The 113,192-nt window shown below is 60.8% G+C and carries 98 protein-coding genes and 3 pseudogenes (2 of these 101 cut by a window edge); 53 read left to right on the top strand and 48 right to left on the bottom strand.

The window, feature by feature from the left end:
• From ACIPIJ_RS23265 to ACIPIJ_RS23250, 4 genes are all read left to right on the top strand, one after another.
• Positions 1-565: the 3' portion of a dipeptide ABC transporter ATP-binding protein gene (locus ACIPIJ_RS23265; protein ID WP_401081013.1), read on the top strand. Its footprint begins 1,052 nt before the window's first position; 565 of the gene's 1,617 nt are visible here — the last part of the coding sequence; the start codon falls outside the window, past its left edge; its stop codon occupies positions 563-565.
• 237 nt (positions 566-802) lie between these two features.
• Entirely contained in the window at positions 803-2,137 is a 1,335-nt protein-coding gene (locus tag ACIPIJ_RS23260) for an LLM class flavin-dependent oxidoreductase (RefSeq protein WP_401081010.1), read from the top strand.
• Positions 2,138-2,164: 27 nt separating this feature from the next.
• Positions 2,165-3,265: an LLM class flavin-dependent oxidoreductase gene (locus tag ACIPIJ_RS23255; protein ID WP_401081007.1), complete on the top strand. Its 1,101-nt coding sequence runs from the start codon at positions 2,165-2,167 to the stop codon at positions 3,263-3,265.
• Positions 3,266-3,407: 142 nt separating this feature from the next.
• A complete protein-coding gene (locus ACIPIJ_RS23250) occupies positions 3,408-5,882 on the top strand; it encodes a TonB-dependent receptor plug domain-containing protein (RefSeq protein ID WP_401081004.1) in 2,475 nt (824 codons plus the stop codon).
• A 98-nt stretch (positions 5,883-5,980) separates the two neighbouring features.
• Here ACIPIJ_RS23250 and sodC read toward each other — a convergent pair whose 3' ends face one another.
• On the bottom strand, positions 5,981-6,496 hold the full coding sequence (sodC, locus tag ACIPIJ_RS23245; RefSeq protein WP_401081001.1) for a superoxide dismutase [Cu-Zn] SodC: 516 nt from the start codon (positions 6,494-6,496) through the stop codon (positions 5,981-5,983).
• Positions 6,497-6,615: 119 nt separating this feature from the next.
• Between sodC and ACIPIJ_RS23240 the strand changes: the two genes are divergently transcribed.
• The 3 genes from ACIPIJ_RS23240 to ACIPIJ_RS23230 all read left to right on the top strand — a co-directional run bounded on the left by ACIPIJ_RS23240 (position 6,616) and on the right by ACIPIJ_RS23230 (position 9,172).
• Complete coding sequence (locus tag ACIPIJ_RS23240) at positions 6,616-7,479, top strand: LysR family transcriptional regulator (protein WP_401080998.1); 864 nt, start codon at positions 6,616-6,618, stop codon at positions 7,477-7,479.
• 115 nt (positions 7,480-7,594) lie between these two features.
• A complete protein-coding gene (locus ACIPIJ_RS23235) occupies positions 7,595-8,512 on the top strand; it encodes an AEC family transporter (protein WP_401080996.1) in 918 nt (305 codons plus the stop codon).
• A gap of 48 nt (positions 8,513-8,560) precedes the next feature.
• Positions 8,561-9,172, top strand: a complete 612-nt coding sequence (locus tag ACIPIJ_RS23230; RefSeq protein WP_401080994.1) for a cell wall hydrolase — start codon at positions 8,561-8,563, stop codon at positions 9,170-9,172.
• An 8-nt stretch (positions 9,173-9,180) separates the two neighbouring features.
• Here the strand turns inward: ACIPIJ_RS23230 and ACIPIJ_RS23225 are convergent, their stop codons facing one another.
• Positions 9,181-11,346 carry a TonB-dependent receptor gene (locus ACIPIJ_RS23225; RefSeq protein WP_401080991.1) on the bottom strand — a complete coding sequence of 722 codons (2,166 nt, stop codon included), beginning with the start codon at positions 11,344-11,346 and terminating at the stop codon, positions 9,181-9,183.
• A gap of 261 nt (positions 11,347-11,607) precedes the next feature.
• On the opposite strand from ACIPIJ_RS23225, the gene ACIPIJ_RS23220 reads away from it, so the two are divergent.
• Positions 11,608-12,459 (top strand): CAP domain-containing protein, encoded by an 852-nt coding sequence (locus ACIPIJ_RS23220; protein WP_401080988.1) that lies wholly within the window; start codon positions 11,608-11,610, stop codon positions 12,457-12,459.
• On the opposite strand, the gene ACIPIJ_RS23215 is transcribed toward ACIPIJ_RS23220, so the two are convergent.
• The gene (locus ACIPIJ_RS23215) at positions 12,426-13,421 is read right to left on the bottom strand and encodes a GlxA family transcriptional regulator (protein WP_401080985.1); all 996 of its coding nucleotides are present in this window, start codon (positions 13,419-13,421) and stop codon (positions 12,426-12,428) included. The two genes, ACIPIJ_RS23220 and ACIPIJ_RS23215, sit on opposite strands and share 34 nt — an antisense overlap.
• Before the next feature lie 108 nt (positions 13,422-13,529).
• Here ACIPIJ_RS23215 and ACIPIJ_RS23210 point away from each other — a divergent pair, with 108 nt between their 5' ends.
• Positions 13,530-14,141, top strand: a complete 612-nt coding sequence (locus ACIPIJ_RS23210; RefSeq protein WP_401080982.1) for a LysE family translocator — start codon at positions 13,530-13,532, stop codon at positions 14,139-14,141.
• Between the two features lie 12 nt (positions 14,142-14,153).
• On the opposite strand, the gene ACIPIJ_RS23205 is transcribed toward ACIPIJ_RS23210, so the two are convergent.
• Both ACIPIJ_RS23205 and ACIPIJ_RS23200 read right to left on the bottom strand, forming a co-directional pair.
• Entirely contained in the window at positions 14,154-15,353 is a 1,200-nt protein-coding gene (locus ACIPIJ_RS23205; RefSeq protein WP_401080980.1) for an MFS transporter, read from the bottom strand.
• Between the two features lie 113 nt (positions 15,354-15,466).
• The gene (locus tag ACIPIJ_RS23200) at positions 15,467-16,366 is read right to left on the bottom strand and encodes a LysR family transcriptional regulator (RefSeq protein ID WP_401080977.1); all 900 of its coding nucleotides are present in this window, start codon (positions 16,364-16,366) and stop codon (positions 15,467-15,469) included.
• Positions 16,367-16,482: 116 nt separating this feature from the next.
• Here ACIPIJ_RS23200 and ACIPIJ_RS23195 point away from each other — a divergent pair, with 116 nt between their 5' ends.
• From ACIPIJ_RS23195 to ACIPIJ_RS23185, 3 genes are all read left to right on the top strand, one after another.
• On the top strand, positions 16,483-16,836 hold the full coding sequence (locus ACIPIJ_RS23195; RefSeq protein WP_401080975.1) for a cupin domain-containing protein: 354 nt from the start codon (positions 16,483-16,485) through the stop codon (positions 16,834-16,836).
• Positions 16,837-17,043: 207 nt separating this feature from the next.
• A complete protein-coding gene (locus ACIPIJ_RS23190; protein WP_401080973.1) occupies positions 17,044-19,461 on the top strand; it encodes a glucose/quinate/shikimate family membrane-bound PQQ-dependent dehydrogenase in 2,418 nt (805 codons plus the stop codon).
• 121 nt (positions 19,462-19,582) lie between these two features.
• Positions 19,583-20,842 (top strand): carbohydrate porin, encoded by a 1,260-nt coding sequence (locus tag ACIPIJ_RS23185; protein ID WP_401080970.1) that lies wholly within the window; start codon positions 19,583-19,585, stop codon positions 20,840-20,842.
• Between the two features lie 131 nt (positions 20,843-20,973).
• Here ACIPIJ_RS23185 and argE read toward each other — a convergent pair whose 3' ends face one another.
• A complete protein-coding gene (argE, locus tag ACIPIJ_RS23180; protein ID WP_401080967.1) occupies positions 20,974-22,134 on the bottom strand; it encodes an acetylornithine deacetylase in 1,161 nt (386 codons plus the stop codon).
• The gene (locus tag ACIPIJ_RS23175; protein ID WP_401080964.1) at positions 22,127-22,804 is read right to left on the bottom strand and encodes a DUF1028 domain-containing protein; all 678 of its coding nucleotides are present in this window, start codon (positions 22,802-22,804) and stop codon (positions 22,127-22,129) included. The genes argE and ACIPIJ_RS23175 overlap by 8 nt, the downstream gene beginning before the upstream one ends.
• A gap of 301 nt (positions 22,805-23,105) precedes the next feature.
• Between ACIPIJ_RS23175 and ACIPIJ_RS23170 the strand changes: the two genes are divergently transcribed.
• Entirely contained in the window at positions 23,106-24,425 is a 1,320-nt protein-coding gene (locus ACIPIJ_RS23170; RefSeq protein WP_401080962.1) for a flavin-containing monooxygenase, read from the top strand.
• The gene (locus tag ACIPIJ_RS23165) at positions 24,425-24,841 is read left to right on the top strand and encodes a RidA family protein (protein WP_401080959.1); all 417 of its coding nucleotides are present in this window, start codon (positions 24,425-24,427) and stop codon (positions 24,839-24,841) included. Before ACIPIJ_RS23170 ends, ACIPIJ_RS23165 begins: the two co-directional genes overlap by 1 nt.
• Positions 24,842-24,945: 104 nt before the next feature.
• On the opposite strand, the gene ACIPIJ_RS23160 is transcribed toward ACIPIJ_RS23165, so the two are convergent.
• Both ACIPIJ_RS23160 and ACIPIJ_RS23155 read right to left on the bottom strand, forming a co-directional pair.
• Positions 24,946-25,851 (bottom strand): LysR family transcriptional regulator, encoded by a 906-nt coding sequence (locus ACIPIJ_RS23160; RefSeq protein WP_401080957.1) that lies wholly within the window; start codon positions 25,849-25,851, stop codon positions 24,946-24,948.
• Positions 25,852-25,976: 125 nt separating this feature from the next.
• Entirely contained in the window at positions 25,977-26,897 is a 921-nt protein-coding gene (locus ACIPIJ_RS23155) for a LysR substrate-binding domain-containing protein (protein ID WP_401080954.1), read from the bottom strand.
• Between the two features lie 188 nt (positions 26,898-27,085).
• On the opposite strand from ACIPIJ_RS23155, the gene ACIPIJ_RS23150 reads away from it, so the two are divergent.
• The 6 genes from ACIPIJ_RS23150 (at position 27,086) to ACIPIJ_RS23125 (ending at position 32,257) form a co-directional block, all read left to right on the top strand.
• On the top strand, positions 27,086-27,835 hold the full coding sequence (locus ACIPIJ_RS23150) for an SDR family NAD(P)-dependent oxidoreductase (RefSeq protein ID WP_401080951.1): 750 nt from the start codon (positions 27,086-27,088) through the stop codon (positions 27,833-27,835).
• A 75-nt stretch (positions 27,836-27,910) separates the two neighbouring features.
• A complete protein-coding gene (locus tag ACIPIJ_RS23145; RefSeq protein WP_401080949.1) occupies positions 27,911-29,209 on the top strand; it encodes an MFS transporter in 1,299 nt (432 codons plus the stop codon).
• A 31-nt stretch (positions 29,210-29,240) separates the two neighbouring features.
• Complete coding sequence (locus ACIPIJ_RS23140; RefSeq protein WP_401080947.1) at positions 29,241-30,089, top strand: transketolase; 849 nt, start codon at positions 29,241-29,243, stop codon at positions 30,087-30,089.
• On the top strand, positions 30,086-31,084 hold the full coding sequence (locus ACIPIJ_RS23135; RefSeq protein WP_401080944.1) for a transketolase family protein: 999 nt from the start codon (positions 30,086-30,088) through the stop codon (positions 31,082-31,084). Before ACIPIJ_RS23140 ends, ACIPIJ_RS23135 begins: the two co-directional genes overlap by 4 nt.
• Positions 31,085-31,224: 140 nt before the next feature.
• A complete protein-coding gene (locus ACIPIJ_RS23130) occupies positions 31,225-31,611 on the top strand; it encodes a VOC family protein (protein ID WP_401080941.1) in 387 nt (128 codons plus the stop codon).
• A gap of 76 nt (positions 31,612-31,687) precedes the next feature.
• Positions 31,688-32,257, top strand: a complete 570-nt coding sequence (locus tag ACIPIJ_RS23125; RefSeq protein WP_401080939.1) for a hypothetical protein — start codon at positions 31,688-31,690, stop codon at positions 32,255-32,257.
• A 68-nt stretch (positions 32,258-32,325) separates the two neighbouring features.
• Here ACIPIJ_RS23125 and ACIPIJ_RS23120 read toward each other — a convergent pair whose 3' ends face one another.
• The 3 genes from ACIPIJ_RS23120 to ACIPIJ_RS23110 form a co-directional block, all read right to left on the bottom strand.
• Positions 32,326-33,999 carry an MFS transporter gene (locus ACIPIJ_RS23120; protein WP_401080936.1) on the bottom strand — a complete coding sequence of 558 codons (1,674 nt, stop codon included), beginning with the start codon at positions 33,997-33,999 and terminating at the stop codon, positions 32,326-32,328.
• A gap of 228 nt (positions 34,000-34,227) precedes the next feature.
• Positions 34,228-34,653, bottom strand: a complete 426-nt coding sequence (locus ACIPIJ_RS23115) for a VOC family protein (protein ID WP_401080933.1) — start codon at positions 34,651-34,653, stop codon at positions 34,228-34,230.
• A gap of 77 nt (positions 34,654-34,730) precedes the next feature.
• Positions 34,731-35,657: an alpha/beta fold hydrolase gene (locus ACIPIJ_RS23110; protein ID WP_401080930.1), complete on the bottom strand. Its 927-nt coding sequence runs from the start codon at positions 35,655-35,657 to the stop codon at positions 34,731-34,733.
• A 201-nt stretch (positions 35,658-35,858) separates the two neighbouring features.
• On the opposite strand from ACIPIJ_RS23110, the gene ACIPIJ_RS23105 reads away from it, so the two are divergent.
• Positions 35,859-40,592 (top strand): dermonecrotic toxin domain-containing protein, encoded by a 4,734-nt coding sequence (locus ACIPIJ_RS23105; RefSeq protein ID WP_401080928.1) that lies wholly within the window; start codon positions 35,859-35,861, stop codon positions 40,590-40,592.
• Here the strand turns inward: ACIPIJ_RS23105 and ACIPIJ_RS23100 are convergent.
• On the bottom strand, positions 40,561-43,107 hold the full coding sequence (locus tag ACIPIJ_RS23100; RefSeq protein ID WP_401080925.1) for a UvrD-helicase domain-containing protein: 2,547 nt from the start codon (positions 43,105-43,107) through the stop codon (positions 40,561-40,563). The genes ACIPIJ_RS23105 and ACIPIJ_RS23100 overlap by 32 nt on opposite strands.
• Before the next feature lie 186 nt (positions 43,108-43,293).
• Here ACIPIJ_RS23100 and ACIPIJ_RS23095 point away from each other — a divergent pair, with 186 nt between their 5' ends.
• Positions 43,294-43,992, top strand: coding sequence for a pirin family protein (locus ACIPIJ_RS23095; protein ID WP_401080922.1), 699 nt, complete (start codon positions 43,294-43,296; stop codon positions 43,990-43,992).
• 39 nt (positions 43,993-44,031) lie between these two features.
• Here ACIPIJ_RS23095 and pgm read toward each other — a convergent pair whose 3' ends face one another.
• From pgm to ACIPIJ_RS23065, 6 genes are all read right to left on the bottom strand, one after another.
• On the bottom strand, positions 44,032-45,669 hold the full coding sequence (gene pgm / locus ACIPIJ_RS23090; protein WP_401080920.1) for a phosphoglucomutase (alpha-D-glucose-1,6-bisphosphate-dependent): 1,638 nt from the start codon (positions 45,667-45,669) through the stop codon (positions 44,032-44,034).
• An 86-nt stretch (positions 45,670-45,755) separates the two neighbouring features.
• Positions 45,756-48,017: a helicase C-terminal domain-containing protein gene (locus ACIPIJ_RS23085; RefSeq protein WP_401080917.1), complete on the bottom strand. Its 2,262-nt coding sequence runs from the start codon at positions 48,015-48,017 to the stop codon at positions 45,756-45,758.
• The gene (locus ACIPIJ_RS23080; protein WP_401080914.1) at positions 48,014-49,663 is read right to left on the bottom strand and encodes a VRR-NUC domain-containing protein; all 1,650 of its coding nucleotides are present in this window, start codon (positions 49,661-49,663) and stop codon (positions 48,014-48,016) included. The genes ACIPIJ_RS23085 and ACIPIJ_RS23080 overlap by 4 nt, the downstream gene beginning before the upstream one ends.
• Positions 49,664-49,774: 111 nt before the next feature.
• The gene (locus ACIPIJ_RS23075; protein WP_401080911.1) at positions 49,775-50,266 is read right to left on the bottom strand and encodes a GNAT family N-acetyltransferase; all 492 of its coding nucleotides are present in this window, start codon (positions 50,264-50,266) and stop codon (positions 49,775-49,777) included.
• 89 nt (positions 50,267-50,355) lie between these two features.
• Positions 50,356-51,681: an aminotransferase class I/II-fold pyridoxal phosphate-dependent enzyme gene (locus tag ACIPIJ_RS23070; RefSeq protein ID WP_401080908.1), complete on the bottom strand. Its 1,326-nt coding sequence runs from the start codon at positions 51,679-51,681 to the stop codon at positions 50,356-50,358.
• Positions 51,671-53,062 carry a hypothetical protein gene (locus ACIPIJ_RS23065; protein ID WP_401080905.1) on the bottom strand — a complete coding sequence of 464 codons (1,392 nt, stop codon included), beginning with the start codon at positions 53,060-53,062 and terminating at the stop codon, positions 51,671-51,673. Before ACIPIJ_RS23065 ends, ACIPIJ_RS23070 begins: the two co-directional genes overlap by 11 nt.
• Before the next feature lie 56 nt (positions 53,063-53,118).
• Between ACIPIJ_RS23065 and ACIPIJ_RS23060 the strand changes: the two genes are divergently transcribed.
• Positions 53,119-53,328, top strand: a complete 210-nt coding sequence (locus ACIPIJ_RS23060; RefSeq protein WP_401080902.1) for a hypothetical protein — start codon at positions 53,119-53,121, stop codon at positions 53,326-53,328.
• A 219-nt stretch (positions 53,329-53,547) separates the two neighbouring features.
• Here ACIPIJ_RS23060 and ACIPIJ_RS23055 read toward each other — a convergent pair whose 3' ends face one another.
• Positions 53,548-54,570 carry a zinc-dependent alcohol dehydrogenase family protein gene (locus ACIPIJ_RS23055; protein WP_401080900.1) on the bottom strand — a complete coding sequence of 341 codons (1,023 nt, stop codon included), beginning with the start codon at positions 54,568-54,570 and terminating at the stop codon, positions 53,548-53,550.
• A 206-nt stretch (positions 54,571-54,776) separates the two neighbouring features.
• On the opposite strand from ACIPIJ_RS23055, the gene ACIPIJ_RS23050 reads away from it, so the two are divergent.
• Complete coding sequence (locus ACIPIJ_RS23050; RefSeq protein WP_401080897.1) at positions 54,777-55,691, top strand: LysR family transcriptional regulator; 915 nt, start codon at positions 54,777-54,779, stop codon at positions 55,689-55,691.
• 186 nt (positions 55,692-55,877) lie between these two features.
• Here the strand turns inward: ACIPIJ_RS23050 and ACIPIJ_RS23045 are convergent, their stop codons facing one another.
• On the bottom strand, positions 55,878-56,630 hold the full coding sequence (locus ACIPIJ_RS23045; RefSeq protein WP_401080894.1) for an SDR family NAD(P)-dependent oxidoreductase: 753 nt from the start codon (positions 56,628-56,630) through the stop codon (positions 55,878-55,880).
• Between the two features lie 109 nt (positions 56,631-56,739).
• Between ACIPIJ_RS23045 and ACIPIJ_RS23040 the strand changes: the two genes are divergently transcribed.
• Positions 56,740-57,657, top strand: a complete 918-nt coding sequence (locus tag ACIPIJ_RS23040) for a LysR family transcriptional regulator (RefSeq protein WP_401080891.1) — start codon at positions 56,740-56,742, stop codon at positions 57,655-57,657.
• 582 nt (positions 57,658-58,239) lie between these two features.
• Positions 58,240-58,451 (top strand): annotated as a pseudogene (locus ACIPIJ_RS23035) (alpha/beta hydrolase); the annotation flags it as partial.
• A 13-nt stretch (positions 58,452-58,464) separates the two neighbouring features.
• Here ACIPIJ_RS23035 and ACIPIJ_RS23030 read toward each other — a convergent pair.
• Positions 58,465-58,664: pseudogene (locus tag ACIPIJ_RS23030) on the bottom strand (transposase); the annotation flags it as partial.
• A gap of 556 nt (positions 58,665-59,220) precedes the next feature.
• Here ACIPIJ_RS23030 and ACIPIJ_RS23025 point away from each other — a divergent pair.
• Positions 59,221-60,600 (top strand): OprD family outer membrane porin, encoded by a 1,380-nt coding sequence (locus ACIPIJ_RS23025; RefSeq protein ID WP_401080888.1) that lies wholly within the window; start codon positions 59,221-59,223, stop codon positions 60,598-60,600.
• Between the two features lie 46 nt (positions 60,601-60,646).
• Positions 60,647-61,882, top strand: a complete 1,236-nt coding sequence (locus ACIPIJ_RS23020) for an MFS transporter (RefSeq protein WP_401080886.1) — start codon at positions 60,647-60,649, stop codon at positions 61,880-61,882.
• Positions 61,883-61,926: 44 nt separating this feature from the next.
• Here ACIPIJ_RS23020 and ACIPIJ_RS23015 read toward each other — a convergent pair whose 3' ends face one another.
• Positions 61,927-62,907 carry an aldo/keto reductase gene (locus tag ACIPIJ_RS23015; RefSeq protein WP_401080883.1) on the bottom strand — a complete coding sequence of 327 codons (981 nt, stop codon included), beginning with the start codon at positions 62,905-62,907 and terminating at the stop codon, positions 61,927-61,929.
• A 72-nt stretch (positions 62,908-62,979) separates the two neighbouring features.
• Here ACIPIJ_RS23015 and ACIPIJ_RS23010 point away from each other — a divergent pair, with 72 nt between their 5' ends.
• On the top strand, positions 62,980-63,375 hold the full coding sequence (locus ACIPIJ_RS23010) for a MerR family transcriptional regulator (RefSeq protein ID WP_161773453.1): 396 nt from the start codon (positions 62,980-62,982) through the stop codon (positions 63,373-63,375).
• Between the two features lie 37 nt (positions 63,376-63,412).
• Here the strand turns inward: ACIPIJ_RS23010 and ACIPIJ_RS23005 are convergent, their stop codons facing one another.
• From ACIPIJ_RS23005 to ACIPIJ_RS22995, 3 genes are read right to left on the bottom strand one after another with little or no spacing between them, the layout of a single operon-like run.
• On the bottom strand, positions 63,413-64,306 hold the full coding sequence (locus ACIPIJ_RS23005) for a 3-keto-5-aminohexanoate cleavage protein (protein ID WP_058018498.1): 894 nt from the start codon (positions 64,304-64,306) through the stop codon (positions 63,413-63,415).
• Positions 64,307-64,309: 3 nt separating this feature from the next.
• Positions 64,310-65,074 carry an SDR family oxidoreductase gene (locus tag ACIPIJ_RS23000; protein WP_161773454.1) on the bottom strand — a complete coding sequence of 255 codons (765 nt, stop codon included), beginning with the start codon at positions 65,072-65,074 and terminating at the stop codon, positions 64,310-64,312.
• Positions 65,075-65,120: 46 nt separating this feature from the next.
• A complete protein-coding gene (locus tag ACIPIJ_RS22995) occupies positions 65,121-65,888 on the bottom strand; it encodes an SDR family NAD(P)-dependent oxidoreductase (protein ID WP_401080878.1) in 768 nt (255 codons plus the stop codon).
• Positions 65,889-66,126: 238 nt separating this feature from the next.
• On the opposite strand from ACIPIJ_RS22995, the gene ACIPIJ_RS22990 reads away from it, so the two are divergent.
• The 3 genes from ACIPIJ_RS22990 to ACIPIJ_RS22980 are packed head-to-tail and all read left to right on the top strand — an operon-like array spanning position 66,127 to position 70,523.
• A complete protein-coding gene (locus tag ACIPIJ_RS22990; protein ID WP_401080876.1) occupies positions 66,127-68,199 on the top strand; it encodes a hydantoinase/oxoprolinase family protein in 2,073 nt (690 codons plus the stop codon).
• Between the two features lie 15 nt (positions 68,200-68,214).
• A complete protein-coding gene (locus tag ACIPIJ_RS22985) occupies positions 68,215-70,011 on the top strand; it encodes a hydantoinase B/oxoprolinase family protein (protein WP_401080873.1) in 1,797 nt (598 codons plus the stop codon).
• The gene (locus ACIPIJ_RS22980; RefSeq protein WP_401080870.1) at positions 70,008-70,523 is read left to right on the top strand and encodes a gamma carbonic anhydrase family protein; all 516 of its coding nucleotides are present in this window, start codon (positions 70,008-70,010) and stop codon (positions 70,521-70,523) included. The genes ACIPIJ_RS22985 and ACIPIJ_RS22980 overlap by 4 nt, the downstream gene beginning before the upstream one ends.
• A gap of 45 nt (positions 70,524-70,568) precedes the next feature.
• Here ACIPIJ_RS22980 and ACIPIJ_RS22975 read toward each other — a convergent pair whose 3' ends face one another.
• Positions 70,569-71,366 carry a GntR family transcriptional regulator gene (locus tag ACIPIJ_RS22975; RefSeq protein ID WP_401080867.1) on the bottom strand — a complete coding sequence of 266 codons (798 nt, stop codon included), beginning with the start codon at positions 71,364-71,366 and terminating at the stop codon, positions 70,569-70,571.
• 232 nt (positions 71,367-71,598) lie between these two features.
• Between ACIPIJ_RS22975 and ACIPIJ_RS22970 the strand changes: the two genes are divergently transcribed.
• The 3 genes from ACIPIJ_RS22970 to ACIPIJ_RS22960 all read left to right on the top strand — a co-directional run bounded on the left by ACIPIJ_RS22970 (position 71,599) and on the right by ACIPIJ_RS22960 (position 75,023).
• Positions 71,599-72,807: an alpha/beta hydrolase family protein gene (locus tag ACIPIJ_RS22970; protein WP_401080864.1), complete on the top strand. Its 1,209-nt coding sequence runs from the start codon at positions 71,599-71,601 to the stop codon at positions 72,805-72,807.
• Between the two features lie 168 nt (positions 72,808-72,975).
• On the top strand, positions 72,976-73,962 hold the full coding sequence (locus ACIPIJ_RS22965) for a DMT family transporter (protein ID WP_401080863.1): 987 nt from the start codon (positions 72,976-72,978) through the stop codon (positions 73,960-73,962).
• A 41-nt stretch (positions 73,963-74,003) separates the two neighbouring features.
• Positions 74,004-75,023 carry a branched-chain amino acid aminotransferase gene (locus ACIPIJ_RS22960; RefSeq protein WP_401080860.1) on the top strand — a complete coding sequence of 340 codons (1,020 nt, stop codon included), beginning with the start codon at positions 74,004-74,006 and terminating at the stop codon, positions 75,021-75,023.
• A gap of 153 nt (positions 75,024-75,176) precedes the next feature.
• Here ACIPIJ_RS22960 and ACIPIJ_RS22955 read toward each other — a convergent pair whose 3' ends face one another.
• Both ACIPIJ_RS22955 and ACIPIJ_RS22950 read right to left on the bottom strand, forming a co-directional pair.
• Positions 75,177-75,590 carry a 2Fe-2S iron-sulfur cluster-binding protein gene (locus ACIPIJ_RS22955; protein WP_401080858.1) on the bottom strand — a complete coding sequence of 138 codons (414 nt, stop codon included), beginning with the start codon at positions 75,588-75,590 and terminating at the stop codon, positions 75,177-75,179.
• A 90-nt stretch (positions 75,591-75,680) separates the two neighbouring features.
• Positions 75,681-75,971: a hypothetical protein gene (locus tag ACIPIJ_RS22950; RefSeq protein WP_401081344.1), complete on the bottom strand. Its 291-nt coding sequence runs from the start codon at positions 75,969-75,971 to the stop codon at positions 75,681-75,683.
• Positions 75,972-76,028: 57 nt separating this feature from the next.
• Between ACIPIJ_RS22950 and ACIPIJ_RS22945 the strand changes: the two are divergent.
• Positions 76,029-76,286, top strand: a pseudogene (locus ACIPIJ_RS22945) (2,3-dihydroxybenzoate-AMP ligase); the annotation flags it as partial.
• A gap of 513 nt (positions 76,287-76,799) precedes the next feature.
• On the opposite strand, the gene ACIPIJ_RS22940 reads toward ACIPIJ_RS22945, so the two are convergent.
• From ACIPIJ_RS22940 to ACIPIJ_RS22930, 3 genes are all read right to left on the bottom strand, one after another.
• On the bottom strand, positions 76,800-77,636 hold the full coding sequence (locus ACIPIJ_RS22940) for an alpha/beta hydrolase (protein WP_401081342.1): 837 nt from the start codon (positions 77,634-77,636) through the stop codon (positions 76,800-76,802).
• 619 nt (positions 77,637-78,255) lie between these two features.
• The gene (locus ACIPIJ_RS22935; RefSeq protein ID WP_266033216.1) at positions 78,256-78,573 is read right to left on the bottom strand and encodes a DUF2790 domain-containing protein; all 318 of its coding nucleotides are present in this window, start codon (positions 78,571-78,573) and stop codon (positions 78,256-78,258) included.
• Complete coding sequence (locus tag ACIPIJ_RS22930; protein WP_266033213.1) at positions 78,570-81,734, bottom strand: efflux RND transporter permease subunit; 3,165 nt, start codon at positions 81,732-81,734, stop codon at positions 78,570-78,572. The genes ACIPIJ_RS22935 and ACIPIJ_RS22930 overlap by 4 nt, the downstream gene beginning before the upstream one ends.
• A gap of 309 nt (positions 81,735-82,043) precedes the next feature.
• Between ACIPIJ_RS22930 and ACIPIJ_RS22925 the strand changes: the two genes are divergently transcribed.
• Together ACIPIJ_RS22925 and ACIPIJ_RS22920 are read left to right on the top strand one after the other, a co-directional pair.
• On the top strand, positions 82,044-82,733 hold the full coding sequence (locus ACIPIJ_RS22925; RefSeq protein ID WP_266033210.1) for a response regulator transcription factor: 690 nt from the start codon (positions 82,044-82,046) through the stop codon (positions 82,731-82,733).
• Positions 82,734-82,794: 61 nt separating this feature from the next.
• Entirely contained in the window at positions 82,795-84,072 is a 1,278-nt protein-coding gene (locus tag ACIPIJ_RS22920; RefSeq protein WP_401080853.1) for an ATP-binding protein, read from the top strand.
• Between the two features lie 2 nt (positions 84,073-84,074).
• Here the strand turns inward: ACIPIJ_RS22920 and fliE are convergent, their stop codons facing one another.
• Positions 84,075-84,404 (bottom strand): flagellar hook-basal body complex protein FliE, encoded by a 330-nt coding sequence (fliE, locus tag ACIPIJ_RS22915; RefSeq protein ID WP_266033205.1) that lies wholly within the window; start codon positions 84,402-84,404, stop codon positions 84,075-84,077.
• 358 nt (positions 84,405-84,762) lie between these two features.
• The gene (locus ACIPIJ_RS22910) at positions 84,763-85,686 is read right to left on the bottom strand and encodes a LysR family transcriptional regulator (RefSeq protein WP_401080849.1); all 924 of its coding nucleotides are present in this window, start codon (positions 85,684-85,686) and stop codon (positions 84,763-84,765) included.
• A 350-nt stretch (positions 85,687-86,036) separates the two neighbouring features.
• On the opposite strand from ACIPIJ_RS22910, the gene ACIPIJ_RS22905 reads away from it, so the two are divergent.
• Positions 86,037-87,404: an MFS family transporter gene (locus tag ACIPIJ_RS22905; protein ID WP_401080846.1), complete on the top strand. Its 1,368-nt coding sequence runs from the start codon at positions 86,037-86,039 to the stop codon at positions 87,402-87,404.
• A gap of 72 nt (positions 87,405-87,476) precedes the next feature.
• On the opposite strand, the gene ACIPIJ_RS22900 is transcribed toward ACIPIJ_RS22905, so the two are convergent.
• Positions 87,477-88,151: a nitroreductase family protein gene (locus ACIPIJ_RS22900; protein ID WP_401081339.1), complete on the bottom strand. Its 675-nt coding sequence runs from the start codon at positions 88,149-88,151 to the stop codon at positions 87,477-87,479.
• 102 nt (positions 88,152-88,253) lie between these two features.
• Between ACIPIJ_RS22900 and ACIPIJ_RS22895 the strand changes: the two genes are divergently transcribed.
• Positions 88,254-89,150, top strand: coding sequence for a LysR family transcriptional regulator (locus ACIPIJ_RS22895; protein WP_401080844.1), 897 nt, complete (start codon positions 88,254-88,256; stop codon positions 89,148-89,150).
• Between the two features lie 43 nt (positions 89,151-89,193).
• Here the strand turns inward: ACIPIJ_RS22895 and ACIPIJ_RS22890 are convergent, their stop codons facing one another.
• Entirely contained in the window at positions 89,194-90,483 is a 1,290-nt protein-coding gene (locus ACIPIJ_RS22890; protein ID WP_401080841.1) for a dicarboxylate/amino acid:cation symporter, read from the bottom strand.
• A 412-nt stretch (positions 90,484-90,895) separates the two neighbouring features.
• Between ACIPIJ_RS22890 and ACIPIJ_RS22885 the strand changes: the two genes are divergently transcribed.
• The 9 genes from ACIPIJ_RS22885 (at position 90,896) to ACIPIJ_RS22845 (ending at position 98,678) form a co-directional block, all read left to right on the top strand.
• Complete coding sequence (locus tag ACIPIJ_RS22885; protein WP_265967733.1) at positions 90,896-91,426, top strand: thiamine pyrophosphate-binding protein; 531 nt, start codon at positions 90,896-90,898, stop codon at positions 91,424-91,426.
• Positions 91,414-92,010: a thiamine pyrophosphate-dependent enzyme gene (locus ACIPIJ_RS22880; RefSeq protein ID WP_387524084.1), complete on the top strand. Its 597-nt coding sequence runs from the start codon at positions 91,414-91,416 to the stop codon at positions 92,008-92,010. The genes ACIPIJ_RS22885 and ACIPIJ_RS22880 overlap by 13 nt, the downstream gene beginning before the upstream one ends.
• Before the next feature lie 69 nt (positions 92,011-92,079).
• The gene (locus ACIPIJ_RS22875; protein WP_401080838.1) at positions 92,080-93,243 is read left to right on the top strand and encodes an acyl-CoA dehydrogenase family protein; all 1,164 of its coding nucleotides are present in this window, start codon (positions 92,080-92,082) and stop codon (positions 93,241-93,243) included.
• Between the two features lie 63 nt (positions 93,244-93,306).
• Positions 93,307-94,509, top strand: a complete 1,203-nt coding sequence (locus ACIPIJ_RS22870; RefSeq protein ID WP_401080835.1) for a CaiB/BaiF CoA transferase family protein — start codon at positions 93,307-93,309, stop codon at positions 94,507-94,509.
• Positions 94,510-94,558: 49 nt separating this feature from the next.
• Positions 94,559-95,308: an electron transfer flavoprotein subunit beta/FixA family protein gene (locus tag ACIPIJ_RS22865; RefSeq protein ID WP_401080832.1), complete on the top strand. Its 750-nt coding sequence runs from the start codon at positions 94,559-94,561 to the stop codon at positions 95,306-95,308.
• The gene (locus tag ACIPIJ_RS22860; protein WP_401080829.1) at positions 95,308-96,237 is read left to right on the top strand and encodes an electron transfer flavoprotein subunit alpha/FixB family protein; all 930 of its coding nucleotides are present in this window, start codon (positions 95,308-95,310) and stop codon (positions 96,235-96,237) included. The genes ACIPIJ_RS22865 and ACIPIJ_RS22860 overlap by 1 nt, the downstream gene beginning before the upstream one ends.
• A gap of 19 nt (positions 96,238-96,256) precedes the next feature.
• Positions 96,257-97,099 (top strand): MaoC family dehydratase N-terminal domain-containing protein, encoded by an 843-nt coding sequence (locus ACIPIJ_RS22855; RefSeq protein ID WP_401080827.1) that lies wholly within the window; start codon positions 96,257-96,259, stop codon positions 97,097-97,099.
• Entirely contained in the window at positions 97,096-97,920 is an 825-nt protein-coding gene (locus tag ACIPIJ_RS22850) for an HpcH/HpaI aldolase/citrate lyase family protein (RefSeq protein WP_401080824.1), read from the top strand. The genes ACIPIJ_RS22855 and ACIPIJ_RS22850 overlap by 4 nt, the downstream gene beginning before the upstream one ends.
• Before the next feature lie 164 nt (positions 97,921-98,084).
• Entirely contained in the window at positions 98,085-98,678 is a 594-nt protein-coding gene (locus tag ACIPIJ_RS22845; protein WP_401080821.1) for a TetR/AcrR family transcriptional regulator, read from the top strand.
• Between the two features lie 130 nt (positions 98,679-98,808).
• On the opposite strand, the gene ACIPIJ_RS22840 is transcribed toward ACIPIJ_RS22845, so the two are convergent.
• The 4 genes from ACIPIJ_RS22840 to ACIPIJ_RS22825 all read right to left on the bottom strand — a co-directional run bounded on the left by ACIPIJ_RS22840 (position 98,809) and on the right by ACIPIJ_RS22825 (position 103,018).
• Positions 98,809-99,450, bottom strand: coding sequence for an alpha/beta hydrolase (locus ACIPIJ_RS22840; RefSeq protein WP_401080818.1), 642 nt, complete (start codon positions 99,448-99,450; stop codon positions 98,809-98,811).
• Positions 99,451-99,472: 22 nt separating this feature from the next.
• Positions 99,473-100,603, bottom strand: a complete 1,131-nt coding sequence (locus ACIPIJ_RS22835; RefSeq protein ID WP_387524109.1) for an MFS transporter — start codon at positions 100,601-100,603, stop codon at positions 99,473-99,475.
• 343 nt (positions 100,604-100,946) lie between these two features.
• Positions 100,947-101,609 (bottom strand): RraA family protein, encoded by a 663-nt coding sequence (locus tag ACIPIJ_RS22830; RefSeq protein WP_401080815.1) that lies wholly within the window; start codon positions 101,607-101,609, stop codon positions 100,947-100,949.
• 59 nt (positions 101,610-101,668) lie between these two features.
• A complete protein-coding gene (locus tag ACIPIJ_RS22825; RefSeq protein ID WP_401080812.1) occupies positions 101,669-103,018 on the bottom strand; it encodes an MFS transporter in 1,350 nt (449 codons plus the stop codon).
• Positions 103,019-103,193: 175 nt separating this feature from the next.
• On the opposite strand from ACIPIJ_RS22825, the gene ACIPIJ_RS22820 reads away from it, so the two are divergent.
• Positions 103,194-104,093: a LysR family transcriptional regulator gene (locus ACIPIJ_RS22820; protein ID WP_401080809.1), complete on the top strand. Its 900-nt coding sequence runs from the start codon at positions 103,194-103,196 to the stop codon at positions 104,091-104,093.
• 98 nt (positions 104,094-104,191) lie between these two features.
• Positions 104,192-104,857 carry an RraA family protein gene (locus ACIPIJ_RS22815; protein WP_401080807.1) on the top strand — a complete coding sequence of 222 codons (666 nt, stop codon included), beginning with the start codon at positions 104,192-104,194 and terminating at the stop codon, positions 104,855-104,857.
• A gap of 80 nt (positions 104,858-104,937) precedes the next feature.
• Here the strand turns inward: ACIPIJ_RS22815 and tldD are convergent, their stop codons facing one another.
• From tldD to ACIPIJ_RS22795, 4 genes are all read right to left on the bottom strand, one after another.
• The gene (gene tldD, locus ACIPIJ_RS22810) at positions 104,938-106,386 is read right to left on the bottom strand and encodes a metalloprotease TldD (protein WP_401081335.1); all 1,449 of its coding nucleotides are present in this window, start codon (positions 106,384-106,386) and stop codon (positions 104,938-104,940) included.
• A 341-nt stretch (positions 106,387-106,727) separates the two neighbouring features.
• On the bottom strand, positions 106,728-107,018 hold the full coding sequence (locus tag ACIPIJ_RS22805; protein ID WP_266033199.1) for a DUF1330 domain-containing protein: 291 nt from the start codon (positions 107,016-107,018) through the stop codon (positions 106,728-106,730).
• Between the two features lie 76 nt (positions 107,019-107,094).
• Complete coding sequence (locus ACIPIJ_RS22800; protein WP_401080804.1) at positions 107,095-107,286, bottom strand: 4-oxalocrotonate tautomerase; 192 nt, start codon at positions 107,284-107,286, stop codon at positions 107,095-107,097.
• A 2-nt stretch (positions 107,287-107,288) separates the two neighbouring features.
• Positions 107,289-108,092: an NAD(P)H-dependent oxidoreductase gene (locus tag ACIPIJ_RS22795; protein WP_266033194.1), complete on the bottom strand. Its 804-nt coding sequence runs from the start codon at positions 108,090-108,092 to the stop codon at positions 107,289-107,291.
• Between the two features lie 283 nt (positions 108,093-108,375).
• On the opposite strand from ACIPIJ_RS22795, the gene ACIPIJ_RS22790 reads away from it, so the two are divergent.
• Positions 108,376-109,260 (top strand): LysR substrate-binding domain-containing protein, encoded by an 885-nt coding sequence (locus ACIPIJ_RS22790; RefSeq protein WP_279839005.1) that lies wholly within the window; start codon positions 108,376-108,378, stop codon positions 109,258-109,260.
• Positions 109,261-109,305: 45 nt separating this feature from the next.
• Positions 109,306-110,043: a helix-turn-helix domain-containing protein gene (locus tag ACIPIJ_RS22785; RefSeq protein WP_266033188.1), complete on the top strand. Its 738-nt coding sequence runs from the start codon at positions 109,306-109,308 to the stop codon at positions 110,041-110,043.
• A 23-nt stretch (positions 110,044-110,066) separates the two neighbouring features.
• On the opposite strand, the gene ACIPIJ_RS22780 is transcribed toward ACIPIJ_RS22785, so the two are convergent.
• The 4 genes in view from ACIPIJ_RS22780 to ACIPIJ_RS22765 are tightly spaced (at most 2 nt apart) and all read right to left on the bottom strand, a layout consistent with a single transcriptional unit that may run on beyond the window.
• Positions 110,067-110,783 carry an ABC transporter ATP-binding protein gene (locus ACIPIJ_RS22780; RefSeq protein ID WP_266033185.1) on the bottom strand — a complete coding sequence of 239 codons (717 nt, stop codon included), beginning with the start codon at positions 110,781-110,783 and terminating at the stop codon, positions 110,067-110,069.
• The gene (locus ACIPIJ_RS22775) at positions 110,780-111,655 is read right to left on the bottom strand and encodes an ABC transporter ATP-binding protein (RefSeq protein WP_266033182.1); all 876 of its coding nucleotides are present in this window, start codon (positions 111,653-111,655) and stop codon (positions 110,780-110,782) included. The genes ACIPIJ_RS22780 and ACIPIJ_RS22775 overlap by 4 nt, the downstream gene beginning before the upstream one ends.
• Complete coding sequence (livM, locus tag ACIPIJ_RS22770) at positions 111,652-112,965, bottom strand: high-affinity branched-chain amino acid ABC transporter permease LivM (protein WP_401080799.1); 1,314 nt, start codon at positions 112,963-112,965, stop codon at positions 111,652-111,654. The genes ACIPIJ_RS22775 and livM overlap by 4 nt, the downstream gene beginning before the upstream one ends.
• A 2-nt stretch (positions 112,966-112,967) precedes the next feature.
• Positions 112,968-113,192, bottom strand: the 3' portion of a protein-coding gene (locus ACIPIJ_RS22765) for a branched-chain amino acid ABC transporter permease LivH (protein ID WP_401080796.1). It continues 690 nt past the right edge of the window; the window shows 225 of its 915 coding nt (coding positions 691-915); its start codon lies beyond the right edge, outside the window — the gene reads right to left on this strand; it ends in the stop codon at positions 112,968-112,970.

The following is a 113,192-nucleotide window of genomic DNA, read 5'->3' as shown; positions in this document are numbered from 1 at the left end:
TGTCACCGGCTATGGCTGGCGGGCGTTCAGGCCTTTGCGACGGCGCATGCAGCTGGTGCAGCAAAACCCGTTCGCCGCCCTCGACCCGCGCTTCACCGTGTTCGACAGCATCGTCGAGCCGCTGGTGTCGTTTGGCGTGCACCAAGGCCCCGCACTGGAACAGGCAGCCCGCGAGCTGATCGCGCGCGTGCACCTGCCGGTCAGCTACCTCGACCGGCTGCCGCGGGAGTTATCGGGCGGCCAACGACAGCGGGTGGCCATTGCCCGCGCATTGGCCCTGCAGCCGGAGCTGCTGTTGCTCGATGAGCCGGTCAGTGCGCTGGATGTCTCGGTGCAGGCGCAGATCCTCGCGCTGCTGGATGAACTGCAGTGCGAGCTCGGCATCGCCTATGTGCTGGTGTCCCACGACCTGGCCGTGGTGGCGAGCATGGCCGACCACGTACTGGTGCTACGCCAGGGTCAGGTGGTGGAGCAAGGCACGGTGGACGCGGTGTTCGCGCGACCGACGAGCGAATACACCCGTGAACTGATCGCGGCCATTCCTGGGAATAAAGCCGCCGCTTGAGCCCCTACTGAGCCCACCCATTAATATGCTTATCGCGCATTTAGTTAAACCATATAAATACCTTTAAATCATATTAGCATAGAACTACAAAGCCTTTCACAACACCCACCGTTAGCCGCTAAGGTCACTCCAGACCGACCCCATTTCCTGGCGGAGGCCGTCCATCACGACCACGCCAGGAGCCTCGCGCGCATGGCTGTTTCGATTTCCTTTGCAGCACAACCTTGAGGCATTCCCATGAGCACACGACAGATTCGCCTGGGCGCCATGATCCATGGTGTCGGCCACGGCTGGGGCGAATGGCGCCACCCGGCGGCGCTGGCTGATGCCAGCGTCAATTTCGGTTTCTACAAACAGCAGGCACAGCTGGCCGAGGCGGCCAAGTTCGACTTCGCCTTCATCGCCGACAGCCTGCACATTCATGCCCGCTCCAGCCCTCACTACCTCAACCGCTTCGAGCCCCTGACGATCCTGTCGGCATTGGCCGCAGTCACCACGCACATCGGCCTGGTGGCCACGGTCACGGTCAGCTACACCGAGCCGTTCCAGGTGGCGCGCCAGTTCGCCTCGCTGGACCTGATCAGCGGTGGGCGCGCCGGCTGGAACGTGGTGACTTCCTGGCTTTCCGGAACCGCCGACAACTTCGGCAAGGCCGAACACCCGCCACACGCCGTGCGCTACCGGATCGCCCGTGAGCACGTGGACGTGGTCAAGGGGCTGTGGGACTCGTGGGAAGACGACGCCTTTACCCGGGACAAGCACAGCGGGCAGTTCTTCGACCCGGCCAAGCTGCACACCCTGGGCCACCAGGGCGAGTTCTTCAAGGTCAAGGGGCCGCTGAACATCCAGCGCTCGCCCCAGGGCCAACCGCTGATTTTCCAGGCCGGCGTTTCCGAAGACGGGCGCAGCTTCGCGGCGCAGAACGCCGATGCCATTTTCGTCAGCCCGGAGTCGTTCGACGATGCCCACGCCTATTACCAGGACCTCAAGCAGCGCGCCGCGCAGCATGGCCGCAACCCGCAGGCCCTGTACATCCTGCCCGGTATCCGCCCCATCGTAGGCCGCGACGCCGAGGAGGTGGAGCAGCGCTACCAGCAAGCCGTGGACCTCGTGAGCATCGAGGACGCCCTGGTCGCCCTTGGCCGCCCGTTCAACGATTACGACTTCAGCCAGCATGCGCTGGACGCGCCCTTCCCCGACCTCGGCAGCCTGGGCAATGACAGCCACAAGGGCACTTCGGACCAACTCAAGCAGTTGGCCCGCGACGAAGGCCTGACCCTGCGCCAACTAGCGCTGCGTTTCTCGCGCCCACGACGCGATTTCGTCGGCACCCCGGAACAAGTTGCCGATGCCCTGCAGCACTGGTTCGAGAACGGCGCAGCCGACGGTTTCATCATCAACTCGCTGCTGCCCGACGGGCTGCAGTACTTCACCCAGCTGGTCGTGCCACTGCTGCAGGCGCGCGGCCTTGCCCGCGCCGAGTACACCGGCAGCACGTTACGCGACAACTTCGGCCTCGACGTGCCGGAAAACCGCAACACACTGCAGCGCGCCCAGACGGCGGTTGCCTGAGCCCATTCTTACAAGGAGTTGCGTTTCATGAGCCTCGAATTCATCGGCCTCATCGGCCCCCAGGAAGGTAGCGAAGCCCAGGCCCCACGTGGCCCGCTGGTCGACCTGGACTTCATCAAGGCGTTCTCCCAGGCCCAGGAGTATGGCGGCTTTGACAAGGCGCTGCTGGCGGTCAACACCAGCGCGCCGGACTCGATGATCCTCGCCAGCTACGTGGCCGCACTCACTGAGAAGATCGGCCTGCTGGTGGCGCACCGCCCGGGCTTCCAGGCACCCACCTTCGCCGCGCGCCAGTTCGCCACCCTCGACCAGCTGAGCCGTGGCCGCGCCTCGATCAACGTGATCACTGGCGGTGACAGCGGCGACCTGCAACGCGACGGCGACTTCCTCGACAAGGACGCCCGCTACGCCCGCACCGATGAATACCTGCAGGTGCTGCGCGATACCTGGACCCGCCACGAGCCGTTCGACCACCAGGGTGAGCATTACCGGGTCGAAGACAACCTGACCCTGGTCAAACCGGTACAGCACCTGCCGATCTACTTCTCGGGCGCCTCCGATGCTGCCGTCGAAGTCGCCGCCAAGCATGCGGATGTGTACATGATGTGGGGCGAACCCTTGGAGCAGGTGCGTGAGCGCATCGCCAAGGTGCGCAAGGCGGCGGCCCGATACGGTCGCGAAAAGCACATCCGCTTCAGCCTGTCGCTGCGGCCGATCCTGGGCGCCACCGAGGCCGAAGCCTGGGCGCGGGCCGAGCGCATCCTCGCCGATGCCCAGCAGCGTATCGGCATTCGCCAGGGCAACCGTCGCGAAAGGAACTTTGGCAAGAGCAATGCCGGTTCCGAACGCCTGGTGGAACTGGCCGGCCAGCGCAAGGTGCACGATACCCGGTTGTGGACCGAGATTGCAGCGCTGGGCGGTGGTGCAGGTAACTCGACCTCGCTGGTGGGGACTGCGGACCAGGTGGCAGAGGCGGCGCTGGCCTATTACGACCTGGGGGTCACGACCTTCCTGTTCCGTGGCTTCGATCAGTTGCGCGATGCGGTGGAGTACGGGCAGGCGCTGATCCCACGGATTCGTGCCCTGGTCGAGCAGCAAGAGGCTGGCCGGACTGCGCGCACTGCCTAGATTTGCATCGGCTGTACCGGCCCTTTCGCCGCTGCAATTTACCCGCGAAAGGGCCACCCCAGACAAACACCCAATGCTCACACCACGCCAGCCCACACCGGGCCTGGCGCCTACACGCCTGCCTGCCGTTCACGAGGACATGATGTCGAAAGCCCCTCTCATCGCCCTGCCCCTGGCCTGTCTGCTCGCGCCTCTGGCCAATGCCGAAACCAACACCGAAGACCCACGCCTGGACACCGTTACGGTGATCTCCACCGGCCTGCGCGGCAATCAGCGCACGGTCGCCGACAGCCCGGCGCCGATCGACGTGATCAGCAGCGAACAGTTGCTGCGTACCGGCCGCGCCGAGCTGTCCGAAGCCATTTCCAAACTGCTGCCGTCGTTCAACTTCGGCACCAACATCGCCGGCTTCCAGTCTGGCGTCAGGCCCCTGAGCAACCGGGGCCTGGGGCCGGCCTACACCCTGGTGCTGGTCAACGGCAAACGCCGCCACAACAGCGCCGTGCCCGCCAGCGGCTCGACCGACAACAGCGGCGCCAACGCCGTGGACATCGACATGATCCCGGTGAGCGCGGTGTCGCACATCGAGGTACTCAAGGACAGCGCCGCCGCCCAGTACGGCTCGGATGCGGTGGCCGGGGTGATCAACATCATCCTCAAGCGCGCCAGCAGCGGTGGCCATTACGAAAGCAGTTACGGCCAGCTGTTCAGCGGCCAGGGCGAAACCATCAAACTCGCTGGCGACCAGGGTTTCGCCCTCGGTGACGGCGGTTTTCTGCATCTGTCGGGCGAGGCCCGCAAGCGTGGCACGGCCAACTGGATCGACAAGGCCGACCCGGATTACCGCGCCTATTTCGAAGATGATCGCCAGGCGGCCTGGGACCACCGTGCTGTCAAGAACGGCGACCCCGATTTACGAGCGTTCAGCCTCGGCTACAACGCCGAACTGCCACTGAGCGACGACCTCACGCTGTACTCGTTCGCCACCTACGCCGAGCGCAAGCTGGAGGCGTACAACAACTACCGGTTGCCCAACAGCAATGCCTCGATCCCGGAACTGTTCCCCGATGGCTACTTCCCGCTGAACAACATCAAGGACACCGATTACCAGTGGCTGCTCGGTGCCAAGGGCGCGGCAGGTGCCTGGGACTGGGACCTCTCCACCACCTATGGGCGCAACAAGAACCAGCAGTCCAGCGATCTGACCCTCAACCCCACCTATGGCCCGGCATCGCCGACCTCGTTCGATGACCTGGCGACCTTGCAGTTCGACCAGTGGGTGAACAACGTCGACATCTCCCGTGCCTTCGACGGGTTGTTCGGCCTGGCGGTGCCCACCCGCGTTTCGGCGGGCCTGGAGCACCGTTGGGAGCGATTCCGCACCTTTGCCGGCGACCCGGTCGCCTACAGTATCGGCCCCTACAGCTACCCGGCGACCTTGGCCGATGGCCGCCCCAACCCGTTGTACACCCTGGCCAACGGCCAGACCGCGGTCGGCGCCCAGGCCGCGCTGACCATCCGCCCGGAAGACGAGGCCGATGTGAAGCGCAACAACTATGCAGCGTACGTCGACCTTGGCCTGGACCTGACACCGCGCTGGTACCTGGGCGGCGCGGCGCGCTTCGAGCACTACGACGATGATTCCGGCAATACCGCCAGCTTCAAACTCAATTCCCGTTACGAGCTGACCGACACTGTCGCCGTGCGCGGCACGCTGGGCAGCGGCTTTCGCGCACCGTCATTGACCCAGACCGGCTACACCGTCAGCGACAACCGCACCGCGCTCGATGCCGACGGCAACGTGGTGCCGGCCCTGCGCCGCACCGTGGCCCCCGGCAGCGCGGCGGCGCTGGCCTTCGGCGGCGACAAGCTCGACCCGGAAAAATCGCGCAATGCAGGCCTGGGCCTGACCTGGCAACCGGCGCGGCGCACCAGCGTCACCCTGGATGCCTACCTGATCGACATCGACGACCGTATCCTGCTCACCGAGAACCTCTACGACCGCCAGAACGGCGCCGGCGCCATCGGCGACATTCTCGAATCATTGGGCCTGGCCCGCACCACCTGGATCAACTACTACACCAATGCCTTCGACACCCGCACCCGCGGCCTCGACCTGGTGGCCGACCACACCAGCGCGTTCGGTGCCTGGGGCGATGTGCGCTGGACGCTGGGCTTCAACTGGAACAAGACCACCGTGCGCGGCACGCGGGGCACCCCGCAGGCGCTGGCTGACGCCGGCATCGACGTGATCGGCCATGGCCGCGAAGGCGACTTGGTGGCGGCATCGCCAAAGACCAAATGGGTGCTGGGCAGCCAGTGGTTGCTCGGCAATTTCACCGGCACCTTGCAGGCCACCCGCTACGGCAAGGTCGAGACCTGGCAGCAGAACCCGGCCCAGGACCGCCGTTTCGGCGCCAAGTGGATCACCGACCTGGACCTGTCGTACCTGCTGTTCGACAGCCTGACGGTGAGCGTGGGCGGGACCAACCTGTTCAATGTGCGGCCGGACAAACACGGCGTATACAACGCCAACGGCAACCAGGCGGCGTACGGCAACCCACCGTTTCATCCGGGCGGTGGTTACTGGTACACCAAGTTGGCGTATGACTTCTGACCGCTGAATTGCGGTGCTGTCCCACTCCCTGAAAAAATGCCCAGCGCTGGGGGGCTGGCTGCGGGATGTGCTGCCAGCCCCTGGTACTGCCCTCCTCGTTACTGCACGACCCCACAGGCAAACCGCGCACCGCCGCCGCCGAGCGTCTCGGGGTGGTCGCTGTGGTTGTCGCCACCGGCGTGCACCATCAACGCATGCCCTTTGAAGTCGGTGGCCTTCAGGCGTGGTGCCAGCACCGGATACGTGGCCTTGCCGTCTGCGCCGACATACAGCGCCGGCAGGTCGCCGCGGTGGCCTGTGGCGTCATAGGGGCCCTTGTGCGCGTTGGTCTTGTCCGGGTCCCAGTGCCCGCCCGCTGCACCGGCTGGCACGGCTTTGCCGTTGTCCTCGACCGGCGCGCACGAAGGGTTCTGGTGCAGGTGGAAGCCATGCACGCCTGGCGGCAGGTCCTTGAGGTCGGGCGTGAGGAGGGCGCCGTACGTGGTCTGCTCGATGCTGACGGTGCCGATCACCTTGCCGGGGCCGTCCGGCCCGGCCAGTTTGAGTTCCACCGTCTGCGCGGCGTGGGTGAGGCCGGCCGATGCCAGTAATGCGGTGAATAGCACTGCTCTCATGTCGCGTCTCCATAGCTGATGTGCGCGGGTGTCATACCCACATGTCAGATGGGACTGCACAGGTTGCCAGGCATTCCCTGCGGCCACAGAATGAAACACTTACCTGCGGAGCCCCTCGCGTGTCCCTCAAAGCCCTGCGCACCCTCGTCACCATTGCCCGCCATGGCACCTTCGCCCGCGCCGCCGACCTGCTCAGCCTTACCCCTTCGGCCGTCAGCCTGCACATCAAGGCGCTGGAAGATGAACTGCAGGTGCCGCTGTTCGACCGTAGCCGCCGCCAGGTGGTGCTGACCGAGGCCGGGCAACTGGCCGTGGCACGTGCCGAACACATCCTCGCCGCCTACGACGAACTGGCCGATGCCCTGGCCACTGGCCCGAGCTTGCGCGGGCGCCTGCGCCTGGGTGCGATCCATACGGTATTGGCCCGGCGCCTGCCCAAGGCGCTGGTGTGGATCAAGGCGCATCACCCGGACCTGCACATCAGCGTGGCCTCAGGCATGTCGGCGGAACTGGCGCGGCGTATCGAGGACGGCGACCTGGATGCGGCGATCACCACCGAGCCGGTCAGCCCCTACCCGCAGGGCCTGGATTACACCCCGCTGTTCGAGGACCGCTTCTGGGCCATCGCCAGCCCCGAACTGGCCGGCCAGAGCCTGCCGCAACTGCTGGCCAGTCAACCCTTCCTGCGCTTCGACAAGCGCGCCTGGGCAGGCAGGCAGATCGAACAGGAACTGCGCCGCCAGCACCTGCAGGTCAGCGAGCAGATGGAACTGGACAGCCAGGAAGCACTGGCGCGCATGGCGGTCATGGGTTTGGGGGTGGCGATCATCCCTATGTCCGACGACGACCTGCAGCGTTTGCCGCCGGCCACCTGCCTGCCGTTTGGCGAGCCGCAGCTGAAACGGCGGGTGGTCTTGCTGGAGCATGAGAAAAGCCAGCGGCGGCATTTGAGTGCGGTACTGAAGACAGCAATGGAGGCCTGACCCGCCTGCTGAACCATGCATTTTTACTCAACAGTCACTGCAGAATTAAGCGTTTTTCCCGATCAGTCAGCCAGGCTAACCTCTGTGCCCGTACCCGACCACGGAACGTCACCCCATGCTCCCTCTGCTGCTGACCACCTTGCTGCCCATCATCCTGCTGATCGCCCTGGGCACTTTCCTGCGCGTACGCGGTTTTCTCGCCGAGAGTTTCTGGCCCGGTGCCGAGCGTCTCAGCTACTACGTGCTGCTGCCCTCGCTGTTCCTGCATGGCCTGGCCACCGCCAACCTGGATGGCGTGCCGGTGCTGGGCATGGTCGGCGTGCTGATGCTCTCGACCGTCCTCGGCGCCGGCTTGCTGGTGCTCTACCAAGGCGCGGTGAACCACGATGGCGCGGACTTCACGTCGGTATTCCAGGGTGGTGTGCGTTTCAACAACTACATCGGCGCCACCCTGGCTGCGGGCATCTACGGCAGTGCCGGCATTGCCCTGGCGGCAGTCGCCAACGCCGCCATCGTGCCGCTGGTTAACCTGCTCTGCGTGCTGGTGTTCGCCCGCTTCAGCGCGCGCCACAGTTCCCCGGCCACCGTGTTGCGGGCAATCTTTGCCAACCCGCTGATCGTCGGCTGTGCCGGGGGCTTGCTGCTGCGGGTTACCGGCCTTGGGCTGCCTGTGGGCCTGGAACCGACGGTCAAGGCGCTGGGCCAGGCCGCCCTGCCCTTGGGGCTGCTGTGCGTCGGCGCAGCGCTGGGTGGTGCCCGTGTCGGCCAACAAGTACGGCCCCTGCTGGCGGCTTCGATGTTTAAATTCCTGGTCATGCCGTTGACCACCTGGGGCCTGTGTCGCCTGCTCGGCCTGGGTGGCCAGGCGGCGGTGGTGGCGGTGTTGTTCCAGGCGTTGCCCACCGCCTCGTCATCCTATGTCATGGCACGCCAGATGGGCGGCAATGCGCCGTTGATGGCGACCATCATCGCCTTGCAGACGGTGGCGGCTGCCGTGACACTGCCCTTGGTGCTAATGCTTTCGCTGAATTGAATGCGCTTGGCTAGACTGTGAAGCAACCTACACTTCGGAACCTCGACCATGCGCCTTTCGTGGATGGTGATCGGCTTGACCTCGGCCCTGCTCGCAGGCTCCTCATATGCCGCCGACACTGCCAAGGCTGCGGTTGCCGAAGACAAGGCCGAGATGTTGGAAGAAAAAGTGGTCAAGGACGCGCCGCCGCCGAAGAAAGCCGAAACCCTGACGCCCAGTGAAGTGAAAGCAGTCGATCCAGCAGGCCAGGCGCCGATGGACGACAGCATCACCTGCCTGGCACGCACCATCTACTGGGAAGCCAAAGGCGCCGACGAAAAGGACATGAGCGCAGTGGCCAGCGTGGTGATCAACCGCCTGGGCAAGGATGGCTTCCCCAACACTGTCTGCGGCGTGGTCAAACAAGGCGTGGAAAGTAAATCCTGCCAGTTTTCCTGGTGGTGTGACGGGCGCTCCGATCAGGTCGAGGAACCCGAACGCTATGACATCGCCAAGGAGATTGCGCGCAAGGCACTGAACCAGCAGCTCAAGGACAGCACTGGTGGCGCGCTGTACTTCCATGACCGCAATGTGCACCCGGACTGGGCCAAGGCCTACCGCAGAACGGCCCAGACCCGTCACTTCCTGTTCTACAAGCCGAACCAGGCGCTGGCGCGCTGAACCCGATGTCAGAAGTCCAGGGTCCCCGAGAACTTCACCAAACGTGGATCCCCCTGGGTCAGGTAGCCACCGTTGGCCGACGCCCAGTAGTGCTTGTCGGTGAGGTTCTCCACATTCACCCGTAGGGTGACAGCTTTCGCCTGCACCTTTAAGCGATACCGTGCGCCCACATCGAAGCGGTTCCAGGTCGGCAGGCTGAGGGTATTGGCCGGGTTGGCGTACTGCCCGCCCGTGCGCAGCATGCGTGCATTCAGCGCCAGGCCTTCCAAGCCCGGCACGTCCCAGTCGACGCTGGCGTTGAGCTGGAACGTCGGCACACCCACCGCATGATTGCCGTCGTCGGCGCCGTTGAGGGTCTTCTTCAGCTCGGTGTCCATGCGCGTGCCGCCCGCCATCAAGCGCAGCCCGGGGACCGGCTCGCCGAATACGCTGAGCTCGATGCCCTTGTTGACCTGCTCGCCATCCTGGACAAACACATCGCCCTGGACAAAACCGTCGGTGGGCCGTTCGATGCGGAACACCGCCAGGTTGGCGCCAATGCTCTGGTAATCCAGCTTGACCCCCGACTCCACCTGCTGGGTCTTGGCCGGCGGGAACACCTCGCCCGCGTTGATCACCTGGCCCGAGGCCGTTGCACCCTGGGCCAGGCCTTCTATGCGGTTGGCGTACAGCGAGATCGACGGGTTGACCTTGTAGACGATGCCGTACACCGGGGTGGTGACCGACTCGTCGTAGAAGGCGTTACGGCCAAGGTCCGGGCCCTCGCCGTCGTAGGCGTAACCCTCGACGCGCAATTGCTGGCGGCGCACGCCGACGGTGAGCAGCAGGCTGTCGTCGAACAGCCCCACGGTGTCGGACACGGCAATGCTGCGGTTGCGGGTCTTGCCGGTTACGCCCGGGTCGTCCAGCTTGCCGCCGGTGAAGGTGGGCGTGGTCGGCTTGGGCAGTGGGTCGGTGCGGTAGATGTTGGTGGCTTGCGAGTTGTAGAAGACAAAGGCGTTTTCCTGCTGGGTCCAGATGCTCGCCGCGCCGATGTTCAGCTGGTGGCTGACCGGGCCCGTCTGGAAGCGGCCGTTGATCCCCCCCATGAAGGTGGTGTTGTCCTCGTTGTGGGGGATCTTCGAACCGCCGATGGTGGCATCGCCGGTGGCCGCGTCGGTGAGGATCGGCGTACCGTAGAAGCCGTTCTCGTGGGTGTGCTTGACGCCGCCGGCCAGGTACGCGCTCCAGTTGTCGTTGAAGTCATAATCGCCACGGACCATGCCGAAACTGTCCTCGGTCTCGGTCCAGGACCAGTCCTGACCGTAGTTGTGGTCGGCATCCGGCGCGCGCGGAATGTCGGCCAGGCCGGCGCCCAGGCGCACCGAGTTGCGCATGTGGTTGACCCGCTGCTTCTGGTAGCCGATGTCGGTGGAGACCCGGAAGTTGTCGCCTCGGTAGTCGAGGCCGACGATGAACAGTTTGCTGCGTTGGTCCTGGTCGTCGACCGCCGTCTCGCCCTCGCGCTGCGACAGGTTCAGGCGTACGCCAAGGCGGTTGTCTTCACCAAAACGCTGGCCGAGGTCCAGGTGCTCGCCCAGCCGGCCATCACTGCTGATGTCCTGGGTGTAGCGGCGGGTCGGTGCATCGCCGGCGCGCTTGGGCTGCAGGTTGACGTTGCCGCCAAGGCCGGTGCCGGTCGGGCTGGCACCGTTGAGGAAGGCGTTGGGGCCCTTGAGCACCTCGACCCGCTCCACGGCATCGGTGGAGATCATCTGCCGCGGCAACACCCCGTAGAGGCCGTTGAACGCCACATCGTCGCCATTAAGTGGCAAGCCGCGGATGACGAAGACCTGTGACTGGTTGCCGAAGCCGAACGACTGGCGCACCGACGGGTCGTTGAGCAACACGTCACCGATGTCTTCGGCCTGCTGGTCCTCGATCAGCTGCGCGGTGTAGCTGGTCTGGGTGAAAGGCACGTCCATCATGTCCTGGTTGCCCAGCACGCCCATCTGCCCGCCCCGGGCCACCTGGCCGCCGGCAAAGGCTTCGGGAGGCTCGCCCTTGGGCCGGGCGGCTTCGGCATTGATGGCAGTGGCATCCAGCTCTATGGCGCCGTCGGCCGCCTGGGCGGTCACGGCAACGGAACAGCACACAGCGAAAAAGGTCGACTGATACGCAGGGAATCGTGCCATGAAAGGCTCCCGATGTACTGAGTGAGGCCTTCCTGGCGGACGAGGAATCATTAGCGTTTGCGTATTGTTTCTAGTCGAAGTTACGAATGATTACCAAACCATCGCACTTTTTCGGCGACCAGCGGTCTACTCCCTCTTTTGCTGCCTGCGCGCTTTTTAGTAGGTATTTTCATTGCTTTGCACGACACCGGGCCAAAAGCCTTGGGCTTGTGTAGGATGAGCAGCGCAAACCAAGACGCTGCCAGTCACAGGGAGATCCACATGCGCGTCCTGTCATCCGTTGCCGCCCTGTCGCTGGGCCTGGTCGTATCGACCGGGAGCCTGGCTGCCACCGGCGAAGAGGCGCAGCTGATCGATTCGATCAATACCTACCGCAGCCAGACCCAGCGCTGCGGTGGCGAGGCATCGCTGGAACTGCCACCGCTCAACAGCGACACGCGCCTGGCGCTGTCGCCAGAGGGCACCCGCGACCTGCAGCAGGCCATGACCCGTGCCGCGTACCCGATGGTCAACGTGCAGGCCATCAGCCTGTCCGGCCCGCGCGACGCGCGTGCGGCCATGCATGCCATCGAAGAAAGCTTCTGCCAGGTGGTGCTCGACCCGCAGTTCGTCGACATCGGCGTCAGCCAGGAAGGCCGTGACTGGCGAGTGGTGCTGGCCCGCCCCCTGCTCAGCGGGCGCCTGGGTGACTGGCAGGCCGAGGGGCAGAAGCTCATGCAGGCGATCAATGGCGCGCGCAAGGCGCCGCGCCAATGCGGCGGCCAGCCCTTCGCCGGCGCACCTGCACTGAGCTGGAGCAGCGCCTTGGCGGGGGTGGCGGCCAACCACACGCGGGCCATGGCCAACCAGAATTTCTTCGACCACATCGATCGTGACGGGCGCACGCCAGGTGATCGCGCCGAATTGGCCGGTTACCTGTATCAGCAGATTGGCGAAAACATCGCTGCCGGGCGGGACACGGCGCAGAAGGTGGTCGATGGCTGGCTGGCCAGCCCCGGGCATTGCGCCACGCTGATGAACCCGGATTTCCGCGAGATGGGCGCGGCCTATGCGGTGGACCCGAAGAGCGATGCGGGCATCTACTGGACCGGGTTGTTCGGCACGCCGCAGTGAGCATCACGGCGCAGCGCCAGCGCCGTACAGCCAAACCGCCGCCGCATGCATTTGCCCAGGTGGCTCGCATCGCCCAGCCCTACCTCATCGGCAATCTGCGCCAGGTTGTGGTTGGAGTTTTGCAGGCGCCAGCGCGCCTGCTGCAGGCGCATCTCCAGCCACCAGGCCTTGGCGCTCATGCCATGGCTGGCCTGGAACTGGCGGTCCAGCTGCCGTCGGCTGACCCCCAACTGCGCCGCCAGTTGCTCGATGGACAGCCGCGCCCCGAAGTGGTGGCGCATCAGCGCCAACGCACGCTGCACCTGGCGCCCCTGCCCTGCCCCGGCTTCCAGTGAACGCAAGGCATGGCGGCTGTCGCGGGACTCGTCCACCAGCATGTCGGCCAGCCCCTTCAGCGCCCGGGCGCGCCCGCACGCATCGGATAGCAGTTCGACGGCGAGGTCGATGGCTGCCGTGCCGCCCGCACAGGTGATGCGTGTACGGTCGATGCAGTACAACTGCTCGCGCAGCAACTGCAAGTGCGGAAAACACGCGCGAAACTCGGCTTCATGGCGCCAGTGCACCACCACTTTGTGCCCGTCCAGCAAACCACACGCTGCCAGCAGAAAGGCGGCATTGTCGATGGCGACCAGTTTCAAACCCGCCCTTGACGCACGCTTGAGCAGGCTTTTGTAGCGAGGTGCCAGGCGGGCCGTGGCCTCGGCATTGCGGCTGCCGAACAGCACCAGGTAGTCGTAGTCACCCAGTGCAAGCTGATCGACAACGGCCTCCATCTGCATCACAGCGCCGCTGCTCGACACCACGGGTTCGCCGGTCAGCCCGGCAAGCGTCCAGCTGCAATAGCGCTGGCGGCTGTAGTCTTCATCGTCGGCACTGAAGCGCAACTTGTCGAGGAAAGCACCGAAGGGCAGCAGGGCAAAATCCGGCAACGGCAGAATCAGCAGGCGGATATCGGGGGCCATGGCAGGATGTCCAGGATCAACCATCAGATGTCCAGATCATACCCTGCCGATTCAGCGGCGTCGCTTAGACTGACCCTCACTGAACACAGACTGAAACAAGGCACCTACATGGCTCTGGATACCTGGCTCATCTACCTGCTGGCAAGCATTGGCCTGTCTTTGACCCCAGGCCCTAACAGCCTGCTGGCCCTCACCCACGGCGCGCTGTATGGCGCACGGCGCACGCTGTTCACCATCGTGGGCGGGGTGTTCGGCTTCAGTGCTCTGATCGCCCTGGCCATGTTCGGCCTCACGGCCTTGCTGCAGGCCTCGGCGTCCGTGCTGACCGTGCTGAAGTGGGTGGGCGGTGCGTATCTGCTATGGTTGGGCATCCAGCTCTGGCGCAGCCCTGCCTTGCACCTGGACGCGCAGGCGCAGGCGGCCCCCCTGAGCAGTGCCGGTATGTTCCGCCAAGGCCTGCTGTCGGCCATGGCCAACCCCAAGGTGCTGCTTTTTTACGGGGCGTTCCTGCCGCAGTTCATCGACCCTCAGCGCGGGTTGTTGCTGCAGTTCGTGGTCATGGCGGCCACCTTCGCCAGCGTGGAGTTCGTGGTCGAATACCTGCTGGCGCGGTTGGCGTTTCGGATCAGGCCCTGGCTGGCCAAGGGTGGCAAGGGCTTCAATCGCTTTTGCGGGGGGCTGTTTGTCTTGATTGGCGTGGCATTGCCGCTCGGGCGTTAAGGCATTGCCGGCTCATTTGCCTCGCGAGACGACCAGGAACGCCAGCAGCGCCAAGCCAGGCAACACAGCGCCCAGCACTGCCACACCCTGCCAGCCATAGTGGGCGAACACCGCACTGGCCACCGACGAACCCAGGGCGCCGCCCAGGAAAATGCTGGTCATGTACAGCGCATTGAGCCGCCCGCGGCTGGCTGGGTCCAGGGCATACACCTCGCGCTGGCCGATGACCATGTTCATCTGCACCGCGAAATCCAGCAGCACCCCGGTCAAACCCAGGCCAATGACGCTGTAGCCCGGCGCAGTCAGCCCCAGCAGCAATGCCACAGGCGCCAGTACCAAGGCCAGCAGTGAAGCGGCGCGAGCATGGCCGGCATCGGCCAGGCGCCCGGCCATTGGCGCGGCGATGGCGCCGACCGCGCCCACAAGGGCAAACAGCGCGATCTGGCTTTGCGACAGGCCATGCTCGCCCGCCAGGGCCAGCGGCACTGCCGTCCAGTAGAGGCTGAACGCTGCGAACATCAACGCCTGGTACAGCGAGCGTTGGCGCAGCACCGGGTACTGCCGCAACAAAGCGATCAGCGACAACATCAGCCCGGCATAGCTGGCCTTGTGGTCAGGCACCCGGCGCGGCAAGGTCAGCGCCAACAGCAGGATGATCGCCACCATCAAGCCCGCCGCGCCAATGAACACCGTGCGCCAGCCGAAGTGGTCCGCCACCAGGCTCGACAGCGGCCGCGCCAGCAGGATGCCCAGCAGCAGCCCGCCCATGATGTTGCCGACCACCCGGCCACGCTGCTGCTCCGGCGCCAGGTGCGCAGCCAGCGGGATGAGCATCTGCACTGCCACCGAGCTGAAACCGATCAACAAGGCATAGCCCAGGAACAACTGCCCCTGGCCATGGCTGCTGGTGCCCGCCAGCAACAGGCTAATGCAAGCGAGTACCGCCGTGACGATCATCAACCGGCGATTTTCCAACAGGTCCGCCAGCGGCACCAGCAACAGCAGGCCCAGCGCATAGCCCAGCTGGGTCAGCGAGACGATCAGGCTGGCCCGCTCGGTGGACAGGCCAAGGTCCGGTGCGATCAGCCCGACGATGGGTTGCGCGTAGTAGATATTGGCGACGATCGCGCCGCAGCAGAATGCCAGCAGGCTGACCAGAGCCCGGCTCAGGCCGGGTGCTGTGGCCTGTGTGGCAGCAAGGGAGGGATTCATGCGAGGTTCCTCGGCATTGGGTGGAATATGCCGGGCACAGTAGCGGGGCATCGTTGGCAGGAGAATCCAGCGCTGGCGCAACAGGGCTTTGCGCCGTACGCAACGCACGCGCTTCATGACGCCAGCAAACGCTCGCAGAACGTGATGAAGGCCTGAACGCGACGCGAGCCACGGTGGTTGGGCAGGTACAAGGCATTGATACTGTCATTGGCCGTACCTGGGCTGGCCTGCCAGTCGCCGAACACACGCTGCAGGCGCCCGGCGGCAACGTCTTCGCGGACCAGCCAGTCGGCCAGCAAGGCGATACCGCTGCCCGCCAGCGCGGCTTCGCGCAGCAGGTCGGCATTGGCACTGCGCAGCGGGCCGCTCACCTCCAGCTCCACGGCATCGTCCCCCCGCCGCAAACGCCAGGGCCGCGCCTTCTGCCCATAGCGAAAACGCAGGCAGGCGTGATCCAGCAATTGCCCGGGGTGCTGCAAGGATTCGCGGCCGGCCAGGTAGTCGGGGCTGGCCACCAGCCAGCGCTCGAAGCGCCCCAGTTGCCGGCACACCAGTTCATCATTCGGCGACGGGTCGCCAAGGCGAATCGACAGGTCGTAGCGGCCGTCCAGCAGGTCATCGAGCCGGTCGCTCATGTCGATGTCCAGTTCCAGGGCGGGGTAGCGCGCCAGGAACGGCCCCAGGTGCGGGGCGATCACGCGTCGGCCGAACTCCACCGGCAGGCACAGGCGCAATACGCCAACAGGCTCTTCGCCGCGGTCGGCGACGCTGGCATCGGCCTCGTCCAACGCCTCGAAAATGTCCCGTGCGCGGGCGTAGTAGCGAGCGCCCGCCTCAGTCAGGGTAACCTGGCGCGTGGAGCGGTTGAGCAAGGTGGCGCCCAGCGCCGCCTCCAGCGCATCGACCAGGCGCGTCACCGACGAGGTGGCCACGCCAAGCTTGCGCGCCGCTGCGGAAAAGCCCTGCGCGTCGACGGTCGCGGTGAACATCTTCATCGCCAGGAACTTGTCCATGCGTACCCCGATTCAAATTGCGGAACGGTCCTACAATCCACGGTGCGGGTCAAGAAGCGCGAGGCAGCGTAAGCCGGTCCATAGTGGAAGTACCTCCCACTGAACGAGATGAGTGCATGACGACTGTCAACATACTGAATACCCTGCCCTCCTGTGACCCCGCGGGTGCCGAGCGGGTCGATGAACTGCTGCAGCGCCCTGGCGTGCGCATCGAGCGCATCGTCTCGTGCGGGCAGGCCAGCCCGCTCGGCTTCTGGTACGACCAGGCCGAAGGTGAATGGGTCATGTTATTGAGTGGCCGTGCGGCCCTGCGCCTGGAGCAGGAAGACTACACCCGCCTGCTCGCCCCGGGGGACTGCCTCGACATTCCGGCCCATTGTCGGCACCGGGTGGAATGGACCGCCCAAGGGGTGCCGACCGTCTGGCTTGCGGTGTTCCATAGCAGCGTTACGCCGTGGCCTGACAATTGATTTGTCTACGACAAACGTCTAAGCCCTGCATCTGAACGCACATAAACCCATCTTTTACTGCAATTTTCAGCGCGTGATCTAAGCTTTTTGGCACACCTTGGCAAGTTCAACCCTGCGACAATCAGCCTCACAATATTATGTACTAACTTGTTAATTAGCTTGCTAAGGGCTTAAACTGCGCCCATTCCACCTGCTGAGATCCCTGGCATGAACGAAACACCGCGCGCCTCTGGCGCCACAAACATCATCCTGGTCGGCTTGGGCGTGATCGTCGCCCTGCTCGGCCTTCTCCTGGCTGCTGGCGGCATCAAGCTGGCTGGCCTGGGCGGTTCCTGGTACTTCCTCATCGGCGGCCTGGCCATGGCCATCGCCGGTGTGCTCATCGCCCGGCGCAAAAAAGCCGGCGCCTGGCTGTACGCAGCCTTCCTGGTCGGTACCGCGCTGTGGGCGCTGATCGACGCTGGCCTGGTGTTCTGGCCGCTGTTCTCGCGCCTGTTCATGTTCGGCGCGATCGGCATGGTGGTGGCACTGGTCTACCCGCTGCTGGTACGTGCCAACGGTGGCAGCACTGGCCGTGGTGCCTACGGCATTGCCGGTGTGCTGGCCGTGGTGCTGGTGATCGCCGCAGGCAACATGTTCGTCGCTCACCCAAGCGTTGCGCCTACCGGCAAAGGCCCGGGCATGACCCCGGTCGAAGCTGGCAAGGAGCAGAAGGACTGGGCCCACTACGGTAATACCGAAGGTGGCAGCCGCTTCGCCGCGCTGGACCAGATCAACCGCGACAACGTCGACAAGCTCAAGGTCGCCTGGACCTACCACACCGGTGACGTGGCCATCAGCGACGGCAACGGTGCCGAAGACCAGCTGACCCCGCTGCAGGTTGGCAACAAGGTGTTCATCTGCACCCCGCACAACAACCTGATCGCCCTCGATGCCGACACCGGTAAAGAGCTGTGGAAGAACGAGATCAACGCCCAGTCCAAGGTCTGGCAGCGCTGCCGTGGCATGGCCTATTTCGACGCCACCGCGCCGATCGCCCAGCCTACCCAACCGAACAGCTCACCGATCACCGTCGGTAGCGTGCCGGCCGGTGCAAACTGCCAGCGTCGCCTGCTGACCAACACCATCGACGGCCGACTGATCGCAGTCGATGCCGACACCGGTGAGTTCTGCCAGGGCTTCGGCAACAATGGCCAGGTCAACCTGATGGCCGGCCTGGGTGATGTGCCGGACTCCTTCTACCAACTGTCCTCCGCGCCGCTGATGGCCGGTACCACTGTGGTGGTGGGTGGCCGTGTTGCCGACAACGTGCAAACCGACATGCCTGGCGGCGTGATCCGCGGCTTCGATGTGATTACCGGTGCCATGCGCTGGGCCTTCGACCCGGGCAACCCGGAAGACCGCAATGCCCCTGCCGACGGCAGCAATTATGTGCGCAGCACCCCGAACAGTTGGGCACCGATGTCCTACGACCCGGCCATGAACACCGTGTTCCTGCCAATGGGCTCGTCGTCGACCGACATCTACGGTGTCGAGCGCAACAAGCTGGACCACACCTACGGCGCCTCCGTGCTGGCCCTGGACGCCACCACCGGCAACGAGAAGTGGGTGTTCCAGACCGTGCACAACGACCTGTGGGACTTCGACCTGCCGATGCAGCCAAGCCTGATCGACTTCACCAAGGACGACGGCAAGTCGGTGCCTGCGGTGGTGATCGGCACCAAGGCCGGGCAGATCTACGTGCTCGACCGCGCTACCGGCAAGCCGCTGACCCAGGTTGACGAAGTGCCGGTCAAGCCAAGCAACATCCCTAACGAACCGTACTCCCCGACCCAGCCGAAATCGGTGGGCATGCCGCAGATCGGCGCGCAGACCCTGACCGAATCGGACATGTGGGGCGCCACCCCATACGACCAGCTGCTGTGCCGTATCGACTTCAAGAAGATGCGCTACGACGGCCTGTACACCGCGCCGGGCACCGATCTGTCGCTGAGCTTCCCAGGTTCGCTGGGTGGCATGAACTGGGGCAGCCTCTCTACCGACCCGGTGCATGGCTTCATCTTCGTCAACGACATGCGTCTGGGCCTGTGGATCCAGATGATCCCGTCGCAGAACAAAGGCCAGGCCGCTTCCGGTGGCGAAGCGCTGAACACCGGCATGGGCGCCGTACCGCTGAAAGGCACCCCGTATGCAGTGAACAAGAACCGCTTCCTGTCGGTCGCCGGCATCCCCTGCCAGGCGCCGCCATTCGGCACGCTGACCGCTATCGACATGAAGACCCGCCAGGTGGCCTGGCAGGTACCGGTCGGCACCGTAGAAGATACCGGCCCGCTCGGCATCCGCATGCACCTGCCGATCAAGATCGGCCTGCCAACCCTGGGCGGCACCCTGTCGACTCAAGGTGGCCTGGTGTTTATCGCCGGTACCCAGGACTTCTACCTGCGCGCCTACGACAGCAGCAACGGTAACGAAATCTGGAAGGCCCGCCTGCCAGTCGGCAGCCAGGGCGGCCCGATGACCTACGTCTCGCCGAAGACCGGCAAACAGTACGTGGTGATCACTGCAGGCGGCGCCCGTCAGTCGACTGACCGTGGCGACTATGTGATTTCTTACGCACTGCCATAAGCCGAGTCGCTCTTTTCGCGGGCAAGCCCGCTCCCACAGCGATCGCGCAGATGCTGTGGGGGCGGGCTTGTTCCGCGAATGGCCCCCAATAACACCAAGATTTCCCAGGAAAGCCCTCGCAATGCGCTACACACCTACTGCCCTGCTCCTCGCCCTGGCCAGCACCACCGCCCTGGCCGACGGCGACCTCATGACCCGCAGCACCATGACCGGCGACTGGGGCGGCTTGCGCCACCAGCTCGAAGAAGACGGCGTGAAGATCACCGGCGACTACAGCGGTGAAACCGCCTACAACGCCCACGGTGGCCTGCACCGCTCGGCGCGCTACTCGCAGAACCTCAAGTTCGGCGTGCAGTTCGACCTGTCGAAACTGTATGGCCTGGACAACGGTGGCAAGGTCCAGCTGACCATCAACGACCGTCGCGGCAACAGTGCCTCGGAGGACCTGGTAGGCAACCGCCTGCCGATCCAGGAAAACTACGGTGGCCTGTACACCCGCCTGACCGAGCTGAGCTACGAGCGCACCCTGTTCACCCCGGCGCTCAACGTCAAGCTGGGCTACATGGCCATGGGCAACGACCTCGGCGGCCTGGACAGCGGCATCCTGTGCAACTTCATGAACGCCGGTTTCTGCGGTCACCCGCTGAACATGTCCGGTGGCAGCGGCTGGACCAACTACCCCAACGCCCACCTGGGTGTGCGCGTGAAGTACGACCTGTCGCCTTCGTGGCAGCTGCGCGTGGCGGCGTTCAACGTCGACCCCGAGAGCAACGGCAACTCCAGCCGCGCCTGGCACCTGGGGCCCAAGCACACCACGGGCACCGTGGTGCCGGTTGAGCTGGTGTACAAGCTGCAGGGCGAACTGCCGGGCGAGTACAAGCTGGGTTACTACTACGACAGTTCCGACGTCAAACGCATCGGCAGCGACAAGGAAGTGTCCGGCCGTGGTGGGCACTACCTGCTGATAGACCAGGCAGTGTGGAACGATGCCGGCTCCCCAGGCCGCAGCCTGCATGCCTTCGGCCAGTACTCGGCATCGAGCGAGGCCGCCTCGCCGTTCACCAAGTGGTATGGCGCCGGCGTAGTCCTGTACAAGCCATTCGAAGGCCGCCCGCGTGACACCGTGGCGCTGGGCTATGGCCGCGCCGTGCAGAACCCGCGCAGCCGTGGCGTGCAGGAAGACGCCGCGCTCAATGCCGGGCAACCGCTGTCCAACATCGACGGCGCCGAGCAGTTGATCGAACTGAGCTATGGCTACCAGGCCACGCCGTGGCTGAACCTGCGACCGGATGTGCAGTACATCATCGAGCCGGGTGCCTTCTCCGGCCAGAGCATCGATGACGCGCTGGTGGTGGGCCTGCAAGTCAAAGCGACCTTCTGAGGCCTCGGGGCCGCTTTGCGGCCCATTCGCGGCGGTTCGTCGCCAGGACAAGCCCACACAGGTTCATCGCTGTTCTTGAACCTGCGCAAAAACCTGTGGGGGCGGGTTTACCCATGAAGCAGCCACCGCAGTCAGCCCTGCGTGAGGTAATCCACCAGCCTGAGCAGCATCGCATCACAGCCCTGCAACTGCTCCACGCTGACAAATTCATCCGGCTTGTGCCCCTGCTCCATGCTCCCCGGCCCACAGACCACGGTCGGGATACCTGCCTGATCGAACAACCCACCTTCCGTACCAAAGGCCACGGTGCCGAATGCTTCAGACCCACTGAGCAACGCGACCAAACCCGCCGCCTCGCTGTCGGCAGGCGTCGCCAAACCCGGATAGGCGCTAAGCGGCTCCAGGCGAATGTCACCGGCCGCATTGACCTTGCGCATGCGCGGCAGCAACTCTGCCTCGGCATAGGCCTGCAACTGGTCAGCCACCGTCTGCGCCTCGAAGCCTGGCAAGGCCCGCACCTCGAAGTCGAAGGCACACTCCTCGGGCACGATATTCAACGCTCGGCCCCCTTTGATCACGCCGGTCTGCACGGTCGAGAACGGTGGATCGAATCGCTCGTCATGCTGCTCGGGCACTGCCAGAGCGTCTCCGATCTCGCCCAGCTTGCCGATCAGCTTGGCGGCGTATTCGATGGCATTGACCCCATAGGGGGCGTACGCCGAATGGCACGCCGCGCCATGCACCTGGCAGCGCATGGCCAGCTTGCCCTTGTGCCCAAGCACCGGTTTCAGTTCGGTCGGCTCGCCGATCAGGCACAGGCGCGGCTTGTGTGAGCGCTGTTCCAGCGCGGCAAGCATCGAGCGCACGCCCAGGCAGCCGACTTCCTCATCATAGGAAAACGCCAGGTGCACCGGCATGCGCAGCGGTTGTGCCAGAAACGCCGGCACCGCCGCCAGCACCGAGGCGATAAACCCCTTCATGTCCGCCGTGCCACGGCCGTACAGTCGCCCTTCACGCTCAGTCAGCGCAAACGGGTCAACCGTCCAGGCCTGGCCATCCACTGGCACCACATCGGTGTGCCCAGAGAGCACCACGCCCCCCACACTCTTGGGGCCAATGGTGGCGAACAGGTTGGCCTTGGTGCCCTCGGGGTTATGGAACAGCTCGCTCTCAACGCCCAGTTCGGCCAGGTAATCGCGAATGAAGCCGATCAACTGCAGGTTGGAATCGCGGCTGACCGTGGCAAAGCCGATCAACCGGGCCAACAAGGCGCGGCTGCTGAACTCATTCATCCCCCGGCACCCCATAGCTTGGCGCGGTGGTGGGGTTCAGGGCGCGGGTGACGTAATCCTGCATTTGTGGGCGGTACGCCTGCCACAGGCCGTCGAGTACGCCGATCGGGTCTTCATCCGCCCAGTCCACTCGCAGGTCCACCAGCGGCCAGGTCAGCTCGCCGGCGACTTTCAGCGCCGCCGAGTGCACCGGGCCAGCCTCGCCACCAGCCGCCATGGCCGCGTGCATGGCCGCCAGCAGGCGATCGGCCAGGTGCCCTGCAGATTGTTCGAAGGCCTGCACCATGGCTTCGATCACCTGCACCGATGACAATAGATTGCCGGCTGCAGCACATTGCTCGCCGGCCACCGCATTGTGCACGCCCAGCGCTTCCTTGCCGGTGAACAGCGCCACCTGGCCGTTGCTGTCGATCACCGTGACTTGGCGAAACTCGCTCCAACCATTGGCGCTGAGCACCCGGTCCAGCGCCGCGGCTGGCGGCAGCCGGCCCTGTTCCAGGGCATCGAGAATTTGCGGGCCGAGGGCCGGCAAGGTGATGTTCTGGGTGGCCACGGCGCCGACGCCCGCACGCACCCAAGGGCAACGGGCGCCCACGGCGATGCTCGAAGAGCTGATGGCGATGCCGACCTGGCCGGTTTCCTGGCAGCGACCGATGATGGAAAAGGTCATGTGATGCTCCTGTTGTCCTGTGCGATTGCAGGCAATCTGAACAGAACCCTCCAGTGCGCGAAACCAACATTTTCCTCTGCCTTGAAGAGGAAAAAACTAAGGCCGCGGACAGCCCCTCGAAACACCTGCGCGCCCTCCAAAACCTCGCTGCAAGCCTTGCTCATCAAGGCCTTCGCCGTTTTATCGGCAAGCCCAAGCTAAATACTATTTTCGTGATTTGCACAGCGTCCCTAGTCTGGCCCCAGGTAACGGCGGTCCTCCAAACCGACCTGACAAAAACCGCCTGAACAAGGGCTCGGACATGACAATGAACACCATCGAAATCGACACCCTCGTCGTCGGCGCCGGCCAGGCCGGCGTGGCCATGAGCGAACACCTGAGCAAACTCGGCGTGCCGCACCTGGTGCTGGAACGTAACCGTATCGCCGAGGCCTGGCGCACGGGCCGCTGGGACTCGCTGGTCGCCAACGGCCCGGTGTGGCACGACCGCTTCCCTGGCCTCGAATTCAACCTCGACGCCGATGCCTTCGCCGGCAAGGACCAGGTGGCCGACTACTTCGAGCAGTATGTTCGCAAGTACAACCTGCCGGTGCGAACCGGCATCGAGGTGAAGAAGGTGGTGCGCAATGCCGACCGCCCGGGCTTCACCATCGAAACCAACGAAGGCGTGATCCGCGCCAACCGTGTGGTCGCTGCCACCGGCCCATTCCAGCGCCCGGTCATCCCGGCCATCGCGCCGAAAGACGAGCAGCTGCACCAGATCCACTCTGCCGCCTACTTCAACCCCGAGCAGCTGCCTGAAGGCGCGGTGCTGGTGGTGGGTGCCGGCTCCTCCGGCGTGCAGATTGCCGAAGAGCTGATGCGCGCCGGGCGCCAGGTCTACCTGTCGGTCGGTGCCCACGACCGCCCGCCACGCGCCTACCGCAACCGTGACTTCTGCTGGTGGCTGGGCGTGCTGGGCGAGTGGGATGCCGAAATCGCCAAGCCCGGCCGCGAGCACGTGACCATTGCCGTCAGTGGCGCCCGTGGCGGTCACACCGTGGACTTCCGTGCCCTCGCCCACCAGGGCATGACCCTGGTCGGCCTGACCCAGTCGTTCGACAACGGCGTGGCGCGCTTCCAGGACAACCTGGCGGAAAACATCCGCCGCGGCGATGAAAACTACCTGGCCCTGCTCGACGCCGCCGATGCCTATATCGAGCGCAACGGCCTGGACCTGCCGGAAGAACCCGAAGCCCGCAAGCGCCTGCCAGACCCGGATTGCGTCAGCAACCCGCTGCGCGAACTGGACCTGGCCCGGGCCGGTGTCACCAGCATCATCTGGGCCACCGGCTACGGCGTGGACTTCAGCTGGCTGCAGGTCGACACCTTCGACGCCAACGGCAAGCCCCAGCACCAGCGCGGCGTATCGCGCGAACCGGGCGTGTACTTCCTCGGCCTGCCCTGGCTGTCGCGCCGCGGTTCGTCGTTCATCTGGGGGGTGTGGCACGACGCCAAGCACGTCGCCGGCCACATCGCCACCCAGCGCACCTACCTGGCCTACCGCGACCGCGAACAGCGGGACGTGGATGAGCAGCAATCCAACTCGATCAGCAACGTCAGCACCCTCGGAGCCCACTGATGCCAACCCATACCCGCATCCGCATGTTCAACACCAAGGTCACCTACCCCAACCAGGCCCTGGACAACGACCTGTGCCAGGCCGTGCGCGCCGGCAACACCATCTATGTGCGCGGCCAGGTCGGCACCGACTTCGAAGGGCGACTGGTTGGCCTGGGCGACCCCCAGGCACAGGCCGAGCAGGCGATGAAGAACGTCAAGCAGTTGCTTGAAGAAGCCGGCTCGGACCTGTCACACATCGTCAAGACAACCACCTACATCACCGACCCGCGCTTCCGTGAGCCGGTGTACAAAGAGGTGGGCAAATGGCTCAAGGGCGTGTTCCCGATCTCCACCGGGCTGGTGGTTGCGGGCTTGGCCCAGGCCGAGTGGTTGATGGAGATCGACGTGATTGCGGTGGTGCCGGATCAAGACTGATCCCTTGAAACCACCGGGGCTGCTTTGCAGCCCTTTCGCCGGCAAGCCGGCTTCCACCCAGACGCTGCAGGGTCATTGTGGGAGCCGGCTTGCCGGCGATGCTTTTACAGCTTGCCCAGTTCTTCCCTGCAGAACTCGACAAACAGCTGCGCCGGCTTGGTCAGCTGCACCCGCTTCAAGCGCGCCGCCGCCAGCCCCGACAAGGTGACCGGCTCGGCGATGTCCAGCGTTACCAGCTTCTGCCCGTCATACGTGTATGGCGAATGTGGCCGGGTCACCAACAGCGAAAAGCCGAACCCCTGCCCCACCATCCCGCGCACCATCTCGATCGACGGCGAGCTGAAAACGATGTTCGGCGTCAGGCCCAGCTCGTTGAACAGGCTGACGAAATAGGTGCGGCTCGGCGCCACGTCCAGCAGGATCATCGGTTCCGGGCACAGGTCACGCAGCGACACTTGCGCCTGGCCGGCAAAGCGGTGCTTCTCGGGGAGCAGCACGTAGGGCTTGTGCGGCGGCATCAACGGCTCGGTCTCGATGGTGCCATCGAGGTCGTGGTCGTAGAGGAATGCTAGGTCGAAAGTGCCGGCGGTCAGCCCCTGTATCAGGTCCTGCTGCTCGCCGTCGCGCAGGCGGATATCGACACCTGGGTAGCGCTGGCGAAAACCGGCGATCAGGCGTGGCAGGTACAACGGCGCCACGGTCTCGAAACAACCAATGTCGATCTGCCCGGCCACGGTGTCGTTATCGGCCAGGGCGTTCTGTTCGAACTCGTGGGTCATCTGCAGCAGCGTCTTGGTCTTGGCGTAAAAGCGCTTGCCACTGGGGGTCAGCGACACGCCCTGGGCGTGGTGGCGGATGAACAGCTGCACACCGAAGCTCTCTTCCAGGCTCTTGATCGCCGTGGAGATCGACGGCTGGGCGATGTACAGCTGGCGCGAGGCCTCGGCGACACTGCCGGCCTCGACAGTGGTGACGAAATACTTGAGTTGTCGCAAGGTATAGGAAGCCACAGGCACCTCTCTGGCGCCGGTTGGGGGCGCCTTTGGAATTATCCTGCCACTTTACCGTGCCGCCGGGGCCACGGGCGGCTGGGTGATGAAGGATTTGCCTATGGCTTGAGCATATTTAGTCGGGGTCAGTAACTGAAGTCGTGCCCCAGTTGCCCTTGCATCCATTCCAAAAACCGACGCACCCGCGGCAACTCCGCATGGCCACGGGGAAACACCAGGTGATGGGCACTTACGGGGCTGGCCTGTTCGGCGCCGAACACCGGCACCAGCTGCCCGCGTGCCACGTAGTCCTGCGACAGCAATGAACTTTCCAGGGCGAAGCCATAGCCGTGGCTGGCTGCCTCCAGGCTCATGTAGGAACGGTCGAAGCTCAGGGCGAACGGGGCCTGGGGCAGCGACACGCCCTGTTGGGCGAACCACTGCGGCCACTGCACCAGCGCCGACTCGGAAAGGATCAGGTTGTGGCCCAGCAGGTCGGCGGGCTGCAGGATCGGCTGGCGCGCCAGCAGGGCCGGCGCGGCCAGCACCGTGGCGCGCTCGTGGCGGATGGTCCGTACCTCCAGGCTCGGCCAGTTCGGGTAGCCGTGTCGGATATCCACGTCGATCTGGTGCCGGCCAAAATGCAGCGCCTCGTAGGAGCAGGACAGGTTGATCTGGATGTCTGGGTGGCTGGCGCGAAACTGCTCCAGGCGCGGCAGCAGCCAGAGCAGGCCGAAACTCGGCGCCGAATGCAGGCGCAGGCAATCGAACCCCACCGCGCTGCCGGCGCGCTCGGTGGCCGTGGCCAGGCTCTGCAGAATACCGGACACCTCACGCAGGTACTGGTCCCCCGCTGCCGTCAGGGTCACGCCCTTGGCCGTGCGCAGGAACAGCGGGCGCCCAATCAACGCTTCCAGGTTGGCGATCTGATGGCTGACAGCCGAAGGCGTCAGGTTGAGCTGCTCGGCTGCGCGGGCGACGTTGCCGAAACGTGCGGCCTGCTCGAAGGCCTGAATCGCTTTCAGCGGCGGTAACTGGAGGGGCTTCTTGCCCGCGTCGTGATTCATCGATTTTCCGTCGTGAACTGGGGCTGAGCGCTGGCACGCAACGCGGCCGACACCTGCCCGGTGCTGAATTTTTTTCAGCATAGGCTGAAAGGCACTGCGTTGCCCAGCGCCGGTGCGCATACCAAGCTGTGCCTATCGGTTCTGCCTGGAACCGCTGCTCACAACAACAATCATCCGGAGCACTGCCCATGTTACTCGAAGGCAAGATTGCAATTGTCACTGGTGCCGCCTCTGCCCGCGGTATCGGCCGCGCCACCGCCCAGGCCTTTGCCGCCCAGGGCGCCAAGGTGGCCATCCTCGACCTTGACCTGAATGCCGCCCGCGATGCCGCCGGGCAGCTTGGCGAAGGCCACCTGGGCCTGGCCGCGAACGTGGCCGATGAAGCGCAGGTGCGCGATGCGGTGGCCGAAGTGCTGGCCCGGTTCGGGCGCATCGATGTGCTGGTCAATAACGCCGGCATCACCCAGCCCGTGAAGACGCTGGAAATCACCGGCAAGGACTACGACCGCATTCTCGACGTCAACCTGCGCGGCACCTTGCTGATGTCCCAGGCGGTGATCCCGACAATGCGCGCCCAGCGTTCGGGCAGCATCATCTGCATGTCGTCGGTCTCGGCCCAACGGGGCGGCGGCATCTTCGGCGGCCCGCATTACAGCGCCGCCAAGGCCGCCGTGCTCGGGCTGGGCAAGGCCATGGCGCGTGAGCTGGGCCCGGACAACGTGCGGGTCAACGCGATCACGCCGGGCCTGATCCACACCGACATCACCGGCGGCCTGATGCAGGACGAGCGCCGCCACGCCATCATCGAAGGCATCCCCCTGGGCCGCCTGGGCGAAGCCCGCGATGTGGCCAACGCCGCGCTGTTCCTGGCCAGCGACCTGTCCAGCTACCTGACCGGCATCACCCTGGACGTCAACGGGGGCATGCTGATCCACTAAGCGACGCGGCATGATGTTTCGCATCTGAGCCCCGCTACGGCGGGGCAATCGATAACAACAAGAGATCAGATCGACATGACTACACTCGTCCTCGACGCGGCCACCGCCGCGCGCAGCCATGCCTACCGCAAGACCGCCTGGCGGCTGATGCCGTTTCTCATGCTGTGCTACCTGTGCGCCTACCTCGACCGGGTCAACGTCGGCTTCGCCAAGCTGCAGATGATGGACGACCTGGCGCTGTCCGAGGCGGTATATGGCCTGGGCGCCGGCATGTTCTTCATCGGTTATTTCCTGTGCGAGGTACCCAGCAACATCATTCTGCACAAGGTCGGCGCGCGCCGCTGGATCGCCCGCATCATGATCACCTGGGGCATCATCTCGGCGCTGTTCGCCTTCGTCGAGACGGCCTGGCAGTTCTATACCCTGCGCTTCTTCCTCGGCGTCGCCGAAGCCGGCCTGGCGCCGGGCCTGCTGCTGTACCTGACCTACTGGTTCCCGTCGTATCGGCGGGCGAAGATGACCGCCCTGTGGTTCATCGCCATCCCGCTCTCGGGCATGGTCGGCGGGCCGTTGTCGGGCTGGATCATGGAGCGTTTCGCCGGCGTGCACGGCTGGGCTGGCTGGCAGTGGATGTTCCTGCTGGAGGCGATCCCCACGGTGCTGGTGGGCATCCTGGTGCTGAGCTACCTGAAGGATGGCGTCGACCAGGCCGACTGGCTCAATGACGAGGAAAAGGCGCTGGTACGCAAGGAACTGGCCGAGGACGAGCAGCACAAGGTGCAGCACGGTTCAGTGGGTGATTTCATCCGCGACCGCCGTCTGTGGTTGCTGGCGGGCATCTACTTCTGCGTGGTCATGGGCCAGTACGCCATCACCTTCTGGCTGCCGACGCTGGTACGCAACGCCGGCGTCAGTGACCCCCTGCATATCGGCCTGCTGACCAGCCTGCCGTACCTGTGCGCAATCGGCGCCATGCTGCTGGCCGGGCGCAGCGGCGACCGCCACCGCGAACGCCGCTGGCACCTGGCGATCCCCATGCTCGCCGGAGCCCTGGGCCTGACCCTGGCCGCGCTGTTCGCCAGCCACCTGAGCCTGTCGATCCTCAGCCTGTGCCTGGCCGCTGCCGGCATCCTGTCCGCCTCGTCACTGTTCTGGATGCTGCCCACCACGCTGCTGGGCGGGGTTTCAGCCGCTGCCGGCATCGCCGCCGTCAACAGCTTCGCCAACCTGGCCGGGTTCTGCTCGCCCTTCCTGATCGGTTGGGTCACCAGCACCCTGGGCAGCAACGCCATCGGCATGTACCTGATCACCGCCGTGCTGGTCTTCGGCGCCTGCCTGGTACTGCGCGTGCCGGCCAGCCTGGTCAACCGTTAATACCCCAACGTCCTTTGCAAGGAGTCACCCCATGAACGCCGTACCCGCTACCCCGGGTGCGCTGCCTCTGGCTGCGCGCGCCCACAACATTCGTCGCCATGCCCTGCGCATGGGCCAGGTCCAGGGCCAGGGTTACATCGGCCAGGCCCTCGGCGCTGCCGACCTGCTCGCCGTGGCTTACTTTCATGCCCTGCGCATGGACCCGGCCAACCCCGAGTGGGAGCAACGCGACCGCTTCTACCTGTCCATCGGACATTACGCCATCGCCCTGTACGCGGCGCTGATCGAAGCTGGGGTCATCCCGGAAGACGAACTGGAAACCTACGGCAGCGACGACAGCCGCCTGCCCATGTCCGGCATGGCGGCCTACACCCCCGGCATGGAGATCACCGGCGGCTCGCTCGGCCACGGCCTGGGCATCGCCGTTGGGGCGTGCCTGGGGCTCAAGCGCAAGGGCTCGCGCAACTGGGTGTACAACCTGCTTTCCGACGGTGAGCTGAACGAAGGGTCGACCTGGGAAGCGGTGATGTCCGCCAGCCACCGCAAGCTGGACAACCTGATCGCCATCGTCGACGTCAACAACCAGCAGGCCGATGGCCATTCCAGCGAGATTCTCGCCTTCGAGCCGATCGTCGAGCGCTGGCAGGCGTTCGGCTGGTACGTGCAACGGGTCGACGGCAACGACCTGGCCGCCTTGGTCCAGGCCTTCGACCAAGCCCGTGCCCATACCGCCGCACAACCGCGGGTGATCATCTGCGACACCCGTATGGGCAAGGGCGTGCCCTTCCTCGAAAACCGCGACAAGACCCACTTCATCCGAGTCGACGAACACGAATGGGACCTTGCCCTGCAAGCACTGGACGCCGGGAGCCACGCATGAACAGCCAGACCGCACCGCAGAAACGCCTGACCACCTCGGCGATGATCGCCTCGATCGCCGCCGAAGGCCAACCGACCCGGCCCGCCCCGTTCGGTCATGCCCTGGCAGCGCTCGCCGAGCAGCGCCAGGATATCGTGGGCTTGAGCGCCGACCTGTCCAAGTACACCGACCTGCACATCTTCGCCAAGGCTCATCCGGACCGTTTCTACCAGATGGGCATGGCCGAGCAATTGCTGATGAGCGCCGCCGCAGGCATGGCCCGCGAAGGCTTCACCCCGTTCGCCACCACCTACGCGGTGTTCGCCTCGCGCAGGGCATACGACTTCATCTGCATGGCAATCGCCGAAGAGAACCTCAACGTCAAGATCGTCTGCGCCCTGCCCGGCCTGACCACGGGGTACGGCCCCAGCCACCAGGCCACCGATGACCTGGCGATCATGCGCGCCATGCCCAACCTGATGATCGTCGACCCTTGCGATGCGCTGGAAATCGAACAGGCGGTACCAGCCATCGCCGCCCACCAGGGCCCGGTGTACATGCGCTTGCTGCGCGGCAACGTGCCTTTGGTACTGGACCGTTACGACTATCAGTTCCAGCTGGGCAAGGCCCAGGTGGTGCGCGGCGGCCGCGATGTACTGGTGATTGCCAGCGGGCTGATGACCATGCGTGCGCTGGAAGCGGCGGAACAGTTGCACAAGGACGGCGTGGATGTATCGGTGCTGCATGTGCCGACGATCAAGCCGCTGGATGAAGCGACCATCCTTGCCGAAGCTCGCAAACCGGGGCGGCTGGTGGTGACCGCTGAGAACCATTCGATCGTGGGTGGGTTGGGTGAAGCCGTGGCGGGTGTGCTGTTGCGCAATGGCGTGACGCCGACGTTCCGCCAGATCGCATTGCCGGACGCGTTCCTCGATGCCGGCGCGTTGCCGACCTTGCATGACCGCTACGGGATTTCCACCGAGGCGGTGGCGCGGCAGATCAAGGGCTGGCTCTGACCGGGTAGCGGCAATCCCCCTTTCGCGGGCAGGTCCCGCGAAAGGGCCGGTACTGGCGTGAGCAGAATGCCGCCTCGCTGGTGAAACAGGCCAAAACGTCTTTACTGGAGGGTAAACAGCCGCAGGAACGGTGTGCGCCTATGAAGATCGTTGTCACCAGCATTCTTGTCGACGACCAGGCCAAGGCCTTGGCTTTCTACCACTACGTGCTCGGTTTCGCCCCCAAGGACGACATCTCCCTGGGCCAGCATCGCTGGCTCACCCTGACCTCGCCCAACGACCCCAACGGTGTTCAGCTGGTGCTGGAACCTGACGCCCACCCCGCAGCCAAGACCTACAAGGCAGCGCTGCACCACGATGGCATCCCGGCGACGTCCTTTGGCGTACGCGACATCCAGGCCGAGTACACGCGCCTGTGCAAGGCCGGCGTCAAGTTCACCCAGGAACCCACCGACCTGGGCCCGGTCACCGTCGCGGTGTTCGACGACACCTGCGGCAACCTGATCCAGATCGCCCAGAAACATTGACCCTGCGCCATGGCAGGCGACGGTCGCATTCGCTACATTTGCTGCAGTTCCCGGTGCGCCACAATAAGGAAAACCAATGCGCCACGAATTCAGCGAAGTGCTCAACGACCAGATCGATTACTTTCTGGTCGGGGACATTCAGTTGCTCGACCGCTTCAAGCATGAACATGACCTGCCGGACGATCTGGCCAGCGAATTCACCCGCACGGACAGCGGCGACCGGGCGGTGCGCGAGGGCGTCGTGGTGCCGCTGGCCGGGGTCGACAACCTGCCTTACCACATCATCTTCACCCTCGATGGCAGCACACCTGCCTTGCTCGAACCGGGCAGCCGCCTGAAGCACCGGCGCGGCGGCTATGTGCTGCAGGTCGAGTACCGTGCAGTGATGGTGTACACCTGGCGCATCCTCCAGCATTTCACCAACAAGACGCTGGGCGACCTGCTGGCTCGTTATCAGGTGCCGGGGCGGCCGATCATCGAGCTGGAGAATGGGTGGTATGACGTCGAAGTGCTCGGGGGCGCGGTGGTGCGCGATGGGCTGTACGAACCCGCGTTCGAGTTCGTGATGAGCAAGCGCTGGAGCCGGGGTGAGGCCAAGGATGTCGATATCGGTTATGCCTTCAGCCTGCGCGGGTATTTCGACTGAATGGATTTTCAGTGCAGGCCTCTTCGCGGGCTTGCCCCGCGAAAAGGCCGCCACTGCCTACACAAGGCTCACGTGATATCCCGGTCCTTGGTCTCCGGCAGGAAGAAGATGCCCAGTACCGCCGTCATCACCGCGATCACGATCGGGTACCACAGCCCATAATAGATATCACCGGTGGCCGCCACCATGGCGAACGCCACGGTCGGCAGGAAGCCGCCGAACCAGCCGTTGCCGATGTGATACGGCAGCGACATCGAGGTATAGCGGATGCGCGCCGGGAACAGCTCGACCAGCCACGCGGCAATCGGCCCGTACACCATGGTCACGTAGATCACCAGGATGGTCAGCAGCAACAGCACCATCGGGTAATGGATCTTCGCAGGGTCGGCTTTTTCGGGGTAACCGGCCTCTTTCAAGGCGCCAGTCAGGGTTGCCGTGAAGGCGTCGCTCTGGGTCTTCAGTTCGGCCGCCGGCAGGCTGCTGCCGTCGAAGCTTGGGATCACCCGTTCACCGATACGGATCTGCGCCACGCTGCCAGGCTCTGCGTTGACGTTCTCATACGGGATCGCCCGCTTGGCCAGCAGGCTCTTGGCGATGTCGCAGGAGCTGGTGAATTTGGCCTTGCCCACCGGGTCGAACTGGAACGCGCACTGGCCAGGGTCGGCCACCACCACGACCGGGTTCTGCTCCTGGGCGACGAACACGTCCGGGTTACCGTACTCGGTCAGCGCCTTGAAGATTGGGAAGTAGGTCAACGCGGCGATGATGCAGCCTGCCATGATGATCTTCTTGCGCCCGATGCGGTCGGACAGGCTGCCGAAAAAGATGAAGAACGGCGTACCGATCAGCAACGAGCCGGCAATCAGCAGGTTGGCGGTCTGCGGGTCGATCTTCAGCGTCTGCAACAGGAAGAACAGCGCATAGAACTGGCCGGTGTACCACACCACGGCCTGGCCGGCGGTGCCGCCGAGCAACGCCATGATCACCACTTTGAGGTTTTCCCAGCGGGCAAATGACTCGGTCAACGGCGCTTTCGAGGCCTTGCCCTCGGCCTTCATCTTCATGAACACTGGCGATTCGTTGAGCTGCAGGCGGATGTACACCGAGATCGCCAGCAGCAGGATCGACAGCAGGAACGGAATGCGCCAACCCCAGGCTTCGAACGCTTCAGTGCCCATGGCCGTGCGGCAGGCCAGGATCACCAGCAGCGACAGGAACAGCCCAAGCGTCGCAGTGGTCTGTATCCAGGCGGTGAAGAAGCCACGCCGGCCCTTGGGCGCATGCTCGGCGACATAGGTGGCCGCGCCACCGTACTCGCCCCCCAATGCCAAACCCTGCAGCAGGCGCAGGGTGATCAGGATCACCGGTGCCGCCACGCCAATCGTTGCATAGCTGGGCAGCAACCCAACGATCGCAGTCGACAGGCCCATGATCACGATGGTGATCAGGAACGTGTGCTTGCGCCCGATCATGTCGCCCAGGCGGCCGAACACGATCGCGCCGAACGGCCGCACGGCAAAGCCTGCTGCGAAGGCCAGCAAGGCGAAGATGAACGAGGTGGTTTCGTTGACCCCGGCGAAGAAGTGCTTGGCGATGATCGCCGCCAGTGAGCCGTAGAGGTAGAAGTCGTACCATTCGAACACGGTACCCAGCGAGGAGGCGAAGATGACCTTGCGCTCCTCCTTGGTGATACCCCGTTGGGGCGCGCTACTGCCCGTGGATGCGCTGTCGAGAACCGCCATGGGTTACCTCCGGATTGTGGTTATCGCAGGCCGGAGTACCTCACACCGATTTCACCGTCGCACCCAGGCCCTAGGGCTTGCTTTGGTTGCGCGAAGCACGACGAGGCGGGCCGCCTCGGATCGCAGCAAGGTATCTGAAGCATAATCGGCTTTGCCGGGATATCCACTTGCTCGCATCGATGAATGCCATGAACCCAGAAACCGGCGCATTTCAGCCAGCCCGGCGCGTCATGCGGCCGGCAGCGCAGGGACCGGGCCTTTGAGTTCGACCTGGTTGCCATCAGGGTCGTAGCAATACAGCGACAGCCCCTCGCCTTCGGCGCCATAGCGTTTCTCGGCCGGTTCCACAGCCACACCTTGTGCTTGAAGGTAAGCGGTCAGCGCCTGCTCATCGAACGGTTCGATGCGCAAACAGAAGTGATGCAGGTTGCGGCCTTCTGCTCCCGGCCCAGCACCGCCCGGGCGCCCCAAAGGCCCACCGAGGGTGACCAGGTCGATCATTGCCGTGCCCGTCGCCAAATGGACCATGCCCAGGTCTTCGCGCTCCCTGCTGACCGTGCAGCCCAGCAGGTCACGGTAGAACGCCACACTGCGCTGCAGGTCGCTGACCCGTAGCACGAGGTGGTCGATGTGCTTGATGGTGAACGGTCGCATGCCGAATCTCCTGGTGGCGCTAGCGCAAATGTTGCGCACCACCATAGCGCATCAGTAGGTCGAGCGAGCATTCCCCGTTATTCGTTCACCAACCGTTGCAGCATGCCGCCGTCATGGCGGGTGAGGATGCGCAGGAGCTGATCGACCAGCGCCCGGTCTGGCGCTTCCAGGTGGAAGTGATGCCCGCCCGGGTGCCACGAAACCCGGGCATTGGCGGGCAACGACGCCTCACGCCGCTCGAACGCGCCCCCGGTAAATGCCCCCTGCCGGCCGATCATCAGGTACAGCGGGCAGCGGATTTCCCGTAGCAGGTCGCAGGCCTCACGCTCGGTCAATGGCATGGGCTCGGGCAGCACCAGGCGCGGATCGTGGCGCCAGCAATAGCCGTCCGCCAGTTGCAACAGGTCGCGCTGGGCCAGCACCCGGGCGGCATCCTCCGACAAATCGCCATCCAGGCGCCGCCGCCGCTGCTGCATGGCCGTTTCAAGGTTGTCGAAGCGGCTGCTGTCCGGCTCGCCAAAGCCCTGCTGCTGGCTGCGCTGAAGCATGCGTTTGAGCCGATAGGCGCGGGCCAGGTGCTGCACCCGGTCGTCTTCATCGACCGTGAACGGCGCCCCCATGCCATCTATGAAGATCATGCTGGCGATGCTGCTGGTCATGGCCGCCAGCAACGACGCGATGCCGCTGCCCATGCCGTGGGCCAGCACATGGAATTGCGCCAGGCCCAGGCTGTCGATGACCGCCAGCATGTCCTCGGCATGTTCCCAGAGGTAGTAGCCGCTGTCGTGGCGGCGATGATCGGAGCGACCGTGGCCGACCAGGTCGGGGGCGACCACGAAACAGCCGTCGAGCAACGGCGCAAGGCGCTCGAACGAAGCGGCGTTGTCCAACCAACCGTGCAGAGCCAACACCGGGATGCCGTCTTCGGGCCCCCAGGTGCGCACGGCAATCTCGATACCCTCAAGGTCTAGCAGGTGATCCCTGGCACTGGACTGCGAACGCATGAACACTCTCCCTGGCTGGCGCCTGGCGCCTGCGCGTCAGGCCTGGCGTTACCATGGCCCAGCCCACCCGCTGGTGCTGCCCCCTCAACGACGGGTACATGTGCGACACCGACCCGTGTATGGCATCGGGTACTAGATATCAACCGCACCCCAAAGCCCTATGCGCGGCTTCATGGCGACCTTAACCACAAGGAGCGCCCCATGACGACCCCACTCCCCTTTCATCACGCGCAAATAGTCAACACGTTGCCCGCCTGGAGCAAGCACCTGCACCCCCAGCATGCCAGCAGGCTCCTGCAAAGCCTGCGTATGGAATACCTGGATGCCGATGGCAAGCCCTACGATTGGTACACCAACGCGCCCGACCTCGATCAAAAAGCGCTGCGCCGGGCAATCGACCTGCGTGATGCCAGCCGCCTGGTCTTGCGCAATGCCCTGGCCGGCCTCAAAGGCATCACCGAATTCTGCACACCATTGCTGCAGGCCAGGCTTGGCGCGCACATCGCGGTCGACAAGGCACAGTACATCTATCAGGCTACCCGGGTTTCCCTTCCCGGCTTCAATCCGGGGAGCCCTCCGGTCCCTGGGGAGCTGCTGCCCGTGGTGCCAGACGGTGCGCCGCAGCCGCGCAGCCTGCTCGAGGTTGCCCTGCACAATTTCGAGGGGCCGGACGACACTACGCGGCATAGCCGCCTGCAGGTCGCAATCGGTGATATTTCATCGATCCCGGGCCTGAGCGTCGATGCGTTCATCGCGCACTGCCGGGCATTGGACCTCGGTCAGCACTATCAGAACCACCTCGCGTCGGTCTTCGACGGCGCGCAAGCAGGCGACATCAAGGCGTATGCAATAAAGGCGAGGCAAGACGAATTGCGCGTGCAGACGCGTATAGCAAGCCTGCGCAATCAGCTGTCGTCCAGCGGGTTAGCCGCGTTGCATACGCTTTGCGCGAACAACGGGCAAGCGAGCTATGCGGATAAGCCCTTGCATTGCTGGCGGGTCAACCTGTTCGAGATCCCTCTAAACGAATGGATGATCATCGGCCCGGATGCACCAAACACTGTCAATCCAGTCATCCTGTACCTGCCCGGCAGCGACACCCCCCTGCAGGAATTCGGCTCGGCGCAGCAGGCTTATTCCCACCTCTGCCAATGCCTGCTGGATAACGATTTTTTCAGCGTGACCACTGCGCAAGCGCCCCAGGCGCTGCAACCCTCCTTGGCTATCAAGTTGCGCCGCGCCCTTTACAAAACCGACGAGCAGCCCAGAGCAGCCCGCGCACAACCGCACCTGGAACTGTCCAAAACGCTGCTGCCCGCTCAGCCCTGGGCTGCCCTTGAAACCGAGCATGTACAAAGGCTCAAGGCCGACGCCCGGGTGCTCGTTGTGCCCACCGCCGATGTCGATGCCAAAGCGCGGCTGGAACGCCTCGAGCACTGGCTGGACATCGGCCTGACCGTGCTCAACGTCGCCGCCATATTCATCCCTGGGCTCAACCCCATCATGCTGACGATTGGCGCTGCGCAGATCATGGGCAGCGTGTTCCACGGCATCCAGGCTTGGGAAGAAGGCGACAATGCAGAGGCCTTGGCGCAGCTGGAGTCGATTCTGCTCAATGTCGGTACGGTTGCGCTGATCGGTGCTGGCGCGGTGGGTCTCAAAGCCTCCGGGTTCGTCGACGAGATGCAGAGCATTATCAAGGATGGCAAAAAGTACCTCTGGAGTGCCCGGACTGAAGGCTACGCAAGCTACAAAGCGCTGCCAGAGAGCCTGGAGCCCGATGAGCGGGGGCTGTACACCCAGGATGAACGCCAATACGCCCGCATGGACGCAAGCTTGTACGAAATGCAAGCCTCGTCGGACGGGCAATGGCGCGTCGCCCATCCGCAAGATGCATCGGCTTATGCACCCCGCGCGTCGAATTACGGTGAGGGTGCCTGGCGGATGGAGCACGAACAACCGCTCGACTGGGCTGACGTTCAACTGGTACGCCGGCTTGGCCCAGCCAGCGAAGGTTTGCAGGACGCTGAGCTGCTCAGCGCGCTGCGTGCCACGGACACTGAGGCGGACGTGCTGCGACACAACCATATTGCCGAACAACGGCCCCCATCCCTGCTTGCCGATGCACTGGATCGACTTCACTGTGATGCCCAGGCCGAAGACATCATTCTGCGTATTCGTGAGGGGCGCCCCCTCGTTGCCTACAAGCACTATGCCTTGGCAGCGCTGCCAGAACTGCCCAATTGGCCAGTGGACTACGCCATCAAGGCTTTCAATGGACCGGAGCCTTGGGGGGCCTATACGCTTTACGGCGGCAGCGGTGCGATAGCCGATACGGTCATAGACGTCACACTTACGGACCTCGAAGCCGGCAAGCTGGGCGATATCGTAGCCGATGCGCTTGACGACCAGGCGGCCGACCAGCTGTTGCCAACCGGCACACCTCCTGCACAACGCGCGCAGCTACTTAATGGCCAGCTGGCGGACCACCTGGTGGGTAAACGCACTGCGCTTTTCGATAGCCTTTACCGGTCGCGGCGTTTAACTCTGAGCAGCGAGGCACAAACCCTGGCGCGCCACTTCCCAGGGTTACCCACACGCACACTGGAAGCGCTCACCGAGCATGCAACCCCAAGCGAACGCCAGCGCATGTCCGCGGGCCGTGTCCCCCTTCGCGTAGCCGAGCAGGCCAGGCGCCTGCAAGCGCATGTGCGCCTGGACAGGGCTTTGCTGGGCATGAATCGCCCCAGCCTCGCAACTGCTGACAGTCAGCGACTGATACAGGCCCTGCAGGCCGAGCATCCTGGCGCGCCCCGCAGTGAGCTGTTCAACATCGCCTGCGCAGACCGGCCACGTGCTGCCACCCTGATCGGGCAACAACCCATCAAGCCAAGCTTGCGCTCGCCCATGCGAACCGGCGACGGTCGCGTGGGCTACCCCCTGAGCGGCAGAAACCAAAGTTCCAGCTGGTGGCGCGTGCGCGACCGCAACGTCGCAGATCGCCGCCTGCAGGAACTCTACCCACGCCTGACGTTGCAACAACGTGGGGAAATGCTTGAAACCCTACGTGCCAAAAGTCGAGATGTCGGTGCTCAGATCGATTTGCTTTCCGTGGAGCGGGCTGGCCTGGCCGAACGCTTGGAAAACTGGGTATCGCAAGCCAATGACGAGCAGCGAGCAGATCGCCAGCGCTTCAGCCAGCAGATCAATGGGGCCTGGCGCCAGGATGAGGGTGCCACGCTATCACTCGAAGCGATGAACATCCGTACATTGCCGCCGTTACTGGCGCGCTTTGACCACATAACACGCCTGGACATCGACAACCTGGGTCTGGAGCAAATGCCGGCAGATTTCCTTCCGTGCTTTCCCAACTTGAAAAGCTTGAGGATCGCGAGAAACCCTGTGTTGGCCGCTGATTCACTGTTTGATGCCTTGGCCCACTTCCCCAACCTTGAAACCTTGGAGTTGCCGGCCAACGGCTTTGGAGAACTGAGTGAAAGCGCGCGTATAACCCTTGGCAAGCTAAGCCGGCTACGCACCCTGAACTTAAGGGGTAATCCTCTCGTCCGGTCACCCGACCTTGCCCGAATGAATTTCCTGAAACGGCTCGACCTGAGTGACTGCGGATTGACTGATTGGCCCGAGGGATTGACGGACTTGATGTCTTGGGACGACTTCGAGCTTCGCGAGGTGGATCTAAGTAACAATCAGCTCGGCGAACTGCCAGCGCTTGAGGACATTCTCGCCACACCGTTTACCGAGAGCCTCATGCACCGTCCGGACATGGAATGGCTATTGGGAGGCAATCCGATTGACGAGAACGTGGCCCTGCAACTGAAGAATGCCGGCGTGGGCATTGACATCAACCGCTTGCGGATCAACACCAGCCCAGCACGCCGAGCCCTGTGGAACAGGTTGTTCAGCGGCAACGAAAACCTTTCCCTGAAGCAGACCATCGAAAGCCTGAGCGTATTGCCAGAGACCGCAACCGAGCACGTCTGGGGCGTCCTCGAAGCTGCCGGGCAAGACCGTGACTTGCTGGCTTACCTGGATGAATTGAGTGGCGCGTTCCAAGCCCTCGACCATAACGCGGCAGCCGATTGCCTCAGCACCCTGCACGTAGAGGCCGATACATACGCACTGATGGTCAGCTCTGAAACAACCACCGAACAGCTCTACCAGCGCTTTCGTCAGCTGTATCGCCGGGCGCGGGTCAACAGACAGGCCGAACGCATCGCGGGCCGACGCTATACCCGGCAGGCCGAACTGCTCGAACGGCAGCGGCGCAACCTCGATAACGACAACGCGCCGCCCCTCGATGACGTGGATGACATCGATGATGATGTGCTGCTGCGCGATCGCTCTCATCACCACGACATGCGCCTTGCGCTGCGCACGTCCCTGCACACCGCGCTTGATTTCCCCGAGCCGGGCCCGGACCTGGAATATGAACCGCCCGTGTCCTTGAGGACGGAACAGAACGTGACCGAGCGGGTAAGGGCTGTTGACCTGCAGGCCCAGCCACGACGGGATTGGGTGGTCGAGCACACCACCTGGAAGCATTACGTGACGAAGCGCCTCGCCACAAGCCTCACTGAGCGCTGGGGGATGGTTACAGACTATCTGGACAGCGCACTGGACGCGCAAACCGCGCCAGCACTTCCGCAAGACCCTGACGTGCTGGAAGCCCTCGGCAGGGCAGTCCGTGCAGAGCCAACACCAATCCTGGATGAACAGGGTAATGCGCTGCCTGCCCCGGCCTCACCCTTCACCGGCGAAGCTTCACCGTTTGATGAGCAGGGGCAGCTGCAACCCTTCACGGTCAAAGAGTGGGGATACAACTTCGCCTACAAGAATGCCGGGGCACTTTATAGTGCAGACGAACTGGCCCTCAGCAGGCGCACTATCCTGGCCTGTGATCCCGATCAGCCTTGACCCGCTCGCCACGCTGTTCTCTCAAGTCTTCAAAGAACGGCTGACGGCCGTCCACCAGGCTTGAGGCGCGGGGCAGCTTGGCGGCCTCTGCACTGGCGGCTTCCACATGCCAATAGCAGTGCCTGACCGCACGGGTCACCGCCACATAGGCCAGGCGCTGCACTTCTGCCTTCTGCGCCGTATCGAACGGCTGCGCATCGCCCGCCCGGCCCAGGCCGGCCAGGCGATACACCTGGTTCTTGTACGGTGAGCTGGTCAGGTACTGGCAATCGCCCAGCATGAATACCGCATCCGCCTGCAAGCCTTTGGCGCTGTGGTAGGTCAGCTGGCGCAGGCGACGCTGCTCGGCCGGCAACATCGCTTCAGCCTGCAGCACACTGTGCAGGTGCTCGCTCATCAGTGCCTTGTCGCTACTCTTGCGGTACAGCAGCATGACCGATTCACCACGCTGGTAATGCTCGACAAGCGTTGCCCCCAACGCCGCTTCATCGCGCTCGAAGACCTTCACCGGCGAGCCCGGCAACGCGGCAGCAGGCCCACTGGCCCGCGCTTTCTTGCCCGCAATGGCCGGCGTGCCTTTGACCAGGTGCTCGGCCGCGTCGATGACCAACTGCTGGCACCGGTAGTTGTCCACCAGCATCACCCGCGTGTTGGCCGGTGACGGGAACGCTTTGGTGAACTCCATGAAATACGTGGGCGAACTCCCCCGCCAGCCATAGATCGACTGCCAGTCATCGCCCACGCACAACAGCGAGGAATGCTGCGCATTGCGCCCCACGTGCATGGCCGGGCCACGGCGGCGGATCTCGGCAAGGCTGGCGCGTAGCCAGCTGACGATCTGCGGTGAAACGTCCTGGAACTCGTCGATCATCAAGTGCGCCAGTGGCCTGAGCAACGGGTCGGGCAGCAGCTGCAGGTTTTCCGGGTTGTTCTCACCGAACAGCGCGAACATGCGGTTGTAGCTCATCACTGGCGGCGACTGGTCCAGCAGGTGCGCTTCAAGGGCTTTCCAGTACAAGGCCAGGGCCTCGAAGAACAACGCATCACTGTCGCCAGAAGGAAAGTTCATCGCGGCCACTGCACTGTTCACCTCCAGGCCGAGGTTTTCGATGAAGTTGGCGGCACCGACAAAGGCATCGAGCAGGGGCGCAGGGGCGAGCTCGCCCTTGACCTTGTACTCGAAGCCGGGCCCGGCCACCGCATCGCCCGCCAGCGAAGCCGCCAGGCGCCGGGCCATGGCATAGTTGTCCAGCCAGATCAGTGGCTTGTCGCAGAATGCTTGCAGCAGCGTGCGCTTGACCGCCCATTCCGCACGCACCGCAAGCTTGGCACCAGGGCGCTGGTACTGCGCGCTTTCCGTCGGGTCGAAGCCAAGCACCACCCAGGCATCCAGGCCTTCAAGGCGGCCATGCACATGGAAGCGGCTGCCGCGGATCTCGACTGTTTCGCGGCACGGTTCAATGCCCTTGATCGGCCACACACCGGCGGCGAACCACAGGTCCTCGATCACATCGCACAGTTCTTCATCACGCTGGGCCGCCAGTTGCGTCACCTGCACGCGCTTCTGCACATCGGGGTGGTCCGGGTCCAGCGGTTTGAGCTGCAGGGCCTCACGCCTCAAGCGTGCGACGATCTCGGCAAAGCGTGGGTTTTCGGCGAGCAGGTCGCGATAGCAGAGGTTGAGTTGCTGGCGCTGGGCGTCGTTCAGGCGCAGATCGAACGGGTTGCTCTCGGCCTCCGCTTCGCGGCCGGCAGGCATCTCGTTGCCCAGGGTCTCGAACGCACGCACCTGGCCGAAGCCCGGCAGGCTGCGCACCAGCGGCAGAATGCGTGAATGAAAGGTGCGCACCCATTCGCGGGCGCGGGCCGCTGGGAGGTCGAGCTGCCACAGCGCGAACACCTGCACCAGGCGCTTGATGAAGTCCTTGCGTGATTCACGGGTGAAGGTGACCACGGTCATTGCGTCCAGCTCATAGCCCAGGTAATGGTGCAGCAGCAGGATGCGCAGCACCAGCGAGGTGGACTTGCCCGCCCCTGCCCCGGCCACCACGCAGGTGGACGGGGTGTCGCTGAAAATCAGCTTCCACTGCGCCGCGCTGGGCTGGGCTTCGGCCGGCAGGCGCTGGGCCACATCAGCCTTGAAGCGCTTTTTCAGCTCGGCGGGCAACGGCAGCCGCCAGTCGTCGAACAGATTGTCGTCCTGGCCAGGCACGGCGGCGGTGTCGGGGCGAGAATCACGAATCACCAGTACCTGACGACCCGCCTCGTACCCTTCGACCCGCCCACGCTCGAAACCATCGCGCAGGCCCTCGGCATGGCCACTGCGCTGGCCGGTGGCGTGGCCCAGGAACCAGGAGTCGCGGTGTTGTGCCTGCAGGCGGCTCAGGCCACGGCCGAGCAGGCGTGCGGCCAGCCGACGAAACCAGGGCAGTTGGGCGGGTGGGGTCAGTTCGGCGGGGGCCTGGGGTTGCTCGTGGGCCACGGTCACTCCGTTGTAAATCGAATCAACGTGCATGTTCACCGCATCGGCAAAAAATCGCCAGCGAATGCTTGCAGATCAGTGGATTAGGCGATGAATCGCACACTTTACATCGCACACTTCAATCTATTAATACGATAATAATCAGCCGATATTTACGCTTATTTTCGATCTTTCTTTGAAGCATCATGGCGTCATTCCACTGATTCAAGGAGCACGACCATGCTGCAACTGCGACCTTTCGAAGGCCTCGGCCATGCCAACCACGGCTGGCTCGATGCCCACCACCACTTCTCGTTTGCCGAATACTACGACCCGGCGCGCATGCACTGGGGCAACCTGCGGGTATGGAACGACGACCTGATCGCCGCCGGCAGCGGTTTCCCACCGCACCCGCACCGCGACATGGAAATCATCACCTACGTTCGTGAGGGCGCCATCACCCACCAGGACAGCCTGGGCAACAAGGGCCGTACCGAGGCCGGCGATGTGCAAGTGATGAGTGCCGGCAGCGGCATCGTGCACAGCGAGTACAACCTGGAAGACGTCGATACGCGCATTTTCCAGATCTGGATCGTGCCGGAGCGCGTGGGTGACGCGCCGTCGTGGGGCACCCGGCCGTTCCCCAAAGGCGAACGCGGCGAAGGCTTCGTGACCCTGGCCAGTGGCCGGGCCGGTGATGAGGACAGCCTGCAGATCCGTACCGATGCGCGCCTGGTGGCGGCTACCTTGCAGGCGGGTGAAACGGCGGAGTATCGGTTTGATGCCGGGCGCCGGGGTTACCTGGTGCCGGCCAAGGGGCTGGTGGAGGTCAACGGCTTGCGGGCCAAGGGCCGCGATGGCGTGGCGATCGAAGAAGAGGAGGTGCTGCGGGTCACGGCGATCGAAGACAGCGAGATCGTGCTGGTCGATGTGGCTTGAGTGACTGGGGCCGCACAGCGGCCCCTAATCACTGATCAATCAGGCGATTGCGGCATCCACCAGCACCTGCGCCTCCGCGACCAGGCGCTGCAGGTGCGCCTCGTCGATAAAGCTTTCGGCGTAGATCTTGTAGATGTCCTCAGTCCCCGAAGGTCGCGCGGCGAACCAGCCGTTGGCGGTCATCACTTTCAAACCACCGATGGCCTGACCATTGCCCGGCGCGTGGCTGAGGATCTGCTGGATCGGCTCGCCCGCCAGCTCGGTCGACTTGACCTGCTCCGGGGCCAATTTGCTCAACAACGCCTTCTGCCGCGCATCGGCCTTGGCTTCCACACGGGTAGCGAAGGGTTTGCCAAGCGCGTCGGTGAGGTCGGCATAGGCCTGGCTCGGGTTACGCCCGGTACGCGCGGTCATCTCGGCCGCCAGCAGCGCGGGAATCAGGCCGTCCTTGTCGGTCGCCCAGACCGAACCGTCCTTGCGCAGGAACGAAGCACCGGCGCTTTCTTCACCACCGAAGCCCAACGAACCCTCGAACAGGCCTTGGGCGAAATACTTGAAGCCCACCGGCACTTCATACAGTTCACGGCCCAGGCGCGCGGTAACGCGGTCGATCAGGCCGCTGGACACCACCGTCTTGCCAACGGCAGCGTCGCTGCGCCACTGGGGGCGGTTGCGGTACAGGTAGTCGATGGCCACGGCCAGGTAGTTGTTCGGCTGCAGCAAGCCATCGGCGGTAACGATGCCATGGCGGTCATGGTCCGGGTCGCAGGCGAATGCCACGTCGAAACGCTCGCGCAGGCCGATCAGGCCTTGCATGGCGTACGGTGAGGAGGGGTCCATGCGGATCTGGCCGTCCCAGTCGACGGTCATGAAGCGGAAGGTCGGGTCGACCTCGGTGTTGACCACTTCCAGGTCGAGCTTGTAATGCTCGGCGATGGCCGACCAGTAGCGCACCCCTGCCCCACCCAGCGGATCGACGCCCAGGCGCAGCTTGGCGTTGCGGATGACGTCGAAGTCGATGACGTTTTCCAAGTCGGCAACGTAGTGGCTCACGTAGTCATGGCGATGGGTCGTCGGTGCTTGCAGCGCCTGGGTGTGGTCCATGCGCTTGACGCCCGCCAGCCCTGCGGCCAGCAGTTCGTTGGCCTTGGTTTCGACCCACTTGGTCACATCGCTGTCGGCCGGGCCGCCGTTGGGCGGGTTGTACTTGAAACCGCCGCTCTGTGGCGGGTTATGCGACGGCGTGATGACGATGCCGTCGGCCAGACCCTTTTCGCGGCCACGGTTGTAGCAGAGGATGGCATGCGACACCGCTGGCGTCGGCGTGTACTCATCGTCCTTGGACAACATCACCTGCACGCCGTTGGCGGCCAGCACTTCCAAGGCACTGGCGGCAGCCGGCGTGGAGAGTGCGTGGGTGTCGGCGCCAATGAACAGCGGGCCATCGATGCCCTTTTCCTGACGGTACAGGCAAATGGCCTGGGTGATCGCCAGCACGTGATCTTCATTGAAGCTCAGGTCGAACGAGCTGCCTCGGTGCCCCGAGGTGCCGAAGGCCACGCGCTGGGCCGCCACGGACGCGTCTGGGCGGCCGGTGTAGTAAGCGGTGAGCAGGCGGGGAATATCGACCAGCACGCTGGCCGGAGCCGGCTTGCCTGCCAAAGGACTGAGCGTCATGCAGAAACCTCGAGTTCAACGGATGTTGGTTTTGGAACGCGCAGTGTACTGGGAGTTGCAACGCCGTGCGAAGGGCCGGCCGATGATTATTCGCCGGCCTTCTGCCACCAGCTGGGAAACATCTGCTGTACCCGTGGCTCGGCGAAGCGCTCATCAATCAGCACCAGCACGCCACGGTCCTGGTCGCCACGGATGACCCGCCCTGCGGCCTGGATCACTTTGCGCACGCCGGGGTACAGGTAGGCGTAGTCGAAACCGGCACCGAACTGCCGCCCCAGGCGTTGCTTGAACTGTTCGTTGACCGGATTGACCTGCGGCAGCCCGAGGGTAGCAACGAACGCACCGATCAGCCGCGATCCGGGCAGGTCCACGCCCTCGCCAAAGGCACCGCCCAGCACTGCAAAGCCAACGCCCTGCCCCTGCGGGGCAAAGCGTGCAAGAAAGCCTTCGCGCGCGGTTTCATCCATGCCAGGTGCCTGGGCCCAGGCGGGTATCGCCGGGTGCCGTTCGGCCAGCAGCGCGTGAACCTGCTGCAGGTACTCGAAACTGCTGAAGAACGCCAGGTAATTGCCCGGCTGGCGCTGATACTGCTCGGCGATCAGCGCGACGATCGGCGCCAGTGACGCCTGGCGTTCGCGATAGCGAGTGGAGACCTGGCTGGCGATCCGCACTTCGAGCTGCTCGGCGCGAAACGGCGCTGCCACTTCAAGCCAGGCGGTATCGGCCGGCATGCCGAGCAGGTCGGTATAGAAATGCCGAGGGCTAAGCGTGGCCGAGAACAGGGTCACGCTGCGCGCCGCCTGCATGCGCGGCGCCAGCAGCCGTGCCGGGGTGACGTTGCGCAGGCAAAGGTTGGCCAGGCGCCGCTTGCGCGGGCCCTCGCGCAGGCTCACATCGAACAGGAAATGCTCGTCGAACAGTTCGGCGACCCGGCTGAACTGCAACGCCTGGAAAAAGAACTGCAGGGTCTGGCTGTCTACCTCGGTGGGCGTCTCGTTCAGGCGCTCCTGGATCAGCCCGATGCATTGCTGCAACGCGCGCAGAAACGCCTCGGGCAATTGCTCGGTGGCCTGGTAAGGGGCGCGTTGTTCCTTGTAAAGCGCATTCCATTGGCGGTTGAGCCGATCCAGCGCGCTGACCAGCCCTGGCGGTTTGCTTTGGCGCAAGGCCAGCAGTTGCCCCTGGTCAAGGCTGGCGCTGTACATGCCGCGGCCGCGCTCCACCAGGTTGTGCGCCTCGTCCACCAGCACGGCGACCCGCCACTGGTTGGCCTGGGTCAGGCTGAACAGCAAGGCGTGGGCGTCGAAATAGTAGTTGTAGTCGGCCACGAGCACATCCACCCAGCGGGCCATTTCCTGCCCCAGGTAGTAAGGACAGACCTGGTGCGCCAATGCCACCGCGCGCAGGTTGGCGCGGTTCAGCATCGGCTGCTGCGCCGCAGCCTCACGCGCCGCAGGCAGGCGGTCGTAGAAGCCTTTAGCCAAGGGGCAGGACTCACCGTGGCAGGCATTGCCCGGGTGTTCACAGGCCTTGTCCCGCGCAATCAGCTCCAGCGTGCGCAACGCTGGCTGCTGCGTGGCCGCAGTGACCTGGCCCAGCGCCTCCAGCGCCAGTGCGCGGCCCGGCGTCTTGGCGGTGAGGAAGAACACTTTGTCGAGTTGCTGCGGCACCATGGCCTTGAGCAACGGGAACAGCGTGCCGAGGGTCTTGCCGATGCCGGTGCTGGCCTGCGCCATCAGGCAACGCCCGGTGCTGACCGCCTTGTACAGGGTTTCGGCCAATTGCCGCTGGCCCTGGCGGAACTGCGGGTAGGGGAAAGCCAGGCCCTGCAGGCCCTGGTTGCGCTCGGCCAGACGCTGTTCCTGGGCTTGGGCCCAGGCGAGAAAGCACTGGCACTGGGTTTCAAAGAACACACGCAGCGATTCGGCAGTGTAGTGCTCGCTGATCAGCGTCTGGCCGTCGTTGTCCACATCCAGATACACCAGCGCCACCTCGATCGCCGGCAGCTGCCGTGCCTGGCACATCAGCCAGGCATAGACCTTGGCCTGGGCCCAGTGCAACAGGCGGTGGTTGGCCGGTTGGCGCGCCAGGTCGCCGCGATGGGTCTTGATCTCTTCAAGGCGATTGGCGTCCGGGTCATAACCATCGGCGCGGCCGCGCACCTGCAAGCCCAGATACGCCCCTTCAAGGGCCACCTCCGCCTCGTAGCCCGCAGCACGCCGGGCCACCACCCGGCGATGGCCTTCGATGCCTTCCTGGGCAGTGGGCGACGGCGTGAAGCGCAGGTCCAGGTCACCCACCTTGGCGCTGAATTCACACAATGCGCGCACTGCCACGCGGTAGTTCACGCGGCCTCGTTCCAGCGCACATGGCACACCGCTACCGGCAGGCCGTGCTCGGCGCAGAACGCCAGCCAACGCAACTGGTTGTCCTGCAGGCGATCGCCCGGTCCCTTGACCTCGACCATGCGGTAACAGCCCTGCTCCGGCCAGAACTGGATCAGGTCGGGCATGCCGGTGCGGTTGTTGCGGATGTCCTGCAGCAAACGCAGGAAACACTGCTTGAGGTGCACGGCCGGCAGGCAGGCCAGGGCCTGCGTGAGCAAGCCTTCATCGAGCATCGGCCAGAACACGAACGGCGATTGCAGGCCTTGCTTGGCTGCATAACAGTCGAGAATGGCCTGGCGATGGGTACCGTCGTCGAGCCGCCCCAGGCAGGCATCGAACAGCGCGGCGCGCCGCTGCTGGAATTCACAGTCGTGCAGGTCCTGAGGCGCAGCCTGGAAGGGGTTGAAGAATGCACCGGGGACCGGGGCGAAGATTGCATCCCAGCACAACAGGCCGAACAGGCTGTTGAGCAGCGTGTTCTCGACGTAGTGAACTTGCCCGCCCGCTTGCGCCAGGTGTTGCCGTACGGCCTCCTCGACCCCCAGCGCGGCGTGCTCACGCGGCAGGTCCAACTCGATCACCGGCGCGGGTGTGGCACGTCGCCGTGGCTGCGCGGGCCCGCCAAGCTTGCGCACCAGGCGTGGGAGCATACGCTGCACCGCCTGTGTTTCCAGGGCATTTGCGGGGGCTTGCGCGAGTTGCAGGGCCAGCTCGTGCGCCTGTGGCCAGCGTTCGCTGCGCTCCAGCACACGCACCTGGCGGATGCGCGCTTGCGCATGGCTGCTCTGGGCATACACCGCCAGGGCCTGGTCCCAGTCGGCAAGGCGCTCGCACTGTTGGCCCAGGGCAAACAGCAGGCGCGAATGGCGACGGGCCAGCCACGGGTTGTCACTGCGCCAACCCGCCAACGCTTCAAGGATCGACGCGGGTTCATCACCCAGCACTTGGCGCTCGACGCACGCGTGCAAGGTCATCGCCAAGTCGACATCGCTGCGCTGCTGCAAGGCGCGCGAGCCAGGGCTGAACGGCACCTGTTCAAAGCGCAGCAGGCCGAGGTCGGCCAGCACGAAATCCGACCAGTCCTGGTACAGGTTGCCGAAAAACAGCAAGCGCATGCGATCGCAGAGCGGCTGCAAGCACCACTGCACGATGCCTACCGGGGCCTGTGCAAACCATTCTGACAACGCCCTGGGGGCCAGTGCCAAGGCTTGAAGCTGCTCCAGCAGCTCGCTTTTGGCCGCGCGCGGGCGGCTCAGCTGCCCGGCGAAACAACTGGCCAGCTCATCCTTGCGCAAGAGGGCAAACAGCTGTTCGAGGCTCAGTTGCTCAGGTTCGCGCACCCACCCCAAGGCCAGCAGTGGCTGCAAGGCACTCTGCGTGTCACCGATTTCGGCATACTCGAGGCGGTCGCTGCGAAACAGCTCGCCCTTGCGCATCACCATGCGCACCAGCAATGCCTGGGCCGGCGCGTCCAGCACGGCAAAGGCATGGATGAAGGCCAGCTCCTGCGTGTCGAGCAGGTCGGCATAGCGCTGTTCGACCCACAGCAGCACCTGGCGGAAATTATGCAGGTAGTACAGCGGGTCATCGACGGAATGGGCGATCACAAGGCAGGGTCAGGCAATAGGAACGGATACTGTTTATACATACAGATAACGCTCACTGGCAAGCCCCGCGGGTCGGGTGGGCACGCCGCCGACGAATGGCACCGCGGCAGGTCAGAGCGCCAGGATCATTTCATGCCAGGCCATGCCGCCGTGGTCCGATGGCGACGGTTTTACATACTGGTAACCCATCTTGCGGTACAACGCGACATGCTGCTCCTTGCACATCAGATGGATGCTCTGCTTGCCCAGCGCTTTCATTCGCTGGATAAAGGCATTCATCAACACGGTCGCGTAGCCTTTGCCTTGGTAGGCCGGGTCTACCACCACCGACATGATCACCACATTGGCGGCTGCCGGGTCATGGCCCACGAGCTCCTTGAACGCCTCATCGGACATCACCACTTCGTGGGCGCAGCCGCTGTTGATGAAGCCCACGACCTTGTCATCGACCTCGAGGATGAGAAAACCCTCGGGGTATTGCGCGATACGCGTGCCGATCTTTTCGAGAGTGGCGGCTTCATCCCCTTCATACGCACCGATTTCAATTTCGAAGCAGCGTTCGGCGTCCTGAAGGACGGGTTGGCGCAAGTGCGGGGTGCTCATGCATGGGCTCCTGGTAATGAACAATTGCGCCATGGTAAAGCAACCCTGCGCTGCTTACCTGCCATTCCTTGCCGGACGTGACACCCCCATCACCCTGGGGCGTCCACCTGCAGGCCAGAACGAGACGCCAGCGCCTGGCCCAACAGGCAGAGCGCCTCGTGTAGCGCTTCGGGCTGCTCGCCCATCCAGGTCAGTGCCAGGTATTGGTGATAACGCCCTTGCAGGCTGAACTGCTCACCCGCGACCACATGCAAGGCCGAGCCGTGCAGCGCCGCAGTGATACGCTGCGAAGGTATCGGCTGGCGCAACCGCACCCACACCACCTGCCCGCCCTCCGGTAGCGCGAAAGCCAACTGCGCACCCAGGTGCAGCTGCAACTGCTGGCAGAACTGCTGCATGCGCCCCTGCAGTTCGCTGCGCTGACGGTTCAATTGCGCGTCGATCTCACCTTTGCCGAGCATCTGTGCCAACGCCTGCTGGCGCACCGGGGCCAGCTGGAAGCAGCGCAGGGCAAATGCTTGCGCCACGGCGGCATGCCGACCCAGCACATAGGCATACGGCGCCTCGGCCCCGACCACGGCCTCCAGCGAACCGAGCACCAGCAGCCAGCGAGGGTCGACCCAATCGCGCAAACGCGAGCGCGGGGGGCCGGCAAAACAGTGTTCGCTGTCCAGGTCGTTCTCCAGCAGCCAGATCGGATGCAGGGCCAGCAGGTTGGCAACCTGCTGTTGTTCCTGCTGGGACATCAGTTGCCCCACTGGCATGCCGAGGCACGACGGCATGATCATCATGCGTACCGACTCCCGCCCGAGCAGGCGTGCCAGACGGCCCAGGTCCGGGCAACCGTGGGTGTCCAACGGTAACTCCAGCACCTGCATGCCCACCCGCTGCAACACCCGCAGCAAGCGCCAGCAACAAGGTGAAGCGACCAGTACCGTGCTGCCGTGCAGCGCCAATGCCGCCAGCAGGGTTTCCAGCAATGCCTGCACATCGGGGCCCACGTGCACATCTTCCGGCCGCCAGCACTGTCGGGATGAACGGGTGTAGCGCTCTGCCAAGGCGCTGCGAAGCCGTGCCCCCCCGCAATGTTCGAGCACGGACAACGACCGTGCCCGCTGCCGCGCAAGCCTGCGTTCATGGGCAAGCAGTACGCGCTCCATCAGTGGCTGCGCGGGGGCTGCCTGACCGGCATCCAGTACAGCAGGCTGGGCAAAGTAACCCGACTTCGGCACTGACAGCACACGGCCTTCATACTCCAGCAGGCCATAGGCGGTCTGCACGGTGGCCAGTGACACCCGCAGGCGCCGCGACAAGGCTCGCAGCGAGGGCAAGCGCGGTTGCCCTCCCCGTTGCGCCTCATCGATCAGCGCGTTCAGGTAGCGATACACGGCCTGATAGGCAAACTCACGCGCCATCAGCAGGCGCCCCGCAGGCAACGATGCTGGCACCCTTGTGGCGCGGCAGAAACGCCAGGTGCACATCGCGCCGCGCCAAACTTGCCAGAAAACGCCTGACGCTGTGCTGCAGCCGCCCTCCATAGATAGCACGCAGTTGCGTCAGTGCCAGGCCACTGGTATTCACCAGCCAATGCTTGACCGCCTCGGGGCAAGGTTTGCCCTGCAATGCGCGATGCAGATACGGCAGTGCCACCAGCATGTCGGCATGGCTGCATTGCAGGAAGCGCTCAAGCCCGCGCCCTTGTTCGGCGAATGGGCTGTACAACAAGCAGATCAACTGGGTCTGATCGATGCCATATGCCTTGGCAAACCGAGGTAGCTGGGGCACCGGCGGTTTGCTCGCTGCGCGTTGGCTAACCAGGCGCAGCGCTTGCCTGCGCCCTGAAAGTGCCCTGCAGCGTGAGCGCAAGTCATGCAATTGCGCCAGGGCCAGCGGGTCAAGGAAAGCCGCCAGGGGCATGGACTCCTGTGCGGGCTCGAAGCGCCAGCCCATCATCAGGTCCAACTCGCCTTCGCTCAGCAGTTGCGGTAACAGGTCGTCGATGGCCATGAGCCTCATCGGTATCTCGCAGGCCGGCTGCTGGCCGATTTCGCCTGCCGCAGCGTGCGGCGAACCGGCAGTACCGTGCAACTGGCCGAGGCGCTCTGCCAAGGTCGCCATGCACGCATGCTCGTTACTGGGGCCCACCAGCCCCGCAAGGCGCAGCGCCCTGCGGGCCCAGACCAGATACCGCCGCCGCTGACGCAACGGCATGGCAGTGACCAATGCATCCGCACACGGCTGGCCGCCAAGGGCGAGCCGGACGCTGTCCGCCAGCTCCAGGTGCAGACGACTGCCGAGCAGCGCGTCGGGCCGCGCGTCGACGAGATGGCCGAACAGCAGCAAGGCATCGCGTGCCTGCGCCCAATGCGCGGCCGCCGACGTGGGCCGGCGGTTGAAAGGCGCCACCGCCCCCGCCTCGACCATCTGCAACTGCACCCGCGGATCATCATGCAAGAACAACGCGTTGAAGCCGCGCTCATGCTGCTCCAGCAGCGCCGCGCTGGCAGCCGGCAGGCAGACCACCAGCACTCGCAACTGGAACGTAACCGGTGCGCGCAGGGCGATGCTTAGCTGGGCTGCGCGCAAGATTGCCAGCAGGCGGGCACTGCGACGGTCGCCACCGTGCACGACCAGCAGGCGAAAGGTACCGATGTATTCCGGGCCACCGGCCGCCACCAGCAGACGCTGAATCAGCAATTGCAGCGAGGCACGCTGCGCCTGGGACATGTGGCTCAGCAGGCGCTCGAGCACCTGCTGGTGGATATACTGCATAGCCTGATCATGAATAATGGTCATGCGCCACCTCGCAACTTCAGTTGCTCACATCACGATTAGCCATCGCTTGAGCAATAATGCAGAAATTCGAAATTAAAGAAACTTCCCACACACCGTGGAAACTCACTGAAGCACTTGATCACTGTCGCCAGACCATCGAGAAAAAACTGCCTTCGCGCGAAACAACCATCACCCGGAACCGCACGCCAGTGCCCCTTCCTCTATTCATCGCACGCTCCTTGCGCCAACTATCACTGAGCCATTATCAAGCGTTACCAGACGAATAAAAGATACAGATGCCGGTAAAAAAACCATTCACTTGAGAGATAGCACAGCTTGCATAGCGGCACACAGAACCTCAACTGAAATTGGTTTTCCTGAAGTTAACCAAAGGAACGTTATCAATATTCAAATATGTAGGACGGGCATTATATACATGTAGGAAATATCCTAATTGAAAACAAAAAAACCCGGGACTCAGCCCGGGTTTGTGCCTTCAATCGTTTTCAGGCCTGTGCCATGTCCAGCACCACCCGGCCACCACAAGGGCATTCATCCATGTACCGGTGGGCTTCAACCACCTGATCGAATGGGTACACCTTGATGATCTGCGGTGTCAGCAACTGATCGGCGGTGAACTGGTTGATATCGCGCAACGCGCGCTGCAGAGCAACCTGGTCCTGGCTGATGCCCAGTTCCGGCTTGCCGGTGAAGTTACCAATGCAGTGCACGTAGAACTGGATGTTCTTCTGGAACGCCGCACACGCCGGGAACGGCGTCTGGTTGCCACCCTGCAGGCCGTACAGTACCAGGCTGCCCCGCGGCGCAAGTACGTCGCCGAGCAGCGACATCTGCGGCCCGCCCATGCCATCGAGGACCATGTCCACGCCGCGGCCATCGGTGTATTTACCGACCTGCATGAGCAAATCCTGCTCTTCGGTGACGATCACCTTGTCGGCACCCAGCCCCAACAAGTACTCGCGCTGCTCCGGCTCCTTGGTGGCGGCAAATACCTTGAGGCCGAGGGCCTTGCCCAACTGCACGAACGCAGGCCCGGCACAATGGCTGGCATCGGTGACCAGGGCGGTTTGCCCGGCCTTGGCCCGGGCCAGGTCAACGTAGGCAAAATAGGCGATCAGCAACGGCGTGTAATGCACGCTGGCTTCGATCGGCGTGAGGATGTCCGGGTAACGGGTAATGGCCGTGCGCGGCAAGACGATGACATCGCCGTAAACGGGATGCTCGTTGGCGCTGGTGGCTGGGAAGCTGGCAACCCGGTCGCCCACGGCGATGTCTTCGACACCTTCACCCACTGCAGTCACCACACCCGCCATCTCGTGGCCGATCCCTGCCGGCAGCCGGGCTTGGGACGGTGCCAGGTTCTGCCGCCAGAGCACGTCGTACCAGCTCACGCCGATCGCCTCGACGCGGATCTGCACCTCGCCGACAGCAGGGGACGGTTCGGCCTGCTCCTCGCAACGGAGCACATCGGCAGCGCCGAACTTATGGAACCGGATCATGCGGGACATCGCATACCTCGCCTTTGTGAATCTCGTATTACCACGGACTTTATCCGGGCTTTTGCCGTTAGACCATCAGTGGCTATTAATAGTCGACATGCCTGTCATCGATTGGGCACCCCACATTCCTGTGCATTGGCCCCCACAAATCGGTGCAGGGTAACAGCCTTTGGCCTTAAGATTCACCCCTGCCCCACTTTAGGCGAAGCGCACCGATGAATCGAAACGACCTGCGTCGCGTAGACCTCAACCTGCTGATCGTGTTCGAAACCCTCATGCATGAGCGTAGCGTGACCCGCGCCGCCGAGAAGCTGTTCCTCGGCCAGCCGGCGATCAGCGCGGCCCTGTCGCGCCTGCGTAACCTGTTCGATGACCCGTTGTTCGTGCGCACCGGCCGCAGCATGGAGCCGTCGGCACGCGCGCATGAAATCTTCGCCCTGCTGTCGCCGGCGCTGGACTCGATCTCCACAGCCGTCAGCCGCGCCGCCGAGTTCGACCCTGCCACCAGCAACGCGGTATTCCGCCTCGGCCTGTCGGACGACGCCGAGTTCGCCCTGCTGCCGCAGTTGCTCAAGCGCATCCGTGCCGAAGCGCCGGGCATCGTGCTGGTGGTGCGCCGGGTCAACTACCTGCTGATGCCCACCCTGCTGGCCTCGGGCGAGATCTCGGTGGGCGTCAGCTACACCAGCGAACTGCCGGCCAACGCCAAGCGCAAGGTACTGCGCCGCAGCAAGCCCAAGCTGCTGCGCGCCGACAGCGTGCCCGGCAGCATCACCCTGGATGATTTCTGTGCGCGGCCACATGCGCTAGTGTCATTTGCCGGTGACCTGTCCGGTTTCATCGACGAGGCACTGGCAGAGATCGACCGCAAGCGCCATGTGGTGCTGGCCGTCCCGCAGTTCAATGGCCTGGGCAGCTTGCTGGCGGGGACGGATATTGTGGCCACGGTGCCGGACTACACGGCCGATGCATTGACCGCGGCGGGCGGCCTGCGGGCCGAGGACCTGCCGATGGAGGTGCGCAGCTTCGAGCTGCACATGGCCTGGCGCGGAGCGCAGGACAATGACCCGGCGGAGCGCTGGTTGCGGTCGCGGATCCAGATGTTCTTCGGGGATCCGGATAGCCTGTGACCACATCTCTGCATACGCCGTGAAACCCCATGTACGATGGGCTTCAGCCCAAACCTAAGACCCATAACCATGGCCGTTGCCCAGGATCAGCTATCTACAAGGCCAAGACCGTTGGTTTTAAAATAGGCATGGAAGTACTCCTACCTAGGTATGCGGACGACCAAGGCAGCCGCCCGCTTTTGGCCATTAAACCTGAGCTTGGCCGCCGTCAACGAACAATTCGATACCATTGACGAAGCTGGCGTCATCCGATGCCAGGAACAGCGCGGCACTGGCGATTTCTTCCGCCTCACCGACACGACCCATTGGAATCAGCGAAGCTAGGTAGTCGAGCAAACCTTGTTGCTGTGCAGCATCTGGCCCAGCGAGGTCGACCAAGCCTGGGGTAAGTGTTGCACCTGGGCTGATGGTGTTGACTCGAACCTGACGGTCTTTCAAATCCAGAATCCAGTTGCGGACGAAAGCGCGTACGGCTGCTTTGGAAGCGGCGTAAACACTGAACGCCGCAGTGCCGGAGCTACCCGCAGTGGAGCCGGTGAGGATCACTGAGGCATTAGGGGCCAGCATGGGCAGGGCTTTTTGTACGGTGAACAGCACGCCTTTGACATTGCGGTCGAAGGTGTCATCGAAGTGCTGCTCGGTGATTTCGCCCAGGGGCAGCATCGAACCACCGCCGGCGTTAGCGAAGAGCACATCAATGCGGCCATGCGCGGAGCCAATCTGACTGTAGAGCGCGTCCAGTTGGTCGAGCTTGGTGGAGTCGACTTGCACGCCTGTAGCGTTCCCGACAGTGGCCACTGCTGCGTCGAGTTCGATCTGGCGGCGACCGGTAATGTAGACGTGGGCACCTTCTTCAGCGAAGCGTTTGGCGGTGGCGAGTCCGATGCCAGTAGTGCCGCCGGTGATCAATGCGATTTTGCCTTCGAGCTTGCCAGTCATGGTGTTTCTCCCGTTACGTTAGGTAAGTTGCTGCGGTGTGGGAGAAGCTTATCGACGGTACATCTTTTTCAAAATAGAATTGCCTGAAATCTATCGTTGCAGAAATGAAATGAGCAAACTTCCGGATTTCGAAGGGTTGGCCATGTTTGCCAAGGTGGCTGAAGAGGGATCGTTCGCTGCGGCATCTCGGGTTATGGGGGTTTCTGTGCCCACGGTATCTCGAGCGGTTGCGCGCCTTGAGGAGCGCCTGGGTGGACGCTTGTTCAACCGCACCTCACGCCAGTTGGCGCTTACAGAGTTTGGCGCGAGCATGGCCGCCAGGGCCGGCGACATTTACCGGCAGGCCGAGGAGGTTGAAAGTGAGGCCCAGGAACTGTCGGTGCAGCCTCGAGGCCAGGTAAGACTCGCGGTACCGATGTCGTTCGGTTTGCGCTGGGTAGCACCACTGATTCCTCAACTGATGCGCATGTACCCAGAACTGTCGATAGACCTGCACCTATCCGATGCGTCCGTCGACCTGATCGCCGAGGGCTTTGATGCGGCTCTGCGCATTGCCGTGCTGCCTGACTCGTCTCTAGTCGCGCGTCGACTCTGTGCCGTAACCCAATACCTTGTGGCTTCACCTGCCTATCTAAGCGCACACGGATACCCGAGCCATCCACGTGAATTAGCCGCACGACCCTGCTTGAGCTATGCGTACCGCGCGCGCAGCCAGGTGTGGCGATTCACCCACGTGGACGGTACCGAAGAAGATGTGGTGCCGACCGGCCCACTTCGTGTCACCAACTCAGATGCCTTATTGCCGGCTTTGCTCGAGGGGCTGGCCATTGCCGAGCTTCCGGAGTTTATCGTCAGCGAATACCTGGCCGACGGCCGACTGATCGCATTGTTGCCGGAGTGGAGCATGATGCGCGGTGGTCTCTATTTCGTGACGCCCTCGGCGCGCACGCGCCCTGTGAAGATCAAGGCACTCTCAGACTTCTTCTTCGAGCATCTATCCGAGCCATCATGGCGTTGGTCTCGATAACCGGCCAAGGCGCTATTCGATGGCTTCGAAAATGAAACGATGGACTCCAATAATTGCCATTTTTGATGATGTGCGCTTCCCGTAACTTTGCTGTGGCGGGCACAGCAAAATGTGCCAACTCAGGCATTCTTTGCGGGAGCAGCCAATCATGAAAAACGCCGTCGAGCTACTCCATCTGCTTGGAATCCATTCAATCTCCTGCCACCGCCGCCTCGCTCTTTGCTGACGATGGTGCGCTGGAACTTCCATACCTAGAGTCGCTGAGCATCACTAGCCGCGTCCAAGGCAAGGACGCCATCGAATCCTTCATTGGCTCACTGTTGAACTAAGTGCCGGACTTCAAATTTCGGAATGTGCGCTTCCTGATCGATACCCCCGACCAGGCGTTTGCCGAATACAGCGTTGAGGCATAGATGCCGGCTACGGGACGAATTTATCCCCAGATGTATGCGGGTCGGCTGGTTGCCCGAGACGGCAAGATTCAACGCTTTCGTGAGTCTATGGACACTCTCGCGGCAGCAAAGGCTTTCGCCCCTGCCCGTTCACTTATTCCTCCAACCACCTATATTCGGCGAACTGAAAATGAAGAAGATCACTACAGTTCTGTCCGCAAGCATCCTCGCCCTGATCGTTGGCAAAGCATTTGCCGCTGCGAATGACGCCGTTCCAGAGCACCAGACTCAAGCCTTTCAAAACGACCTCGCACTCGGGGGCGCAAGCCGACGGAGCAGCTCAGCCCCAAAGACGCTCGCGCCGTTCTGACCAGTGCCCAGAGCCCCATGAAAATGGATCTGTTGATTTCGCCACCCGGAACCGTTGATGCACCGTTGACCACGGGCCAAAGCGCTCCGGCATATCTCGCCACGCAGCACCGTAGCAGAACACCCATAGCCCACCATCAAGCACCAGTCGGTGGTTCAAGCGAGACCGCCCCCGACCATGGGTTTCGATGAACAGATCGGAGACCGATCCCAGGCCTCGCCCTAGAGTTCGTAACGCTTTGCCATTGTAAAGTCTACAAAATCTCAGCTTACGAGCGCGCCGATTGGGCATCTCGGAATTTCGTACAGAGCCTATCGTCGCTCAGTATTTGATACGCCCTCACTCCTCGATTTTTCACTCAAACAGCTGAAAAAGACCAACTGCCAGGCCCAAGCGCCTAAGAAATTTTTGTGTGCCCACTGCATCGGCGCTCACCACAGCAGGTAGCGTGCCCCGCCAATTTTGTGAAAGCGGATCAATGTCAGAGCACAAATGGCTCCCCTTGACACTTTAGTGATCACCGATATTTCATTTCGACACATTCAGGTGCGCACCATCGGGAAGCCTGGTAGCAAACTCGATGGAAGTGGACGACATAAATGCTAGGAATTTATCTATTAACGCCATAAAAACGAAAAAACATTCTAAAAACGACAATATCGTGAAGGCGAGCCGGAGCGGTATGAATAATGCTTTTATGTGATCACACATAGCATTTATACGCTCATGTCCAGCAAGACGTCGTCAACACCCCGCACCGCTCGGGGCTCCGATCTTCAGCTAGTCGGGAGGTTTATCGCCTTGAACGCCAGTAAGACTGTTGCAACGATTCTCGCCACCTCGCTCGTCAGCTCCGCAGCATTTTCAGCTCCTGTTGATCAGACTTTCACTACAACACATGCCAAAGAGGACAACGCCCAAGCCAGTGCAAATGGCTTCACACACGACCAGAAACTCGGCGGTACCACCCGAAATTTCTGGGCGCATGTGCGCAGTGATCGAAACACCTACTTTCAGATACCCAATAAACAGGGTGAGTCGAAACCGACAAGACTCGCGGCGACCTGGGTTCAAGGCACCATACTGGAATATCAATCTGGCTTTACTCAGGGAGCGATCGGCTTCGCCACCCAAGCCGCCGTGTACAACCAAATCGCCCTAGAGCGTGATCATGACCAATTGGCCGGTGGCGTAAATCGAACGCTGGTTAACAGCGACGGCGATGCCGTTGGCCAGTGGAGCAAGCTCGGACTGGGCAACATCCAGGCTCGGATCTCCAATACCACACTGACCATCGGGCGTCAGAACATCTATACGCCGGTGCTTGAGGTAAACGCCGTACTTTCCCTGCCATCAAGCTTCGAAGGGATCAGCCTGCACAGTGAGGAATTGAGTAACCTGTCATTCGACCTGGGCACGTTCGATCGCATATCACCGTATACCCAACAAAGCCTGCGCCGTTTTGGCACCGAGTACGGCAACCCACAAGCCACCACGGGGCACGTAAACATTGCCGGCATGACCTACACGCCCAGCCAGGCGCTGAAGGCTGAGTGGTTTGCTTCCAGAGTCGAAGATATCTGGACCCAGCATTTTCTAGGTATCAACCATGCCCTGGGTGACCCAGACAAGCTTTCCATGAGTAGCTCATTCAGCTACTACCGAACGCGCGAGCAGGGGCAGGCGCGACTCGGGCACATTGATAACGATACCTACAGCTTAGGCCTCAGCCTGCAGCATCAGAATCATACGTTGAATGTAGGTTGGCAGCAGGTGGGAGGTAACGAACCTTTCGACTACCTTGGCGAAACTGACGCCATCCATCTCGCCAACACCTTGGTCACCGATTTTAATGGCCCCAATGAAAAATCGCTTGCCTTCAGCTACAGCGTGAACATGGCTCCGTACGGCATCCCGGGTCTGTCGTTGATGGCGTATACGGCCCGCGGATGGGGCATTGATGGCACTCATTACCAAGGCAGTGGTTACGACGTGCGGGCGATGGACGGAGAGAAACACACCGAAAGCGGCTTCATCGCGAACTACGTCATACAAAGCGGCCCGTTACGCGACACACGCTTTTTCTTTCTGTATGGCACGAACCGCGCCAGCGAGAACCAGGCTGACGGCACCATGACCGAAACCCGCCTCGTCACCACCATCCCATTCGATTTCCTCTGACCCTTCAAACCAGTGCAACGCCCTAACCATTGCGGGAGTTAGCAACATGCCACAAATAAACGCTGTGCCATTTACCGCCACCAACAGCCGACTCGACGAGTTTCGCAAAGGCTGGCCCATCCTGATTGCTGCCATGCTGGGATGCGGGTTGGGCGTTTCGTCCCTGCCGCTGTATACCGCCGGTGTCTTCATGCCACATCTGCAAGGCGAATTTGGCTGGAGCCGAACGGAGCTCTCCACTGCAGTTTTGATATTCACCATGGCCCTGGCGGCTGCCTCCCCCTTGGTTGGCAGGTTGATCGACAAACTCGGGGTTAGAACGTCCGCTGCAATTTCGATCAGCGCGGCGGCGCTCTGTTACCTGGTAATGGCCACCCAGCTGGCCAGCCTTGCCACCTTCTATCTGCTACAGGCAGCCATTGCCGCCCTGGGGGCTGCGGCTGCGCCCGTTGCCTACACCCGAGTCGTCACCAGCCATTTTCACCGTTCCCGCGGCCTGGCATTAGGTATTACTCTGCTAGGTCCCAGCTTGGCTGCAACAATAGCGCCCGCAGCACTGACCTCAGTCATTGCCAGCCACGGCTGGGCGGTCGGCTATCTCTCACTGGCGCTCATGACAAGCGCCATGCTGCCATTTCTACTGCTACTCAAACCCTCGACAGACAAGGAAACTCAGCCGTCACAACACATTGCCGCCGAAGAGACACCATTGTTCAGCGCCGCCGAGCGCAAACAAATCTTCTACAGGCTGCTTGGCGGGCTTGCGCTGTTTTCTCTTGGTATCGGTGGCCTACTTGTACACTTGGTACCACTTCTGATCGATAGTGGCCTGGACCCAATCAAAGCGGCGTCAATCGCGGGCTTGATCGGCATCTCTGGGATGATTGGTCGCCTAGCGGGTGGGGCGCTTGCCGATCGCTTGTTTGCCCCGTACGTTTTGGTTGGTATTAGCGCCGTCGCCTCCTTTGGCTGCATGTTACTTGCGACACTGGGTGCAGCTGCAGCTGCACCAGCGGCTGTAGCCCTTGGCTTCGCCCTGGGCGCCGAGGCAGACCTTATGGGTTATCTGGTAGCGCGCTACTTTGGTAAGCGAGCCTATGGGAAGATTTTTGGCTGGCAGTATGCTGCATTTATCAGTGGAATCGGCCTTAGCCCCATGCTGCTGGGATATGCCTACGATGCCACTCACAGTTACTCGATGGCATTGATGATCAACGTTGCACTCTTGCTAGCTGCTCTACTGACCTTCCTTCGCCTTCCCCGCTTCAGGGATGCGTTCTGAGCATGTGTTTGTGCGGCGAGGCCAAGCTTCGCCGCACCACAGATTCAAACAGCGGCGCCTTGGACGGCACCCGCAAGCGTCTCAAGACTGTCCATTTCGGCATCACTGAGGCGAATCGAAGAAGCCGCTACGTTTTCCGCGAGCCGTTGACAATTGCGCGTACCCGGAATGGGTACTATGTCCACACCCAACCTTTCAGCCTTAGTGTACAGCCAAGCCAAAGCCGCTTGCGCAGTACTAATGCCCAGCATCCCAGCAGAGTGCTGTAAGGTTTCGACAAGGCGTTGATTGGCTCGCCAATTCTCATCCTGAAAGCGAGGGAAGTGACGTCGCACATCATCCTGCTCAAGCACAAGCCCATTTGCCGGCCCAACCAACAACCCTCTACCCAACGGCGCGTAAGGCACCAGCGTTGTCCCCAAGGACCTGGCCACTGGCAGAATTTCACTTTCGATTTCACGTGCGAACAAGGACCACTCGGACTGCAAAGCAGCAATGGGATGGATGGCGTGGGCCTGCAGCAACTCCTGCGCACTGACCTGCGACAAACCCAACGCACGAACCTTGCCCGCTTTCACTAGGTCGGCCATTGCACCGATTGATTCATCCAGCGGAACGCTTTCGACGCGCCGATGCATGTAATACAGATCGATCACCTCAACTCCCAGACGCTGCAACGATCGATCAACTGCCTGACGAATGTACTCAGGGCGATTATCCAAACTCCAGTCGTCCGGAGACCGCGCATCGCGCGTGTAACCGAATTTGGTGGCGACCAAAGCCTTTGCGCGATGCCTGGCCAGGAATGGGGCAAGCAATTGTTCGTTGGCACCGAGCCCATACATGTCTGCGGTATCGAACATGTTCACCCCCAACTCCAAAGCTCGCTCGAGCGTTGCCAGAGCTTGACGCTTATCCGTCTGCCCGTAGAACTCACTCATGCCCATGCAACCGAGCCCCTGACGTCCAACCACCATCCCGCCACCCAGGCGCACCTTAGAAATCAACCCCACATTATCTGGCATGAGAAACCTCCGAATTGGCTGAGGCCTCATGTTATAAGTGTGGAGTTAAGTCCATAGTCAAGAGCATTTCAGATGATGATCTCAGCATTTGCTAAAGCCGCGGGGCTCTCAGTGGACACTGTGCGCTTCTATATTGCTAAAGGCCTGCTCTGCCCGAAGCAAGGGGAAAAGGGCGGCTCACGGCCTTACCAGCTTTTCGATTCCAACGAGCTTACGTGCGCGAAGATGATCCGCTTGCAGCAGTCGTTGGGCTATTCGCTAAACGAGATCGCCGATTTGAACAGAGAGTATCGCTCTGGTGCCAGATGCCCAGAACGCACGGCAGAGGTACTGCGCCTGCAGATTGAGCGACTCCAAGCAAAAAAGGACAGGCTCGACGAAGCACTGTCCTTCCTGCAGGAAAAACTCGAATGGGTCGAGACCGGACAGCGAGGAGACGCTCCAAGATTTGACGACTACCTCTGCTAAGCCAGCAGATGGATGCCCCCTCGCACCTCAAGTCTATTTAGCGCGGCGTGCGCAACCCCATAATTTCCCTGGCCTCTGCCGGCGTGGCGACAGACATGCCCATGCACTCGATAATAGTGCGCGCGCGCTCGACCAACTGACCGTTGCTGGCAAAGACGCCCCGGCTCAGGTACAGGTTGTCCTCCAGACCGACACGAACGTTACCGCCCAACAGCGCACTTTGTGCGACCATCGGCATTTGCTGTCGTGCGATGCCAAAGGCGGCCCATTGCGCATTGGCAGGAATCAGGCTGCGTTGGTAGATCATGGTTTCAGCGGTAGCAGGCGCACCCCACAGCACACCCAAGACCATCTGGAACAGCGGCGTACCATCAATGAGACCATCGGCAATTAGCGAATTGCCGAACAGGATGTCGCCAGCACTGAACACCTCCAGCTCTGGCTTCACACCCAGTTCCTGGAAGCGTTTCGCCATAGCACGCAAGGTGCGAGTAGTGTTCAGATAGACAAACTCCAGTTGCCCTTCCACCTGATTGCCAGTGGTGATGTCCAGCGAGGCGATTTCCGGCAGACATTGCTCAAGGTGCAGCACTCGCTCCGCGACCGGAATCACATCACTTTCCGGCAGTCCCCGTGACTCATCCTCCGGGTCTGGCAAGAAGAATGCGCCAAGGCCGCAGGTCAAGTTCAGAACGATATCGACACCCGACGAGCGCACACGGTCCACGACCTCCTTGAACAACGCCGGATCACGGCTACCGCCACCGGTCTTGGGGTCTCGAACATGAATGTGTGCGACCGATGCACCTGCATGCGCTGCCTCGATGCAAGCCTCGGCAATCTGCTGCGGCGTGACTGGCATCGCCGGATGCTTGGGGTTGAAGGGAGCGTTTCCGGTTACTGCACAGGTCAGAATCACTTTGCGTGACATGGCTTAAATCTCCCACTCAACGTTGCCGCTCACCGCGAGCAGCTCACCGGTAATTTTCTTGGCAGCATCCGAGGCAAGGAACAACACGGTCTGAGCCAACTCTTCGGGCTGCACTTTGCTGCGCAGCGATATGTACTTGAGATAATCCGCTTCAACCTGCTCCACCGTGCGCCCAGACTCTTCGGCGATGCCTGCAACGATTCGGGTCATGCGGGCGTTGTCGATCATGCCCGGCAAAATCGCGTTGCAACGCACATTGAAAGGCCCCAGTTCGCGGGCAGCATTGAGCGTCAGCGATTCCACTGCAGCCTTGGAGACCACGTAAGCTGTACGCATGGGCAGTCTCGTGCGTGTAGAACCGGTGGAAAAGTTGATGATCACGCCCTGGCGTTCACGCTTCATGGCTGGAATGACTTCACGCATCAAGCGGAACATGCCACCCAGGTTGACGTCCAAGGTGTGCTGCCAGGCTTCGTCGGTGATGTCTTCAATGGCGGCACGCGGCCCAGGCACACCAACGTTGTTGACCAGCACGCTAACGCTGCCGGAAAACGCCATTTCGGCCTCGCGCACGACGCGCTGAGCATCGTCACTGCGCCCGACATCCGCCACGGTGCCACTCATACCCGGGTTGGCCCGCAAGGTTTCCACCAAAGCGTCTTCACGTACATCGCAGATGTGCACATTGGCACCGCGTTGCAGGAAGCTCTCGGCTATGACACGGCCGACACTGTCCGCGCCACCCGTCACGATCACGTTTTCTTTCATCTCTGCTCTCTGAAAAAAGGGTGGCAAGCCACCCGACGAGACGGGCCTACAGCCCCGCGGAAATACCTTCATCCATCAGCAGGCAAGCGCCACGCATGGCACTGGCCTGGTCTGAAGCTAGGAAGGCGATGGCATTGGCAATGTCCTGCGGCTCGGAGAACGTGCGCGGGCTTGGGGTGCGAGCGGTCATGAAGTCTCGCAGTTCTTGCATCGACGCATCGTTACGGATGTCTTCGTTGATCGCCGTCGCAGTATTACCCGGCGCTACACAATTGACCCGGATGTTGCTACGCCCAAGCTCGCAGGCAAGGGCACGGGTCATCAGGATGATCCCCGCTTTGGTGGCGCAATAGATCGAATAGCCACCAAAGCCAGTGACGCCCGCCACAGAAGCAACGTTGACAATCGCGCCCGAGCCTTGCGCCTTGAACATAGGCACCACCGCATCAATCAGGTTCCAGGTGCCTCGCAGATTGATATCGATCATCTGCCCTGCTTCAGTCAGTCGAGCTTCGCCTGCGGGGGTTGGCTTGAAGACCCCGGCTGCGTTAACCAACAAATCGACGCCCCCGAAGGTTTCCTTGACGGCACCGACCAACTCCACCACAGCCCCCGCTTCACGGACATCACACACAAAGCCTTGGGCTGCGCCCCCATCCTCTCGAATGGATGCGGCGACACGATTAGCTTTTTCTTGGCTGGAACTTGCCACCACTGCCACCGCGTAGCCATCGGCTGCAAGCCGACGCGCAGCAGCTTCACCAATGCCCTGAGAGCCCCCTGTCACTAGCGCGACCTTTACCTGCGTAGCCATCTGAACCTCCTCAATCAGCCCGTAGAGCCAGCAATCTGTACTGGTGTTTTCACGCTAGCAATTATGTGATCACAGATCAACACAAAAAATCACAAGCCGCAGAAATCGCGGAATTTTGTCTTGATTTCGCCCGTTCAAGGGATTACTAATGTGATCACAAAAACCAAATCGAACAATAATTTGACTGCCCAGGGACATCCCCCTCCCAAAGACCACGTTTGCCTCCAGGAGACGAGCTATGAGATTTGCAGTGGATACAGGCGGCACCTTCACGGACTTGATCATCGAGGACCGCAACGGCCAGTTGAACATGTTCAAATCCCCGACCATTCCGGCGGACCCGATCAGCGGTGTGCTAGAAGCACTTCAGGTAGCGGCCAATGGGCTTGGCCTGGAGCGTCGAGCCATGCTTGAACAAGGCGAGATGTTCATCTACGGCACCACACATGCCATCAATGCGATCATCACGGGGCACACAGCGCGCACCGCCTTACTGGTCCCGGAAGGACATCGCGACATCCTCACGTTGCGCGAGGGTGGGAGGCTGGAGCCTTTCAACTTCACCGTGCCGTACCCAGAACCCTTCGTACCGCGAGCCTTGACCTGGGAAATCCCCGGGCGCCTGTTAGCGGATGGCGCAGAGCTGGAGGCACTAGATGAACAGGCAGTACTGCAAACAATCGAGCAGCTACGTCAAGCGGAAGTGCAAGCGGTGGCCGTTTGCCTGCTATGGTCGATCGTAAATCCAGCGCACGAGCTGCGTATCGGCGAACTGCTCGAAGCACACCTGCCCGGCGTGCCCTATACCCTGTCCCATCAGCTGAATCCGATCCCACGCGAATTCCGCCGGGCCTCTTCGGCCTGCATTGACGCCTCGCTCAAACCCATGATGCGCGCCTACATGCACACGCTGGTCCAGCGTTTGCGAGACGCAGGCTTCCCGGGACGTGTCGTGGTGGTGACCTCCCAAGGCGGCGTTATGGATGCCGAGCATGTTGCCGAGGCGCCTATCCATCTGATCAACTCCGGCCCGTCGATGGCACCGATCTCCGGCAAGTACTTTGCCTTGGCGGATGAGGGGGCAGACACTGCGATCATCGCCGACACCGGCGGCACCACCTACGATGTCAGCCTGGTCAGGCGCGGCGTCGTACCGCGGTCACAGGAAACCTGGATTGGCGCACCCTACCGCGGCATCATGACCGGCTTCCCTTCCGTCGATGTGAAAAGCGTCGGCGCCGGCGGCGGCTCCATTGCGTGGGTGGACGACGGCGGCATGCTCCACGTCGGCCCGCAAAGCGCCGGGGCCGCGCCAGGGCCCGCCTGCTACCGGCGGGGCGGTGAACACCCCACTGTCACTGACGCCTCCTTGGCACTGGGCTACATCGACCCGGACTTCTTCCTTGGCGGAAAAATGAAGCTTGACGCTCAAGCGTCCCGAGATGCCATTGAACAATACGTCGCCAAACCGCTAGGCATGAGCATTGAAGATGCCGCAGCGGCAATTATCACAGTGGCCACCGAAAACATGGTGCAGGCGATCAATGACATCACCATCAACCAGGGCATCAACCCGCGCGAAGCGGTGCTCATCGGCGGTGGTGGTGCAGCCGGCCTGAACTCGGCGTTGATCGCAAGGCGCCTCGACTCGCCCAGCCTGGTCATCCCACAAGTGGGAGCAACCATGAGTGCGGCGGGCGCCATGATGTCCGAGCTGACATCGCACTTCCAGCGCACTCGGTTTACCCGCACGGACTCGTTCGACTTCGAAGGTGTAAGCGCCACACTGGCAAGCCTGCTGGCCCAATGTAAGGACTTCATCGCAGGCCCGGGCCGTGGCTCGCTGCAACAAACCATCACATTCTGGGCCGAGGCACGGTATCAGGAGCAGGTATGGGAGTTGGAGGTGCCCCTACGAGGCCTTGAACTGAGCACCACCCAGCACCTAGGCGAGCTGATAGAAGATTTCCACCAGGTGCACGAAGACGTCTTTGCCATCCGAGACACTCATTGCGCCATCGAAATCGTCGGCTGGCGCGCAACCGTCGCCTGCCGCATTCGCGCCCAGGACGGCGCAACTCTGGCCAATGCCAAAGCCGGCCCGATCGAGCAGCCAATCCGCCGCGCCTACTTCGCCGGCCACGGCTACACCGAGACCAAGGTGGAGCGTTTCGAAGCCATGCAACCAGGCAACCCCGTGCAAGGTCCCGCCATCATCGAATCCTCGTTCACCACCGTGGTGCTCAACCCTGGTGATACCGCCGAACGCCGCCCTAGCGGCAGCCTTTCCATCATTCCAGGTCGCGACTGAGCTTAGGAGTTGTCCATGAAACAGACCCAGCATTCCTCTACCAGTGGCGTACAACTGGCCGTCATCACCAACCGCCTGGAAGGTATCGCCCGCAAGATGGCGAACACCTTGCTTCGCAGTGGCCGCTCCGGCGTGCTCAACATTGCTCGGGACTTTTCGTGCTGCATTGTGACCGCAGACTGTGACCTGCTGGCTGCAGCGGAAAGCTTGCCCATTCATGTTCTCTGCGGCCCGGACATGATGAGCAGAACAATGAAGGAGTATCACCCAGAGCTGCGCCGTGGTGATGCCTTCCTGCATAACTCGCCGTATCACGGATGCTCCCATCCGGCCGACCACACCATCCTGGTGCCCGTCATCGATGATCAAGGCATCCACCGCTACACCGTGGTCGCCAAAGCTCACCAGGCGGACTGTGGTAACTCGGAGCCGACGACATACATGGGCTCGGCCCGTGACGTTTACCATGAAGGCGCATTGATCTTCCCAGCGGTGAAGATCCAGTCGCAGTACCGCAATGTCGATGATGTCATTCGCATGTGCAAGATGCGTATCCGCGTGCCTGAGCAATGGTGGGGCGACTACCTGGCAATGATGGGGGCGGCCCGCATCGGCGAGCGAGAGCTGCTGGCACTGGGCGAGGAGCTGGGCTGGCAGACTCTGGAAGACTATTCCCGCGACTATCTGAACTACTCCGAGCAGCGCATGATCAGCGCCATCAACAAACTCGCCGCGGGTAAGACCCAAGGCCAAAGCACCCATGACCCACTGTTTGAGAGCATGCCGGAAACGGGCTTGACCGTGACCTCCAAGGTCACGATCGACAACCAGCAGGGTAAAGTCGTAATCGACCTTACGGACAACCCAGACAGCCTGGCGTGCGGCTTGAACCTGAGCGAAGCCTGTGCCCGCACAGCTGCTATGGTCGGGGTATTCAACAGCGTGGAACACAGCGTGCCGAAGAATGCCGGCTCGTTCCGCCGCATCGACATCCTGCTGCGCGAAGGATGCGTGGTGGGTATTCCGGTGCATCCGACGTCTTGTTCGGTTGCCACGACTAACCTTGCCGATCGGGTGGCCAACTCGGTGCAGACGGCCATTGCGGAGCTGGAGGACGGCGCGGGGTTGGCCGAGTGCGGGGCTGTGATTCCTCCTTCCATTGGTGTTATATCCGGCATCGACCCCAAGACCGGCCACGCTTTTATCAACCAGTTGTTCCTAGGCTTCACAGGCGGTGCAGGCGCCCCCTTCGCTGATGCCTGGCAAACCATCGGCCACGTCGGCAATGCCGGCTTGTGCTTCCAGGACAGCGTGGAGCTCGACGAAATGCGCCACCCCTTGCTGATCCGCTCCCGTAGTTTCGTCACCGACAGTGAAGGTGCCGGTCGCTTCAACGGTGCTCGTAGCATGTTCGTGGAATTCGGGCCAGTGGGCTGCGCAATGGACCTGGGTTATGTCAGTGATGGTCACATAAATGCCCCAAAAGGTGTGCGTGGCGGATTACCGGGCGCAGCGTCGAAGCAATACCGGCGCCATGTTGATGGTGCGCTGGAAGCCCTGCCAGGCGGAGCCCTTATTCATTTGCTCGACGGTGAGACGATACTCTCGTATTCGTGCGGCGGAGGCGGCTACGGCCACCCCCACGAACGCGCTCCTGAACAAGTGCGCAAAGATGTCAGCGAGGGCTATCTCAGTGCTAGCCGTGCTCGGGACGTGTTCGGGGTTGTGGTCGATGAGCATGGCCTAGGAGTGGACCTGGAAGCCACTCAGGCACTACGCGAAGGGGCCGACGCAATGCCGGAGCTGCCATGATCCTGGCCTATCTCGGCACCCGGCCAGAGCTGGGGAAAGACTGCTTCGTGGCTGAGAATGCCACAGTGGTCGGCCAAGTCACTTTGGGGAACCGCAGTTCGGTGTGGTTCAACGCCGTGCTACGCGGAGACGTGGAGCGCATCGAAGTCGGCACGGAAAGCAACCTGCAGGACGGCGTAATCGTGCATGCCGACCCTGGCAGCCCGGTACGCATCGGCAACCGGGTTACCGTTGGTCACGCGGCAGTGCTGCACGGTTGCACGGTCGAAGAAGGGGCGCTGATCGGTATTGGCGCCACCGTGCTGGACGGCGCAGTGATCGGTAGCCAATCGCTGATCGCGGCTGGATCGCTGATACCTCCCGGAAAACAGATCCCGCCCCGCTCACTGGTCATGGGGGCTCCCGGCAAGGTCGTCAGGTCGTTGACGCAAGACGAATTGCAATCACTGGCGTGGGCAGCAGACGAGTACGTGCACCTGGCACGCGGCTTCCTTACGCAACAACCTGACTGAACCACCCAAGGGGCGCCACGCTAGCGTGGCGCCCCGCGCTGCCGGTCACGCCGACGCAGGCCTGCGGCCACGGGGCTTGCGAGTAACCTTGATAGGCTCAAGCAAACTGCCATCTTCTGCGAAGATCTGCTCTTTATACCATCGCGCTGCATCGATGATGTCGGCGCGCATGGCTTCGCCAACAGCTTCAGCATCACGTTTGGCGAGGGCCGCGAGAATATTGTAGTGATGTGCGATACCACGCTCGTGCAAGCTGTGTGCGGCGGTATGCATGTGTTTCATCACAGCAGCGATGTAGGGGCCGCTTTGCAACCACAACCGCTCAATGATCGATAGCAATGTATCCGAACCGGACGCGCGATAAATCTCAAAATGTAGCTGTTCATTGGCCACCACGGCTTCGGCGATTAGTTCGCTGTCGACCGCATGACTGTACGCCTCGGCCGCGCGCTTGATACGCGAGAACGCAGCCGTGTCCATACGCTCGGCGGCCAGTGATGCTGCACGCGCCTCAACCGTAGCCCGTGCCTCGATTAGATCGTCCAAGCGCTGCACCGTGACCATGGGAACGCCTAAGGTCCGGTTGGCGAGCATTTCCAGAGCGCCTTCGGTGAGGAGCCGGTTAACCGCCTCGCGCACCGGCATGGTACTTGTTCCTAATTGCTCGGCCAGCCCGCGGATGGTGACAGCAGCCCCTGGTGCATAGCGCCCCGAGCGCAAAGCATTGGCAAGCGCCTCATAAGCCTGCTCGCGCAGAACAGAACTACTGAGCTTACCAAAGGCGGGCGCGCCATCGTCACTTTCAAGCAGGGACGGATCCCTCATGGAATCGGCCTTGAGCATAGAAACCTCGCTTATGTCGACGACCATCCAAGCCGCCGGATATCACAGTTGTGATCACAATTGTAGGGGTATCAGACATTCGGTGTCGACGTCTTTCACCTCAAAAACCGTGATCACATAAATTGCTGAAATGCCAAAAACCAGATAGAGGCGCGCAAAAAACCCTATTTACGTGATCACATATCTCATTATATAGTCGAGTCAGATTCCTTCACGACAATGCGAGGTAGTAATGGACAGTATGCGCAAAGGCCAACGCTGGGTTCTTGACTCGTTCCTGGCTATCGGTGGGCTGGATGTACTGCACCCTGACGCGGGTGCGATCTTTGAACAGATTGGTTACGACTCAAACGACATCAAGCGGGTATTCGACCCAGTAAAGGCAGGCTCCATGCTACCGTCCGCCTGGTCTGCGGCAGCCCGCGAGATTGAAGGCCGAGCCCAGTACTGGGAAAGCCGAGGCTGTCGAGCAACGGCCCGCCGGCTCTACGAACGAGCCACGCTGCTGTATGCCCGCACCCATTACTCGATCCTCGGCGATGATCCTCGCCGTGCGCGATACCTGAAAAAGCTCATCAGTTGCTTCGACAAGGTGATCGAGTTTTCCGCGCAGCCCATTGAGCGAGTCGCCCTTCCCTTCGAGGGCAAGCACCTTCACGGCATTCTCGAAACGCCAGCAGGTGCCAGTAAAGTCCCCTGCGTGATCATGTTGCCGGGCATGGACATGTTCAAAGAGGACTGGCACAAGCTGATCGAGCAGCGAATCCTTCCTCGCGGTTGGGCCGGTTTTGCGCTGGATGGGCCCGGTCAAGGGGAGTCTCTCACCAAGGGACTCAAAATGACCCTGGATAACTACGACCGAGCTATCAGCCGAGTGATCGACTTCCTCAGCGAGCACCCTGCCATCGACCCTGATCGTATCGTGATCATGGGTTCGAGCATGGGCTCATGGTGGGCGACCCGTGCCGCAGCAGTGGAGCCACGTATCCGCGCTATTGCCGCCAACATGTCCAATCTGGGTGACAAGTACGTGCTGCTCAATCAGGCCCAGCCAAGCTTCATGTCGAACCTGATGTTCATGACTGGGATCAGCGATACGCAGGAGATCCAATCGCTGTCTCAAGCAATGACCTTGGACGCTATCGCCCCACAGGTGAAGGTCCCGTACCTGATCATTACCGGTGAGAATGATGAACTCACTACCCTTGAGTCGACGATTGACGTTTATGACAGGTTGCAAGGACCGAAAGAACTGTGGATCTATCAGTACGAATTCCATCCGATAGGAGCGCAGTCGGATGAGTGGCTGACGGCATCATTGGATTGGCTGGACCAAGCCATGCACGGCACGTTTGAGAACAGCCATGAAAAACGCACGTTCATCACCAAACAAGGGCAATACCTTGAGGGCAATGGTGAGCCGTGCTGGTGGAACCCCTGATCCAGCAGCGGAGTAATGATCCTCATAGCCACCACTCCGACGTCATCAGCCCGTGCATGACCCAGGGCTGATGACAGGTGTATGAAGCTTACGAAAATAAAAACAACAACTCGACTTCAATTTATGGACACGACCTGCCTCCCACTCCAAAGCCAGGCGGAACCTTAAATGGACAAGACTTTTCTCCCTGGTCATCCTTCCAGGAAGTTAAAAATGCTCAATGATTCAAGGTCAGTTCTTACTGCATCACCCGCACGCTTGAAGCTCTCTAGCCAAACAAAGGGCGTGTTGCTGTTAGCCGTTGCCATTCTGATGTGGGGGGCGAATTGGCCTGTGATGAAAAGCGGCTTGAACCACATCACTCCCATATGGTTTTCCACGCTACGCTTCGCACTTGGGGCGGCTTGTCTTTTTGTCATTCAAGCAGCCACTGGAAAACTCATAATTCCCAAGCGCCATGACGTACCCCTCATCGCAAGTGTTGGGTTATTGCAAATGATGACCTTCACTGTACTAGGTGCGGTGGCGATGACACATGTGGATGCCGGACGCTCTGCTGTCCTGGCTTACACCACCCCCCTCTGGGTGTTGCCCATTGCCGTATTGCTTCTGCACGAAAGACTGAGCCGTAGAGAGTTCATGGGAACATTTATGGGTGTGATGGGCGTATTGATACTGTTCAATCCGCTGTCGCTGGACTGGAGTAACCGGCCCTTGGTCCAAGCTAACTTCATGCTATTAGCTGCATCGCTTTGCTGGGCGCTAAGCATGCTTCATCTACGTTACAGCAGAAATAGCTCATCGGCTTACCAACTGGCCCCGTGGCAGATGGCATTGGCTTGTATTCCACTTTCAATTCTTTCCTGGTGGGTAGAGGGGCCATACACCGGTGATGGCTCGCGCACGCTCTGGGAAATTCTGTTGTTTATGGGACCCCTGGCAACCGCTTTCTGCTTCTGCGCGGTTAATGCAGCCAGTAGCTGGCTTTCCAGCACCAGTATGTCCACCGCCATGCTGGGCGTGCCCGTAGTAGGGCTGATGATGTCTGTCCTCTTCACTGATGAGGTACTGACACTGCCATTACTGCTGGGCGTTTTAGCAATCCTTGTCGGTATCTTGGTAACGATTACCCGACACCTTGGCAGCGCCAACTGAGTCCAACGCTTTGAATGTCCCCCCCTGATAACGAGGCACTCATGACTTCGCAGATAATCGACTGGCCTACGCTTGGATTCAACTACATCAAAACTGACCTGCGCTACCTCTCCTATTGGCGCGAGGGTAGATGGGATAAAGGCAAATTGGTAGAAGACAACCAATTGCATATCAGCGAGGGGTCGACGGCCTTACATTATGGCCAACAATGTTTCGAAGGTTTGAAGGCGTACCGTTGCAAGGATGGATCAGTAAACCTGTTTCGCCCCAATCAGAACGCGCGGCGCATGCAGCGCAGTTGCGCGCGAGTTCTGATGCCTGAAGTCAGTGAGCAACAGTTTATTGATGCCTGCAAAGCGGTTGTACGCCACAACGAACGGTTTATTCCACCTTACGGCTCCGGCGGGGCACTCTACCTACGGCCATTCGTAATAGGTGTGGGTGACAATATTGGCGTTCGCGCGGCGCCTGAGTTCATTTTTTCTGTATTCTGCATTCCAGTCGGTGCCTACTTCAAAGGGGGCATGAAGCCCCATGACTTCGTGATATCCCATTATGATCGGGCCGCACCGCACGGCACAGGCGCAGCAAAGGTGGGTGGCAACTATGCCGCAAGTCTGATGCCGGGCGCCGAAGCCAAGCTGAAGGGATTTGCAGATTGCATTTATCTTGACCCTGCTACCCACACTCGCATCGAAGAAGTGGGATCGGCCAACTTTTTCGCCATTACTCACGACGACACATTCATCACACCGCGCTCCAATTCCGTTCTTCCAGGTATTACACGTCTATCACTAATGGAACTGGCTAGTCAGCGTCTCGGTTTCAAGGTGATCGAGGATGATGTTTTGGTGGATAACCTCGAGTATTTCAAGGAAGCAGGCGCCTGTGGTACTGCTGCGGCCATCACGCCTATCGGTAGCATCCAGCATGGACATAAACAATATATCTTCCATAGCCGAGACGAGGCTGGCCCAATCATTCGCCAACTTTTCAATGAGCTGAGTGGAATTCAGGTAGGGGACCGTGAAGCACCTGAGGGATGGATCGTTAAAGTATAGGAACTGGCTGGATGGTTTTCGAGTCCATGAAGCGTTGAGTGAGATCAGACGAGAGCGGCCTAGTCTTCCCCAAGTATTGAAGTCGGCGTACAGCGAGTGGAATCACGTGGTTGGCGACCAGCAGGTCGCTGCCACCAGCACAAATAGAAGAGCCTAGGCTACTCGCCGTTCAGCGGGCAACTGATCGGTTGCAAGGCATAGTGCTCGTCCCACTCGCCCGCACACCCAGCGCGACTGGGGGCAAAATTGGGGGCACAGCTTCAATTTTACGCGCTGAATCCACCGATCTAGAGCCATGTCCAAATGACTTCGGTCGAGCGTGAGGGTCGGCGTGAAAGCTCGAGAAACGCACATCGTCATCACGTTTCCCTGCGCCCGCTCGCTTTCACTGAGCAGCAGGTCGCGATGATCCGGCACCCCATCCAGCACCCGCGTCTCGCACATGCCGCACACACCCTGTTCACAGGATGACGCCACTTCGTACCCCGCCGCCCGCAGCGCCGGCATCATCGTGCAACCGAGCGGCACCTGCAGTTGAGTGCCGCTGCGAACAAGAATGATCGTCAACGCTTAACCACCCTGCTCCACCGGCGCCTGCACCGGGGCGAAGCGCTCCAGGTGCAGGCGCTCCAGCAACCCTGCCTCGGCAAAATGCCGTCAGGTCATCCAGCAGCGCTGCCGGCCCACAGCTGTAAACCTGACGCCCAGCCCGTGCAGCGGCCACAACGGCGTCCAGGTCGAGCAGGCCGACCTCGTCATCGGCACGACCTCGACACGACCCGCGCCCATGACCTGCAGCTCATCAATGAAGGCCATCGACTGGCGCGAACGACCGCCATAGAGCATTTGCCAATCGAAACCCGCGCGCTGGGCGGTCTGCGCCATGGCCATGATGGGCGTAACCCCGATGCCGCCAGCGACAAACAGATAGGCTTCACCTTCCTGCATCGTGAAGGCGTTGCGCAGCCCGCGTATAGCCAGTTGCTGGCCCAGACGCAAGGCACCATGCACCTCACGCGAACCGCCCCGGCCATTGGCCTCCAGCAGCACGGCGATGCGCAAGCTGCGACGCTGCTGGGCGGCGCCAAGCTGCATCGCGAACTGGCCCACAAGGCGATTGCCAATGCCAGTATCCGGCTTCAGCAAGTTTTCGGCATGGCTGAGGGGCTGGTCTGTTACACCTGTACAAACGACCCAACGGAAGTCGTGGCGTCCATCCAGGGTACTCCCATGTCCGAGCTGGATGAGGTCGAGCTGCGGGGCCAAACCGATACTGCTGGAGAACTCTGTGCCCGCGGTCCTTACATGATTCCAGGCTATTTCAATGACCCGCATGCCGATCGACAGGCATTCGATCAGCGAGGGTTCTGCCGCAGCGGGAACCTAGTACGGCATGCTCATGGCGATTATTTGGAAGTGATTGGCCGTAGCGTAGAAACCCTCAACCGCAATGGGGAAAAGATTGACCCCCACGAAGTTGAAAACGTGATAATGAAGCATCCAGCAGTGATTGATGCCGTTCTGGTCGGGCTGACTGCAGCCGATGGCACGCTGCGTCTGGTACTCTTTGCCATTGCCACTCAGCCGCTCACGCTGGTGCAGGCGCGCGCATACCTAGTATTGACTTCCCGCAGCGCTCTGGATGTCGAGCGCCTGACTTCTACCGACCACCTGATGGCCCATGGACTGACCTCCATGGAGATGCTCCAACTGGTTGACTATTTCAACGACCAAGACTTTTTGATCTCGGCTATGCCGACCTTTACCGTCAATGCTCTATCCGCGATTGGCTGGTTTTGCTGGCAGGGCGAATTGAGGCGCATGGAACCAGTGAGCCAAGTCGCGAATGACAGTACCGGCGATGGGCCTGCGGCGGGCGTAGTCCTGCTCGGGACGCCCCGACTGACTACGTTTGAACAGATGGTCCAGCCCCTCGTACGCTCGCCATTGGCAAGCAGGGCGCTGGTCGGCGGCGCTCACCCATTGCTCAAAGTCGAGCTGCGGAGAGATCTGCTCGTCAGCCAGCCCCTGCAACAACAGCAGGGGCGTATGAGTGTCGATATTGAGCCAGACGGCAGGATGGTGCTCACGTATGGCCGCCAAATAAACTGAAGACATGCCAAACGCAAGCTTTTCTGACCCACGCGGTGCGCTGGCTACTGTACGCAAGCACTCAAGATCCCGCTGCAGATCCTGCGCCTCGTTTTCGTTCAACAAGGGCAACAGTCCGTTGGCTTGTGCTGCTATAAGGTTTTCCAAGGTACGCCAGGGTGCCGCCATCGCAACGACGCCGGCAAGTGGTGCTCCTATTTGTGTCTGCCGCCAAGCAATAAGTGGCGCGACATAGCCACCCAGACTATGCCCCAGGAGATAAACCGGACTGTCGGGTAGATTGAGAGCCAAGGCGCGGAGGATCGCCATGACGGGCAAGACGTATTCTTCATGGACTGTGCCGCTAATTACCGCATTAGCTGGCATCCTTTTGTCAAAGCGCACCGTGCCGATGCCCCGCCCCGCCAGCTCCCAGGCCAACTCAGAAAAAATATGACTGGGTCCGATGGTGTAGTCGGCATTCTGAGGACCTGAACCTGGAAGTAATACTACGACGGGCATAATGCGGTACTGCCGTCGAGGCAGGCACAGTAAGCCTAATAGTTGCTGGGTATCCGGATGATGCAACCGTTGCTCTCTGAAACGGCGCCCCCTGGCAAGCCTGAAAAAGGGAACGGCAGCCAGCCCGATGATGCTGTCGGTGAAGCGCGCGGTGAAACGCACGCTGGTGCCACCTACGCGCATTAGACACTCGATGCGTCCACCTGGCCGTTCGCGCAATGAGCGCGGCACTGCCACTGTCACCAAAGCCTGTAACGGTCGTAAGACATCGTCTGTTAGGCGCTCAACAACCGTCGAGTGCGCTTCCTCACGAATCCTGTCGAAGTACCCTGCGCGCAAATTGCTCAACAATCGTCGGAACCGTTTGCGCGGTGAATAATCCTTCATGCACCACCCTAGATTTCTTGGCCCACCACTACGGTTTTCAGACAGATAGGCCGATAATAGATGGCAAGTACTTCCGTGCAATCAACCAGACGCGGGATTGCCGTTCGCTATGAGGCCAGACGGCACATTCAGCGATCGCGACCGCGTTGAATATCCTTACCGTCTGTACAAAGTTATTGAAGACTGACGACCGAGGCACACCACGTCTCATGGTGCGCCTTCACCCTTCCTGTCAGCTTTTGGGGCACGTTCCCATTGCCGAATACAGCACCGTCGTTAGTTGTCCGGCTCTATCCTCGTACGTCATCGCCATGGGGACTAGCTCACAAGAGCTGAGCGCATCGGTCATGCCAATCATTCTGGCAATATCGAGTTTTTCGCCGTAGGCATAGTCTTTTACCACCGGTTTAGCTTTTCCTGCCTTTTGCGCGTAGGCCAGCATGGCCTCGTGATGGTCTTGCAGGCGCCCATCTTGACCGGCTGCAGCCGCGCTGGCCACAAAAAATCCAAATGCGCAGATACTCATGCGTGAATAGTAAAGCCAGCTCACTGGTTCGACTCCTTTGGTGTAACTATTGGCGGACGCGCCGCCGTTGAGATGTTCTGGGCCGGCCTGTTGCGCTGGAACATTGAGCTGACAGACAGGTAAAACAGCGGTACCCAGAAGATCGCCAGCAAAGTGCCGGTAATGACGCCACCGATCACACCTGTACCAATGGCATGCTGGCTGCCCGCCCCTGCCCCGCTTGAAAGCACCAAGGGCACCACGCCCAGCGTAAAGGCAAGCGATGTCATGATGATTGGCCGAAGGCGCATACGACACGCCATTACCGCCGCATTGAGGTGGCTCAAGCCCTGCCTGTGTAGGTCAGTGGCGAACTCGACGATCAGGATTGCGTTCTTTGCAGAGAGGCCCACAGTTGTAAGCAGGCCCACCTGGAAGAACACATCGTTCGACAAGCCCCGCATGCTGGTAAACAGCAGTGCGCCGATTACACCTAGCGGAACAACCAGCATCACGGAGAACGGGATTGACCAGCTTTCATACAGCGCGGCCAAGCACAGGAACACCACCAGCAGCGAGAGGATGAACAGTGCTGGAGCCTGATCCCCCGACAGTCGTTCCTCGTAAGACTGGCCAGTCCACGAGAAGCCCACCCCAGGCGGTAGCTCTTGAGCAATTCGCTCGATCGCTGCCATGGCATCACCCGAACTGTACCCGGGAGCCGGTTCACCTTGGATCTCCAGAGCTTGCACACCGTTGTAACGCGAGAGCTTCGGCGGACCATAACTCCATTCACCACGGGCAAACGTGGTCAGCGACACCATTTGCCCACTGGCATTGCGCACATACCATTTGGCTACGTCTTCAGGGCTCATACGCGAAGTTGCTTCACCCTGAACGTAGACCTTCTTGACTCTGCCGCGGTCAATGAAATCGTTGACATAGTTTCCGCCCCAGGCAATCGCGACGGTGTCGTTGATATCAGACAATGACAGGCCGTGGGCACGCGCACGTTCATCGTCGATGAACAGGTTGTATTGCGGCTCGTCGCGCGGTCCATTTGCCCGCACGTTCGCGAGTGCTGGCTCCTTGGCCGCCAACTCGATCAACTGGTCACGAGCCAACCCCAACGCCTCGTGCCCCAGCCCTGCGCGGTCTTGCAGGAACAGGTTGAAGCCGGTCGCATTGCCCAATTCCATTACAGCCGGCGGGGCAAATGCGTTCACCTTCGCATCGCGCAGGCCGGCAAAGTGCTGCTGCGCACGCTCCGCCAGTTCGAAGACGCCCTGCCCCGGCTCGGTACGCTGCTCCCAAGGTTTCAGCATGACGAATGCCATGCCAGAACTCTGCCCGCGACCACCGAAGTTGAAGCCGTTGACATTGAATACCGAGGAAACAACCTCCCCCTCCTCTTCCAGCAGATACCGGCGGACTTCATCTATGACCGCCTGAGTGCGCACGGCGGTAGCTCCGGAAGGCGCTTGAATCTGCGCGTACAAGACACCCTGATCCTCTTCCGGCAAAAACGCTGTAGGAATTCGGGTAAACATCCAGGCCATGGCCATTACTATTACTGCATACATCATCAGGTAAGGCAGCTTGCGCTTGAGCACGCCTACGACAGCGCGCTCGTAAGAACCAACGACTTTGTCGAACGTGCGATTGAACCAACCGAAGAACCCGCGCTTGTGGTTGTGGTCAGCGGCCGGCTGTTTGAGCATCGTGGCGCAGAGAGCCGGGGTAAAGACCAACGCGACCAATACCGACAACGCCATCGCCGACACGATAGTGATAGAAAACTGTTTGTAAATGACCCCGGTGGAACCGCCGAAGAACGCCATGGGAAGAAACACGGCCGTGAGCACCAGACCGATCCCCACAAGCGCACCTTGGATTTGATCCATCGACTTACGCGTCGCCTCCAACGGTGGCAGCCCATCTTCGACCATCACGCGCTCGACGTTTTCCACCACTACGATGGCATCATCGACCAACAAGCCGATCGCCAGCACCATGGCGAACATGGTCAGGGTGTTGATGGTGAAGCCAAACATCGCCAAAACACCGAAGGTGCCCAGCAGCACCACGGGTACCGCCAGCGTCGGGATCAGGGTGGCCCGAAAGTTCTGCAGGAACAGGTACATCACCAGGAATACCAAGACTACCGCCTCGACCAGCGTCATCAGTACGCCCTGGATGGAGGCCGAAACTACTGGAGTCGTGTCATAAGGGAACACCACCTTCATGCCCTGGGGCATGAACGGTTCCAATTCGGCGACCGTGGCACGGATGGCCTTTGCCGTATCCAGCGCGTTGGCGCCGGTTGCCAGTTTTATCGCCATACCCGAAGCTGGAAGCCCGTTGTACTGGGCGCTGACGTTGTAGCTCTCGCCGCCCAGCTCAACACGCGCCACATCGCCCAAGCGTACTTGAGACCCGTCAGCATTGACTCGGAGCAGGATGTCGGCAAATTGTTCCGCCGTCTGCAGCCGCGACTTGGCAGTGATGGTGGCGTTCAACTGCTGATCAGGAGCGGCCGGTAACCCGCCGATCTGGCCGGCAGAAGTCTGTACGTTCTGCTCCTGAATGGCCGCCTTGACGTCCACGGGGGTCAACTGGTAGCTGTTCAGGCGTGCGGGGTCCAGCCAGATGCGCATGGCGTACTGTGCACCGAACACCTGGAAGTCACCTACACCTGGGGTACGTGCGATGGGGTCTTGGATATTGGCAACCACATAGTTGCTCAAGTCCTGGTTGGTCATGCTGCCATCTTCGGAGACCACCCCGATGACGAGCAGGAAATTCTTGACCGCCTTGGTGACCCGAATGCCCTGCTGCTGGACCTCCTGTGGCAGTAACGGGGTCGCCAACTGCAATTTGTTCTGGACCTGAACCTGAGCGATGTCCGGATCGGTCCCCTGTTCAAAGGTCACCGTAAGGCTCATCCGGCCATCGGAGGTACTGTCCGACGACATGTAGCGCAGGCCGTCAATGCCGTTGAGCTGCTGTTCGATGACCTGGACGACAGTGTCCTGCACCGTTCGAGCAGACGCTCCAGGGTAGTTGACCTGGATACCAATCGCTGGTGCCGCGATACTGGGGTACTGGTTGACCGGGAGCTTGAGAATAGACAGGGCGCCCGCCAGCATGACCACCAGAGCGATGACCCAGGCGAAGACCGGGCGATCAATGAAGAATCTGGACATCAGTCTTTACCTCCGCTTGCTGCCGGTAGCCCATGTGCAGGACGCAGGCAACCGCTCATGTGGGCATGAGAGTTCAGCGAGATGCTGGAGGGGATTACAACGTTCACGATGAAGGCGCTCCTCAGTGCTTCAATCAGCGCGCTCCATAGGGGCGCGCAGGTATGAGGGAGGCAATCGTGTAGCGAAGCGAGTATTGAGCGTTAGCTAAAATAAGTTAACTATGAGCGAGAACGCTGCTGCTTTACGATTGTAAGGACTACTGCTGCGCCGGAACCGGGCTGACCACTGCCCAATCACCCGAGGATCACTGTGAAGAGCGCCTTATGCATCGAAGATGATGCGATCACCGCCGAGGAAATCGTCACCGAGTTGCGGCGTGCCGGGTTTCGGGTGGAGCACACCACCGATGGACAGAAAGGGCTCGACCTCGCTCTTAGTGGGCATTATGACGTCATCACCCTTGACCGAATGCTCCCCAACTTGGACGGCATGGCAATCGTTGCTGGCCTTCGTCAGGCTGGGCTCAACACGCCTGTACTAATGATCAGCGCCATGGCGACTTTGGATGACCGGATTCAAGGCCTACGTGCAGGAGGCGACGATTATCTGGTAAAGCCGTTCGCCTCTGAAGAAATGGCCGTGAGAGTTGAATCTCTTCTACGCAGGCAAGCGCACGATGAGCGCAAGACCCAGCTGCAATTCAAGGATCTCCATCTCGATTTACTTGAACGAAGGTTGACCTGTGCGGATCGCCATGTCGACCTTCAGAGCACGGAGTTCAAGCTTCTGGAGTTTTTGATGCGCAATGCTGGTCAGGTGGTGACGCGCGGTTTGATCTTCGAGACAGTGTGGGGATATAACTTCGATCCAGGCACCAAGTTGATAGATGTCCACCTCACCCGTCTGCGGCGCAAACTGGTTGATCTGCAATGTACGCCCTCGATCAGGACGATACGAGGCTCTGGCTTTCTGCTCGACGCGGGCGATCATGAAGCCTAGCCTCTGGCGGACCACTGCGTTCAGGCTGACGGTTAGCTACGCGGGGGTTCTAGCACTGGCCATGATGGTCCTGCTGGCACTGATCTATTGGCGCTCCACCGACTATTTCAGTCAAATTGGCGAAACGTTCGTTGTCGGCCAGGCGCGCTCGCTGCTGCATGTACCTCCTGTAGAGCTTCCGCGCGAACTGGAGCAGTTGCAACGTGGCGATATCCGCGGCATCGCCCACTACGGTCTGTTTTCAAGAGATGCACATTACATTGCCGGCAACATCAAGCATTTGCCCTCGGATTTGCCGCTGGACGGCATGCCACGTGCGTTGAACGAGCCAGGCTTTGAGTTTGGCGCCAAGGCCTCTGCTCAGGTGGTCGCAAATGGCGATATCCTGGTCGTCGGCTATGACGCCAAGACATTGAGTGGCATTAGCGACATGCTGCTGGCTCTTTTGCTCTGGTCAGGGGGTTTGAGCATAGCCGGTGGTATCGGGCTGGGCGCAATTCTAGGCTTACGCCCATTGCGCAGAGTGAAGACGGTTCAATACACAAGCCAGCGTATTGCAGAAGGTAATCTGGGTCTGCGCTTGCCTTTGTCGCGCCGAGGGGATGAGCTGGATGCGCTGTCCGCGCTGGTCAACCAGATGATGGACGAGGTTGAACACTTGATGGGTGAGGTGCGCAGTGTCGGCAACAACCTCGCGCACGACCTGAGAACGCCCTTGAATCGGTTAAGAGCACAACTACGCCGAACCATCGAGGATTTTCACTCCGAGTCCCCCGAGCGTCAGTTATCACGCCTGCATGAAGCTTTTGACGCCACGGAGCAATTGTTGACGCGCTTTCGTGCTATCCAGCGCATTGCCGAAATTGACACACATAGCCGCCGAGCCGGTATGAAAATGCTGGACCCAGGCTCGCTGATCAGCTTACTCGCTGCAGACTTCAAACCTGTCGCAGAAGAATGCGGTGTTACGCTCCTGGTCGACGTGCAAGCTGGGCCACCGCTACTGGCTGACGATGAACTACTCATGGAAGCACTGATAAACCTTTTAGACAACGCGCTGAAGTTCACGCCTGTGGGGGGCACAATCCGAGTTGCGCTGGAGCAATCCACTAGTGGTTCTAACCTGATCGTTGAAGACGACGGGCCAGGCATCCCGGCCGAGGATCGCGACCATGTGCTGTTGCGCTTTGGTCGTTGCAGTCGCGATCAGCAGGTCTTGGGAGCAGGTCTTGGCCTTGCCATCGTTGCGGCAATTGTGCGGCTGCACGGGTTTCAGCTGCGCCTGGAAGATGCATCGCCGGGGTTGCGAGCAGTTATTCAATGCGCACGGGGGCGGTAGCTTCATACGGGCATTTGCATGATGTCCTGATAAGCCTGGACTACCTTGTTGCGCACCTGAACCAGCGCTTGAGTGGAAACGCTGGCCTTCTGAGAGGCGATCATCACTTGTGTGAGATCTACACCCGTCGTGCCTAGCTCGAATGCTTTAGCCAACTGCCCGGATGCCTGTTGGTTAACATGCACTTTTTCTAACGCCTGCTTGAACAAATCAGTGAAGCTGTTCGGATTCGCAGCCCCTATCGCCAGATGGGAGGTCGTCGACAGAGGGAGCGCGGACTGCATAGAGCGCATCTCCAGTAACAGCTTGTTCACTTCAAGACCTTGTACCATTGGGCTTGTCTCCATGAGGTTCGAAAGCCACAACGCTAACCTGCCAAGCTCCCCTCCCCCAGTTAAAAAAATTTAAATGGTGGCTTGCAGAGCTGGCCTTGAATGAACGAAGTCGGTCTGCATCACCCCATTGACAGAAATGCGTGTCGGCTACGGATTGCCGCCGGTCGCTGCACTTCACCAAGCCAGATTATCCGTGACACTCGGTATTGATATCCTGGTTTTGAGCGGTAATGCGAATGCCTTCTTGCTGATGCTGAATGACAGGCGCACAACATACTGAAGCACGAGCACCGCAAACGCAGCGTCCACGCATCCGACCGCTTGAGATCATAAGCGCAATCCCACGGACTGTTGCTCACAGCATATGGCCGGCCCAAATACCCTGCTCGACCAACCGGGACGCCAGATCTACAAAGGTCTCACCCACATAGCGTGTTGCCTGGCTTACCTTCCTGTCAGCCGGTGACACCATGACCACTTTACGCATCGGGGTTGGCTCCACCAGCGGAGCAGCGCAAAGCGTACCGCTCTGCAGATGACCGTAAATCGACGCCAGTGGCAGGGCGGTTAGGCCGAAGTCATTGCGGACCAGATCTATCATTGCACCAAAGGAGTCTGCCTCAACGCTGGTAGCAAGCTTGAAACCCAGATCGGCAGCGCAACGGTCCATGATCTTGCGTAAACCATGCCGTGGGCTTGGCAACACCATGCCCTCATGAGCCAGGGCTGAGAAGTTGATTGCTTGGTCCATTTTAAGGCCGGCATTGGGCGGCCCAACCAGGACAAGATTCTCCATCATGACCGGCACGATGCGAAGGGTATGCAAAGGCTCTAAATCGTAAGAGACAGCCAACTCCAATTCACCACGCTGAATCCAGTCGAGGAGATAGCCGCTGAACGCAGATGAAATGCGGATTGATAAATCCGGATGTTCTTCGCGAATGCGTTTGACCAAACGAACTGTCATGATCTCGGCGATAGTGGGCGTGGTACCGATCGCGACTGCCCCACGGAAGGAGCCTTGAGCACCGGAGACAGAACTACGAATTGCCTCCAATTCATCCATGATGCGGGTGGCATGCTGCAAAACGCCACTGCCTGCTTCCGTGATGATCATGCCTCGACCATGACGCTCAAACAGATACACGCCCAATTCCTTTTCCAGCTGGCGTATCTGGCGACTCAACGCCGGCTGCGCTATATGCAGCCGATCAGAGGCTTTGCTGAGGCTGCCGAGCTCAGCGACATGAATCAGTGTTTTGAGCTGTACGACGTCCATAGGCTGACCATAATGAGAGGCAAGAGGCGGGTAGAAAGTCTAAAGAGACTGTTCGCAGCCAGCTATAGAATTTCAGCATATCAGATAGACATCAAGCCCCCTTATTGAAGTGCTCAGCCTGGAGTAGCTTGAAATCTAGGTCGCATCTCGTCTGCGACTCCTCACAAAAATAAAACCAGAGGATTTCATCATGCTACTTGCCTTCCCACCCCCTCTTGGCAACACGCGACCTCAACGCTTGTAGCTCCAGATATCAGCGCCAGCGCTGAGCTTTCTGCCCCCCCCTATCGCCGTGCACGGAGCGCCGTTTCGCTTCGTGGTGTCTCTCGCTTCGCCAGAGGTTGACTGCCATGCCAATTCCAGCCCAAGTCGACACCGCTCTGAATGATACCCCCGCCAAACAACCCAATCGCGTCAGGGCGATCATGGGCGCGTGCTCGGGTAACCTCGTCGAGTGGTACGACTTCTTCATATATGCGTACACCGCAATTTATTTCGCTGCTTCGTTTTTCCCCAAGGGCGACACGACGACCCAGTTGCTGGCAACCGCCGGAGTATTTGCCGTCGGCTTCTTCATGCGCCCGCTGGGAGGATGGATCTTTGGCTGGCTGGCTGATACTCGCGGTCGCAAGGTGTCAATGATTATCTCTGTGTTCATGATGTGCGGCGGGTCGCTGTTGATTGCCGTGATGCCCACTTATGAAACAGTCGGCATTGCTGCGCCGATCATGCTGGTCGTGGCGCGCTTGATTCAGGGGTTGTCCGTCGGCGCCGAATACGGGACCGGTGCCACTTACATCAGCGAAATCGCAACGCCCGGACGGCGCTGCTTCTATGGTTCCTTCCAGTATTTCACGATTATCGCAGGCCAATTGCTGGCGCTGTTCACTGTGGTTGTCCTGCAACAGACGCTGAGTGATGAGCAGCTACGCGAATGGGGCTGGCGCATTCCGTTCTTTATCGGTGCCGTGAGTGCCGTCGTCGTTGTGTATCTGCGCCGGTCGATGCACGAAACCGCATCGAAGAAGGAAATGCACCGTGAAGGTGCCGGATCGTTGCGAGGGATGTTCAAACACAAGCGTGCAGTGGGCTTGGTGATTGCCTTCACCATTGGTGGGTCGCTCTACTTCTATACCTTCACCACCTATATGCAAAAATTTCTGGTCATTTCCGCAGGTTTCGATGCTGAGACGGTGAGTTTCATCATGACCTCAGCATTGATCGGGTTCATGATCTGCCAGCCTTTGTTTGGCTTGCTGGCTGATCGACTCGGCATCAAGACTCACATGCTGCTCTTTTCAAGCCTTGGCGTTCTGCTAGTCATCCCTCTGTTGTTTGCGATCAAGGGCTCACATAATCCTTTTGTAGCCTTTGCCCTGGTATTTGGCGGATTGGTGATCGCTTCGCTATATACGCCAATCGCCGGTATCGTCAAAGCCGAACTCTTCCCGCCTGCCGTGCGCGCGCTGGGGGTGGGATTCCCTTACGCAGTGGGCAACGCAGCATTTGGAGGCACCGCAGAATATGTTGCGCTTTCATTCAGGGCCCAAGGGGTTGAAGACTATTTCTTCTTCTACGTCGCGGCGGTGCTCTGCGTGACCTTCATCGCCTCGATGCTAATGCCCAATTTGACGCGCCATGGCTATATCAGCGGTGATGGCAAGATCGAGGAGAACACCGGTATGCCGCTCAGTAAAATGCAGACCGCTCAGCATTGACAAGTAGCGCCTGCACCCACTAATTAACAAGGCTGGCAGTTCCCGGGCTGTCAGCCTTGCCAACACCCCTCATCAAACGTGATGGGTCACACTCTCGCACAGTGGCGCTCTACCCACCGCTACAAAGTTGGCAGGCGATTGCGGGTCCGCGTAGCCGAAAGATATACCGAACATAAGCTTCATCTCCTCCTCAATGCCCAGCACCTCGCGTATTGTCTGGGCGTATAGACCCAGCAGGGTTTGCGGAATGCCAGCCAAACCTCGTGCATGCAGTGACAACAGAAACGTCTGTGCGTACATACCCACATCACTGGCGCTGCGCACGTAGTCGTGAATGCGTGGCATGAAAAGCAATGCGACGTGGGGTGCATCGAAGAAGCTCAGGTTGTGCTGCATGGCCGCGAGCCTACCTGGCCGATCGTCGCGAGCCACGTTGATCGCTTCATAGCGTGCACGGCCGCTGGATTGGGCGCGCTGCGCGTGGACGCCCGTGTAGGACTGCATATCAAACTCAAAATCAGGCGTAAGATCACCGCGTGCATCAGCGGCGCGAAGTGCTTTGCTCAGTACATCGCGCGTAGCACCGCTAACAACATGGACAACCCAAGGTTGCGTATTGCAGTTTGAAGGGCTGTGCTGCGCATCCATCAAAAGCGCATCAAGCAGCGCGCGGTTCACTGGCGTGGGCAAAAATTGTCGTGCTACGCGGCGCGTGCGAACAAGCCTCTGAAAATCGTCTGCGGTCATCACGGATGAGCCTCCTGAAGAAAAGAATGCTAGCCTATTCACTCATTTGAATAGGATAAACCTGCATATGGTTGCGGCATTCAAAACGCATGGTTGCGAATCTTGAACCGTTTGCGTGCCATGGAAGTATTTGTCGCCACTTGTGAAGCCGGTTCATTCGCGGCTGCGGCTAATCGGCTGGAGATGTCGCCACAAATGGTCGCGCGCTACATTGCGGATTTGGAAGCACACCTTCAGGTACGATTGCTCAATAGAACCACTCGCCGGCAGAACCTGACCGAAATCGGGCGAGCGTATTTTGACCGCTGTATCGCAGTGCTTGCCGAAGCCAAAGCGGCCGATGCCATCGTGCTGGAAACCCGGGGCCAGCCGGCGGGTGCATTGAAAGTCAGCGCACCACAAAACTTCGGCGGACAAAGCCTGATGCCTTTTGTGACTGACTTTTTGACTGATCATCCGTTGGTATCGATCGACCTGGATCTGACCGATAGATTTGTCGACCTGATTGCGGAAGGCATCGAAGTCGCTTTCCGTATTGGCGAGCCTAAGGTCGACACCAGCAGCAGCCTGGTCATGCGCTCACTAAACCCCTATCGCCTCATCGCTTGCGCCGCCCCTGCTTACCTGCGGGCAAACGGCACGCCTCAGACACCCGCCGACCTCGCCGAACATGTTTGTCTGGGGTACGTATTCTGGGAGCGGGTAATGGACAAACAGTGGATATTCACCCGCGATGGCGTGGCCTATCCAGTGAGCGTGGGCAGCCGTTTACGTGTCAATGATGCGGGAGCTCAGTTGAACGCTGCCTTATGTGGCTTTGGCATTCTTCTCGCCGCTGAAGACCTCATTGCGCCATCGCTGGCCAGTGGTGCGCTGGTGCCAGTACTGCCGGGCTTCGATGGGCCATCCAAGCCCATGAGTCTGCTTTACCCTGCCGACAGGCTAAGGACGCTGAAGGTACGCCGGTTCATTGATGCAGCTGTCGAGCGTTTTGCTTGAGGTAGACCGTTCCCCGCCTGGGGAGCGGTCTACCTCAACCACTCTATCCAACTACCCGTTCATTGATCTGTACAGGTGCGCTCGCCGAAACAACGACAGGCTCTTGTGACAGCTCGCCTTCCCACTTGGCAACCACTGCTGTTGCGATCGAGTTACCAACCGCGTTCGTGGCAGATCTGCCCATGTCCAGAAACGTGTCGATCCCTAGAATGAGCAAGAGACCCGCTTCGGGGATGTCGAACTGCACCAGGGTCGCGGCGATGACGACCAGCGAAGCGCGCGGTACGCCTGCAAGCCCTTTGGACGTGAGCATCAGTGTCAGCAACATGAGTATCTGTGTTCCAAGCGACATATCAATGCCATAGGCCTGGGCAATGAACAGCACAGCGAAGGTGCAGTACATCATCGAACCATCGAGGTTGAATGAGTAGCCCATGGGCATGACGAAGCTTGATATTTTCCGCGAAACACCAAAGCGATCCAGCGCAGCCAGCAACTTTGGATACGCCGACTCCGAACTGGCTGTAGCAAACGCCAGCAGGAAAGCTTCTTTGATCAACCGCAGCAATGAAAATACCCTGCGCCCCAGGAACATCGCACCCGCCAGTATCAGCAGGCACCAGAGCAGTGACAGGCCTATATAGAAGTCGCGCATGAAAACGGCAAACGTCACCAAGATCGACAAGCCGTTGATCGCAACAGTCGATGCCATGGCGGCCATCACCGCCAAGGGTGCAAGCTTCATCACATAACCGGTGATCACCAACATGGCCTGCGCCAGTTCATCGGTAAGCCGCACCAGTCCTTTGGCTTTCTCCCCCAATGCCGCCAATGCAACACCAAAGAACATGGAGAATACAACGATCTGCAGGATCTCGTTGGTCGCCAGCGCCTCAGCGAACGATCTTGGTACCAAGTGGGTGACAAACCCTTTCAGGGTGAAAGCTGAGGTCTGCAGGGATGTGGTGGCATTCACATCGGGCAATGGTAGAGCCAAGTGCTGCCCCGGCTGGAGGATATTGGCCATCATCAGGCCAACCGCAAGCGACAGTAACGATGCGGTCATGAACCACAACATGGCTTTGCCGAAAACCCGGCCGACCGAGCCTGCATCGCCCATGTGCGCGATCCCGACTACCAGCGTGGAGAAGACCAATGGCCCAATCAGCATTTTGATCAGGCGCAAGAACACATCTGAGACGATCGAGACATAGCCGGCTATTTCAGTAGCAGTCGCCTTGTCAGGTGCATTGAGGAAAATGCTGTAACCGATGAGTACACCCAGCAGCATGGCCAGCAGGATCCAGCCTGCCAGCGGTAAACGGTATTTCATGAACCACCTGTAATCGAGTAATGAACATGATCACCGCGTGAGCGGCGCATTACGGAACGAGGTAGGCAAGAGCGAGTTGGCCGCAAGGGCATTTAGAGGGGAACGGCATTACAGCGGGAGGCGAAAGCCAGCGAAGTACGCGATCGAACATAGTGGTGCCCTCATATTTTATTGTTGTTGGTCCAGCGCGGCCTCTGCAGAGACGCCGAACGATCACGCTAACGTAGTTGGCCGACTTGATTAAGTGCAGTTGCGGCCTAGCAGCTATCTGATTTGGTGATACCTCACCGGTTGCCGGGAACATCCGTCGAGGTATATCAATCCGGCATATCTAAAAGTGAAAAATGGTAGTCGTCGCTCCCGCAAGCTCGCTCCATGATGAGGCAAAACAAGAGCAGCATTGGAGACAACCATGTCATCGCAAGAAGCTGAACAAAGCTGGCAAGAAGACGTGTTTCGCGTCCTTAAGGCCCACGACGTCAAGCATGTCGTATTCGTCCCGGACGCTGGCCACTCGGCAGCCATCCGCATGTCCTATCAGGATCCTGATATCAAGGCCGTCGTACTGACTACCGAAGAAGAAGGCATCGGCTACCTGGCAGGTGCCTGGCTCGGCGGCGAGCGGGGCGCGCTGCTGATGCAGTCCAGCGGTGTGGGTAACTGCATCAACACCTTGGCTCTGCAGAACTGCGCCGGCTTCCCCCTGCTGATGGTCGTGACCATGCGTGGCGATTGGGCTGAATTCAATGCCTGGCAGAACCCGATGGGTCAGGCGACCGAAGCCTCCTTACAATTGATGAAGGTCATGACCTGGCGTGCAGATAAGCCAGAAGACGTGGCGCCGCTGCTCCATGGCGCCGCCACCATGGCGTTCAACGGTGATTCTGCCACTGCCCTGCTGCTTGGCCAGCGCCTGATCGGAGAAAAGAAATGGGTGAAGTAAGCGCTAACTACACGCTGTGCCGCCGTGAGGTGGTACGCACCCTGCTCGCCGATCGTAAGGACGTGCTGGTGGTGACAGGCCTCGGCTCGGCGTCCTATGACGTGATGGCTGCCGGTGATCACGACGGTAACTACTACCTCTGGGCGGCTATGGGTAGCGCTATCACCGTAGGCCTTGGGCTGGCGAATGCTCAGCCGGACAAGTCGGTAGTTGTCATCACCGGTGACGGCGAGTTGCTGATGGGCTTTGGCGCCCTAGCTACTGTCTCCCTGCAGAAACCTGCCAATTTGACCATTGTGGTGTTGGACAACGGCCACTTCGGCGAAACCGGCATGCAGGTCAGCCATGCAGGCTTTGGCATCAAGCTCGACCAGGTTGCGCAAACCTGCGGCTTCAGCTGGACGAGCGAGATTCGCGACATGGCAGGGGTACATGACCTGCGCGAGCGTTTCGCTACGCGTGAAGGCGTAAAGCTTGCCACCGTGAAAATCAAGGCAGAGAACCCCCCAAGAGTGTTGCCGCCGCGTGATGGTCATTACATCAAGAACCGTTTCCGCGCTGCACTGGGCTTCCAGCCTCTTTGACTGTGTTTGGTGTGGGCTGGCAGCCGAGCCACGACAAGGCTGCCAGCCCCCACCACCTGGAGAACAATAATGAGCGACTACGACGACGACGAACTCAATGCTATCCGCGAAGGCGTTCGCGCATTGTGCGGTGATTTCCCTGCCGAGTACTGGCGCAAGATCGATGAGGAGAAGGGATTTCCTGAAGCCTTCGTAAAAGCCATGACCGACGCCGGCTGGCTGTCGGCGATGATTCCTGAAGAGTATGGTGGCTCCGGTCTGGGGCTGGCCGAGGCGTCGGTCATTCTTGAAGAAGTCAACCGTTGTGGGGGCAACTCCGGCACCATCCACGGCCAGATGTACAACATGTTCACCCTGCTGCGTAATGGCAGCGAGGAGCAAAAGAGCCACTACCTGCCTAAGCTGGCGAGTGGCGAACTGCGCTTGCAATCGATGGGTGTTACCGAGCCCACTACAGGCACCGACACCACCAAAATCAAGACCACCGCGGTACGCAAGGGTGACAAGTATGTCATCAACGGGCAAAAGGTTTGGATCTCGCGGATTCAGCATTCTGATCTGATGATCCTGCTGGCCCGCACTACGCCGCTGGCCGAGGTGAAGAAAAAGTCCGAAGGCATGTCGATCTTCCTGGTCGACCTGCGCGAGGCCATTGGCAATGGTTTGACCGTGCAACCGATTGCCAACATGGTCAACCACGAAACCAACGAACTGTTTTTCGACAACCTCGAAATCCCAGCCAGCAGCCTGATTGGCGAAGAAGGCAAAGGCTTCCGTTACATCCTCGACGGCCTCAATGCCGAGCGCACGCTGATCGCTGCAGAATGCATCGGTGACGGTCGCTGGTTCATCGAGAAAGCCAGTCAATATGCCCGCGATCGCGTGGTATTCGGCCGTCCGATCGGGCAGAACCAAGGTGTGCAGTTCCCGATTGCCGAGGCGCACATCGAGATCGAAGCGGCCGACCTCATGCGCTGGCGCGCCTGTGAGGAATATGACAGCGGCCGTAATGCCGGTGCCGCTGCGAACATGGCCAAGTACCTTGCAGCCAAAGCAAGCTGGGAAGCGGCGAACGCCTGCCTGCAAACACATGGCGGTTTCGGGTTTGCCAATGAATACGACGTCGAGCGCAAGTTCCGTGAGACCCGCCTGTACCAAGTGGCCCCAATTTCCACAAACCTGATCCTGTCGTATGTGGCCGAACACCTGCTGGAACTGCCACGCTCGTTCTGACCGAAGTCGGCCCTTGTCGCCAAGACGGCAAGGACATGACATGACAAAAGAGATAAAAAAGCCATGAGCCAGCTCACAGGTATCCGGCCGCTCGACGGCATTACCGTCATCAGCCTTGAACATGCTATTGCGGCCCCTTTCTGCACCCGTCAACTGGCCGACCTTGGTGCGCGGGTGATCAAAGTCGAACGCCCGGGTGTCGGTGACTTCGCCCGTGGTTATGACCAACGCGTAAATGGCTTGGCCTCGCACTTCGTCTGGACCAACCGCTCCAAAGAAAGCCTGTCACTGGACCTCAAGCAGGACATCGCTGGCGACATACTCGACCAGTTGCTGGAGCAGGCCGACGTATTGGTACAAAATCTGGCACCAGGCGCCGCTGCGCGCTTGGGTTTGTCGTTCGAAGCATTGCATCAGCGCTTCCCTAAACTGATCGTCTGTGACATCTCAGGTTACGGGGCGGGAGGGCCGTATGAGCAGAAGAAAGCCTATGACCTGCTAATCCAGAGTGAAGGCGGTTTCCTGTCTGTAACAGGGGGCCCCGGCGAAGACCAGATGGCAAAGGCAGGTAACTCAATCGCTGACATCGCCGCGGGCATGTACGCCTACACCGGTGTATTGTCAGCCCTGCTTCTGCGGGGCAAGACCGGTGAAGGCAGTCACGTCGATGTGTCCATGCTCGAAAGCCTGGTCGAGTGGATGAACTACCCCCTCTATTATGCCTATGACGGGGCTGCGCCGCCTCCGCGCGCAGGTGCTGCCCATGCCACGATTTACCCGTATGGCCCCTTCCCCACCGGTGACGGCAACACCGTGATGCTCGGGCTGCAGAACGAGCGCGAATGGCGTTTGTTCTGCGAACAGGTCCTGCTAACGCCAACGCTTGCCGACGACGATCGGTTCTCTGCCAACTTCAAGCGCGTGGCAAACCGCGAACAGTTGCGGGCACTCATCATCGAGGCCTTCGCCAAGCTCGATTTCAATACTGTGATTGCGCGCCTTGACGGCGCGAGCATTGCCAATGCCCGTGTCAATGACATGCAGGGCGTGTGGGAGCATCCGCAGCTTCAGGCACGTGAGCGCTGGCGCAATGTGGAGACCGCGGGCGGCAGTATTCCAAGCTTGCTCCCCCCGGCGACCAGCAATGCTTTCAGCCCTCGCATGGACCCAGTACCGGCGCTGGGCGAACACAGTGAGCGCATCCTTGCCCAACTGGGTTTGTCTGCCGAACGAATTCAGGAACTGCGCGTTTGTGGGGTCATCTGACCCCTTTTTTAAGCTGCAGCCAAAAGAGTAGAAGGGAGTAACACAGCCCATGAAAGTGCTGGTCGCAATCAAGCGAGTCGTCGACTACAACGTCAAGGTTCGCGTCAAAGCGGACAACTCCGGTGTCGACCTTGCAAACGTCAAGATGTCCATGAACCCCTTCTGCGAAATCGCCGTGGAAGAGGCCGTTCGCCTGAAAGAAAAAGGCGTGGCGAGCGAGATCGTTGTCGTCTCCGTTGGCCCGACCACTGCCCAGGAGCAGCTGCGTACCGCGCTGGCGCTGGGTGCCGACCGTGCCATCCTGGTTGAAGCCGCCGATGAGCTGAACTCCCTGGCCGTGGCCAAGGCGCTTAAGGCCGTTGTCGATAAAGAGCAACCGCAGCTGGTCATTCTCGGCAAGCAGGCCATCGACAGTGACAACAACCAGACCGGCCAGATGCTGGCCGCGCTGACCGGCTACGCCCAGGGTACCTTCGCTTCCAAGGTCGAGGTGGCTGGCGACAAACTGAATGTCACCCGTGAAATCGATGGTGGCCTGCAAACCGTATCGCTGAACCTGCCGGCCATCGTCACCACCGACCTGCGCCTGAACGAGCCGCGCTACGCGTCGCTGCCGAACATCATGAAGGCCAAGAAAAAGCCGCTGGAGACCGTCAAGCCTGACGATCTGGGCGTTTCCCTTGTCTCCACCAACAAGACCCTGAAAGTCGAAGCGCCTGCTGCCCGCAGCGCGGGTATCAAGGTCAAGTCGGTGGCCGAACTGGTCGAGAAACTGAAAAACGAAGCGAAGGTAATCTAATGGCCATTCTGGTAGTAGCAGAACACGACAATCACACACTGGCCAGTGCCACGCTCAACACGGTGGCGGCTGCCCAGCAGATTGGCGGGGATGTCGTGATAGTGGTGGCAGGCCATGATGTTTCCGGCGTGGCATTTGCCGCCGCAGAGATTCCGGGTATCAGCAAGGTATTGGTTGCCGACGATGCCGCTTATGCGCACCAATTACCAGAAAATATCGCTCCGCTGCTGGCCAAACTGGGACGTGACTTCACGCATGTTCTGGCACCCGCAACGAGTAATGGCAAGAATGTTCTGCCACGCGTCGCGGCTCTGCTGGATGTGGACCAGATTTCGGAAATTATTTCGGTTGAAGCCGCGGACACCTTCAAGCGGCCAATCTACGCAGGCAATGCCATCGCCACAGTACAATCCAGTGCGGCGATCAAAGTCATCACGGTACGCAGCACCGGGTTCGATCCTGTACAGGAAGCAGGCGGTGGCGCAGTTATCGAAGCGCTGAAAGGCGGCACGGACGTGCAACTGTCGTCCTTTGTGGGCGAAGAGCTGGCCACGTCGGACAGGCCGGAGCTGACGGCTGCCAAGATCGTCGTATCCGGCGGCCGCGGCCTGGGCAATGGTGACAACTTCAAGTACTTGTACAGCTTGGCCGACAAACTCGGCGCTGCCGTCGGCGCCTCGCGTGCAGCAGTTGACGCAGGCTTCGTGCCCAACGACATGCAGGTCGGCCAGACCGGCAAAATCGTTGCGCCGCAGCTGTACATCGCCGTCGGTATTTCCGGTGCGATCCAGCACCTGGCCGGCATGAAAGACTCCAAAGTGATCGTTGCGATCAACAAGGACGAAGAAGCGCCGATCTTCCAGGTAGCCGACTATGGCCTGGTCGCCGACCTGTTCGAAGCTGTTCCCGAACTCGCGAAGCATATTTGAAACCTTGAGGACAACCACAATGACAACACAGGACCTCAGTAGCTGGATTGGCCGCAGCGAAATCAGCCATGACTGCATCTCTCATAACCTGGTCAAGCGTCTGGCCGCCACGTTGAGTGAGCCCTCACCTTGCACTGGCGATCCGCTACCGTTGCTCTGGCATTGGGCATTTTTCCAGGAGCCGGTTGATGCTGCCGGACTGGGTATTGACGGGCACCCTGCACGCGGTGGTTTTCTCCCACCGGCAGACAATCGCAACCGTATGTGGGCAGGCAGTCGAATCGAGTTTTTGGGCTCGCTACGGGTAGAGGCACAAGTATCCCGTCGCTCCACCATTCTCAAGGTCGAAGAAAAGCATGGGCGCACAGGCTCGCTGCTTTTCGTCACGGTCAAACATGAATACGTCCAGGACGGGCGTAATGTACTGGTCGAAGAGCAAGACATTGTTTACCGCGAACCGACGCCACCCAAGTTGAGCGGTACAGACCCAGCCCCGACGGGCAGTTGGCAAGAAACTATAGAACCGACAGCCACGCTGTTATTCCGGTATTCAGCCGCCACCTTCAACGGCCACCGCATCCATTACGACTGGCCGTATGTGACCGAAACCGAAGGATACCCAGGGCTGGTTGTACATGGGCCATTGATTGCCACCCTTAACTTGCGGGCGTTCCAGCGCGCCAACCCCACCGCACGCGTGCTTCGCTTCAATTTCCGCGGCCTGCGCCCCCTGATTTCACCTGATAATTTCGAGGTGGGTGGGCGGCTTTTGGAGGCTGGCAAGGCGCAGCTTTGGGCAACCGCTGAGGCCGGAATGGCACAAGCGGGTGAAGTCGAATTCAGTGGGGAGATTACCCGATGAATTCGGCTATCGTTCGCACCGCTCTATTTGTGCCTGCCAGTCGCCCTGAACGCATCCCAAAGGCACTGGCCAGCTGCGCTGATCGCGTTATCGTCGACCTGGAGGATGCTGTCGAAGAAACCGCAAAAGAGCAGGCCCGGGACAATCTGCGTGACTTCCTCACGAATAACCCGTTGGCCAATGTGTTGGTGCGCGTCAATGCGCCAGGGCATTGGGCACATGAAGCCGATTTGGCCCTGTGTCAGCGTTATGCGGGAGTCAGGGGCATTCTGCTACCCAAGGCCGAAACAGCGGAACAGATCCAACTTGCTCACGCCACTGCGAAGCCTGTTTGGCCAATCATCGAGAGCGCCCGCGGGCTCGTTGCCCTCCCCTCGCTGGTCAATTGCAAAGGTGTTGAACGCCTGTCATTCGGCAGTCTTGATCTGGGCGTGGATCTTAACCTGCGCACCGCAAGCGAGGCAGCGGAGCAGGTTTTGGCGCACGCGCGATATGCAGTCGTGCTTCACAGTCGCGCTGGCGGCCTCGCCCCGCCTTTAGATGGTGTTTACCCTGCCATTCAGGATGTTGACGGCCTCCATCGCCATGTCCAGTTCGCTCGCGATATGGGCTTTGGCGGGGCGCTGTGTATTCACCCTGGCCAAGTCAATGTCATTCACAGCGCGCTGAAGCCCTCAGCTTCGGAGCTTGATTGGGCAAAGCGTGTTGTCGCGCAAGCCGAGGGTGGCGCCGGGGTATTCACCCTGGATGGCCAAATGGTCGATGCACCGGTAATCCTTCGGGCTCGCGTCATTCTGCAAGTTGCTGGCCAAGCCGAATAGCCGAGTTTGCCCCTGAGCAGGCTGCTACTGTTCTGACGGACACAGCGGCCTGCCCAGGCTTTTTTGTATGCTGCAGCTGAGTTCGATAGCTATGACACTTAAACCAAGACGCTGCCGGCGAGTGTTGTGTCGGATGTTGCGTGCATTATCCAGGCTCCCAGCTTATGCGTGAGACCACTCAAGTTTTGCAAAGCCATGAGCGCTTGCTTTGCGCCGCCCGTGACTTGATCGCTGAAGTCGGCTATGGGGCCATGAGCATGCGCAAGCTGGCCGAGCGTGTGGGCATTCAAGCGGGGAGTTTGTATCACCACGTGGCCAGCAAGCAGGACCTACTGCTGGATGTTTTACTAGACACCCTTACCGAACGCCTTGCAGCTTGGCAGCGTGGCGCATACAGCCGCGACCTGCGCGGTTACCTTCGTTTCTTGCTGGCGCGTCAACGCTCACACCCCTTCGAAGTGACAATGCTCCGCCACGAGTCGAGGCACATAGAGCCTGGCAAGCGCAAATGGCTGGAGCAGGCTCTGGCCTGCTCTCAGGCGCCCTTGCTCACCATCATCGACCAAGGCAAGCTGGATGGGCATTTCCGCGTTGAGGATACTGCAGGGACGGTAGAGGCAATCCTGGCCCTGGTCGAGACTGCAGATAGCATGAGGCATCGCACGATACCGGTCGATGAAGTATGGATCGAAGCATGGATTACGCAGATGAGCCTGGCCCTGCTGTCGGCGCCCTGCGTTACAGATTCAAGCGTTTGAGAGCCCCGCTGAATGGGCTCAATCGCTACTAGCCCACACAACATGGCAGACCACGGCAGGCACCCTTACGGCCTGAACGATATATTCGCTGGATATGGCTGGTACGCCGTCGAACCGGCGCATGGGTTGATCAGCTAGCGTGGCTCAAGTGCCTTGCCACGTGCTGCGCGACCTGCGCCAGGCAGCCTTTGAAGAAGTGATTGCAACCAGGGTAGACCACCACCGCACGGCGCTGTGGCCGCGCCCAGTCGAGCAGGTTTGCCAAGGGCGCCATTTCGTCCTGCTCGCCATGCAGCAGCAGGCACTTGTCAGGCAATGCTAGCGGCTCGTACAAGCGTCCCCCGGGCACCAGTCCAACTGGCAGCCCCAAGAGTGCCACCGCGTGCAGGGTGTCATTGAGCACGCACGCGACCCGAGCAAACACGTGTGCGCCAAACGAGAACCCTACCAGCGCAATTGGCAGGTCCGGGTACAAGCGCTGAAGGTGCTTGATGACGATGATGCTGTCTTCGCTTTCGCCAATGCCTTCGTCGTGAACACCGGTCGATTTACCCACGCCACGAAAGCTCGGACGTACCACTCGCCAGCCTTCTGCACTGAGCTTGCGTGCCAGCGTCAGTGGCACCAGGTGATGCGGGCTACCGCCCAGCAGTGGCTGAGGGTGGCTGACGACCACCACGCCTCTAGGCGGGCCAATCGGTTCATCGATGATCAGTTCAATCTGGCCCGCGGGCCCTTCGATCAGACGCTCGCTTCGTTTTTCATCGCTCATGCTGAAGTTCCTCTACCGCTGCTCAGGCCGGCTGAGCGGAAGACCGTTGCAAGGACCTTAATACCAGGCCAACCAGCACCACGTTGATCACGGCCAGGCTGCACAACGTGACGAGTACGCAGATTGCCCCGAAGTGCTGCATCAAATAGCCACCGGCCAAGGGGGTCAGCGCCTGCCCGATCAACGACGGGCGCGACATCTTGCCCATCAGCGCCACATACTGCGACGCCGGCATCAACACCAGCGGCAGCAACCCACGGACGATCGCCCGCAAGCCGTTGCCAAGGCCGTACAGCAGCAAGCCAACTGCCGTGGCGCCCGGCGCGAAGGCTACCAGCAGCATCCCAACGGCAACCAGCACCGCCGACACCAGCGCCGTCCAGATCGGATGACGCTTGCCTGCGATCATTTGCAGAACCCGTGAGGCCACCTGGCTCGGGCCGAGCAGCGACGATAGCGCAATCGCCGCCGCCAGCGAATAGCCTAGCCCCTGCAGCACTGCTACCAGCTGCACCGAGATCGCCGTCATGATGATCGCGCCCAGCGCGAAGATCCAGATCAACAGCAGGTAAAGGCGCCGGTCAACCGGCGGACTGCTTGGCTCGGTGCTGCCTTTGACCTGGCGAAGCCTGCCACCGCTGGGTAACACTTTCAGATAAAGCGGGGTCGCGAGCACCAGCAGCAGCGCATAACCCACGCAGGTGGCACGCCAGCCCACGTGTTCGATGGCCAATGCAATCAGCGGCCAAGCCAGGGTCGTGGCGAAGCCTGAGATCAAGGTAATGCCGGTGATTGCCCTGCCAGCGCGCTCCGCGTACAAAGCGCCGAGGGTGGAGAACAGGGCTTCATAGAGCCCCGCCGCCATGCCGATGCCTATCACTGCCCAGGCCAGCAGAAACATCGGCAGGGTTTGGCTGGCGGCGACGATCAACAACCCCAGCGCGACAATCAGGCCACTGCAGGCCAATTGCACCCGGCCGCCATAACGGGCCACCAGACGGCTCGAGATCGGCGCCAACAGCGCCGAGATCATCAGGCTCAACGACAATGCGCCATAGACCCACTGGCTGGCCCAGCCGGTGTCGCGCATGATCGGGTCACCCATGACCGCCAGTAGAAAGAACGAACCGCCCCAGACCAGAATCTGCAGCATGCCCAGGCAAAAAATGCCCGAGGCTCCGGGAAGACGAGCTTCAGCGTGCACGGTAAACCTATGAGAAAACGTTCAATTCGCAAGCGTGGCTAGCGAGGGAAGCCTGCAAGCTCCAGGGTGACCGCTGACAGGCTGTATTAAGGCAAGGCGCGAAGCGCGCCCCTATGTTAGAGCGGTGTAGCAACGCCTGCTAAACAATGTGGGCATAACAGATATACCTGTAAGCGCGCTGGCACTGCAGGGTTGCCACTGGGGCTGGACGCAAAAGGCGGCAGGTGCCGCGTTTATCTCTCTAAACGCCTGCTTACCGCCTTTGGCTTATCGCGGCTCAGCAGAGCAACGTTTAGGACTTGCGTTGCAAGGTGTGATAACCCAACTCTTCACGCGCTTGCTTGAGGGTGCGGCCCTGGCTGATCAATGCGCGGATATCCGCTTCGATGGCTTCGATCTGACGCGCCACCTGGGCCACTTCCTGCGCCCGAGCACGCGGCACCACGACGACGCCATTGGCGTCGGCCACGATGATGTCACGCGCGCACACGCGGGCCTGGCCGATGGACACCGGCTGGTTGACCGACTCGACCTGAACGCGGTCTTTGCCTGTGCGCATGAAACGCCCCTGGGTAAACAGCGGATATGCATCGCCCAAGGCCTTGTTGACATCGCGGCAGACACCGTCAATAACCGTACCGGCGATGTTCCGAGTGCCGGCATACTGGGTCATGATGTCGCCCCACACGGTGCAATCGGTGCGGCCATCGTTATCGATGACCACGATATCGCCTTCAGCAACGTCTTCTATGAAGTCACCGACGGTGCCGGGTGGCACGCTCGCCGATACGTACTTCACCGTGAAAGCAGGCCCCACGACTACCTGTTTGTAGTTGTCCAGCGGCATGACGCCAAAGCAGTGGCCAGGCAGGCCCAGCTTGTCCAGGGCATCCGAAACCCCGGGAGTGTCCAGACCTTCGAACAGTGCGACCAGCGCTTTATCTTCTGCGTGCATCGTTAACTCCTTTCAAACAGACTGATTGATCACAACGGGTGACGCCATACACCGTGAGGTCACGCCTTGTTACTCTTCGGCACCGGCTCCAGAATCGTCAGTAACAGCACGAAGCTGGCGAACGAACCAATTGCAAGGTAGGTGAACACGTAGTTCCAGCCGTAGCTGTCAAGCAATAGACCGGTCAGGAACGGCGTCGCTGCGGCTCCTAGCTGTCCGACCATGTTGACGATCGCGTTGGCGACCGGAAAGGTTTTCTTGGTCGCTAGAGCCATCGGATAGACCATGTACGATGAGAACCCGAAGCTCAGCACGACGCCGGTCGCCATCAGCAACAGACCGTACGAGAGCGGGTCGGCAGGCGAATGGATCAACAGATACATCATCACCGACGTACCTAGCGCCGAAAGCAGCATCCCCGGCTTGCGCCGGCCAGCCAACCACCGGTCCGAACAGTACCCGCCCAGCAGGTTGCCCAACACTGCCCCTACCCACGGCGCTGCCGAAACCAGGCCCATGTTCATCAGCGAGAAGCCTTTGACGGTGATCAGGTAGGTAGGGATCCAGGACAACAACACGCTGGAGACGCCCAACTGGAAGCAGTACGCCAGCGCGCTTCCCCAGATCAGCCAAGAGTAAAATACCTGGCGCTTGGTCTCCAACGCAGACACTTCGCGGCGACGGATGAAGAAGTCCAGGCGCTTGAGGCCCAGCCCTGCCGCCTTGTGCTGGGCGGGTTCAGTGCTGGCGACCTTGTCGAGCGGTGTTTCGTCGGTGATATAGTCCAGCTCGGCCTGATTGACGAAGCGGCTTTTCGACGGGTGATCGGCAATCATGAAGTACCAGGCGATCGACAACAGGATCCCGGGTATTGCAAAAAAGTAGAACACCTCGCGCCAGCCCCAGGCCGCGATGATCAGGGCGCACAGCGGCGGCACAATGACAGGGCCGAACTTGACCGCAGACAGGAATATGCCTGAAGCAATGCCCTTTTCCCTCGGAGGGAACCAGTTGTTGATGGTGGTGGTCATGCTGATCGGCAGCGGCCCTTCGGCAAGTCCCAGACCAAACCGATAGACTTTCAACGCAAGCAGTGAGCCTGCAGTACCCACCAAACCGGTCAGTACAGACGTCATGACCATGGCGGTCGGCAGGATCCGGCTCACGCCCATGCGGCTGAACGCCAGGCCCGCGGGGATTTGCGCCAACGCATAGGCGAGCAGAAACAGGCTCATCAGCCCGCCCGCTTCGGCGTTGCTCATCTCGAACTCTTTGCGAATAAACGGCAGTGCAACGCCGAGATTGGCCCGGTCGGCAGCAGCGATGGTGTAGATCGAAAAGATCATGCCAGCCACTATCCACCGGTAACTGCTGCGCCCTTTGGCCTGGGCAATTTCAGCGGTCGACATACTTCATACCCTTGTTTTTATAATTCGGCGGTAATCTAGGCGCGGCAAGGCTAGAAAAAAAGCGACAAATACTCACCACTTATCATCGCTTTTAGTGGACAATCAGATCACTCTTACTGCCGTTTAGATCTGTCCACCCCGCTCTAATGCGGCCTTCTCGACCTTAGGGAAAGCGATGATCACGTTGAAGCAAATCGAAGCCATCTACTGGATTGTCGAGTTGGGCAGTTTTGAAGCGGCGGCGGCCAAACTGAACATGTCCCAATCGGCGATCTCAAAACGCGTGCAAGAGCTGGAAGACGCCTTTGGTGTCTCGATTTTCGATCGCTCCAAGCGCAGCGCCCGTCTCACCCAGAAAGGCCTGGAGCTGCATGGCTGCGCGGTGGAGATGTTGCGCCAGCGGGATGACCTGCTCGAGCGCGTCAGCTCGAAGGAGACACTGGTCCGACGCTTCAGGCTGGGCGTCACCGAACTCACGGCGCTCACCTGGCTACCTACTCTGGTCGAGCAGATCCATCAGACCTATCCCAAGGTCGATCTGGAACCCTCGATCGAATTGAGCACAGACCTGTTGGGCCGGCTGGAGGCAGACGAACTCGACCTGATCATCGTGCCCGACATTGTCCGCGACCCCCGCTTCATCAGCACCCCACTGGCCGCTGTCGAAAACGCGTGGATGTGCTCACCCTCCCTTTACCCAGGTAACGCGCCGATGAGCCTGCAGTCGCTGTCGTCGTTTACCGTCCTTACCCAGGGGGGCAGTTCAGGAACCGGACAAACCTACGAGCGTTGGCTGGCGGAACACGATGTTCGGTTGACCCGGACCCTCACCAGCAACTACCTGGTCGCTCAGGTCGGGTTGGCGATTTCAGGCGTAGGGCTCAGCTACCTGCCCAGGCAGTGCATGCGGACCTTGATCGAGCAGGGCCGACTGAAGATCATTCAAACCGATTTTCCGTTGCCGCAAATCAGCTATGTATGTGTACATCGGGCTGACCGCTACCAAGGCCTCAGCAACGAAGTCGCCCGACTAGCGCAACGGGCTTGCGACTTTACTCGCCTTATCATCACCTAAGGCGATGATTTTTGATCAATAAATATCGCTAAATGTAACCGCGTTTCTCTCCTACCATCGGCGTCTACCCCGCTGGTTTTGTCATTCAGGAGATTGTCATGCTGTTATCCGGGTCTCGTATCCTGCCGTCGCCACCCCTCGCCCCTGAGGCCGTGATCGAATCGTTCCAATCGGTCGTCACGCCGCACATCAGCGACAACCTCGGTCGACACATCGGTTCGCGTGGGCTTACCCGTTACAATACCTCGGGCAAAATTGTCGGTACCGCGCTGACCGTGAAGACCCGCCCAGGTGACAACCTGTTCATCTACAAGGCACTGACCCTGATCGAGCCAGGCCACGTGCTGGTCATTGATGCCCAAGGTGACACCAACAACGCGGTCATCGGCGAATTGATCAAGCTCTACGCGGAGCAGCGGGGCTGCGTGGGTTTCATTGTCGACGGGGCGATTCGTGATGTTGAAAGCTTCAAGTCCACCCCTTGCTATGCCCGTGCGGTGGTTCACTGTGGCCCTTACAAGAGTGGCCCGGGCGAAATCAACGTCCCGGTTTCGGTTGGCGGCATGATCGTCTCACCCGGCGATATCATCGTGGCAGACGAAGACGGCATCGTTGCCTTCCCTCAGGAACTTGCCGAAGAGGTGCTGGGCAAGGCACGCGAGCACGAGGCTCACGAAGAAGCGGTCAAGGCGGAGATTGCCACCGGTGTGCTGGACCAATCGTGGCTCGACAAGGTCCTAGAAAAAGCAGGCCTCTCGAACTGAAGCTAACTCGCTCAGGCGGCTGCACTCATCCTGACCAAGAGGTATTGAACGAGGGCAGATATCTCTGCCCTCGTGCTCGATCAAGCACTGCCACCAACCGTCATACTGTCAATCCGCAAGGTGGGCTGCCCTACCCCGACCGGCACACTCTGGCCATCCTTGCCACAGGTCGCCGTGCCTTCATCCAACGCCAAGTCGTTACCGATCATGCTCACATGCTTGAGCGATTCAGGCCCGTTACCGATCAATGTTGCGCCCTTCACCGGGGCGGTGATCCTACCGTCCTCGATCAGGTACGCCTGGGTCGCGGCAAATGTGAAACGCCCACTGGTGATGTCCACCTGCCCGCCGCTGAAGTTTGCCGCATAGATGCCACGCTTGACCGAACGAATGATCTCCTCCGGTTCGTGCTCGCCGTTGACCATGTAAGTATTGGTCATGCGTGGTAGCGGCTCGTGCGCATAACTCTGGCGCCGACCGTTGCCAGTCGGCGCCACGCCCAGCAAGCGGGCACTCAGGTCGTCATGCATGAAGCCGGTGAGGATGCCGTCCTCGATCAGGGTGGTCGACTGCCCGGGGTTGCCCTCGTCATCGATGCTCAATGAGCCGCGCAAACCGGGCAGCGCGCCGTTGTCGAGGATAGTCACCCCTTTGGCCGCGACTCGCTGTCCTACCCGGCCGCCGAACACCGAGCTGCCTTTGCGGTTGAAATCGCCCTCCAGCCCATGGCCGACCGCCTCGTGCAGCAGCACGCCGGGCCACCCGGACCCGCAGACCACGGTCATGGTACCGGCGGGCGCATCGACTGCTTCCAATTGAAGCAGTGCGGCGTCCACAGCGCCGTTGACATAATGCTGCACGCGGCCCTCGGTATAAAAATCATAGACTGTACGGCCCCCCCCGCCCCCCCGTGCTGTGCCTCTGCGCCCGGCACTTTCGACCACTACCGTCAACGTCAGATTCACCAGCGGCCGCACGTCTGCAGCCAGGCGACCATCACTACCTAGAATCAACACCGTCTCGTAGCTACCTTGGAGAAACGCGCTGACCTGTTTGACCCGGGCATCGCGTGCACGCGCCAGTTCATCGACCTTGCTCAGCAGTGCCACTTTTTCGGCTGCGCTGGCCAACTGGATCGGGTTGTCGGCGACATACAGGGCCGTAGCGTGCTCTGCCGAGCGGCGCGGCAAAGGCACCGCCATACGCTGTGGCCCGCTGCTTTTGATGACCTCGCGAGTAATCTGCGAGGCGCGCAGGACCGACGCGATCGACAGATCATCCGAGAACGCCAGCGCCGATCGCTCACCTGCAACGGCGCGCGCCCCGACGCCTTGCGTAACGCCGAAGCTGCCGCGCTTGACCACGCTGTCTTCGAGGTTCCAGGACTCGGCATAGGCATGCTGGAAGTACAGATCGACATAGTCGGCCTGGACGTCGAGCGCCCGCTGCAGGTCGCCGAACAGCTGCGACTGTTCAAGGCCGTTGGGCGCGAGCAGGTGGTGCAGGCCATTTTCGCAGAAGTGACCCAGCGTCTGATCGATGGGCAGGTCTGGAAAGCCCGTCGGCCATAGTCTCTCGAAGCGTATCGGCAGACACGCCCAGTCACCATGAAACTGGTCGATCGCGGCGACATCCACCCTGTTCGCGGAGACTGACGGCAACCCTCAACATGAACTAAAGCAAACAAAAAGTAACCCAGCGGCCGTTGTACTCTCGCTGGGGTCGATCATCACGCTACCCGATAGACAGCCATCTCCTCACTCGGATTCACATCAGGCCCGCTGCGGTCGAACACGTGGATAAGCTCATGCTGGCCTCGCGAGTGCCTCCTCGCTAGAGCGGCGAGACACTCGACTGTCGGCGAAGGAGCCTACTTCAAGTCGGCTTCGATGATGATCATTTCACGACGTGAAGCCCGCTGCGCAAACTGTTTAGCCTCGACATAGGCGGGATCGTGATAGCAAGCTTTGGCCTGCTGGTAATTCGGAAACTCAACTGCCAGTACGCGATACGTACTTTCTGATTCGACCAGAGCGCTTTCCTCCAGTACTTTGAGTTTGGCGCCATACTGGTCACTGATCGGCTTCCACAAACGCCCGTACTCCTGTTGAGCTTCAGTGTCGATCACGTCAGACGCAAAAATGATCCAGTAGCCCTTCACTGAGCGGTCCTCTTTTCAATGGTGTGATTGAAAGGCGCCAGTGCTTGGTGCCTAGCCGCGGTTGAACACTTGCGCGTTACTCCGGTGCCTGTGCGAGAAAGGTGCCCCCGCGAGCCCACTCGTGGGGGGGAATTTCCAGGAATAGGATGTCAACAGACTCCGGTTTGCATCCGAGGATCTGCGCCGTTACGCGCGTGACCTCTTCGACATAGCGGATCTTTTGTTCTCGGCTACGACCTGGGCTCAACTCAATTCGTACGGTCGGCATGATCAAGCCTCCTTCACATGCGAAGGGGTGTACTGCTGAGCTGCGTCCTCACGGCATTGCTCGGCGCTAGGGTTCCACTGTACGCCAGATCGTGCCACTACCCCCGGTTTGAGGCGTTGGGTCTCGTCATAGTCCTGCCACGGGTGGAAGTACAGTGGTTCCAGACTATCCAATGTGCCGAGGTGCTCGGCATAACCTTTCAGATAGGCCCCGCGTTGCGCTGCCGAAACGCGAGCCGGCATCCACGCAGCGAAGGGTGGCAATACGGTAAAGCCGGTATAGGCCAGGATTCCATTATGAATCGGCCAAAGAATGTGATGCAGATCGCCGTCAATGCCATTTGGCTCATACAGAGTGGACGCTGTGCCAGTCGTGAGGCACAGCATTGCCCGTTTGCCCTTGAAGTGGCCGCTTTCGTACTTTTTGCCCGTGGAGTAGGCAAAACCACGCGCAAACACGCGATCGACCCAGCCCTTGAGAATCGCAGGCATCGAGAACCACCATACGGGGAACTGGAACAGGATGAGATCGGCACGAGCGACTTTGTCCTGTTCTTGCAGCACAGCCTGGGCGTAGCTGCGGTGTGCAAAGGCGTACTCCTGCTCTACCGAAAGATCCAGGTAGTCGGGATCCGCCCGCGTCCCGGCGAAGTCATCAGGGCCAAGCGCCGCTTGCCAATTCATGGCGTAGAGGTCGCTGACCTGCACATGATGGCCAGCAGCAGACAGGGTTTGAATCGCAGTGTTCTTCAGCGCGGAGCTGAACGACTGCGATTCTGGATGGGCAAAAACGATCAATACATTCATTCACATCTCTCCAGATGAGGATAAGCGCCGCATGGTGGTTGTGCAGAACACCGCAGAAATGGCACGGTTTGATATCAAGCTCGGCCTGCCTGCGCCTGCGAGAATGTCAGCGATGCTTCCCAAGTATCACGTCCCGAGAGCGGCGGACATGGATGACTGGCAAAATCAGGCGCTAGTATGGTTGGATGACCATTCGCTCCAAAGCCTCCCAATCCATTCTTGGTGGGACGCCGAGCAATGACAACCGATCGTTTCTCAGTTAATAAGATAGAGTTTCTGCGCCATGAGAACTGATCTACCGCTGAAGGCCGTAGCGTATTTTGACGCCGTAATGCGGTACGGCAGTTTGGTCACCGCTGCCCAGACACTGTGCGTAACGCCGGGTGCCGTTGGTCAGCAGATACGTCGACTTGAAGAATGGTTGGAAAGCCCCCTGTTCATCCGTTCGGTCAGACAATTGCGCCCCACCCGGGAGGCGCATGCTCTCTGGAACAACGTCAGACCAGCGCTTGACCAGTTGAACGAATCCTGCGTGCAACTGCGTGATGGGATTGGACAGGAAGTACGCCTCAGTCTGCCGCCGGCACTTGCTAGTAAATGGTTTGCTCGACGAATGCCTGCCCTACTGAAGGCCTTACCTCAGGTGAGGCTGAATGTAGGAGCAACCGAGGGCCTGTTAAATTTCGATACCGATGAAGTAGACCTTGCGATCCGTCATTGCGACGGAAAAGTGCCAGGGCTGAACGCCCAGCTGCTGTTAGCCGATGATTTGCGAGTCTATTGCAGCCCACGGTATTGCGAACAGCTTCAGTTGGTGGCGATTCAGGATATAGGCCGGGCGAGGCTGTTGCACACGGCATCACACAATCACTGGTCACGTTGGCTTGGGGGTGCAGGTTATACGGGACCGGTGCCACATTCGAGTATGCAGTTCGATCAGTCGCTGCTTTCCATTGATGCAGCCCGACGTGGCCAGGGGTTAGTGCTTACCAGCCCTTGGTTGGTGGAGGACGAGCTGGAGGCTGGGCTACTCGTGCAACTTTTCTCTCACACCCTGTCAGTGAACCGGGGTTTCTATCTCTTGCATCGCGACGATTCCATGCTGCCGCCTAGCACCGTCGCGGTACAGCGGTGGTTGCTCCAGGCAGCTGGCCTGCAACCAGCCTAGTGGTTTGGCTGAGCAACACCGTTCACCTCAAGGAGCGTAGTAGCCGTGGTAACCCCGAAAGAACTGTTGCATTGGCTTGATCATGATCTGACGTTGCTGGGTAGGCTGTTCGACCGGCTGCCTGATGTGATGTTTTTTTTGAAGGATGTCGATGGTCGCTACGTGGCGGTCAACGAAACGCTGGTGTACCACAGTGGCCTAAGAGGCAAGGACAAAATCATCGGTTTGACCGCCGATGAGGTGTTTCCGGTGAGCAACACCAGCATCGGCTCGCAGGATATGCAGGTCATTCATTCGCGTCGGGACATCATCGACGCCATGCGTTTATTCCGCTCTGCCGATGGCAGTAAACAATGGTGCCTGAGCTCCAAGTTTGGAATTTTCGATGAGCGCCGCAACCCGATAGGGCTGGTTGGCATATCACGCATCCTCGCGCGGCCAGACGAAAAACACTACGGCTACAAGCGGCTGCTGGAGTTCTCTCGCCAGATCCAGGAAAACCTCGGCCAACCTGTCCTGATCAGCGATATCGCCCAGCAGGTCAATCTGTCCATGGACACCCTGCAGCGTTTGACCCGCGAGGTCTTCCAGCTCACGCCAAAGCAGATGCTGATGAAAGCCAGGATAGATCGAGCGTGTGAGCTTCTTGAAAACTCAATGACAAACATCACCGATATCGCTAGCGAATGTGGTTACTCCGATCACAGTGCATTCAGTAGGCAATTTCGTGCCGCGTTGCATTGCACGCCACAAGAATACCGGGCCAGCGTGCGGCGCCCGTAGCGCGCCGCGTCATGCGCCAGCGCTTAGTGCCCGCCCAGGTAGGCTTCACGAACTTGCTGGTTGCCCAACAACTCTTCGCCAGTACCGCTGAGGCGAATTTCACCATTGACCATGACGTAACCACGGTCTGACAGCCGTAAGGCATGGTTGGCATTCTGCTCCACCAGAAACAGCGTCATGCCGTTTCGCGCTAATTCACGGAGTATCTGGAAGATTTGCTTCACCACTATCGGTGCAAGCCCCAGTGATGGTTCGTCAAGCAACAACAGGGTTGGGCGGCTCATCAGCGCACGCGCAATGGCCAACATTTGCTGCTCTCCACCGGACATGGTCATTGCACGCTGATTGCGTCGCTCCTTCAGCCGAGGAAACATTTCGAACATCCGCTGGAGGTCTTCCTGTGCATGCGCGGTACCGATAGGAATCGTCCCCATCAAAAGGTTTTCCTCCACCGTCATATCAGGAAAAACTCGACGCCCCTCTGGGGACTGAGCGATACCATTGGAGGCCACATAGTGCGCACTGCTCTGGCTTATCTCGCGCCCTTGGTAGACGATTGACCCACCACGCGCCCGTGGCTGACCAAAGATCGACATCAGCAAGGTAGATTTGCCGGCACCATTGGCACCAATCAGGCTGACGGTCTCCCCTGCATGGATTTGCAGGCTGACTTTACGCAGTGCCTGGATTGGCCCGTAGAAAACATCGACGTCCTTGAACGCCAGCAACGGTGTGCTCATGCCAGCGCCTCCTCTTCTGCGCCCAAATACGCCGCTATCACCACTGGGTTGTCACGTATTGCTTGTGGCGGACCTGCCGCAATCACTTCGCCATGATCCAGCACCACGATATGGTCGGAAATATCCATCACCATGCCCATGTCATGTTCGATCAAAAGGATGGTCATATCATGCTCTTCGCGTAGGCGACGGATCATCTGTGTCAAGGCTACGGTTTCCGCCGGGTTCAACCCTGCGGCCGGTTCATCCAGGCAAATCAACTTCGGTTGGGTGCACATGGCGCGGGCGATTTCCAAGCGACGCTGCTGCCCATAAGACAGCTCGCCGGCCAGCCGATTTGCACAGTCCACAAGGTCGACCACGTCCAGCCAGTAGAACACCCGATCCAGGGCATCGCTTTCTGCTCTGCGGTACGCAGCGGTATTCAGCACTCCCGCCAATAAACTGCGATTGATGCCCATGTGTTGCGCAACCAACAAGTTTTCTACAACAGACATCTCTTTGAACAGCCGGATATTCTGGAATGTCCTGGCTAGCCCGGCCCGGTTCACCAGGTGCGTGCCACCAAACATCTTGTAGTGCAACCGGTTGATGAATCGCAGCGGATGGATGAAGTCTGATGCCTTGAACGGTTCTCCCAACACACCGATTACGTTCGTGCATCGACCATGTGCAAAGAGCTGAATAGCCCCGCCTGTCGCTTGGTAGAAGCCGGTTATGCAGTTGAAGACCGTTGTCTTGCCGGCGCCGTTGGGGCCGATCAGCGAAGTGATGCTGCCACGTCTGACATTGAGGTTTACGTCCGTCAACGCTTTGATGCCACCAAACTGCATGATCAGGTGTTCGACGCGCAGGATAATTTCCGAATTCATGCGACTTTCCCCTTGCGTGCCTGGTAACCAATGCGACTGATACGGACAAGGCCACGCGGCCGCCAGATCATCATCAACACCATCAGCACGCCAAACAGCAACACGCGGTACTCAGCGAAACTGCGCAGCAGCTCCGGTGCGACGGTCAGCACAAACGCCGCTATAACCACGCCTAGCGTTGAACCCATTCCTCCCAGGACGACGATTGCCAGAATAAGTGCCGATTCGAAGAACGTGAACGACGCTGGATTGACGAAGCCTTGGTACGTTGCAAAAAACACCCCGGCAATCCCGGCGGTGCTCGCGCCAATCGAGAATGCAGAAAGCTTCACCAGGACGTGATTAAGGCCCATTGCTCGGCAGGCGATCTCATCTTCGCGCAATGCCTCCCAAGCTCGGCCGATCGGCATACGTGTCAACCGGTGTTTCAAGTGCAGTACCAGCAACACGGTAAGCAGCAAGGCGCCGTAGATGACAATGAATTTGAGATTGGGTGAATACGCAATCCCCAATGCCTCATGGATCGGGGTACCACCCTCCTTCGCGATACGACCGAACTCATAGCCAAACACGGTCGGCGCGGGCACGGGCATACCGTTCGGGCCGCCTGTCACGGGTAGCCAGTTGTTGAGTATCAGGCGAATGATTTCTCCAAAACCCAGAGTGACGATGGCTAAGTAGTCACCATGCATGCGAAGCACCGGAAACCCTAGAACAGCCCCCGCAGCAGCGGCCAGAATTGCCGATAACGGCAGCACGCTCCAGAAACCAAGCCCAAGGTACTGGTATCCGAGAGCCAAGCCGTATGCGCCAATGGCATAAAACCCGACGTACCCTAGGTCAAGGAGCCCAGCCAGGCCGACAACGATATTCAGTCCCAAACCAAGCAATACGTAGATTAGCCCCAGGATCACCACTGTGAGTACGTACTTATCTGCTACGAATGGCAGTGCCAGCGCGCACATCAAAACCATCGGCGATAGCCAGCGAACGCTTGATTTGGCGCCCGGCGCCGCCACCTGCACGGCCTGGTTGCTGCTGCCGAATCGCGTTGCAAGCGGCTGCAGAACACCCGCCTGATCCAGCAAACTGAAAGTCAGCCTGCCCAACATCACAATGATGGTGAGGATTGCGACGCGACCTGGCTCCAGATTGAAGCTGTAGCCGTCCAGCACCACTCCCACGATAGGGCCGAACACCACAAGGGCAAGCAACCCAGCCACGATGGCATCCAGAAGTGCACGAGCAGGTTGCAGTTTTGGCCGCGGCTGACCTTTCACCGCCAGGTCATTCAATATCAGCGTTTTCATAGTCACACCTTCACTACGATGGGGCGGCCAAGGAAGCCCTGGGGGCGGAGGATCAAGATCAGAACAAGGAGACCAAAACTGAAAGCATCCTTGTAATCACTGTTGATCAACCCGGCGAATTGCGTCTCGGCGAGGCCCAGTACTAAGCCGCCCAACATGGCACCTGGCAGTGAGCCAATGCCGCCTAGAACTGCAGCGGTGAAGGCTTTGATGCCGATGATGAAGCC

Origin of the sequence: Pseudomonas sp. NPDC087185 (assembly GCF_044744955.1) — a bacterium.
Taxonomy (GTDB): Bacteria; Pseudomonadota; Gammaproteobacteria; order Pseudomonadales; family Pseudomonadaceae; genus Aquipseudomonas.
The sequence above is the reverse complement of the archived record's forward strand: the minus strand, read 5'-3'. Positions and strand labels throughout refer to the sequence as shown.

What these genes read in the sequence shown, in the direction of transcription:
- ACIPIJ_RS22790 (WP_279839005.1), top strand. Translation starts at nt 108,376, where the DNA reads ATGAGAACTGATCTACCGCTGAAGGCCGTAGCGTATTTTGACGCCGTA.
- ACIPIJ_RS22860 (WP_401080829.1), top strand. Translation starts at nt 95,308, where the DNA reads ATGGCCATTCTGGTAGTAGCAGAACACGACAATCACACACTGGCCAGT.
- ACIPIJ_RS22950 (WP_401081344.1), bottom strand. Translation starts at nt 75,971, where the DNA reads ATGCAGGAAGGTGAAGCCTATCTGTTTGTCGCTGGCGGCATCGGGGTT.
- ACIPIJ_RS23075 (WP_401080911.1), bottom strand. Translation starts at nt 50,266, where the DNA reads ATGAGCACCCCGCACTTGCGCCAACCCGTCCTTCAGGACGCCGAACGC.
- ACIPIJ_RS23230 (WP_401080994.1), top strand. Translation starts at nt 8,561, where the DNA reads ATGCGCCTTTCGTGGATGGTGATCGGCTTGACCTCGGCCCTGCTCGCA.
- ACIPIJ_RS22795 (WP_266033194.1), bottom strand. Translation starts at nt 108,092, where the DNA reads ATGAATGTATTGATCGTTTTTGCCCATCCAGAATCGCAGTCGTTCAGC.
- ACIPIJ_RS23165 (WP_401080959.1), top strand. Translation starts at nt 24,425, where the DNA reads ATGCCAACCCATACCCGCATCCGCATGTTCAACACCAAGGTCACCTAC.
- pgm (WP_401080920.1), bottom strand. Translation starts at nt 45,669, where the DNA reads ATGACGCTCAGTCCTTTGGCAGGCAAGCCGGCTCCGGCCAGCGTGCTG.
- ACIPIJ_RS23115 (WP_401080933.1), bottom strand. Translation starts at nt 34,653, where the DNA reads ATGCGACCGTTCACCATCAAGCACATCGACCACCTCGTGCTACGGGTC.
- ACIPIJ_RS23095 (WP_401080922.1), top strand. Translation starts at nt 43,294, where the DNA reads ATGCTGCAACTGCGACCTTTCGAAGGCCTCGGCCATGCCAACCACGGC.
- ACIPIJ_RS22980 (WP_401080870.1), top strand. Translation starts at nt 70,008, where the DNA reads ATGATCCTGGCCTATCTCGGCACCCGGCCAGAGCTGGGGAAAGACTGC.
- ACIPIJ_RS22815 (WP_401080807.1), top strand. Translation starts at nt 104,192, where the DNA reads ATGCTGTTATCCGGGTCTCGTATCCTGCCGTCGCCACCCCTCGCCCCT.
- ACIPIJ_RS22920 (WP_401080853.1), top strand. Translation starts at nt 82,795, where the DNA reads ATGATGGTCCTGCTGGCACTGATCTATTGGCGCTCCACCGACTATTTC.
- ACIPIJ_RS23155 (WP_401080954.1), bottom strand. Translation starts at nt 26,897, where the DNA reads ATGAATCACGACGCGGGCAAGAAGCCCCTCCAGTTACCGCCGCTGAAA.
- ACIPIJ_RS22885 (WP_265967733.1), top strand. Translation starts at nt 90,896, where the DNA reads ATGTCATCGCAAGAAGCTGAACAAAGCTGGCAAGAAGACGTGTTTCGC.
- ACIPIJ_RS23065 (WP_401080905.1), bottom strand. Translation starts at nt 53,062, where the DNA reads ATGACCATTATTCATGATCAGGCTATGCAGTATATCCACCAGCAGGTG.
- ACIPIJ_RS22825 (WP_401080812.1), bottom strand. Translation starts at nt 103,018, where the DNA reads ATGTCGACCGCTGAAATTGCCCAGGCCAAAGGGCGCAGCAGTTACCGG.
- ACIPIJ_RS22835 (WP_387524109.1), bottom strand. Translation starts at nt 100,603, where the DNA reads ATGCTGCAGATTCTGGTCTGGGGCGGTTCGTTCTTTCTACTGGCGGTC.
- ACIPIJ_RS22870 (WP_401080835.1), top strand. Translation starts at nt 93,307, where the DNA reads ATGAGCCAGCTCACAGGTATCCGGCCGCTCGACGGCATTACCGTCATC.
- ACIPIJ_RS22890 (WP_401080841.1), bottom strand. Translation starts at nt 90,483, where the DNA reads ATGAAATACCGTTTACCGCTGGCAGGCTGGATCCTGCTGGCCATGCTG.
- sodC (WP_401081001.1), bottom strand. Translation starts at nt 6,496, where the DNA reads ATGAGAGCAGTGCTATTCACCGCATTACTGGCATCGGCCGGCCTCACC.
- ACIPIJ_RS23255 (WP_401081007.1), top strand. Translation starts at nt 2,165, where the DNA reads ATGAGCCTCGAATTCATCGGCCTCATCGGCCCCCAGGAAGGTAGCGAA.
- ACIPIJ_RS23010 (WP_161773453.1), top strand. Translation starts at nt 62,980, where the DNA reads ATGATGATCTCAGCATTTGCTAAAGCCGCGGGGCTCTCAGTGGACACT.
- ACIPIJ_RS22910 (WP_401080849.1), bottom strand. Translation starts at nt 85,686, where the DNA reads ATGGACGTCGTACAGCTCAAAACACTGATTCATGTCGCTGAGCTCGGC.
- ACIPIJ_RS23130 (WP_401080941.1), top strand. Translation starts at nt 31,225, where the DNA reads ATGAAGATCGTTGTCACCAGCATTCTTGTCGACGACCAGGCCAAGGCC.
- ACIPIJ_RS23170 (WP_401080962.1), top strand. Translation starts at nt 23,106, where the DNA reads ATGACAATGAACACCATCGAAATCGACACCCTCGTCGTCGGCGCCGGC.
- ACIPIJ_RS23210 (WP_401080982.1), top strand. Translation starts at nt 13,530, where the DNA reads ATGGCTCTGGATACCTGGCTCATCTACCTGCTGGCAAGCATTGGCCTG.
- ACIPIJ_RS23235 (WP_401080996.1), top strand. Translation starts at nt 7,595, where the DNA reads ATGCTCCCTCTGCTGCTGACCACCTTGCTGCCCATCATCCTGCTGATC.
- ACIPIJ_RS23055 (WP_401080900.1), bottom strand. Translation starts at nt 54,570, where the DNA reads ATGTCCCGCATGATCCGGTTCCATAAGTTCGGCGCTGCCGATGTGCTC.
- ACIPIJ_RS23185 (WP_401080970.1), top strand. Translation starts at nt 19,583, where the DNA reads ATGCGCTACACACCTACTGCCCTGCTCCTCGCCCTGGCCAGCACCACC.
- ACIPIJ_RS23005 (WP_058018498.1), bottom strand. Translation starts at nt 64,306, where the DNA reads ATGTCACGCAAAGTGATTCTGACCTGTGCAGTAACCGGAAACGCTCCC.
- ACIPIJ_RS23205 (WP_401080980.1), bottom strand. Translation starts at nt 15,353, where the DNA reads ATGAATCCCTCCCTTGCTGCCACACAGGCCACAGCACCCGGCCTGAGC.
- ACIPIJ_RS23225 (WP_401080991.1), bottom strand. Translation starts at nt 11,346, where the DNA reads ATGGCACGATTCCCTGCGTATCAGTCGACCTTTTTCGCTGTGTGCTGT.
- ACIPIJ_RS23150 (WP_401080951.1), top strand. Translation starts at nt 27,086, where the DNA reads ATGTTACTCGAAGGCAAGATTGCAATTGTCACTGGTGCCGCCTCTGCC.
- argE (WP_401080967.1), bottom strand. Translation starts at nt 22,134, where the DNA reads ATGAATGAGTTCAGCAGCCGCGCCTTGTTGGCCCGGTTGATCGGCTTT.
- ACIPIJ_RS22905 (WP_401080846.1), top strand. Translation starts at nt 86,037, where the DNA reads ATGCCAATTCCAGCCCAAGTCGACACCGCTCTGAATGATACCCCCGCC.
- ACIPIJ_RS22995 (WP_401080878.1), bottom strand. Translation starts at nt 65,888, where the DNA reads ATGGCTACGCAGGTAAAGGTCGCGCTAGTGACAGGGGGCTCTCAGGGC.
- ACIPIJ_RS23220 (WP_401080988.1), top strand. Translation starts at nt 11,608, where the DNA reads ATGCGCGTCCTGTCATCCGTTGCCGCCCTGTCGCTGGGCCTGGTCGTA.
- ACIPIJ_RS22865 (WP_401080832.1), top strand. Translation starts at nt 94,559, where the DNA reads ATGAAAGTGCTGGTCGCAATCAAGCGAGTCGTCGACTACAACGTCAAG.
- ACIPIJ_RS23190 (WP_401080973.1), top strand. Translation starts at nt 17,044, where the DNA reads ATGAACGAAACACCGCGCGCCTCTGGCGCCACAAACATCATCCTGGTC.
- ACIPIJ_RS23215 (WP_401080985.1), bottom strand. Translation starts at nt 13,421, where the DNA reads ATGGCCCCCGATATCCGCCTGCTGATTCTGCCGTTGCCGGATTTTGCC.
- ACIPIJ_RS22830 (WP_401080815.1), bottom strand. Translation starts at nt 101,609, where the DNA reads ATGCACGCAGAAGATAAAGCGCTGGTCGCACTGTTCGAAGGTCTGGAC.
- ACIPIJ_RS23200 (WP_401080977.1), bottom strand. Translation starts at nt 16,366, where the DNA reads ATGGACAAGTTCCTGGCGATGAAGATGTTCACCGCGACCGTCGACGCG.
- ACIPIJ_RS23195 (WP_401080975.1), top strand. Translation starts at nt 16,483, where the DNA reads ATGACGACTGTCAACATACTGAATACCCTGCCCTCCTGTGACCCCGCG.
- ACIPIJ_RS23250 (WP_401081004.1), top strand. Translation starts at nt 3,408, where the DNA reads ATGTCGAAAGCCCCTCTCATCGCCCTGCCCCTGGCCTGTCTGCTCGCG.
- ACIPIJ_RS22975 (WP_401080867.1), bottom strand. Translation starts at nt 71,366, where the DNA reads ATGCTCAAGGCCGATTCCATGAGGGATCCGTCCCTGCTTGAAAGTGAC.
- ACIPIJ_RS22970 (WP_401080864.1), top strand. Translation starts at nt 71,599, where the DNA reads ATGGACAGTATGCGCAAAGGCCAACGCTGGGTTCTTGACTCGTTCCTG.
- ACIPIJ_RS23000 (WP_161773454.1), bottom strand. Translation starts at nt 65,074, where the DNA reads ATGAAAGAAAACGTGATCGTGACGGGTGGCGCGGACAGTGTCGGCCGT.
- ACIPIJ_RS23145 (WP_401080949.1), top strand. Translation starts at nt 27,911, where the DNA reads ATGACTACACTCGTCCTCGACGCGGCCACCGCCGCGCGCAGCCATGCC.
- ACIPIJ_RS22780 (WP_266033185.1), bottom strand. Translation starts at nt 110,783, where the DNA reads ATGAGCACACCGTTGCTGGCGTTCAAGGACGTCGATGTTTTCTACGGG.
- ACIPIJ_RS22850 (WP_401080824.1), top strand. Translation starts at nt 97,096, where the DNA reads ATGAATTCGGCTATCGTTCGCACCGCTCTATTTGTGCCTGCCAGTCGC.
- ACIPIJ_RS22820 (WP_401080809.1), top strand. Translation starts at nt 103,194, where the DNA reads ATGATCACGTTGAAGCAAATCGAAGCCATCTACTGGATTGTCGAGTTG.
- ACIPIJ_RS23125 (WP_401080939.1), top strand. Translation starts at nt 31,688, where the DNA reads ATGCGCCACGAATTCAGCGAAGTGCTCAACGACCAGATCGATTACTTT.
- ACIPIJ_RS22855 (WP_401080827.1), top strand. Translation starts at nt 96,257, where the DNA reads ATGACAACACAGGACCTCAGTAGCTGGATTGGCCGCAGCGAAATCAGC.
- ACIPIJ_RS23175 (WP_401080964.1), bottom strand. Translation starts at nt 22,804, where the DNA reads ATGACCTTTTCCATCATCGGTCGCTGCCAGGAAACCGGCCAGGTCGGC.
- ACIPIJ_RS22840 (WP_401080818.1), bottom strand. Translation starts at nt 99,450, where the DNA reads ATGAGCGATGAAAAACGAAGCGAGCGTCTGATCGAAGGGCCCGCGGGC.
- ACIPIJ_RS22880 (WP_387524084.1), top strand. Translation starts at nt 91,414, where the DNA reads ATGGGTGAAGTAAGCGCTAACTACACGCTGTGCCGCCGTGAGGTGGTA.
- ACIPIJ_RS23070 (WP_401080908.1), bottom strand. Translation starts at nt 51,681, where the DNA reads ATGGCGCGTGAGTTTGCCTATCAGGCCGTGTATCGCTACCTGAACGCG.
- ACIPIJ_RS22930 (WP_266033213.1), bottom strand. Translation starts at nt 81,734, where the DNA reads ATGTCCAGATTCTTCATTGATCGCCCGGTCTTCGCCTGGGTCATCGCT.
- ACIPIJ_RS22940 (WP_401081342.1), bottom strand. Translation starts at nt 77,636, where the DNA reads ATGCCCGTCGTAGTATTACTTCCAGGTTCAGGTCCTCAGAATGCCGAC.
- ACIPIJ_RS22845 (WP_401080821.1), top strand. Translation starts at nt 98,085, where the DNA reads ATGCGTGAGACCACTCAAGTTTTGCAAAGCCATGAGCGCTTGCTTTGC.
- ACIPIJ_RS23120 (WP_401080936.1), bottom strand. Translation starts at nt 33,999, where the DNA reads ATGGCGGTTCTCGACAGCGCATCCACGGGCAGTAGCGCGCCCCAACGG.
- ACIPIJ_RS23045 (WP_401080894.1), bottom strand. Translation starts at nt 56,630, where the DNA reads ATGACTGGCAAGCTCGAAGGCAAAATCGCATTGATCACCGGCGGCACT.
- ACIPIJ_RS22990 (WP_401080876.1), top strand. Translation starts at nt 66,127, where the DNA reads ATGAGATTTGCAGTGGATACAGGCGGCACCTTCACGGACTTGATCATC.
- ACIPIJ_RS23020 (WP_401080886.1), top strand. Translation starts at nt 60,647, where the DNA reads ATGCCACAAATAAACGCTGTGCCATTTACCGCCACCAACAGCCGACTC.
- ACIPIJ_RS22900 (WP_401081339.1), bottom strand. Translation starts at nt 88,151, where the DNA reads ATGACCGCAGACGATTTTCAGAGGCTTGTTCGCACGCGCCGCGTAGCA.
- ACIPIJ_RS23050 (WP_401080897.1), top strand. Translation starts at nt 54,777, where the DNA reads ATGAATCGAAACGACCTGCGTCGCGTAGACCTCAACCTGCTGATCGTG.
- ACIPIJ_RS22800 (WP_401080804.1), bottom strand. Translation starts at nt 107,286, where the DNA reads ATGCCGACCGTACGAATTGAGTTGAGCCCAGGTCGTAGCCGAGAACAA.
- ACIPIJ_RS22960 (WP_401080860.1), top strand. Translation starts at nt 74,004, where the DNA reads ATGACTTCGCAGATAATCGACTGGCCTACGCTTGGATTCAACTACATC.
- livM (WP_401080799.1), bottom strand. Translation starts at nt 112,965, where the DNA reads ATGAAAACGCTGATATTGAATGACCTGGCGGTGAAAGGTCAGCCGCGG.
- fliE (WP_266033205.1), bottom strand. Translation starts at nt 84,404, where the DNA reads ATGGTACAAGGTCTTGAAGTGAACAAGCTGTTACTGGAGATGCGCTCT.
- ACIPIJ_RS23260 (WP_401081010.1), top strand. Translation starts at nt 803, where the DNA reads ATGAGCACACGACAGATTCGCCTGGGCGCCATGATCCATGGTGTCGGC.
- ACIPIJ_RS22775 (WP_266033182.1), bottom strand. Translation starts at nt 111,655, where the DNA reads ATGAATTCGGAAATTATCCTGCGCGTCGAACACCTGATCATGCAGTTT.
- ACIPIJ_RS22985 (WP_401080873.1), top strand. Translation starts at nt 68,215, where the DNA reads ATGAAACAGACCCAGCATTCCTCTACCAGTGGCGTACAACTGGCCGTC.
- ACIPIJ_RS23140 (WP_401080947.1), top strand. Translation starts at nt 29,241, where the DNA reads ATGAACGCCGTACCCGCTACCCCGGGTGCGCTGCCTCTGGCTGCGCGC.
- ACIPIJ_RS23060 (WP_401080902.1), top strand. Translation starts at nt 53,119, where the DNA reads ATGCAGAAATTCGAAATTAAAGAAACTTCCCACACACCGTGGAAACTC.
- ACIPIJ_RS23105 (WP_401080928.1), top strand. Translation starts at nt 35,859, where the DNA reads ATGACGACCCCACTCCCCTTTCATCACGCGCAAATAGTCAACACGTTG.
- ACIPIJ_RS22965 (WP_401080863.1), top strand. Translation starts at nt 72,976, where the DNA reads ATGGACAAGACTTTTCTCCCTGGTCATCCTTCCAGGAAGTTAAAAATG.
- ACIPIJ_RS23040 (WP_401080891.1), top strand. Translation starts at nt 56,740, where the DNA reads ATGAGCAAACTTCCGGATTTCGAAGGGTTGGCCATGTTTGCCAAGGTG.
- ACIPIJ_RS23015 (WP_401080883.1), bottom strand. Translation starts at nt 62,907, where the DNA reads ATGCCAGATAATGTGGGGTTGATTTCTAAGGTGCGCCTGGGTGGCGGG.
- ACIPIJ_RS23135 (WP_401080944.1), top strand. Translation starts at nt 30,086, where the DNA reads ATGAACAGCCAGACCGCACCGCAGAAACGCCTGACCACCTCGGCGATG.
- ACIPIJ_RS22875 (WP_401080838.1), top strand. Translation starts at nt 92,080, where the DNA reads ATGAGCGACTACGACGACGACGAACTCAATGCTATCCGCGAAGGCGTT.
- ACIPIJ_RS23110 (WP_401080930.1), bottom strand. Translation starts at nt 35,657, where the DNA reads ATGCGTTCGCAGTCCAGTGCCAGGGATCACCTGCTAGACCTTGAGGGT.
- ACIPIJ_RS23100 (WP_401080925.1), bottom strand. Translation starts at nt 43,107, where the DNA reads ATGCACGTTGATTCGATTTACAACGGAGTGACCGTGGCCCACGAGCAA.